This is a genomic window from Paenibacillus sp. GCM10027626 (assembly GCF_042676285.1).
Lineage (GTDB): Bacteria > Bacillota > Bacilli > Paenibacillales > Paenibacillaceae > Paenibacillus_Z.
Map to the genome: position 1 here is coordinate 1 of NZ_JBHTHC010000005.1, position 115,343 is coordinate 115,343.

At 50.1% G+C, this 115,343-nt stretch carries 99 protein-coding genes, 1 tRNA gene and 5 pseudogenes (1 of these 105 running past the window's edge); 20 read left to right on the forward strand and 85 right to left on the reverse strand.

The genetic code is table 11. The annotated features are described in order from the left end of the window. Positions 1-157: 157 nt before the first annotated feature. Entirely contained in the window at positions 158-493 is a 336-nt protein-coding gene (locus tag ACFQ0N_RS11475; RefSeq protein ID WP_379326044.1) for an AraC family ligand binding domain-containing protein, read from the forward strand. Next, positions 441-713, forward strand: a complete 273-nt coding sequence (locus tag ACFQ0N_RS11480) for a helix-turn-helix transcriptional regulator (protein ID WP_379326046.1) — start codon at positions 441-443, stop codon at positions 711-713. Before ACFQ0N_RS11475 ends, ACFQ0N_RS11480 begins: the two co-directional genes overlap by 53 nt. 936 nt (positions 714-1,649) lie before the next feature. Here the strand turns inward: ACFQ0N_RS11480 and ACFQ0N_RS38305 are convergent. The 6 genes from ACFQ0N_RS38305 to ACFQ0N_RS11505 all read right to left on the reverse strand — a co-directional run bounded on the left by ACFQ0N_RS38305 (position 1,650) and on the right by ACFQ0N_RS11505 (position 9,253). Beyond that, positions 1,650-1,895 (reverse strand): rolling circle replication-associated protein, encoded by a 246-nt coding sequence (locus ACFQ0N_RS38305; protein ID WP_483874988.1) that lies wholly within the window; start codon positions 1,893-1,895, stop codon positions 1,650-1,652. Between the two features lie 70 nt (positions 1,896-1,965). Continuing rightward, positions 1,966-2,826: an amidohydrolase family protein gene (locus ACFQ0N_RS11485; protein ID WP_379326048.1), complete on the reverse strand. Its 861-nt coding sequence runs from the start codon at positions 2,824-2,826 to the stop codon at positions 1,966-1,968. 39 nt (positions 2,827-2,865) lie between these two features. Further along, complete coding sequence (locus ACFQ0N_RS11490; protein ID WP_379326050.1) at positions 2,866-3,741, reverse strand: carbohydrate ABC transporter permease; 876 nt, start codon at positions 3,739-3,741, stop codon at positions 2,866-2,868. Between the two features lie 27 nt (positions 3,742-3,768). Continuing rightward, positions 3,769-4,668 (reverse strand): ABC transporter permease, encoded by a 900-nt coding sequence (locus ACFQ0N_RS11495; protein ID WP_379326052.1) that lies wholly within the window; start codon positions 4,666-4,668, stop codon positions 3,769-3,771. Positions 4,669-4,680: 12 nt separating this feature from the next. Then, positions 4,681-6,261, reverse strand: a complete 1,581-nt coding sequence (locus ACFQ0N_RS11500) for an extracellular solute-binding protein (RefSeq protein WP_379326054.1) — start codon at positions 6,259-6,261, stop codon at positions 4,681-4,683. A gap of 82 nt (positions 6,262-6,343) precedes the next feature. Beyond that, positions 6,344-9,253 (reverse strand): S-layer homology domain-containing protein, encoded by a 2,910-nt coding sequence (locus ACFQ0N_RS11505; RefSeq protein ID WP_379326056.1) that lies wholly within the window; start codon positions 9,251-9,253, stop codon positions 6,344-6,346. 205 nt (positions 9,254-9,458) lie between these two features. On the opposite strand from ACFQ0N_RS11505, the gene ACFQ0N_RS11510 reads away from it, so the two are divergent. Further along, on the forward strand, positions 9,459-10,370 hold the full coding sequence (locus ACFQ0N_RS11510; protein ID WP_379326058.1) for an AraC family transcriptional regulator: 912 nt from the start codon (positions 9,459-9,461) through the stop codon (positions 10,368-10,370). A gap of 139 nt (positions 10,371-10,509) precedes the next feature. Here the strand turns inward: ACFQ0N_RS11510 and ACFQ0N_RS11515 are convergent, their stop codons facing one another. Together ACFQ0N_RS11515 and ACFQ0N_RS11520 are read right to left on the reverse strand one after the other, a co-directional pair. Beyond that, positions 10,510-11,301 carry an alpha/beta hydrolase gene (locus ACFQ0N_RS11515; RefSeq protein WP_379326060.1) on the reverse strand — a complete coding sequence of 264 codons (792 nt, stop codon included), beginning with the start codon at positions 11,299-11,301 and terminating at the stop codon, positions 10,510-10,512. A gap of 183 nt (positions 11,302-11,484) precedes the next feature. Next, a pseudogene (locus tag ACFQ0N_RS11520) lies at positions 11,485-11,529 on the reverse strand (hypothetical protein); the annotation flags it as partial. Positions 11,530-11,549: 20 nt separating this feature from the next. Between ACFQ0N_RS11520 and ACFQ0N_RS11525 the strand changes: the two are divergent. Next, complete coding sequence (locus ACFQ0N_RS11525) at positions 11,550-11,735, forward strand: hypothetical protein (RefSeq protein WP_379326678.1); 186 nt, start codon at positions 11,550-11,552, stop codon at positions 11,733-11,735. Here ACFQ0N_RS11525 and ACFQ0N_RS11530 read toward each other — a convergent pair. The 5 genes from ACFQ0N_RS11530 to ACFQ0N_RS11550 all read right to left on the reverse strand — a co-directional run bounded on the left by ACFQ0N_RS11530 (position 11,696) and on the right by ACFQ0N_RS11550 (position 14,477). Continuing rightward, positions 11,696-12,067 carry an NlpC/P60 family protein gene (locus ACFQ0N_RS11530; protein WP_379326062.1) on the reverse strand — a complete coding sequence of 124 codons (372 nt, stop codon included), beginning with the start codon at positions 12,065-12,067 and terminating at the stop codon, positions 11,696-11,698. The two genes, ACFQ0N_RS11525 and ACFQ0N_RS11530, sit on opposite strands and share 40 nt — an antisense overlap. 167 nt (positions 12,068-12,234) lie before the next feature. After that, positions 12,235-12,507 (reverse strand): hypothetical protein, encoded by a 273-nt coding sequence (locus tag ACFQ0N_RS11535; protein ID WP_379326064.1) that lies wholly within the window; start codon positions 12,505-12,507, stop codon positions 12,235-12,237. 120 nt (positions 12,508-12,627) lie between these two features. After that, positions 12,628-13,533 carry a heme o synthase gene (gene cyoE / locus ACFQ0N_RS11540; RefSeq protein WP_379326066.1) on the reverse strand — a complete coding sequence of 302 codons (906 nt, stop codon included), beginning with the start codon at positions 13,531-13,533 and terminating at the stop codon, positions 12,628-12,630. Between the two features lie 37 nt (positions 13,534-13,570). Beyond that, positions 13,571-13,644: transfer RNA gene (locus ACFQ0N_RS11545), tRNA-Cys, on the reverse strand. 206 nt (positions 13,645-13,850) lie between these two features. After that, positions 13,851-14,477, reverse strand: coding sequence for an HAD family hydrolase (locus tag ACFQ0N_RS11550; RefSeq protein WP_379326068.1), 627 nt, complete (start codon positions 14,475-14,477; stop codon positions 13,851-13,853). 124 nt (positions 14,478-14,601) lie between these two features. Here ACFQ0N_RS11550 and ACFQ0N_RS11555 point away from each other — a divergent pair, with 124 nt between their 5' ends. Beyond that, positions 14,602-15,495 (forward strand): LysR family transcriptional regulator, encoded by an 894-nt coding sequence (locus ACFQ0N_RS11555; RefSeq protein WP_379326070.1) that lies wholly within the window; start codon positions 14,602-14,604, stop codon positions 15,493-15,495. A gap of 120 nt (positions 15,496-15,615) precedes the next feature. Here the strand turns inward: ACFQ0N_RS11555 and ACFQ0N_RS11560 are convergent, their stop codons facing one another. From ACFQ0N_RS11560 to ACFQ0N_RS11620, 13 genes are all read right to left on the reverse strand, one after another. Then, on the reverse strand, positions 15,616-16,338 hold the full coding sequence (locus tag ACFQ0N_RS11560) for a type 1 glutamine amidotransferase (RefSeq protein WP_379326072.1): 723 nt from the start codon (positions 16,336-16,338) through the stop codon (positions 15,616-15,618). Position 16,339: 1 nt separating this feature from the next. After that, positions 16,340-17,569: a cysteine desulfurase gene (locus ACFQ0N_RS11565; RefSeq protein ID WP_379326074.1), complete on the reverse strand. Its 1,230-nt coding sequence runs from the start codon at positions 17,567-17,569 to the stop codon at positions 16,340-16,342. Then, entirely contained in the window at positions 17,569-18,882 is a 1,314-nt protein-coding gene (gene hemL / locus ACFQ0N_RS11570) for a glutamate-1-semialdehyde 2,1-aminomutase (RefSeq protein WP_379326076.1), read from the reverse strand. Before hemL ends, ACFQ0N_RS11565 begins: the two co-directional genes overlap by 1 nt. Positions 18,883-18,900: 18 nt before the next feature. Then, positions 18,901-20,370 (reverse strand): aminotransferase class I/II-fold pyridoxal phosphate-dependent enzyme, encoded by a 1,470-nt coding sequence (locus ACFQ0N_RS11575; protein ID WP_379326078.1) that lies wholly within the window; start codon positions 20,368-20,370, stop codon positions 18,901-18,903. A gap of 172 nt (positions 20,371-20,542) precedes the next feature. Beyond that, positions 20,543-21,157, reverse strand: a complete 615-nt coding sequence (locus tag ACFQ0N_RS11580) for a MarR family winged helix-turn-helix transcriptional regulator (RefSeq protein ID WP_379326080.1) — start codon at positions 21,155-21,157, stop codon at positions 20,543-20,545. Between the two features lie 123 nt (positions 21,158-21,280). Next, positions 21,281-21,517 carry a thioredoxin family protein gene (locus tag ACFQ0N_RS11585; protein WP_379326082.1) on the reverse strand — a complete coding sequence of 79 codons (237 nt, stop codon included), beginning with the start codon at positions 21,515-21,517 and terminating at the stop codon, positions 21,281-21,283. A gap of 118 nt (positions 21,518-21,635) precedes the next feature. Next, the gene (locus tag ACFQ0N_RS11590) at positions 21,636-22,259 is read right to left on the reverse strand and encodes an HAD family hydrolase (RefSeq protein WP_379326084.1); all 624 of its coding nucleotides are present in this window, start codon (positions 22,257-22,259) and stop codon (positions 21,636-21,638) included. Positions 22,260-22,357: 98 nt separating this feature from the next. Continuing rightward, on the reverse strand, positions 22,358-23,176 hold the full coding sequence (locus tag ACFQ0N_RS11595) for a class I fructose-bisphosphate aldolase (RefSeq protein WP_379326086.1): 819 nt from the start codon (positions 23,174-23,176) through the stop codon (positions 22,358-22,360). Positions 23,177-23,208: 32 nt separating this feature from the next. Further along, positions 23,209-24,099, reverse strand: coding sequence for an MIP/aquaporin family protein (locus ACFQ0N_RS11600; RefSeq protein WP_379326088.1), 891 nt, complete (start codon positions 24,097-24,099; stop codon positions 23,209-23,211). A 10-nt stretch (positions 24,100-24,109) separates the two neighbouring features. Next, complete coding sequence (locus ACFQ0N_RS11605; protein WP_379326091.1) at positions 24,110-25,066, reverse strand: ribokinase; 957 nt, start codon at positions 25,064-25,066, stop codon at positions 24,110-24,112. A 395-nt stretch (positions 25,067-25,461) separates the two neighbouring features. Then, positions 25,462-26,199: a GntR family transcriptional regulator gene (locus ACFQ0N_RS11610; RefSeq protein WP_379326093.1), complete on the reverse strand. Its 738-nt coding sequence runs from the start codon at positions 26,197-26,199 to the stop codon at positions 25,462-25,464. Between the two features lie 151 nt (positions 26,200-26,350). Continuing rightward, the gene (serC, locus tag ACFQ0N_RS11615) at positions 26,351-27,436 is read right to left on the reverse strand and encodes a 3-phosphoserine/phosphohydroxythreonine transaminase (protein WP_379326095.1); all 1,086 of its coding nucleotides are present in this window, start codon (positions 27,434-27,436) and stop codon (positions 26,351-26,353) included. 3 nt (positions 27,437-27,439) lie between these two features. Continuing rightward, a complete protein-coding gene (locus tag ACFQ0N_RS11620) occupies positions 27,440-28,738 on the reverse strand; it encodes a serine hydroxymethyltransferase (RefSeq protein WP_379326097.1) in 1,299 nt (432 codons plus the stop codon). Positions 28,739-28,761: 23 nt separating this feature from the next. On the opposite strand from ACFQ0N_RS11620, the pseudogene ACFQ0N_RS11625 reads away from it, so the two are divergent. Next, a pseudogene (locus ACFQ0N_RS11625) lies at positions 28,762-29,175 on the forward strand (MocR-like pyridoxine biosynthesis transcription factor PdxR); the annotation flags it as partial. Positions 29,176-29,239: 64 nt separating this feature from the next. On the opposite strand, the gene ACFQ0N_RS11630 reads toward ACFQ0N_RS11625, so the two are convergent. The 5 genes from ACFQ0N_RS11630 to ACFQ0N_RS11650 all read right to left on the reverse strand — a co-directional run bounded on the left by ACFQ0N_RS11630 (position 29,240) and on the right by ACFQ0N_RS11650 (position 34,842). Next, positions 29,240-30,457: an acetylornithine transaminase gene (locus ACFQ0N_RS11630; RefSeq protein ID WP_379326099.1), complete on the reverse strand. Its 1,218-nt coding sequence runs from the start codon at positions 30,455-30,457 to the stop codon at positions 29,240-29,242. A gap of 149 nt (positions 30,458-30,606) precedes the next feature. Beyond that, positions 30,607-31,350, reverse strand: coding sequence for a YggS family pyridoxal phosphate-dependent enzyme (locus tag ACFQ0N_RS11635; RefSeq protein ID WP_379326101.1), 744 nt, complete (start codon positions 31,348-31,350; stop codon positions 30,607-30,609). 2 nt (positions 31,351-31,352) lie between these two features. Continuing rightward, positions 31,353-32,969, reverse strand: coding sequence for a phosphoglycerate dehydrogenase (gene serA / locus ACFQ0N_RS11640; protein ID WP_379326103.1), 1,617 nt, complete (start codon positions 32,967-32,969; stop codon positions 31,353-31,355). 282 nt (positions 32,970-33,251) lie between these two features. Next, a complete protein-coding gene (locus ACFQ0N_RS11645) occupies positions 33,252-33,578 on the reverse strand; it encodes an antibiotic biosynthesis monooxygenase family protein (protein ID WP_379326105.1) in 327 nt (108 codons plus the stop codon). A 79-nt stretch (positions 33,579-33,657) separates the two neighbouring features. Further along, the gene (locus tag ACFQ0N_RS11650) at positions 33,658-34,842 is read right to left on the reverse strand and encodes a MalY/PatB family protein (protein WP_379326107.1); all 1,185 of its coding nucleotides are present in this window, start codon (positions 34,840-34,842) and stop codon (positions 33,658-33,660) included. Between the two features lie 174 nt (positions 34,843-35,016). Between ACFQ0N_RS11650 and pdxR the strand changes: the two genes are divergently transcribed. Beyond that, a complete protein-coding gene (gene pdxR, locus ACFQ0N_RS11655; RefSeq protein ID WP_379326109.1) occupies positions 35,017-36,435 on the forward strand; it encodes a MocR-like pyridoxine biosynthesis transcription factor PdxR in 1,419 nt (472 codons plus the stop codon). A 131-nt stretch (positions 36,436-36,566) separates the two neighbouring features. Here pdxR and hisC read toward each other — a convergent pair whose 3' ends face one another. Together hisC and pdxT are read right to left on the reverse strand one after the other, a co-directional pair. After that, entirely contained in the window at positions 36,567-37,676 is a 1,110-nt protein-coding gene (hisC, locus tag ACFQ0N_RS11660; protein ID WP_379326111.1) for a histidinol-phosphate transaminase, read from the reverse strand. A 7-nt stretch (positions 37,677-37,683) separates the two neighbouring features. Then, a complete protein-coding gene (pdxT, locus tag ACFQ0N_RS11665; protein WP_379326113.1) occupies positions 37,684-38,277 on the reverse strand; it encodes a pyridoxal 5'-phosphate synthase glutaminase subunit PdxT in 594 nt (197 codons plus the stop codon). 250 nt (positions 38,278-38,527) lie between these two features. On the opposite strand from pdxT, the gene asd reads away from it, so the two are divergent. Then, on the forward strand, positions 38,528-39,352 hold the full coding sequence (asd, locus tag ACFQ0N_RS11670; RefSeq protein WP_379326115.1) for an archaetidylserine decarboxylase: 825 nt from the start codon (positions 38,528-38,530) through the stop codon (positions 39,350-39,352). On the opposite strand, the gene ACFQ0N_RS11675 is transcribed toward asd, so the two are convergent. The 20 genes and pseudogenes from ACFQ0N_RS11675 to ACFQ0N_RS11770 form a co-directional block, all read right to left on the reverse strand. After that, positions 39,296-39,448 (reverse strand): hypothetical protein, encoded by a 153-nt coding sequence (locus ACFQ0N_RS11675; RefSeq protein ID WP_379326658.1) that lies wholly within the window; start codon positions 39,446-39,448, stop codon positions 39,296-39,298. The genes asd and ACFQ0N_RS11675 overlap by 57 nt on opposite strands. Positions 39,449-39,761: 313 nt before the next feature. After that, positions 39,762-40,916, reverse strand: coding sequence for a GNAT family N-acetyltransferase (locus ACFQ0N_RS11680; protein ID WP_379326117.1), 1,155 nt, complete (start codon positions 40,914-40,916; stop codon positions 39,762-39,764). A gap of 36 nt (positions 40,917-40,952) precedes the next feature. Next, the gene (locus ACFQ0N_RS11685) at positions 40,953-41,240 is read right to left on the reverse strand and encodes a sugar phosphate isomerase family (protein ID WP_379326119.1); all 288 of its coding nucleotides are present in this window, start codon (positions 41,238-41,240) and stop codon (positions 40,953-40,955) included. 319 nt (positions 41,241-41,559) lie between these two features. Next, positions 41,560-42,819 (reverse strand): Gfo/Idh/MocA family protein, encoded by a 1,260-nt coding sequence (locus ACFQ0N_RS11690; RefSeq protein ID WP_379326121.1) that lies wholly within the window; start codon positions 42,817-42,819, stop codon positions 41,560-41,562. Beyond that, the gene (locus ACFQ0N_RS11695) at positions 42,816-43,454 is read right to left on the reverse strand and encodes a hypothetical protein (RefSeq protein ID WP_379326123.1); all 639 of its coding nucleotides are present in this window, start codon (positions 43,452-43,454) and stop codon (positions 42,816-42,818) included. The genes ACFQ0N_RS11690 and ACFQ0N_RS11695 overlap by 4 nt, the downstream gene beginning before the upstream one ends. 122 nt (positions 43,455-43,576) lie before the next feature. Then, positions 43,577-44,206 (reverse strand): annotated as a pseudogene (locus ACFQ0N_RS11700) (amidohydrolase family protein); the annotation flags it as partial. A 54-nt stretch (positions 44,207-44,260) separates the two neighbouring features. Next, a complete protein-coding gene (locus ACFQ0N_RS11705) occupies positions 44,261-44,392 on the reverse strand; it encodes a hypothetical protein (RefSeq protein ID WP_379326125.1) in 132 nt (43 codons plus the stop codon). 269 nt (positions 44,393-44,661) lie between these two features. Further along, positions 44,662-45,153 (reverse strand): substrate-binding domain-containing protein, encoded by a 492-nt coding sequence (locus tag ACFQ0N_RS11710; protein ID WP_379326127.1) that lies wholly within the window; start codon positions 45,151-45,153, stop codon positions 44,662-44,664. After that, a complete protein-coding gene (locus tag ACFQ0N_RS11715; protein WP_379326129.1) occupies positions 45,126-45,341 on the reverse strand; it encodes a helix-turn-helix domain-containing protein in 216 nt (71 codons plus the stop codon). The genes ACFQ0N_RS11710 and ACFQ0N_RS11715 overlap by 28 nt, the downstream gene beginning before the upstream one ends. Positions 45,342-45,376: 35 nt before the next feature. After that, a pseudogene (locus ACFQ0N_RS11720) lies at positions 45,377-45,451 on the reverse strand (tagaturonate epimerase family protein); the annotation flags it as partial. 312 nt (positions 45,452-45,763) lie between these two features. Continuing rightward, positions 45,764-46,042: pseudogene (locus ACFQ0N_RS11725) on the reverse strand (N-acetylmannosamine-6-phosphate 2-epimerase); the annotation flags it as partial. Next, the gene (locus ACFQ0N_RS11730) at positions 46,039-46,701 is read right to left on the reverse strand and encodes an SGNH/GDSL hydrolase family protein (RefSeq protein ID WP_379326131.1); all 663 of its coding nucleotides are present in this window, start codon (positions 46,699-46,701) and stop codon (positions 46,039-46,041) included. The pseudogene ACFQ0N_RS11725 and the gene ACFQ0N_RS11730, both read right to left, overlap by 4 nt. Before the next feature lie 7 nt (positions 46,702-46,708). Then, the gene (locus ACFQ0N_RS11735; protein WP_379326133.1) at positions 46,709-48,271 is read right to left on the reverse strand and encodes a hypothetical protein; all 1,563 of its coding nucleotides are present in this window, start codon (positions 48,269-48,271) and stop codon (positions 46,709-46,711) included. Between the two features lie 445 nt (positions 48,272-48,716). After that, positions 48,717-51,758 (reverse strand): DUF4838 domain-containing protein, encoded by a 3,042-nt coding sequence (locus ACFQ0N_RS11740; protein ID WP_379326135.1) that lies wholly within the window; start codon positions 51,756-51,758, stop codon positions 48,717-48,719. Positions 51,759-51,871: 113 nt separating this feature from the next. After that, complete coding sequence (locus ACFQ0N_RS11745) at positions 51,872-52,891, reverse strand: alpha/beta hydrolase family protein (RefSeq protein ID WP_379326137.1); 1,020 nt, start codon at positions 52,889-52,891, stop codon at positions 51,872-51,874. 79 nt (positions 52,892-52,970) lie between these two features. Beyond that, positions 52,971-54,542, reverse strand: coding sequence for an FAD-dependent oxidoreductase (locus tag ACFQ0N_RS11750; RefSeq protein WP_379326139.1), 1,572 nt, complete (start codon positions 54,540-54,542; stop codon positions 52,971-52,973). A 40-nt stretch (positions 54,543-54,582) separates the two neighbouring features. After that, positions 54,583-55,419: a carbohydrate ABC transporter permease gene (locus ACFQ0N_RS11755; RefSeq protein WP_379326141.1), complete on the reverse strand. Its 837-nt coding sequence runs from the start codon at positions 55,417-55,419 to the stop codon at positions 54,583-54,585. Positions 55,420-55,477: 58 nt separating this feature from the next. Beyond that, positions 55,478-56,425 (reverse strand): carbohydrate ABC transporter permease, encoded by a 948-nt coding sequence (locus ACFQ0N_RS11760; protein WP_379326143.1) that lies wholly within the window; start codon positions 56,423-56,425, stop codon positions 55,478-55,480. Between the two features lie 24 nt (positions 56,426-56,449). After that, the gene (locus ACFQ0N_RS11765; protein ID WP_379326145.1) at positions 56,450-57,910 is read right to left on the reverse strand and encodes an extracellular solute-binding protein; all 1,461 of its coding nucleotides are present in this window, start codon (positions 57,908-57,910) and stop codon (positions 56,450-56,452) included. A gap of 345 nt (positions 57,911-58,255) precedes the next feature. Beyond that, positions 58,256-60,502 (reverse strand): helix-turn-helix domain-containing protein, encoded by a 2,247-nt coding sequence (locus tag ACFQ0N_RS11770; RefSeq protein ID WP_379326147.1) that lies wholly within the window; start codon positions 60,500-60,502, stop codon positions 58,256-58,258. Positions 60,503-60,740: 238 nt separating this feature from the next. Between ACFQ0N_RS11770 and ACFQ0N_RS11775 the strand changes: the two genes are divergently transcribed. From ACFQ0N_RS11775 to ACFQ0N_RS11785, 3 genes are all read left to right on the forward strand, one after another. Continuing rightward, positions 60,741-60,914, forward strand: coding sequence for a hypothetical protein (locus ACFQ0N_RS11775; protein WP_379326149.1), 174 nt, complete (start codon positions 60,741-60,743; stop codon positions 60,912-60,914). Between the two features lie 271 nt (positions 60,915-61,185). After that, positions 61,186-62,781, forward strand: a complete 1,596-nt coding sequence (locus ACFQ0N_RS11780) for an extracellular solute-binding protein (RefSeq protein WP_379326151.1) — start codon at positions 61,186-61,188, stop codon at positions 62,779-62,781. Positions 62,782-63,040: 259 nt separating this feature from the next. Continuing rightward, on the forward strand, positions 63,041-63,241 hold the full coding sequence (locus tag ACFQ0N_RS11785; protein WP_379326153.1) for a helix-turn-helix domain-containing protein: 201 nt from the start codon (positions 63,041-63,043) through the stop codon (positions 63,239-63,241). A gap of 444 nt (positions 63,242-63,685) precedes the next feature. Here the strand turns inward: ACFQ0N_RS11785 and ACFQ0N_RS11790 are convergent, their stop codons facing one another. Then, a complete protein-coding gene (locus tag ACFQ0N_RS11790; protein ID WP_379326660.1) occupies positions 63,686-64,363 on the reverse strand; it encodes an NAD(P)/FAD-dependent oxidoreductase in 678 nt (225 codons plus the stop codon). A 525-nt stretch (positions 64,364-64,888) separates the two neighbouring features. On the opposite strand from ACFQ0N_RS11790, the gene ACFQ0N_RS11795 reads away from it, so the two are divergent. From ACFQ0N_RS11795 to ACFQ0N_RS11810, 4 genes are all read left to right on the forward strand, one after another. Continuing rightward, positions 64,889-65,137 carry a hypothetical protein gene (locus ACFQ0N_RS11795; RefSeq protein ID WP_379326155.1) on the forward strand — a complete coding sequence of 83 codons (249 nt, stop codon included), beginning with the start codon at positions 64,889-64,891 and terminating at the stop codon, positions 65,135-65,137. A 200-nt stretch (positions 65,138-65,337) separates the two neighbouring features. Further along, positions 65,338-65,727: a recombinase family protein gene (locus ACFQ0N_RS11800; RefSeq protein ID WP_379326157.1), complete on the forward strand. Its 390-nt coding sequence runs from the start codon at positions 65,338-65,340 to the stop codon at positions 65,725-65,727. Positions 65,728-65,759: 32 nt separating this feature from the next. Then, positions 65,760-66,041, forward strand: coding sequence for an AbrB/MazE/SpoVT family DNA-binding domain-containing protein (locus tag ACFQ0N_RS11805; RefSeq protein ID WP_379326159.1), 282 nt, complete (start codon positions 65,760-65,762; stop codon positions 66,039-66,041). 1,405 nt (positions 66,042-67,446) lie between these two features. Next, positions 67,447-67,839: a hypothetical protein gene (locus ACFQ0N_RS11810; protein ID WP_379326161.1), complete on the forward strand. Its 393-nt coding sequence runs from the start codon at positions 67,447-67,449 to the stop codon at positions 67,837-67,839. A 382-nt stretch (positions 67,840-68,221) separates the two neighbouring features. Here the strand turns inward: ACFQ0N_RS11810 and ACFQ0N_RS11815 are convergent, their stop codons facing one another. Further along, entirely contained in the window at positions 68,222-68,770 is a 549-nt protein-coding gene (locus ACFQ0N_RS11815) for a hypothetical protein (RefSeq protein WP_379326163.1), read from the reverse strand. Between the two features lie 509 nt (positions 68,771-69,279). Between ACFQ0N_RS11815 and ACFQ0N_RS11820 the strand changes: the two genes are divergently transcribed. Beyond that, positions 69,280-70,161 (forward strand): AraC family transcriptional regulator, encoded by an 882-nt coding sequence (locus ACFQ0N_RS11820; protein WP_379326165.1) that lies wholly within the window; start codon positions 69,280-69,282, stop codon positions 70,159-70,161. Between the two features lie 179 nt (positions 70,162-70,340). On the opposite strand, the gene ACFQ0N_RS11825 is transcribed toward ACFQ0N_RS11820, so the two are convergent. Then, positions 70,341-71,285 (reverse strand): NAD(P)/FAD-dependent oxidoreductase, encoded by a 945-nt coding sequence (locus ACFQ0N_RS11825; protein ID WP_379326167.1) that lies wholly within the window; start codon positions 71,283-71,285, stop codon positions 70,341-70,343. Positions 71,286-71,462: 177 nt separating this feature from the next. Here ACFQ0N_RS11825 and ACFQ0N_RS11830 point away from each other — a divergent pair, with 177 nt between their 5' ends. The 3 genes from ACFQ0N_RS11830 (at position 71,463) to ACFQ0N_RS11840 (ending at position 74,766) form a co-directional block, all read left to right on the forward strand. After that, positions 71,463-71,960 carry a DinB family protein gene (locus tag ACFQ0N_RS11830; RefSeq protein ID WP_379326662.1) on the forward strand — a complete coding sequence of 166 codons (498 nt, stop codon included), beginning with the start codon at positions 71,463-71,465 and terminating at the stop codon, positions 71,958-71,960. 501 nt (positions 71,961-72,461) lie between these two features. After that, complete coding sequence (locus tag ACFQ0N_RS11835; RefSeq protein ID WP_379326169.1) at positions 72,462-73,673, forward strand: MFS transporter; 1,212 nt, start codon at positions 72,462-72,464, stop codon at positions 73,671-73,673. A gap of 112 nt (positions 73,674-73,785) precedes the next feature. After that, positions 73,786-74,766 (forward strand): Gfo/Idh/MocA family protein, encoded by a 981-nt coding sequence (locus ACFQ0N_RS11840; protein ID WP_379326171.1) that lies wholly within the window; start codon positions 73,786-73,788, stop codon positions 74,764-74,766. Between the two features lie 132 nt (positions 74,767-74,898). On the opposite strand, the gene ACFQ0N_RS11845 is transcribed toward ACFQ0N_RS11840, so the two are convergent. The 5 genes from ACFQ0N_RS11845 to ACFQ0N_RS11865 all read right to left on the reverse strand — a co-directional run bounded on the left by ACFQ0N_RS11845 (position 74,899) and on the right by ACFQ0N_RS11865 (position 79,711). Then, a complete protein-coding gene (locus tag ACFQ0N_RS11845; protein ID WP_379326173.1) occupies positions 74,899-75,177 on the reverse strand; it encodes a hypothetical protein in 279 nt (92 codons plus the stop codon). Positions 75,178-75,380: 203 nt separating this feature from the next. After that, a complete protein-coding gene (locus tag ACFQ0N_RS11850) occupies positions 75,381-76,226 on the reverse strand; it encodes a carbohydrate ABC transporter permease (RefSeq protein ID WP_379326175.1) in 846 nt (281 codons plus the stop codon). Beyond that, a complete protein-coding gene (locus tag ACFQ0N_RS11855; RefSeq protein WP_379326177.1) occupies positions 76,226-77,158 on the reverse strand; it encodes a carbohydrate ABC transporter permease in 933 nt (310 codons plus the stop codon). Before ACFQ0N_RS11855 ends, ACFQ0N_RS11850 begins: the two co-directional genes overlap by 1 nt. Positions 77,159-77,247: 89 nt before the next feature. Beyond that, entirely contained in the window at positions 77,248-78,606 is a 1,359-nt protein-coding gene (locus ACFQ0N_RS11860; RefSeq protein ID WP_379326179.1) for an ABC transporter substrate-binding protein, read from the reverse strand. A gap of 118 nt (positions 78,607-78,724) precedes the next feature. After that, entirely contained in the window at positions 78,725-79,711 is a 987-nt protein-coding gene (locus tag ACFQ0N_RS11865) for a zinc-dependent alcohol dehydrogenase (protein WP_379326181.1), read from the reverse strand. Between the two features lie 297 nt (positions 79,712-80,008). Here ACFQ0N_RS11865 and ACFQ0N_RS11870 point away from each other — a divergent pair, with 297 nt between their 5' ends. Continuing rightward, positions 80,009-81,421, forward strand: a complete 1,413-nt coding sequence (locus ACFQ0N_RS11870) for an extracellular solute-binding protein (RefSeq protein ID WP_379326183.1) — start codon at positions 80,009-80,011, stop codon at positions 81,419-81,421. A gap of 114 nt (positions 81,422-81,535) precedes the next feature. Here the strand turns inward: ACFQ0N_RS11870 and ACFQ0N_RS11875 are convergent, their stop codons facing one another. The 24 genes from ACFQ0N_RS11875 to ACFQ0N_RS11990 all read right to left on the reverse strand — a co-directional run. Continuing rightward, entirely contained in the window at positions 81,536-82,708 is a 1,173-nt protein-coding gene (locus ACFQ0N_RS11875) for an ABC transporter permease (RefSeq protein WP_379326185.1), read from the reverse strand. Then, entirely contained in the window at positions 82,705-83,430 is a 726-nt protein-coding gene (locus ACFQ0N_RS11880) for an ABC transporter ATP-binding protein (protein ID WP_379326187.1), read from the reverse strand. The genes ACFQ0N_RS11875 and ACFQ0N_RS11880 overlap by 4 nt, the downstream gene beginning before the upstream one ends. Continuing rightward, on the reverse strand, positions 83,431-84,840 hold the full coding sequence (locus tag ACFQ0N_RS11885) for an efflux RND transporter periplasmic adaptor subunit (RefSeq protein ID WP_379326189.1): 1,410 nt from the start codon (positions 84,838-84,840) through the stop codon (positions 83,431-83,433). It lies immediately after the preceding gene. Next, on the reverse strand, positions 84,837-85,421 hold the full coding sequence (locus tag ACFQ0N_RS11890) for a hypothetical protein (RefSeq protein WP_379326191.1): 585 nt from the start codon (positions 85,419-85,421) through the stop codon (positions 84,837-84,839). The genes ACFQ0N_RS11885 and ACFQ0N_RS11890 overlap by 4 nt, the downstream gene beginning before the upstream one ends. A 480-nt stretch (positions 85,422-85,901) precedes the next feature. After that, positions 85,902-86,102, reverse strand: a complete 201-nt coding sequence (locus ACFQ0N_RS11895; RefSeq protein WP_379326193.1) for a hypothetical protein — start codon at positions 86,100-86,102, stop codon at positions 85,902-85,904. A 218-nt stretch (positions 86,103-86,320) separates the two neighbouring features. Beyond that, entirely contained in the window at positions 86,321-87,373 is a 1,053-nt protein-coding gene (locus ACFQ0N_RS11900; RefSeq protein ID WP_379326195.1) for a response regulator transcription factor, read from the reverse strand. A gap of 2 nt (positions 87,374-87,375) precedes the next feature. After that, complete coding sequence (locus tag ACFQ0N_RS11905) at positions 87,376-89,181, reverse strand: cache domain-containing sensor histidine kinase (RefSeq protein ID WP_379326197.1); 1,806 nt, start codon at positions 89,179-89,181, stop codon at positions 87,376-87,378. A 154-nt stretch (positions 89,182-89,335) separates the two neighbouring features. Then, complete coding sequence (locus ACFQ0N_RS11910; protein WP_379326199.1) at positions 89,336-90,214, reverse strand: carbohydrate ABC transporter permease; 879 nt, start codon at positions 90,212-90,214, stop codon at positions 89,336-89,338. A gap of 12 nt (positions 90,215-90,226) precedes the next feature. Further along, entirely contained in the window at positions 90,227-91,132 is a 906-nt protein-coding gene (locus ACFQ0N_RS11915; protein WP_379326201.1) for an ABC transporter permease, read from the reverse strand. A 115-nt stretch (positions 91,133-91,247) separates the two neighbouring features. Continuing rightward, entirely contained in the window at positions 91,248-92,888 is a 1,641-nt protein-coding gene (locus ACFQ0N_RS11920; protein WP_379326203.1) for an extracellular solute-binding protein, read from the reverse strand. 91 nt (positions 92,889-92,979) lie between these two features. Continuing rightward, positions 92,980-98,625, reverse strand: a complete 5,646-nt coding sequence (locus ACFQ0N_RS11925) for an S-layer homology domain-containing protein (RefSeq protein WP_379326205.1) — start codon at positions 98,623-98,625, stop codon at positions 92,980-92,982. Positions 98,626-98,758: 133 nt separating this feature from the next. After that, complete coding sequence (locus ACFQ0N_RS11930) at positions 98,759-100,159, reverse strand: neutral/alkaline non-lysosomal ceramidase N-terminal domain-containing protein (RefSeq protein ID WP_379326207.1); 1,401 nt, start codon at positions 100,157-100,159, stop codon at positions 98,759-98,761. Positions 100,160-100,188: 29 nt separating this feature from the next. Continuing rightward, positions 100,189-101,091, reverse strand: a complete 903-nt coding sequence (locus ACFQ0N_RS11935) for an amidohydrolase family protein (protein WP_379326210.1) — start codon at positions 101,089-101,091, stop codon at positions 100,189-100,191. Between the two features lie 23 nt (positions 101,092-101,114). Continuing rightward, positions 101,115-101,921: an AAC(3) family N-acetyltransferase gene (locus tag ACFQ0N_RS11940; protein WP_379326212.1), complete on the reverse strand. Its 807-nt coding sequence runs from the start codon at positions 101,919-101,921 to the stop codon at positions 101,115-101,117. Next, positions 101,921-103,210 carry a DegT/DnrJ/EryC1/StrS family aminotransferase gene (locus tag ACFQ0N_RS11945; RefSeq protein ID WP_379326214.1) on the reverse strand — a complete coding sequence of 430 codons (1,290 nt, stop codon included), beginning with the start codon at positions 103,208-103,210 and terminating at the stop codon, positions 101,921-101,923. Before ACFQ0N_RS11945 ends, ACFQ0N_RS11940 begins: the two co-directional genes overlap by 1 nt. Before the next feature lie 259 nt (positions 103,211-103,469). Next, positions 103,470-103,883 carry a hypothetical protein gene (locus tag ACFQ0N_RS11950; protein WP_379326216.1) on the reverse strand — a complete coding sequence of 138 codons (414 nt, stop codon included), beginning with the start codon at positions 103,881-103,883 and terminating at the stop codon, positions 103,470-103,472. A gap of 150 nt (positions 103,884-104,033) precedes the next feature. Further along, on the reverse strand, positions 104,034-104,984 hold the full coding sequence (locus ACFQ0N_RS11955) for a carbohydrate ABC transporter permease (RefSeq protein WP_379326218.1): 951 nt from the start codon (positions 104,982-104,984) through the stop codon (positions 104,034-104,036). A gap of 11 nt (positions 104,985-104,995) precedes the next feature. Further along, on the reverse strand, positions 104,996-105,892 hold the full coding sequence (locus ACFQ0N_RS11960; RefSeq protein ID WP_379326220.1) for a carbohydrate ABC transporter permease: 897 nt from the start codon (positions 105,890-105,892) through the stop codon (positions 104,996-104,998). Beyond that, entirely contained in the window at positions 105,889-108,138 is a 2,250-nt protein-coding gene (locus ACFQ0N_RS11965) for a DUF5696 domain-containing protein (RefSeq protein WP_379326221.1), read from the reverse strand. The genes ACFQ0N_RS11960 and ACFQ0N_RS11965 overlap by 4 nt, the downstream gene beginning before the upstream one ends. Before the next feature lie 22 nt (positions 108,139-108,160). Next, complete coding sequence (locus ACFQ0N_RS11970; protein WP_379326223.1) at positions 108,161-110,254, reverse strand: YIP1 family protein; 2,094 nt, start codon at positions 110,252-110,254, stop codon at positions 108,161-108,163. A 34-nt stretch (positions 110,255-110,288) separates the two neighbouring features. Next, entirely contained in the window at positions 110,289-111,155 is an 867-nt protein-coding gene (locus tag ACFQ0N_RS11975; protein ID WP_379326225.1) for a carbohydrate ABC transporter permease, read from the reverse strand. Then, the gene (locus tag ACFQ0N_RS11980; RefSeq protein ID WP_379326227.1) at positions 111,142-112,059 is read right to left on the reverse strand and encodes a carbohydrate ABC transporter permease; all 918 of its coding nucleotides are present in this window, start codon (positions 112,057-112,059) and stop codon (positions 111,142-111,144) included. Before ACFQ0N_RS11980 ends, ACFQ0N_RS11975 begins: the two co-directional genes overlap by 14 nt. A gap of 6 nt (positions 112,060-112,065) precedes the next feature. Next, positions 112,066-114,978, reverse strand: coding sequence for an extracellular solute-binding protein (locus ACFQ0N_RS11985; protein ID WP_379326228.1), 2,913 nt, complete (start codon positions 114,976-114,978; stop codon positions 112,066-112,068). A gap of 27 nt (positions 114,979-115,005) precedes the next feature. Then, positions 115,006-115,343, reverse strand: partial view of a DUF4091 domain-containing protein gene (locus ACFQ0N_RS11990; RefSeq protein ID WP_379326229.1) — the 3' portion only. The gene runs 1,369 nt beyond the window's last position; 338 of the gene's 1,707 nt are visible here — the last part of the coding sequence; the start codon falls outside the window, past its right edge — the gene reads right to left on this strand; the stop codon is at positions 115,006-115,008.

Consider the following 115,343-nt stretch of genomic DNA (forward strand, 5'->3'; position numbering starts at 1 on the left):
CACTATAGAAATCAGCTTTTTCGAAACAAAACACCTGATGGTAATCGTTTTCATCACCTTATTGTTCCATTATTGGATCAATTATTTTATTTCCATTTAATTGGAAGCGTTGTGGGGCAAGCTTAGTAAAGATATTGGTTATGGAGGTAGGCCGTTTATGACGAAGTACTTGGATGATATGATCAGTCCAATCCCCATTCGCATGGAGCGCTTAACGGTGGATCCCTCCCTGCTTCGCATAAAAGGGCTCTCGATCATCGAATTCGGCCATTTGCCCAAACGAAAATTACGCCACAAAAGCGTATCCAACAATCATTGGGCTTTCACATACATTGTCCGCGGCCGCGGCATCTATCGTGCAGGCGATGGCGCCGTGCAGCGGCTTGAGCCCGGAAGCGTATTCTGGGAATGGCCGGGGACAAGCTACGGCTATGGCCCGGATGAAGGGACGGACTGGGACGAGTTCTACTTCTCCTTTTCAGCCGTGGGATGAAAGGCAGTTTCTTGAGCGCCATCATGTATCCCGCTCGACGCTGCGCCGAATCGTCAGACAAAATACAGGTTACTCATTAAATGAATATGTCAACCGCTTAAAAATTAATGAAGCGAAAAAGCTGCTGCGGCTTACCGACCTGCAAATTCAACATATCGCCCAAATGATCGGCTATGAGGACAACGCCTATTTCGCCCGCTTGTTCAAAAAATATTCCTGAATGGCTTCCTTCTTCCGTCTTAATTTGCCTTTTACCCCCCGGCATTTCCGCGAACGCTTCCGCGCCAACAGCGAAGAAATAAGAAGCTAACGCTTCCCCATGTTACAGCACTGCGCGGCGCGGCATCATCAGAAGGGGATAGTCATCTGGGTACCTTCCATTTCATCCTCCCTATATTGACGATTAGGGCTAACGAACCTGAGACACGCTATGGATGGAAAAAAGGCGGGAAAGCGGCCGATTTTCGGTGATTAACGATCGGTAGATTCGTTACAGTCCACAAGGCTGCATTTTGAGCCGAATAAGGGCTGTCAGGTCTAAGCTTGACCCACATCGGTTCCATGAAATTCCAGCAGACTATTTGTGGAGTAGAACCTGCTATTTAGGCGCTTTTAGGCAAACCATATTCATTGAGTATTTCCAACGAAAAACTTAATGTGGAATAAAAATCCTTAAAAACTCCTTTTAAGGAACGTGTAGAAGAACCCTCTTCACTATAGAAATCAGCTTTTTCGAAACAAAACACCTGATGGTAATCGTTTTCATCACCTTATTGTTCCATTATTGGATCAATTATTTTATTTCCATTTAATTGGAAGCGTTGTGGGGCAAGCTTAGCTGTCAGGTTCGTTGTAGAGTAAAGGGCTGGGGTTACCAGCCCCTCCTCATCAAACCGTACACGTGCCCAATTAAGGCATACGGCTCTTCGAATAATCTTCGCAGAACTATAAAGACTCACCTTGATTCGCGGTTTTGGTAGCGGGTTTCGATTCAAGAATAGCTTGAACTTTTCCCATGTGAAACTCCGTTTCTGGCTTCTCCGGTTTCTCCACTTGAATAGCAGGTTTAGTACTTTACGGTAGTATCGAGCCATCCCGGTTAAGTTGTCCGATACCACCCAAATTATGCCCAAGGACATTACGAATGATGAGAAAATCAAGAAAATCGAAGAGATCGATTCCAGGTACAAATATATGATTTATCAGTAATGTTCGAAAATGCTATGCCGTCTGGGAGCTTTCCTTCACGCTTCCATTCCTCAGCGATCTCTCGTGTGACTGGAATAACCGGGATATTGGTTATCACATGGAAGTGAACAGCGCCGCGGCTATTCTCATCCTGAAATTCGACGACGGTAATGTACTTGAAGTCCTTTCCCTGCTTCTTACATACCTCCCGCACCTAGCAAAGCCAGCATTTTCTCCGCCTCCATTTATATACATAGTGAAATATCATTTTGTTGATCGCCATACTATTTCAAGGGAACAAGTTTCAATGAATTACCTGCATATATTTTATAAAGTACTTCTTCAGTAAATCCGGCTCCGTTCAAAAACAATTGCAAGTTGTTATCCCAGCAATCACGTCCATAAAGGACACGGTCTTGAAATTCCAGCAAAAATTCTTTTCCAAAAGAAGGCGTTCTGATCAAGGCATTATAACCGGAATAAGCCGATAAATCGCAGTACAAATTATCGTATGTGTGCATCATTTCAATCACTTTGCCTCCGGAAACTATTTCACCTTGAGGGTAACTCATTGTTTGATAGAGATCATCACCGGATATATGTGCCCAAAAACCAGGACCGTGGCCAAGAAACACCGTATCGGGACAAGCTCTGACAAGCCGCTCAAAAGCCTCGATCCCTCCACCATACCAATATCCTGGCTGTGCGAAGGGTCCTTCCTCCTCCACGCCATAATTGACTTCTACGATAACCGGCAATCCCTTCTCTCCGCAAAAACGAAACAAACTTATCGCATCCGGATGATCATATGTCATCCGGAGCATAATTTCACCGCACACCCGAACGCCGTACAGCTCAATAGCCGCCTCCATCTTTTGAATAACATGAGGCTGACGCGGGTCAGGTGCGTATCCAAGAACAAATTGATCGGGCGCCTTCATAGAATACTCCAGACAATGGGCAAATGGGATCGCCGCATCCTTCGTTCCAAATGTCTTCGGATGATAAACAGGCCAAGCTTCATGCTCAGGCGTCTCCAATGAAAGCAGCCATGTTCGGTCTATATTGAATCGTTTCATATTTTCCAGCGTCTTCTCCAGATTCATCATTTGATAATACGGGTGATTATGTGAATCAATAATCATAAGGGGTTTCTGCTCCTCTCTTAAAAACATTGTCTCTCTTCATTCCTTCAACGAACCAAGCATTGCGCCTTTGACAAAGTACTTTTGCAAAAACGGGTAGACAATCAATATCGGAAACGTGGCGAACAGAATAATTCCCGCTTTCATCATCTCCGGCGTAGCCGGTCGTACGATATCCATTGTTCCCGGCGTTGTTATGGTCTGCAAATTGTCTTCTATCACCAAATTTCGCAACAATACTTGAATGGGAAGTAGTGTTTTGGTTCGAATATAGATTAACGCTGAAAAATAGGCATTCCATTGCCCCACTGCATGAAACAATGAAATGGTGGCAATTACGGGAGTGGACATCGGAATCGCAATTCTCCAATAGTTCCCAAACTCTCCGCAACCATCAATTTTTCCCGCTTCCAAAATTTCTCCAGAAAGACCCTGAAAGAATGTTTTCATAATGATGACATTAAAGGCGGACAATGCGCCAGGCAGCATAAGCGCCCATAACGTATTTTCCATATAAAGCGATTTAACTAATAAATAACTTGGAATTAACGGCAAGGAGAATACAAATGTTACAATAATCCCTTTCAATACAAGACCGCGAAACGGCATTTGCGGCCGGGAAAGAGCATAGGCCATTGTCGATGTAAATAAAAGAGCAATGAAAGTGCCAACAACCGTAATATAAACACTAACTCCCATCGCTCTCCACAACGAATCCGTGTTGAAAATCGTTTTGTATACCTCGATATTGAATTCTTTCGGCCAAAAATAAACCATCTTGGTTCCGACATATTTGGGAGAACTGAGAGAGACCGCAAACAAATGAATAAGCGGAGCCAGCATGGACAGACTGAAGATCACCAATAACACATCATTAATATAGTGAAACAAGCGATCGGACCGATAAGTCGGCATGAAAATCTCCTCCTTTAGACCAACAGGCTAATAGATGCTCTCGCCTGTCGATTTTTTGCTAAGGTAGTTTACCCCTACTATAAGTAGTAGTCCGATAACCGACTTGAATATCCCAATCGCTGTGGTAAGACTGAACTGAGCGCCCAGCAGACCGATGCGATACACATAGGTGTCAATTACTTCTCCTACGGGACGTACGAGCGGATTAATAAAGATTAACACCTGCTCTACATTCGTATCCAACACGCTGCCAACGCGGAGCAGGAACAAAACAATAATAGCAGGCATTAGCGAGGGCAGCGTAATGGACCACATCTGCCGCCAACGACCAGCTCCGTCTACCATCGCCGCTTCATACAGATTCGGGTTTATGCCGGCAAGCGCCGCCAAATAAATAATCATTCCCCAGCCTGCTTCCTTCCAAATTCCAACCGAGACCAGCATGCCGCGAAACGTATCTGGATTCGTAATGAAATCCTTAGGTGCTGCCCCGATACTGCTCAAAATTGTATTCAAAAACCCGTCTAGCGACAACAAATTAATAAAAATGCCGCCTACGATAACCCATGAAAGAAAATGGGGCAAATACAATAATGTCTGAACGGAGCGCTTAAGCCACATTCTGCGCATTTCATTCAATAATAGCGCCAGCACTAGCGGAGCAGGAAAGCCAAATACAATGGATAAAAAACTAAGGATAAGTGTATTTTCTAAAATTTGATAAAACTCTCGAATAGAGAACATCATTTTGAAATTGTCCAGACCTACCCACGGACTTTTGACAATCCCGTCAAAGATGCTGTATTTTTGAAAAGCAATAATGTTCCCGCCAAGAGGTATATAATTAAACACCAAAAAATGCAAAATCCCCGGCAAAGCAATTAAAAACAGGATGACGGCGTCTTTCTGACAGACTTTTCTAAACATGAAATCCTCCTATCATTGCATACCCTTCGACTTCTTGTACCATTCCGTCGCTTCTTGAATCGCTTCATCGCCGCCATGCTTCTTCCACTCCGCCACAAATGCGTCGAAGCTGCTATCTATCTCTCCCTTGCCCGTTACCACTTTGGCGAACATATCCAGAAATAATGTCCCCGCTCCCCGGCCCAGTTCAGGACGAGCTTTCATAGCTTCAAGTACCGGCATATGCAGCGCTTCGTTCTTATATATCGATTGATTGGCCGCTTCAAGGCCTTGTTTCAACAGCTCCGCATTCGGATCCACATCGAGCACCAGCGGCTCCAGCCTCCCATCCCTGCGCGGATTAATCACCGTGCGGAACATCTCGGATTCATCAATCTCTGCATTTGCATAACTGGTTGGATCAAATTTCACCTTGCCTTCTTCCATCGTGTAGTTGTGCCCCTCGATACCATAGGCAAAAAACTTCTCCGCTTCTTCCGACGACCATGCCCAATCCAAATATTTAATCACATCCTCCGGGTTTATATTGGTGGACGGAATCACATATACATAACCGATCTGCTCGTGCTGCGGCGTAAGCCCCTGCCCTTTCGGCCCAACAGGTCCCGGCAGCATCGCTATTTTCACATCTTTCTCGTTTACAAACAGCTCCGAATGCCATTCGGAGTTATATTCCGGAACGTCGTGTGTCCACATAGCAGCTTTGCCCTGCTTGATTCCCGCCCGCCAATCCGAACCTTTGTTAGTGAACAAATTTGGGTTGATATAGCCTTTATCGTATAGCATTTTCCAAAATGCTAGACTCTCCTTCATCTCCGGTTGGATCAACCCTGGAACAAACTGGCCTTCACGATATATCCATTCATCCGGATGAACGCCAAATTCCTTAAAAAACAGATCACTGCCGTAATCGAGATTTTCTCTGACGTAGAAGCCATATTCGTCACTAGGATCGCCATTACCATTCATATCATTGTTTTTAACCGCTTCAAAAAACTCCAAATAATCATCCAACGTTTTGGGCTGCGGCAGATTTAGCTTATCCAGCCAGTCCTGACGGATATAGACGACACGATAAGCAGGCACAGCGGAGAGATAGGGGATACCGTATATTTTTCCATCTTTCGATACCTTCGAACTTTCCCAGGCGCTTTGCGGCACGTTTTTCAATATGTTCTGGCCGTATTTCTCCAATAGCGGGGTCAGATCCGTAAAGATATCTTTCTCAACCGCTCCCGGATGCATGGTCGAAATAATACTGTCTGTCCTGATCACATCAGGCAAATCACTCGAAGCGAAACGAACAGTCAGTTGCTGCGTGTAATCATTGCCATGACCTAAAAATTCATAATGCAGATCATAACCGGACAACTTTGATAGTTCCTTTCTATAGATGTCACTATCATCCTTATACTGCATGGCATAAGGCGACATAATATGCGAGAGCAAGAAATCAATACGCGGCGGCTTGCCTGCCTCAGCTTCCCCGCCGTTCTCATTGTTTTTGTTGCCGCACGCAGACAATAAGGATGATAAAATTAAGATAATAGCAGCAATGGTGCCCACACGCTTCAATTTACCCCTTTTTATCATTTAAACGTCTCCTTTTTCTTTGTTTTAAGGTGAATCGACCGGAATTTTGTCCTGATGGATCCACCCTTAGGCCATATCCCGACTATTCTTGCAAATCAAGCACTCGCAACAGCAACACTGCCGCTTCAGAGCGGGTTGCTTGAGCATCCGGCATAAATCTGTTATTGCTCCGTCCATGCCAAATGCCAACACTTCTGCCGACTTCTATCGCATCCTTCGCCCAGCTTGGAAAGCTGTCTTCGTCAGCAAATTTTACTGCTTTTCTGGCCGTTTGCTGAATATGGAAGCCTCTTGCAATCATTACGGCCATCTCCGCTCTGGTGATCGGACGATCCGGCCGGAAGCTTCCGTCCTTATATCCGCTTACGATACCTAACTGCACCGCTTGCGCTACGGCTTTCCTTGCCCAAGTATCAATTTGTCCGCTGTCCGTAAATACAAGCACCCCCTCTTTGCCCTCCGGTTGTAAGGCATTAATCAGCATTACGGTAAACTCAGCGCGAGTTATTGCATGATCAGGCTTGAACGCTCTCTCTTTATTACCGAGGATTAGCTTTGCCGCTGCTGCTCGTTTGATAAAACTTTCCGCCCAATGTCCCCGAATATCGTCAAACTCAATCTGTTCTTCGTCTGTACTGCCCCTGGAATTTTCTGTCTTATGGACAGTGATCGTATACGTTTTTCGGCTTCTATCCTCCGCCTGAACAGTAAGCGTCAGTATATTCGCTCCTTCTGTCAGCTCAATTTCCTCTTCGCTCCCCAATAATCGACCCTGAAAAGTCACCTGCGCCGCTGGATGTTCACTGCTCGCCTTTACTACAATCCAAGACGCATTTGTATCTGCTTGATAAGCAGTTTGATCTGGATCAAATGAAGGATTTATCGCCAAAGATTCGCCGCCAGCCCATAGTTCAAGTGATTTCAAATTAGTATTATTAGATAAAGAATAGACAGGATAATACGATGAGCCTGGATTATCTGGCAAATCCTTTTCCAGAACAAAGACGCCGCTCCCTATTGCAGGCAACTGAAAAGTAATGGCATTTGATTGAACAACACTGGCAATGCTGCCTTGTGTCTGATTCTGCACCTTCCATCCTTGCGGCATGGCAACCGTCACAGATTGTGCTTCGTAATAAGGATTAGCCATGATCAAATGCAATTGCTGATTATGCTCGAAAGCGGCAATTTCCACTGCCGAATCTGTATCCATCACGGTCAAAGCAACTGGTTGATTCGTCATAATAACAGGAATGGCCGATTCAAGTTGCTCCATCATTTGCAGGACATACGGCCAATTTTGCAAGAATGTATCTTCATCCGGCAATCGATTCCTGTCCGGGAACCACAAGTCAAAGAAGGAATAAAAGATTAAACCTTTTGAGCCATGAATCAGATCCTGATAGGCTTGATTGAGCATTTCTTCGGCATTAGGCTGATTAGGCTTACGCCAATCGTAATAAACGGACAGATCATGCATTTGCGCTACCATCCACATTCCTTTGGCGCCCCGTGTAACATTAGCAGTATGTTTGGCAAAAGTGGACGTCATCGTCAAATCGGTATCCTCGCCGTTTTGATCTCCTACCGGATAAGGATCGGTAGCCAGAACATCCGTTACAGGATAGTACTCCTCCAATATGCCCATAGTGTTGGAAACTTGCAGGACCGGATGGTTGGGATCCAGCTCTTTAATAAGCTGATACATTCTTTCCAATTGAGGCATCCAGCTTAAATCGAATTCATCGTTTATATACCAGGCGAGCAATGCCGGATGATCTTTCAAATCGGTAATATACTGTTCAGCAACCTCGAAAGGATCTTTGCCATCACTCCTGTTATTCGCTTCATCTCCCAAATAAATATCAACCAGATTATAGATCACCTTAAAGCCGTACTGGTGGGCGCGATCCAAAAATTGCACTGCGTCCGCTGCCTCGCCGTAAGTGTAGGATAACAATGTGTTAAACCCGGCATCAGCAATTTTTTGCAGGTTCTCATTGCTATGCGACCAATCACGAATCAGATAAGTTCCCCGCGGAAAAAACTTTTCATCATTAATTACTGTAAACCCATCTCGATCAATATAAATATGAGGCATTTGCTGTTGCACTGTAATTTCGTACTGCTCGCTTTGTCTTAGTTCCTGCTCGCTGTCCAGCAACTCGATTCGCCATACATACTTGCCTGCGGACAAAGGAGCAGCAGGTTGAAATCGTATTTCTGAATTGCCGTCCATTGCGGGAAGCGTTTGCATAAATACGGATTGATTGTTCTCATCCCGCACTTCATGACGAATAGAAAAACCCGTTTCATTAGCTGGAAAATGGTTTACTAAACTTACTTTCCATGGTTCAAGACTGCTGCTTAACGCAATTTGACGATAATTGGGATAAGTCAAATACGTTTTCATCAGTTTCGGCATTTCCCTTTGCACTATTACATCGTCAAACCACACTTTGCCAACCGTTTGTGGCCGCAAATAGAGGCCTATGGAGACACGAGCGGCATTGGGAGGAATAATCGCCTTACCTTTTACTTCCTGCCAATCGAATGTGCCAAGCAAACCTGCGGGAAATACCCCGTCGATGTAATTGTTGTTTGCATCATAACTTTGTATAAACATCGCAGCTCCATCTTCAGAAGTGGGTGGCAGTCCAGTCTGCTGCTCGATATCCTCCCCTTTGATCCAAACACTGAAATGAATCGTTTCCCCAGGATTAGCCGGGATATCTTGCATAAACAATTCATAATTATTGGCATCATTGTTCTCATAGAACAAGCTATTGCCATCGCTTCTGAATACGTTAGAATCAACTGTCGCCGTACCTTGCGGAATATTCCAAAAAGAAAGCTGTTCTTCAAAACCGCCGTTTTTCACCAAATTCGCGCCGCTATTATTGGCATCCCCATCCCCAAAAACAGCTTGCGGAGCACCTGTCGCCAACACTGCAATGACCAACAGCCACATCCACTTCATTCGCATCTTCATCTCTTATCCCCCAATCTACTCAATATAAGCTTTCAGCCTTGCTGAACAATGGATGTATTCAACAGGCTTAACTCCAAGTATAATCAATCTTTCTAACATGAAAATGCACGGTAAGGACATCTTATGCGAAATGTTGTCCCGTTTACGCAATCTTAGCTGATATGATATTATAAAGGCTAGATCACGATATGATCGGAGGCAGCCAATGAGAGCAAACGATCTGATTCCTTTGGAAAATATAAACATTAAAGTTGGCATTGGACCTATCTTGTTTGATATTTTGCTGGACAAAGCCTTCTCTGCCGATGTGCGACATTTCCCTGCAACCGTCACTCATGCCCACCCAGCTTATGAATTGCAATTCATTACAAAAGGCAGCGGATTATGCACAATTGGAAGCCAAACAGTGCCAATTGCAGCCGGAGACGCCATATTAATTGCTCCTCATGTCTACCATAAGTTCAACGGATGCGAAGATTTGGCAAGGAGCTACATGCAATTCACTTATTCCATTCGCAAATCTGCGGATGATTTGTTTCCGGAAGCTGAAGCCAATGATTTTTTGCGAGCGCTGTCATCTGTTCAAACCGTTGTTCTGATTCAACAGGTAAGTTCTATATTTCGACTAAAAAACTTGATCAGCAACGAACTGCGCGAACACTCATTCGGCAGCTACGTAAAGGTGCAGGGACTGTTTATGCAGCTGTTCGCAGAGATGTTGAGGGCAATGTTCAAAACTTCTTTTTTGCAACATCAGCCCCGCTTTCCGCTAAGAACGAAAGATGACAGCCGTACACAAATTATTGATCTGTTCTTTGAAAAAATTATCGAACAACCATTAAATATTGAGCAATTGGCTGCAGAATTGCATTTGAGCGTCAAACAAACCTATCGTGTCATCCAACAGCTTTATGGGAAATCCTTCAAACAAATTGTAAAGGAATTGCAAATTGAAAGAGCGAAAGAGCTTCTTGTATCCGCTCCGCTTACGCTGCGCCAAATTTCAGATTTGCTGGGTTATGCTGAACCTGGACATTTTTCCCGTCAATTTACTGCAACTACAGGTCTTACTCCCAATGAATTTCGCTTGCGGTATGACCGAAGTCATAAACAATAATGAGAATGCAAAAAATTTATATATTTCTGGCAGTCTGCCCAACAAAAATACGCGTCTCCTCATTTACCCTGCGAATGAGATACAGGATAAATTCAGAAACGCGTATTATGATGCTCTCAAAAGTTGTTGACTAATTCCCCTACTCATATCGAGCAAGAAACGCTTCCAAGATACTTAATGCTTCTTGCTGCTGCTTACTCGTTACCCCATAGAAAAAGCCATGTTCCGCTGCAGGAAATAAAACAGTCTCGGCATATGAACCATGCTGCTTAATCTCCTTCTCCAACTCATAAATATAACTATGCGGAAAATACTCTTCCTTGCCGACAATAAGAAAAAGGAAATCGGGCACATCTGGGTGAACTCGAGCTAGCGGAGACGCTTGTCGAAATAGCTGCTCGTTTTCTCCATAGCGCGCACCTATAACTTGCTCAATGCTCGCTTTAATTTCTTCATTCATATCCTTCCATTCCTCTAACGTACCCGGCCCATTGATGGACACACATGCAACGGGATCCTGCCAATTTCTCCTTAGATCGGGTTCAATTACCCACTCGTCAGGTTTTGTCATAGCCAATAAGGAAGCAAGATGTGCGCCGGCAGAGCTCCCAAGCACAATTATCCGTTCTATCCCATTCCCGTACTGTTCTCTCAAACAGTTAACAAATAACCGGTAGCCGACAACAATATCGCCCATTTGATCAGTTAATTGAACAGTTGGAGCAAGCCGGTACCCTGCTGTTGCAGATGCATACCCTTTCATAGAGAAATATTGCAAATGGGTATGGAAAGCTTCCCTTTCGCCCGCCGACCACCCTCCGCCATGAATGTAGAACAGCGCGGTTTTATGCGTAAGCTCTTCAGGCAATGCTATATCTATGGCACGTCTTGCAACCACCTCTTGCTCATAGAAATGCGTAAATATCTCCATCTTTATCCCTCCTATTCCCCTTTACTTTCCAGCGAGCTGCGGCCTTTGCATCAACGGACAACCCGGTTAATATTGTCGCTTTCGCTATTTAATATAAATATTATACCAATTAATATACGTTATCTTCCTGTGAACATCAATTAAAAAATCCTTTAGACTCTTCCGTTTCTCATTCCCTTGCCATTACAGCAAGTTCAGCTGCCAGGAAACGCCGAATCGGTCATTGACCCAGCCAAAGCGTCTGCTGAATGAAGCGGCGTAGCGAAGCGATTGCGAATGGGATCACGATGGAACGGCTCCAACCCAAGCTTCATGAGGAGAGCATGGAGAAGAAAATGGACGGGATGAAGAAGGCCTACACAAAAGCTCACAAGCAGCGCGATGAGAAACGTGCTCAAAATCGCTTGACGTTTCTGCACGACGGGCCTGAATAAATAATTTCACGGCTTCTTCCCACGTTAACCGATATGAAAGCCCCCCTCACAATTCGTTTCATTTTCCGAACAAAACCGGACCCTCTTAAAAAAATCAGGTCTGCCGCGCTTACTGTTAGACCATTTTCTACGCTAAACCTAGCCTGTTCCGCAGCGGTACGCGGTAAGTTGATACCAAGCTCCCGATAGACCCATTGCACTAGATAACTGCAATCCGTATAGTCATCTTGTCCGGCCTTCGGTTGACTGTACGGATCACCTAAGCGAGTGAGCGCCAATTTGATGACTTCGCTGTCTAGTTCTCCCTCGGGCAAATGCTGTTGAACATCCACAAGCCGCCCCGGCGTTCATGCTCTATTCGCAACGGTTTCCGTATGTTCGATCGTTTCAATACGGGATTCCAGTTGATTCATACCCCAAAACACCGATTGGATGATGCCGATTCTTGTTTGATCAAATGTGGCCACATCCATTCCGTTTTCTGAATCCATGACAGTCTTCACGGCAAGACGACTATAATATCCGCCCAGTTATCAATTCGAGTGTGGTCCGCGCTGCCGGGGTAATGAAACTCCACCCGGTCTGCATGGCCGGCGGACCGCTGTATTTCTACCAGTCGGTCGGCAAATTCATCATCCAGCTCTTGAACGATTCTGGAAAGCGGCTTTACATCGGCATCCGTATTTTCACCGGATACAAAGATACTGAAAGGAGAGGAGATGCTTGCTTGAATCGCTGTTTCTTTTGTAGAAACAACTCCCGATACTAACATATCCGGCTCAGAATTAATGTAGAGAGACGTTGTTGCCAATCGCGATCACGAATCAATGCGAAGACCACTCTGTAAACTTCCCTTCGATTACGACGTTCTCACGCGAAGCAAGTATCCTTTTTAAAGTAGAGCAATCTCAAATATCATCATCAACAAAGAAAACGTCAGGAAATAAAGAGAAAGTCGAAAGTTGTTTGAAGCCCATCTCGCTTCATTTTTTGTAATCAACCCATGTAGACATGCGATCAACCAAATTATTAACAGCGCACCAGAAACGATCAAATATCCTACACCAACATAGTTATAATCAAATAACAAATAATTAACGAAAAATAAGCTCACAACATACGGTAGCATCTGTATTTTTGTACGATATACACCTTTTATAACGGGAAGTAGTGGATACCCTGCTGCTCGGTATTCTTCTTTTTTTAAAATCCCAAGTGACCAAAAATGCGGTGGCTGCCATAAAAAAAGAAACAAGAATAAAAGCCATGCGCCGAGTTCCAGCTCATTTGAAAAACCGCAGTATCCGATCATTGGCGGCATAGATCCGGAGATACCTCCGATTGAAGTACTCCAGGTTGATGTCGGTTTAAGCCAAGCCGTATAGATCACTACGTAAACAAAAAGTCCAATGAAGCCCAAAGCTGCGCTTAATGGATTAACGAAAATATACAATGTAGCCAATCCAACGAACCCCGTTATAATCCCAACTAGCAATACATTCCGAGGTTTCAACCGCCCGCTCGGTAACGGGCGAACACGAGTCCGTTCCATTTTTAAATCTCGTCCACGATCCAAGAAGTTATTCAACATCGAAGCAGCTGCAACAACTAATGTTGTTCCAAACAGAATGAATATCAAAGTTAAATCGTCAAACTTCAATCTTGAAGCAAGACAATAACCAGCAAACGTACAAAATAAATTAGAAGCCAAAATTCCTGGTTTAGTAACAGAAACCCAATCTCTCCAGGGTTGGATTTCTATTAACGAATGGCCTGAGGCTCCACTGCTGTTCTGCATTTTGTTCCACCTCATATCTTCCAGAAAAAAATGATGTTGGAGGAGGTATCTGGATTCGAACCAGAAATCAGGGTTTTGCAGACCCTTGCCTTACCATTTGGCTATACCTCCATAGTAGAAGATAAAGTGATTATCTCTGATAATTAAATCTTAGTCGCTTCCTTTCATTGGATCAATTCTAATTACAGGATGATAACGATTAGTTTTTCCTATGATAATGAATATTTCTCAATCACAAATGGTTGTGCAGACTGAAACTTCAGCGACAAGAAGCTGAATTTTCAGTCTATATGTCTTTTTTCAAGTCTTGTTATGAATCATTCAAGACCTACAATGCGGAGTAGATCATCAGGTCGATTCAATCTGTATTTCGCGACAGTGCGTTCTGGTTGCTTGGCTCCCCACATCGCTATGGCGAAGTCGATTTGAGCCCCGTTCGCGCATTGCTGATCAAATACGGTATCTCCGACATAAAGAGTTGTTGTCGGGTCGATTCTGGTTTGCTCTACATACTTGAGCAACGGATCAGGCTCAGGCTTATGCTTGGACGTATCATCTGCACAAATAATGTGCGAGAAGTACTCACTAATACCGTGCGGCATAAAGTCGAATTTGAATTCCTCGCGTGTTTTAGACGTAACAACACCCATATGGATGCCTTTTCCGGCCAACTTTTTAAGCATATCTTCAATCCCGGGATAGAGGGTCATCAGATGAGTATTCCTTTTTACATAAAGCGTCAGCTTTGCAGCAGCATGCTTTACATCCGGAACCCCCAAGAGGTTCATACTATTCTCACTAGTCATCCCCAATACAGGAATCAATTCTTCACTTGGGTACTCCATGTTCTTTTCTTCTCTTAAAACCCGCTGCAAGGCTAGAATGATCGCTTGGTCTGAATTAAGAAGAGTCCCATCCACGTCAAATATAACGGCATGAATCATATTAAAAACCTCCTTTTTTCTTTCACAATTCCCGCTAAAAACCCATTAGTAATTCAATATCATTTATCGTATAATAATAGAAAATTCCTATCATTATAAAAGCAACACAAAAGGAGGAAGTCCAGTGGAACTGAAGCAATTGGAATACTTCATGACGTTAAGTCAAGAACTGCATTTTACCCGTGCTGCCGAAAAACTAGGTATTACCCAACCCTCACTTAGCCAGCAAATTCGTTTGCTTGAACACGAGATCGGCATGCCTCTCTTTGATCGCGTCGGCAAGAAAACGATGCTTACCGAAGCAGGTCGAGCGTTGCTACATCATGGATATAATGTGTTTCATGAACTCTCACAGGCACGGGCAGTAATCAGCGAACTGCAAGGTTTAAAGAGAGGTACATTGAAAATTGGCGCGCTTCTGACCGTTGTCAATTACTTGCTTCCTCCAACGGTGATGGGATTCCATAACAGTTACCCCAATGTAGAGCTTTCTGTGCTTGGGCTGCGAACCGGTGATATCTATAACGGACTGCTGCAAAATGAGCTTGATCTGGGAATTGTTTTATTGCCAATGGAGCATGAAGATCTTGAAACTATCCCGCTTTATAAGGAAAATCTTGCCCTTGCGGTAGCTGTAGATCATCCCATCGCCCAAGCAGCGTTTGTGACGCTTGATATTTTAAAGGAAACGCCCTCTGTTCTATTGCCGAATACTTATTTCTTACGGCAAGTAATTAATGAACAGTGCCGATCACTGGCATTCACGCCCCAACCAGTGCTGGAAATGACAACAATGGAATCGATCATAACAATGGTTGGCAAAGGGGTCGGTGTTACTATCCTGCCAAAAGGTTACTTGGATTATATTGACAATCCACATATTTGCACGATTCCGCTTAAAAATCCGGTACTCACTACGCAAATTGGTGTCGTATATCGTAAAAATAAACATTTATGTGCAGCCAGTCGTGTATTTATGGAACAATTAATTTCAACTGTTAAAAGCAGAAACTTTTAAGCAATTATGGTCATCCTTTTGATGAGTGTCATTCCTCCCACTTCAAAAAGTGGGAGTTCCAGAAGGCGAGAAAGGGCGAGCGGACTGTTTGACAACAGAGGAAAAGGCAGATGAAGCCGCTCAGCGACCATTCCCCTTATTAAGAGTCCGATAGTTCAGTTCCAATGTATCGAGCAAATGTGCCAAAATGGTATTTGAATGTGCTAGCAGAGACATCTGATCCATCATTTGATCTGGATGTTGGACATATCTACCTGGTTCGATTTCATCACTACAATATTCAATCAGCTTTTTGATGCTGTCATTGCTGCTTTCCAGATGAAATTGCAGCCCAATCACATGACCACTATACTCGAATGCCTGATTAACGCAACCAAGACTGATCACAGCCGTCTTGACTTCATCAGGTAATTCAAACGTATCTCCATGCCAGTGAAAAGGAACGTACTCCTGAGGAAATTGTTTAAAAAATACAGAGTTCTTGGACTCTTCCGTCATTTTTACAGGATGCCAGCCAATTTCCTTATACGGATTTCTGTATACTTTTCCGCAAAGTGCTTCTGCAATCAACTGCGCGCCCAAGCATATACCAAACACCAGCTTCTGTTGCCGAATCGTTTCTTTAATAAACGCCTTCTCATGAACAAGCCATGGAAAACGTTCCTCGTCGTATACCCCCATCGGACCGCCCAAGACGACGAGCATATCGAACTCTGACTGAAGTGGGAAATGTGTGCTTTCATATAATAAAGTACCGCTCAACGCATAGCCTTTATCCATAACCCAATCAGCTATTCGTTCAGGCGATTCGAATGGAACATGCTGCAAGTAATGAATTCTCAACTTATTCCACTTCCCTAAAGTATTCTTTCGTTTTGTTCAGTGCAAAAAGAAGTTGCTCTACATCCTCTTCCGTATTATATAAATAAAAGCTGGCACGAGCCGTAGCACTGGCTCCAAAATGTCTCATCAACGGTTGACAGCAATGATGCCCGGCACGAATCGCTACGCCGTACGAGTCCAAAACCGTAGCCAGATCATGCGGATGGATCGTGCCCAAATTAAACGTCACCAATCCAAACCGACCTTCCTCCGGACCATACATCGTTAAATGTTCGATTTGCTTCATTCGTTCTACCGCATAGCTGGTCAACAGCTTGTCATGCGCTTCGATGACATCCAGCCCGATTTGCTCAAGAAAATCAATAGCCGAGCCCAAGCCAACTGCGCCTGCGATAATTGGCGTGCCCCCTTCGAATTTCCACGGGAGCTCCTTCCAGGATGCGTCATACAGACCCACTTCAGCAATCATTTCTCCACCGAATTCAATCGGCTCCATTTGCTCGAGATAAGCTTTTTTTCCATATAACACCCCAATGCCGGTTGGCCCGCACATTTTATGTCCCGAGAAGACATAAAAGTCACAATCCAATTCTTGAACGTCCACCTTGATATGCGGAATGCTCTGGGCTCCATCTACCATGACGACTGCCCCATGCTTATGAGCGATTGTTGCGATTTGCTTCACTGGATTGGCAACACCCAATACATTGGAAATATGTGAAACAGATACGATTTTTGTGCGATCTGTGATCGTTTTTTCCGCCGCTTCGATCGAAAATGTCCCATCGGTTTGCAGCGGTATATATTTCAACACTGCACCTGTCGCCTTTGCTGCTTGCTGCCAAGGAAGAAGATTGCTGTGGTGCTCCATAGCTGAGACGACAATCTCATCGCCCTCTTTGCATGCCGCTCGTGCATAACTGCTTGCCACAAGGTTAATGGATGAAGTTGTCCCGCGCGTAAAAATAATTTCCTCAACCCGTTCTGCACGGATAAAACGAGCTACTTTCGCCCGCGCTCCTTCATAAGCATCCGTTGCGCGCGTACCTAACGTGTGAACCCCTCGATGGACGTTCGCGCTATCTCGTTCATAATAGTGTTTCAAGACCTCAATGACCTGAATCGGTTTTTGAGCCGATGCTGCGCTATCCAGGTAGGCGAGCGGATGACCGTTAACTTTTTGACCCAATATAGGGAAGAGTCTTCTTAGGTTAGAAGTATCCAAAATCATCACCCTTTATTGCTGATTTTAGTCAGTGCTTGATAATGAGCGCTGATCGTCCTTTCGATATCCTCTTCGGAATGAGCTGCCGAGACGAAACTCACCTCGTAAGGTGTAGGAGCAGTTAAAATGCCAGCCTCCAGCATGGCTGCATAATATGCTTTAAATAGCTGCATATTTGAACCTTTAGCAGTAGTATAGTCTACAACCTCTTGCTCCGAAAAAAAGGTTGAAAACATGGAGCCTACCCTGTTTATCTTGAGCGGTATGCCTGTCAGTTCAGCATTTTCCTCAAAACCATCTGCCAATCTGGTCGCTTTTCTGTCCAGCTCCTCATACAATCCTGGCTCTTCAAGCAATCGCAAGGTTGTATATCCTGCCGCCATAGCGAGCGGATTGCCTGACAATGTTCCCGCCTGATAGATGGACCCAACAGGAGCAACCTGTTCCATAATCTCACGTTTACCGCCGTAAGCGCCGACGGGTAACCCACCTCCAATAACCTTGCCGAGACAGGTAAGATCCGGATCGATTCCATACAGCCCTTGCGCCCCATGAAAACCTACGCGATATCCCGTCATCACTTCATCAAAAATAAGCAAGCTGCCATACTGCTTTGTAATCTCGCGCAATCCTTGGAGAAATCCAGAAGTTGGCGGGATAACCCCCATATTCCCCGCAACAGGCTCGACGATAACAGCCGCAATTTGTTCCCCACATTGTTCGAATAGAAAGCGGACACTGTCCATGCTATTATAGGGCGCTGTAAGCGTATGAGCAGCAACATTATCGGGTACTCCCGGACTATCCGGCAATCCTAGAGTAGCGATGCCCGACCCTGACTTGATTAATAGCGCATCGGCATGTCCGTGATATCCGCCTTGAAATTTTACGATTTTTTGCCGCTTTGTATAACCTCTTGCCAATCGTAATGCGCTCATTGAAGCTTCCGTACCGGAGTTCACCATACGTACCATTTCAATAGATGGCATACTTTTGCATATCCATTCAGCCATTTTAATTTCAAGCTCCGTAGACAAGCCAAAGCTGGTTCCGCGAGACGCTGCTTCCTTGATCGCCTCCACCACTTCAGGATGAGCATGCCCGAGGATCAAAGGCCCCCACGACCCGATATAATCGATAAATTCGTTGCCATCGATATCGAACACCCGAGCCCCTTGAGCTCTTGCCGCAAAAACAGGCGGTAAGTCTACCGTTGAAAATGCACGAACAGGGCTGTTTACCCCACCAGGTATCACTCTTTTGGCTCGCTCGAATGCCGCTATGGAACAGGAATCCTTTCTTTTTGCGCTGAGATTCATAGTTGCCCCCCCCTTTAGCTAAATCGCCTTGGCTTCGATAACTACCTTGATGTTTTTTACAGTTAAATCTTGCGGTCCTCTTACAGGCAATCCGACTTCCAGATGCTCATGAATGTATCGGATATGTTGTTCCGCTATGACTTCCCCAGGCAGTAAAATAGGAATACCCGGGGGATACACATAAACAGACTCTGCCATGATGCGCCCAGCAGATTGCGCAAAGGGAATGCGTTCGACCTCCCCATAAAAGGCATCTCTTGGCGTCAAAGCAAGCAGCGGAATTTCAGGTAATTTGACATCAATGGCTCCGGCTTCCGCTTTTGAGTTTTGATGAACTTTGGCAAGTTCAGCTAAACCGTCCAGCAAACAATCTACCGTTTCTGTCGAATCACCTGGTGTGATTAGGCAAAGAATGTTGTACAAATCGCTCAGTTCTACTTCAATATTGTAGTGCTCCCGCAGCCATTCTTCCGCAGCATACCCGGTAATGCCTAACTCTCGGACATGTACGGTAAGCTTCGTAGGGTCGAAATCAAAGGCCGCATCCGTCCACAGAATCTCCCTGCCGAAAGAAGCCAGACCGGGAATTTGGTTGATCTGATCTCTGGCGTATTCCGCTAGTTGAATCGCTTTTGCTGCCATTTTCGAGCCATTCAAGGCAAGATGCTTCCGTGATGTGTCCAGGGAACTCAAAAGAATATAGGATGTCGATGTTGTTGTCAGCATGCTAAAGATGGTTTGTACTTTTTCACGCTGAATAAGCCCTTTATTAATATGGAGCAACGAGCTTTGTGTCAACGATCCGCCAAGCTTGTGCATGCTTGTTGCAGCCATATCTGCTCCAGCCTGCATAGCTGATAACGGAAGCATGTTATGAAAGTGGAGCAATGCCCCATGCGCCTCATCAACAAGTACCGGTATGCCGTAATCATGAACTAAATCGACAATAGCTTTCAGATCGGTACATACACCGAAATAGGTTGGATTGATTACAAGCACCGCTTTGGCGTCCGCATGCCTATCAATCGCCTTCTTCACTGAACGAACAGAAATGCCATGATCGATCCCCCATCGCTTATCTCTCTCAGGAGTGACAAATACAGGCTTGGCCCCTGCAAAAATGATGGCAGATAAAATCGACTTATGCAGGTTGCGCGGCACAATAATTTTGTCGCCCGGCCCACACACAGACATAATCATCGTTATTATCGCACTGCTCGTTCCTTGCACAGAAAATAATGTATAGTCCGCGTCAAAAGCATGGGCAGCCATGCGTTGTGCTTCGTCAATCACGCCAGTAGGCTGGTGCAAATCATCCAATGGCGCAATATTGATCAAGTCAATGGACAGGGCATTTTCGCCCAGAAATGTTTTAAACCCGGCTTCCATCCCTTCTCCTTTTTTATGGCCTGGTATATGAAAAGGAATCGGGTTTCGATTCGCATGCTCGAGCAATGCAGTAAACAATGGTGTACGGTGGTGATCCATATTGTTGTTCAATTCCTTTCAAAACGAGAGATCAAGTCAACTTATGGTTAATTTTAAATTGAATCGGATCATTGTTCAATTCAATTGATTATATAACAACGATAGGATTCGCCTATGAAAAAGGAGGAGGAAATAAAGTCAGATGCGAGGAAGACGTTTCTCCACAGCGATTCTAGACTTTGAATGAGGGAGTATGTTCGGGGCATTCTTGGAGTGAGGCTTCGTGGGTAAGATACTTTTGGATCATCTTGCAATAATGAGGCGCGGTGATATCGCCGGTATTCGGAAGAAAATGAATGCAACCTGTACAGGGTTCCGAGACAACGAGATGCCCTTTCTTTTGCAGGGTAGAAATAATAGAGCCGAGCCCAATCTCGAAATGCGTCAGCAATTCCTCTGGAATAGACTGAAGTGCTTCTTCTAGTAGATGCCCCCAATTGTCAAGCTTGTTAACGACTGCCCTTCCCTTTGAAGTTAAGGAGAGCAAGGTCACTCGGCGATCTTCGGCTTTTTGCGATTTATGGATCAGCCCTCTTCTCACTAATCCATTGAGTATTTTCACGGCCGTTACATGAGTCGTACCGATTGTATTGGCGAAGTTACCTACCGTAGCCACATCGCTTCGTGTGTGTGCGGCGAACAGCAATGCCTGGACTTGTACAGGGGATAATCCCAGGGTATCGCTTTCGGCCTGCGTCACTTTTTTGATCGCCTGGGACATTCGGAATAAAGCCATGCCGATGCGCGCTGAGCGATTATCTTTTCGATACTGAGGATCAAATATCATTGCTTGTCGTACCTCTCATATGGATAGCTGTCTCTTATATATATTACATGCAATGCAAGTCGGATAAAAGCATAATGTATTAACAAAAGAAGGTGCCGCTAAGAGCACCTTCTTTTGTAATGCTTAACCTTTTACATCCTCGAGACTAGCACCGAAATTGATATGATATACATTTCCGCCAATCACCAAGGCTGGAACGGATTTAACACCCGCCTTCTCCGCTTCTTCGATCCGGTTTCGCGCTGTACCGAGATGCACAATTTCCGTAGTAATCTTTGATTTGTCAAGATAATCAACCACCACTTGCTCCGCATCTACACAAACGGGACAACCTGCATGATAAAAAACTGCTTGTGCCATTGACATTCACTCCTTTATATTTTATGTAGCTTTGCTACTTATTTAAATTATAAAAAAGGATACGGGCATGATCAATCTCAAATTGCTTATCGTTATCATAGGCAAATATGATGATCGTTCAAATCGACTTCACGATATCGTAAGGGCGCAGGAAAACGTGGTCGGCTGGCAATTGTTTATTTACCGCGCCCCATACAGCCAAACCGAAGTCGACTCCCGCGCCTTTTGCGCATTCCATGTCATAGACTGAATCCCCGATATACAATACTTCGCTAGGATCAAGATCGGCAATTTCCAAATATTTCAACAGCGGATCGGAATAAGGCTTATGGCGCTTGGTATCGTCTGCGCATATGGCAACTGGGAAATAACGCTTGAGTCCATGAGGTGTAAACTCATGGTGAAATTGTGTTCTTGTTTTTGAAGTAACGATGCCCAAATGCAAGTCGCCCAAGGTCAAGGTAGCCAACACACTTTCGATTTCCGGAAATATACTTATCTGCTCATGATGCTCCGCGAAATACTGTGACATTTTGCTCATAGCGTTCTCCATGTTCAGGTCGTCTATACCGAATTTTGCAAAAGTATGCGAACTAGGCGTGCCAAATTCTTCGGCCATTCTCTCGTAGCCGACCTCGATTCCCCGCATGTCGCGTACGGTTTTTATAAGAGATTGGGTGATCGCTTTTTCCGTGTCGATCAATGTTCCATCTACGTCGAAAACAACGGCTTTATAAAGCATCAGTTCTGTCTCCTTTTCCGTTAGTTACAGCGCGATAAGAGCGGACGGCAACCGGGTCCCCCTCCCGATTGCCGTCGCAAATAACTGCAATGCCAAATCTATGCTCTTGTCAAAGACGCACCGTGCACGATAGAATGAAATTGCATGAGTGCTTGTGCGGGATCCGCGGCCTGCCAAATATTCCGTCCGATGACGATGCCTTTGACCCCCAACTGCATCGCTCGATCCAGCTTGGACAGAAACTGGTTGAAGTTGTCGGCTTGCGGTCCTCCCGCCAAAAATACCGGCGAATCAACGCTTGCCAAAATTTCCTTCAATACGCCCTCGTCTTCCGGATGTTCGATTTTAAGCAAATCAGCGCCCAACTCATAGGCAATCCGGATCGTTTTTACGATATTGCCCCCTGTGACGTTACTTCCTGTTGTAAACGCCTCCACAACGAGCGGCATCCCCGCATCCCGACATTGTTCTGCGATGCTCGCTATATGTCTTGTATTCTCGGCGTCCGCATCGGCAGTTGTTCCATCCGATCGAATATACCAAACGACCGCCGCGTCAGCGTTTACTCTTAACGCATCCTGAACGGTAGCTATCGCAGAAATGTTCAGCCTCTTCGGAGTCGGCCGATCGAACGCGTTCGTGCGATCAAGCCGAAGCCAGAACGCCGTACTGTTCGCCTGTCCCAAACTTGATGCGGCCCATAGACTCGCTTTCGGCCCGAGTAAAATCGCGTCGGCAACGCCTTTCACGCAAGTAGCGCTGATGGTTCCGAGATCGTGAAGTCCAGGCATCACTCCCGCGGACAATCCGTGATCGAGACCGACGACCATTGCTCTGCCGTCCTCCCGAAACAGCTTCGACAGCCTCCGTTGCCTGCCAAGCCCTGGTAATGTTGCAATGTTAGCGATTAATGTCATCTTGTCACCTCTTGATAAACTACTTTATATGATTAGGCAGTGTGGTTCCGAACCTGATCACCGTGATTCGGTTCGATTAAATTTGATTGTTCCGACTCTGGTAACGGCCTAGCAAACAGACGGGCTAAACCGAATTTGTACAAAAGGCATCCAATCACGCCGCCAGCAAGCGGACCGCCGATCGTAATAAACATTGATAGACCGTCCCGAGGTCCCGGAAATGCTACACTTCCGAATCCCATAAAAGCAAGCATGATTCGCGGACCGAGGTCTCGAGCAGGGTTCAGCGAAGTCATCGTATGCGCGCCCGTCACGACCGTCAGCATGGTGACGAGTATGACAATGCCGATCGGCAAACCCCAGGGTGCCGGGGAATTCTCGTTACGAGCTTCCGTCAAAACCAATACCACGATGGCCAGCAAGGCTGTGCCAAGCAATTCAGTCGCAAATCCTCGCCATACCGGCACGATTGCATAAGCGTGAACGTCGATGCCGACGATCCCTGGATGAGGAGAGTAAGGGGCCAGCATCATGGCGATTTTTTCGCTGCCAATGGCTCCCATTTCAATCCCTTTGCGCAAAGCGAAGTCACGGATCGCATCGCCGAATACAAGCACAACGGCTGCGGCTCCCCCGAAAGCGCCCATCACCTGGGCTGTCCAGTAAGGGATCACTTTACGCCACGGATGACGTCCGATGATTGCAAAACCGAGCGTGACCGCCGGATTCAGATGCGCCCCCGATATCGAACCGGTTACCCAAACCGCAAGAGCAACAGAAAATCCCCAAGCTAAACCTGCACTGAACAAGTCAGCGGCATGCCCGTAAGTGACGGCGATCACCACTGCCGAACAGCCAAAGAGGACAAGAAGAAAAGTGCCTACTGCTTCGCCAGCATATTTTTTCAACCAACTGTTTCTCATGCAGTGTCCCCTACCTCTTCGGTTGATTTAAAACTTGTTCAAGCAGGTGCGCCAAATGATCATTGCGGGCATACGAGATTTGCGTACCTGGGCGGGTAACACTATCGGAAGCAAGCATATTGGCCAACTCGATAGCCTTGAGCGGTTCAAGACCCGCCGCGATTCCATAAGAGAACGCGCCGCAGAAGGCGTCGCCGGCTCCTGTTGTGTCCTTGGCATCGACAGTTGGCGCTAATAGCTCGATAATATCGTTCCCACTGCCAGGCATATAAAGCAATGCACCGTTTTTGCCTAATGTAACGACCAGATTCACACGAGTACGATCACCGAATTGGCGAACCGCCTGATGAAGATCCGAAGCATCGATGCCTGCCATTTCTTTTGCAAGTAGGGCAAATTCCGTTTCGTTCGGAATCAGCCAATCGGTATTGTCGAGAATTTCTTTTTGTACAGGAGCTGCAGGGCCGGGGTTCAAAATTGTCGTCGCTCCGACTTCTTTCGCCCTTTGAAAGCCGCGCAAAATGGAAGATTGTGGGATTTCCAACTGCGAAATGATCACATCTGGCTTAGGCAACCGATCGAACGCTTCGTCAACCATCTCGGGAGATACTTCCTCGTTGGCTCCGGCGCCCAGCACAATCCGGTTGTCGCTAGTCTTTTCCACCCAGATAGCCGCTACGCCGCTGTAATTGTCCGGGACAATTTTTACGAACGAAGTGTCGACACCGTTCTGTTCAAACGTTTCGATCCACTTCGGACCAAAAACATCGTCGCCGACACACGTCACCATGGAAACTTTAGCTCCGAGGATTGCCGCCATGATAGCCTGATTGGCGCCTTTGCCGCCGAAGCCTTGCACGAATCCTCGACCGAATACGGTTTCTCCGCGTTCCGGGAACCGTTCCAGATAAGACAGAAGATCAACCATATTGCTTCCTACTACCGTAATATTTGGATGTTGTTTCATTGAATGTGCCTCCCAAGTAGTTTCAGTATGAATCTCTCTACCACATCCATTATCGCTGAAACCGATCCGAATGAGACGGTACGCTTCTTCTATAGCGCTTACATTCTAGGACTGCGTGCTCCAACACTTATACAGGCAGGTAATCGTGTCGTCTATTGGCCCACCTCTTTCCCATTATAATTTCTCTTGATCCGGAGATGAATATAAAGCTTCGATAAATTCGTCTATAATGGTATATATACCTCTATATACATCTCTAAGTTAAAGAGTATCATACCAGCTTCAATGCTGTCAATGGCATTATTCCAATCGCATTGTTTAGTTGTTTAAATTGCGAAACACAAAAAACACCTTCCGCAAAGAAGGTGCAGAGTTTACAACTTTAAGAGCGGCTTTCATGAGCGTTCGAGAATAGAAGTCAATTTCATTCGATCACTTCGCAGCCATACTTTGGAATATTCGAGCGGCGCATTGTCCGAAGAAAAGGTCACTTGTTCCAAAAGAATAATCGGGGTCCCTTCATCGATTTCCAATAAGGACGAAATCCGCTCGTCCGATCCGCATGCAACGAATGAACGTTTGCCGCGGCGAATGCTCAAACCGTAATCACGCTCGATAATGGAAAATAGCGTCTCTTTCTCGAAGTTGTATTTGTCGAGGTTTGGGAACAGTTTGGCTGGCAAATAGTTTTCAAGATAGACGACCGGACAATGATCAAACGATCGGACACGTCTCAAAAAGTAAAGCGATTCGCCTTTGGACAAGCCAAGGTGCTGGTCGAACGGTTTGACGGCAGGAATAAGCTCTATGCCAAGGAGAACGGTCGAAAACTCATTATTATTGCTATCAAGCGTTTCAGCGATCGATACGAGCCGTTCTGCCACAGGCGATTCGATTTGCCGTCCTACGACGAACGTGCCTTTGCCGTGGATTTGCACCAGTACGCCTTCGTCAATCAAATTTTTAATCGCTTGTTTGATCGTCCCTCGACTGATCTCAAGCGACGCAGCAAGATCAATCTCCGATAACAACTTATGCTGTGGACCCCACTCGCCGCTATTGATTTTTTGTTTCATCCAGGTTTGCACCTGTACGTAAAGCGGTTCAGGACTATTTTTATCTATAAATGGCATAATGGCACCATCCTTAAATAACGTTCATATACATCAATATACCTTTAATCATAAAAAAATACAAATGTTCAAAGGTGAATGAATCAAGAAAGCGACCGGTAGATCACCCGAATGATCGGGACTCCAACAGTCGCTGCTTCCCCATTAAAATTCAACCATTCCTCTTTTGAAACTCAGTCAGAAAATCCGCCAGTGCTTTGCAATGCTCATAAGGTACCGCATTATAAATGGAGGCGCGGAGATGCCCCGCATCTCGATGGCCTTTTAATCCCATGAACCCTTCCTGCTCCAGTTCAACAAGCAACTTGTTTTCAATTTCCGGACTGGATGCACGAAAGGTAACGTTCATCATCGATCTGCTGTCCTTATAAGCCAATCCTTTATAAAATCCGCCGCTGTTGTCGAGCACATGATAAAGCAGCTCCGCTTTCTGCTGGTTGTGGACAGCCAGGCTCTGTACTCCCCCCTGATTCACAATCCACCTGAGCACAAGGTTGACCATATACACAGAAAAAACGGGCGGTGTGTTGTAGAGCGAATGATGTTTGACATGCATGTTATAACTTAATATATCGGGAATTGTGTCCGGAATGCTCCCCAGCAAAGAGCGGCGGACAATGACGATCGTAACGCCTGCAGGTCCCAAATTTTTCTGAGCGCCTGCATATATCAATGAAAATCGGGATGCTTCAATGGGACGGGAAAAAATATCGCTAGACATATCCACTACTAAAGGAACATGTCCGGTATCAGGGAGGCTTCGGCATTGGATGCCGTCAATCGTTTCGTTGGATGTGAGATGGACATACGCCATCTCCTTCGGAATATTCAAGTTGCTTAGATCGGGCATCTGTTTGAAACTTTGTTTCTCCCCGCTTGCCAACACGAGGGTCTGCCCTATTTTCTGCGCTTCTTGCCACGCCTTTCCCGACCATGTCCCACAGTGTATATACCCCGCAACTTTTCCTTCTGTCAAAAAGTTGATCGGCACCATCGAAAATTGCAGGCTTGCCCCTCCGTGAAGAAATAAAACCTCATAATCTGAAGAGAGACCCATCAGCTCTTTAATCAACTGTTGCGCTTCATGATGGATGGCTTCGTATGCTTTGCTTCGATGGGAGATTTCCAGAATGGATGCGCCAATCCCTTGATAATTTCGCAATTCTTCTTGTGCTTCCTGCAATACTTCCGCAGGCAACGCTCCCGGACCGGCATTAAAATTATAGGTATTCGCCATAGCTTAGCACTCCTGTAGACCTTCATATAAAGGGAATTGCGACGTGATTTCCTGCACACTTCTTCGTATTTGCTCCTTGGCGACTGAACTCTCAGGATTTTTAAGTGCAAGTCCAATAAGCCGAGCAATTTCTTTCATTTCTTGGATTCCCAATCCTCTTGTTGTCATAGCTGGAGTTCCGAAGCGAATGCCGCTCGTCACAAGCGGGCTTGCCGTATCATGAGGAATCGCATTTTTATTCACCGTAATCCCCACCTCATCGAGTATGCTTTCAGCTTCTTTTCCAGTTAGTCCGATCGGGCGCAGGTCGAGCAAAATTATATGATTGTCGGTCCCTTCCGATACAACAGTTAACCCTTCATTTAATAATGCCTCAGCCAATGCTTGGGCGTTAACCAGCACTTTTTCGATATAAGATTTGAATTCCGGTTGCATCGCTTCGCCGAACGCAACCGCTTTTGCCGCGATAGCATGCATAAGAGGGCCACCTTGGACTCTAGGAAAGATCGCTTTATCAATCGCTTGCGCCCACGGCTTACGGCACATGATAATACCGCCTCTTGGACCTCGCAGCGTTTTATGTGTTGTCGTCGTAACAAAGTGCGCGTGCGGAATGGGGCTAGGATGGAATCCTGCCGCGACAATTCCTGCAATATGCGCCATATCTACAAAGAAAAGTGCTCCTACTTCGGCTGCGATTTGCGCAAACAGCTCAAAATCGATCGTTCGCGGATAAGCGCTGGCGCCAGCAACGATCATACGCGGGCGATGTTTATGAGCGAGCTTTCGCACAGCTTCGAAATCAATAAGCGCCGACTTTTCATCTACCCCATAAGGTACAAAATTGTAGAATCTTCCGGAAAAATTAACTGGGCTCCCGTGTGTTAGATGGCCGCCATGAGATAGATTCATTCCTAAAATCGTATCTCCTAGTTCAACGGAAGCAAAATAAACCGCCATATTTGCCTGAGCGCCGGAATGAGGCTGCACATTGACATGTTCTGCAGCAAAGAGGGTTTTCGCACGCACTATAGCCAGTTCCTCGACTCGGTCCACATATTCACAACCGCCATAGTACCTTCTTCCCGGATATCCTTCGGCATACTTATTGGTCAAAACCGTACCCGTTGCTTCCATAACCGCTCGGCTCACAAAATTTTCCGAAGCAATCAGCTCTATTTTATTCCGCTGTCGTGCTGCTTCTTGCCAAATGGCGTTCACAATGGTTTTGTCCTGTTGTTCCAATACTTTCACAGATATCATCCTTTCCATATAACGCATTGCAATCGCAACGATTTTCATGATAGTAGCTATCAATGGATTATACCTCAGGCGCACAACATAGCCTCGATTTGATTGCCCAAGCCCTGTTGCAAGAAGGAGCAACCGTTTCGGTTGAAGATCCCGGCTTTCCTGCTGCCTGGATGGCGATGAAATACCGGCGTATGCAAGTTGTATCTGTCCCAGTCGACGAGCATGGGCTATGCGTAGATGGCATTCACCCTGAATCCAGACTTGTGTATGTTACGCCATCGCACCAGTGCGCGGTTGGCGTGATTATGTCGGAACCTCGCAGGCAACAATTGCTGCATTTGGCTGCGGAGCAATCATTTTGGATCGTCGAGGATGATTACGACAGCGAGTTTCGCTATCGCGGCGACCCGCTTCCCGCTTTATTCAGTCAGCGGCCTCAAAACAAGGCTGGGTACTCGGTTTCGCTAAAGTGGATGAAGCTGCCATTGAAGAAGGGATTAAACGTCTGGCAGAGATCCTATTGCACAAGTAGCTCTGCCAGACGTTTGCTTATAGGGTAGCCTCGCCTGCGCTGCCAGCCCGTTCTTTCAGCACCTTGTTCAAAATGTCGATCGCTTGATCGATCTCATCGCAGGTTACGTATAAGCTTGGCATAAAACGGATGACATGGGTTCCTCCCGCTAGAACAAGCAGTCCATTCTGGTGCAGCTTCTGAATGATCGGCGCAACAGGTTCGGCAAATTCAATACCTATCAGCAATCCTACTCCTCGAACGGCACAGATGGCTGGATAAGCTTTTAACTCCTTGCGCAGCTTATCCAGCGCATATGCTCCCGTCTGTTGCGCTTGCTTTGCCAATCCGTCCTCCAGCATTATTTCAATCGTTGCCAGCCCTGCTGCCATAGGGAGAGGTGAACCGCCAAACGTGGAAGCATGGCTGCCGGCCGAAAATGCCTCTCTCAGCTTCTCCTTCCCCAGCATCGCCCCAATCGGTAACCCGCTGGCCAATCCCTTCGCCAGTGTGGTGATATCCGGTTCGATGCCATACTGTTCATAAGCGAACAGGCTCCCCGTTCTCCCGATTCCGGTTTGCACTTCATCGACGATCAGGAGAATTCCTTCCTCTTGGCATAGCTTGGCAAGTTCAAATACGAATTTGGGTTCGGCAAGATGAACGCCGCTCTCTCCCTGCACCAGTTCCAGCATAACAGCCGCCGTTTTGTCCGTAATGCTGTTTCTTACACTCTGAATATCGTTAAAACGCGCATGCACAAACCCTTCCGGCAACGGCAGGTAGCCATCTTTGACCTTCTCTTGTCCGGTAGCTGTCAAAGTAGCCATTGTACGACCATGGAACGATTGTTCAAACGTAATAATCTCATAGCGGTTATTTCCCAGCACGCGCTGATGATACCGGCGAGCGCATTTGATCGCCGCTTCGTTTGCTTCAGCGCCGCTATTGCAGAAAAACACAAGATCCGCACAACTGATTGTCACAAGCTTCTCGGCAAGCTCTTCTTGAACCGGGATATGAAACAAATTGGACACATGCCATAATTGCTCCAGTTGCTCTTGAATCCGCTCCTTTACCCGCTCCGGAACATGACCTAGATTACAAACAGCAAGTCCTGCCATAAAGTCCAAATACGATTTCCCTTCATCATCCCACAAGGTGGTTTGATGTCCTCTCACCAGTGTGAGTGGGAACTTATTATAGGTAGGAAATAAATAACTCTTTTTCAGATTAATCACCGCTTTCTTATGCACTGTTACTTGCCGCGTTCCTGCATCCGTTCATATCCAGCAAACTGGATATTTGGATTCCTTTCATCGGCGTTCCCAAGTAGGTATCGTCGGTGATATAAAGTCGCGGCCACGCAACGCAGTTGTTGATGTGTTCATATTTTCTCTCCCCCTTACTCGTCCTGACGCCCATTCTCATTCCAGTAATAGCTGTCCGGCAAATAACGCTCTCCGAATACTTTTGTCCCTACGCGAATAATGGTAGCTCCTTCCTCAATGGCCACCTTGAAATCGCCGGACATGCCCATCGAGAGGACATCCATTTCTACACGCGGGAAACTTCTCTCCTGAATTTGTGCTTGTATGGATTTCAAAAGCCGGAAGCAATGCCGGGTCTCCTCGTTGGTCGCATTCAGTTTGCCAATCGTCATCAGACCTTTTATATTTAAAGTTTCAAACTGGGACAGTTGTTCTACCAATTCCAGAGCAGATTCAGGAGAAACCCCAAATTTGCTCTCCTCGTAGGACGTATTGATTTGCACCAGAATATCCATCGTCTTGTTCTCTTTAACAAGCTGCTGGTGCAGAGCCTGGCCCAATTTCATACGATCCACAGAGTGAATGAGCGTCACATATTTGACGACATCCTTCACTTTGTTCGTCTGCAAATGCCCGATAAAATGCCACTCCACCCGATTATATTGCTGCATAAGCGGGAATTTGTCCCGAAGCTCCTGGGCTTTGTTTTCCCCAAACAGAACCTCCCCCGCCTGCATCGCCATTTGCAATTTTTCAAGCGTTACCGTTTTGGTCGCGAGCAATAATTTCACGTCCTCGGTTTTACGCCCCGATGCTTGGCAAGCTAATTCCATCTGCTGTCTTACGCTTTTGAGATTCTCTTCAACTAAATTGCTCATGTCTACGCCCCTCCTTCTTCACCATGCTCGTCAAAGGAGATTTCCCGCACGCGCTTGATTTCCGGTATCACGAGTAAGGACTCCATCACGTTCCTGGATGCTTTTTTATCAATTTTTAAAATCATGACTGCCGAGCCGCCAACTTCGTTTCTCCCCACTTGCATCGTGGCAATATTTATGCCGCTATCTCCAAGCAATGTTCCCACCCGTCCAATGATGCCGGGCATATCCTGCTGTGAAATCAATAAAACATGTCCTTCAGGTGGAAGCTCAACCGGATAGGGGCCAATTCGGACAAGACGTCCCCCAACGCCGGGCAGTGATGTCCCTGTCACCCATCTCTCCTCGATGGTTGTCTTTAGTCGAATGGTAAGCTCGCTGGACGCGCTCTCGGTAAACAACGATTTTTGTACCGTAAGGTGAATGTCACGAAACTTCGCCAGGTGAATGGCATTGACGACATTGACCTGTTCCGCGCCGAGATGGTGGGAAAGTATACCCTTAAGCACATACGGGAGCAACGGAGATGTGTCCAGATCCGCAAGTTCGCCTGCGCATTCCACCGTAACTTCTCGTATCGCGCCATCCGTCATCTGGACAAGTGAATTCCCCAGTTGTTCGCACAAGGTGAACCAGGGCTGTAATTGATTGAGCAGGTCGGATGGAACGTCCGGCATATTGACTGCATTTTTAAATGGTTCCTGTCGCAGGATATGAATCACTTGTTCAGAAACATCAACAGCGACATTCTCTTGCGCTTCCAAAGTGGACGCGCCCAAGTGCGGGGTAACGATGATTTTGGGATGCCTTAGGAATGGGTGATCGGGTGGCGGAGGCTCGTGTTCAAATACATCGAAGGCGGCGCCTGCCACAATCCCTGCATCGAGCGCTTCAACAAGCGCCGACTCGTCAATAATTCCCCCGCGTGCGCAGTTGATGATCCGCATGCCCCGCTTCATAACATCGAACTGCGGCTTCGAAATCATATGATGCGTTTCATTCGTTAGCGGCGTATGAACCGTAATAAAATCGGCAGTACGGATGATGGTATCTACGGTTGCCAGCTTGATCCCCAGTTTGCCCGCCCTTTCTTCTGGAAAAAAGGGATCGTACCCGATAACGGTCATGCCAAACGCCGCTGCGCGTTTAGCTACTTCGATCCCGATACGGCCAAGTCCGAGCACACCTAGCGTCTTATTTCGCAATTCAACGCCTAGGAATGATTTGCGATCCCACTGCCCGGAAACGGTTTTGGCATAGGCTTGCGGAATATACCGGGCGAGTGACATCATCATCGCAAAGGTATGCTCGCACGTCGTGACCGTATTGCCGTCGGGTGCATTGACCACGACAATCCCTCGGCTTGTCGCAGCATCCAAATCAATGTTGTCCACCCCAACTCCTGCCCGACCGATGACTTGCAAACGAACGGCTGCCTCTATGATGCGCTTAGTCACTTTCGTTTGAGAACGGACGAGCAGCGCATCATAGGAATGAATGACAGAAATGAGCTCCTCTTCGCTCAGCCCCGTTATTTTGGCGACCTCCATATCTTCAGCACGAGTCAACTGCTGCAATCCAAAATCGCTTATTGGATCTGACACCAGAACTTTAAACATGATCTTCACTCCCTCTCTATGCGAAGACTGTACAATAGTGAATGCGGGTTTGTAGTCTGTATACCCATGCGTGTTTGAGAAACACAACGTCAGTTTATCAAAGTATGGTTTGTTTCTATATATCCAAAAACGATGTATTTGAGCAATCCATAAAACAGTGTTGATTCTCAAGTCCCATCATCCCTATCTCGAAGGTAGAAAAAAAAACAAGAATCACCAGGATTCCTGCGGTCTATTTTTGTTGGCTATGTTAAATTCTGTTAGATCAATCGATTTAGATTGTTATTCTTTTTCAAATCCATAATCTCGTTCGACCTTACAAACTCTCGTTTTATATCTGAGATACCAATCAGACATACCTTTTCTTTGAGCAATCAAATGTCGTTCGTTCTGCTTCCATTTTTGTATAGCTTCGAGAGATTCCCAATATGATACTGTAATACCTAAGCCCTCTCTGGCACTTTCTACGCCTAAAAATCCGGGTTGGACAGATGCAAGTTTAACCATTTCCTCTACCATTTCCGAATACCCTTTATCCTCATCAGTTCTTTCAGATGTAAAAATCACTGCGTAATAAGGTGCTTTTGGTGTTTGGGCAATTTCACTCATGACTTTCCTCCGTTAAAATAATTATTTGGGTGCGGTCCATCAAATATCAACAACAAAGTTTAACATAGCCTTTTTGTTATTAACGGGTTGCGTTCTCCTCCTGAATCGCTCCGGCAAACTTATCCAGCGCCTTCAGCAGCAAAGAGCGTGGACATGCAAGATTCACGCGCAAGTAACCGGCTCCTTGTTCGCCGAATAGGGACCCTTCGACGAAGGCGACGCCCGCCTTGTCGAACATGAGCTGTTTCAGCTCCGCAGGCTTGTCCGAGATCGCTGTACAGTCCAGCCATACCGTATACGTTCCTTCCGGCGACATCGCTTTCACCTGCGGCAAATGCTCCGTCACGTAGGCAAGCAGCGCATCGCGATTGCCCTCCAAATAGACGAGCAGTTGGTCCAGCCATTCGTCACCGTGCGTATAGCTTGCCTCGGTCGCGGTCAGGCCGAAGCACGACTCCATATGAATGGACAGCGTTTTGAGCGCCGTATTGTATTGGCGGCGAATATCTGCATTCGGGATGACGACGGCTGCCGCTTGCAAGCCCGCGAGATTGAACGTTTTGCTCGGCCCAATGCAGGTAATGGAGTGCTGAGCGCACGCCTCGGACAAGGAGGCATACGGTACGTGCTTATGCCCGGAGAAAACGAGATCGTGATGAATTTCGTCCGCGACGACAAGCAATCCATGCTTTGTGCAAATTTCCGCCACCTGCTCCAACTCCTCGCGCGTCCACACGCGTCCGCCCGGATTGTGCGGCGTACACAGCAGCAGCACTTTCGCCCCGGCCGCGGCCTGCTTTTCAAGCAGCTCGAAATTCATCTCGTATCGGCCGCCCCGAAGGATTAGCGGATTGTTCACAACCTCCCGCCCGTTCATTCGAATGACATCGTAGAACGGATAATAAACCGGCGATTGCAAAATAACGCCGTCCCCCGGCTGCGTGAACGTCTGCACCGCCAGACTAAGGGCAGGCACGACTCCCGGGCTGGATGAAAGCCAGTCTTGCTCGATTCTCCACCCATGGCGTCGCGACAGCCACCCGACAATCGCATCGTAATAGCTTTGCGGTCGCATCGTATATCCGTAAATGCCATGCTCCGCTCGATGTTTAATTGCCTCTACGACTTCCTTCGGGGGTTCGAAATCCATGTCCGCTATCCACAAAGGCAAAATATCGGATCGCCCGAACAGCTTCTCGGATTGATCCCACTTATAGGAGGCTGTCCCCGTCCGGTCGATGTGTTTGTCGAAATCGTATTTCATGCGTTTTCCTCCGATCCGTTTTATCCGCTGATTTCCTGTTCCACAGCATTGCATGGATGAAGAACACTATGCTAGTATATCAGTAGATGGATTGGTCACTAACATCCAAAAACCATTTATTCAAACAATCCAAAAAGCGCTAATTTCATTTCAATATGTAAAGGGGGGATCGAATTGCTGAAAGTAAACCGGGATGATAAAAGACCTCTATGGCAACAATTGCTCGATCAGGCAATCGCTCATATTAACAATGGCATCTGGAAGCCAGGGGAACTTCTAACACCTACTCGAGAGCTTGCTCAACAGTTGAGAGTGTCTCGTTCCACCATCCAAATTGTATATGACGAACTCCTAACCCGCGGTTATACGGTAACATCAGGCCGTGGGGGGACACGTGTCAATGATTGGATTCAGATCACTGATAAATCCGCTCCCTCACTAGATCCGCCACAGCTACCTGAGCTGCCTTTGCTGATCGAACAATCGCAACAATGGTTTAGAAGTAAGGATAACCAGGAATCGGTCATTGATTTTAGTCCCTATCAACCTTTTGTGGACACGCATTTGTTAAAAACGTGGCGCAAATCGTATTTGAATGCCTCTTCCCGATTCAATGTTTCTTCCTGGTTCTACGGGGATGCTTATGGCTTCGAGCCGTTACGCCGACAGATCCAACGTTATTTATCGCTAGAACGTGGGATTCATATTCAAACGAATCAAATCTTGCTAACATCCGGAGCTCAGCACAGTATTGATCTCATCGCACAAACCCTTTTGACTAAAGGCGATACCATAACCGTCGAGGACCCCGGCTATCCCGTTGCTTGGATGACGATGAAACACCGGCAAATGAAGGTTGCTCCTGTTCCTGTTGATGAGTACGGTCTTGTCGTAGAGAAGATACCCTCTGATGCGAAGCTCATACTTGTAACCCCTGCTCATCAGTGTGCCGTAGGTGTAATGTTATCAGAACCACGCAGACAGCAGCTTTTGCATAGAGCCGCTCAGCAACGTGCATGGATTGTCGAGGATGATTACGATAGTGAATTCCGGTATCGTGGAGACCCGATGCTCACTTTATTTAGCCAACTTCCACAAAATTGTCTCTATTTAATAAGTTTCTCGAAATTGACCATGCCGGGCATTCGCATATCCGCTATCATCGGCCCTGCCGAAGCGATTGCACAACTGGCTCGTGTGCAAGCCTTCACCTATCGCCACCTCCCGATCATGGAACAGTTGGCACTGGCACATTTCATCGAGCATGGGTATTTTATGCGCCATATGCGACGAGCCAGAAATATCTATAGACGCCGTCATGAAATCATGCAAAAGGCGATTATAGCCAGTGGTCTCGGAAACAAGTTCACGTTGCGAGGGATTGAGACCGGCCTGCATGTACTACTGGAAGCGGATGAATCGTTTGACGAGGATACGATGACCCTCCGGGCGCTTCAGGGCGGAGTTCGAGTACACCAACTTCAATCCTATTGTCTGGAGAGCAGACGCAAAGGGTGGGTATTAGGCTTTGCCAAGGTAGACGAAAGGCTTATCGTGGAAGGCATGTATCGATTGGCTGAAACCGTTTTGTAGCGTGTATAGGTAAGATCAATAAAAGAGCCGCCGTCTCTTCAAAAAGATTCGCGGCTCTTGACTTTCCCTATTGTTCCTATTAGTGATAATCACTATTTTCGTCTCCTTCCTGCTATGGACAAATGTTACCTTCAATCATTCTCCGTAACTGAGAGAACAGTCATGACTTCTCGCAGCGATCTCAAAAACTTATCGTTCTGTTCAGCACTTCCAACCGTTACTCTGATGTGGGTTGGAAAGCCTAGGGCGTGACCTCCCCGTACGATAACACCTTTCTTAAGCAACTCATCAAACATGGTTTTGGACGGGCGTTGTACATCAACCAAGATAAAGTTGCCATGCGGTTCGAAATAACGTAATCCCATATTGTCAAATTCTGAACGGAGTTGAATGATCCCTTCCCGATTGTGCATACGGCATCTCTCGACGAACGCCTGATCTTCCAGCGAAGCAAAGGCTGCTGCCTGTGCGAATCGACTCGTATTAAACGGTTCTCTGACCTGATTGATTGTACGGATCACATCAGGGTGTCCGATCCCGTATCCAATTCGCATGGAGGCCAGCCCATATATTTTCGAAAATGTCCGGAGTAGAACAAGATTAGGATAGTCCTTCAACAGACGAAGCCCATCCGGATAATCTTTATGCGTGACATAATCGGAATAGGCTTCGTCCACCACGACGAGCACATGCGGCGGAATCAGGCGCAAAAAGCGCTCCAATTCAGCATGACTAACCATCGTTCCCGTCGGATTATTGGGATTGCAAATCCAGACAATTTTGGTTCGCTCGCTCAGTCTTGACAGTATGCCATGGAGATCATGTTTCCCCTCTTTATTATGTGGGACCTCAATGCAGACTGCGTTTTCTATCTCCGAATTATGTTTGTATTGGGGAAAAGTGTGCGTCGACATGATCGTCTCATCCCCCGCAACCAAATAGGCACGAGCCACCATAAGAATCACCTCATCCGACCCTGCGCCTAAAATAATCTGATTGAGCTGAACATCGAGCATCTCAGCCAGCTTGAGCCGCAATGCACCAGCTTCGCCGTCTGGATAGTAATGGATGTTTTCCATTTCTACACGAATTGCCTCAATCGCACTTTGCGAGCAACCAAATGGATTTTCGTTAGAGGCTAGCTTGACCACCTCCGTCAAACCCAATTCATGCTTCACTTCTTCAATTGGTTTCCCCGGCTGGTATACAGGCAAATGTAGAACATTCATTTTCGGTTTCATCCGTCTCTCACCCTTTCTCGCTACTTCTTGATTCAAGAACCATTTGTAAAAAATAGGAGTGTAATGAAGTATCATCAGTCAATTCGGGATGAAAGGAGGTCGCTAGTAAAAGTCCTTGTCTTGCTGCTACAATTCGGTCATGATAGGTTGCTAAAACCTCGATACCAATGCCTACCTTTTGGATTAGAGGGGCTCGAATAAATACGGCCCGAACAGGTTGAGGGATACCTTTTATCGACAAAACGGTTTCGAAGCTTTCTTTCTGCCGTCCAAAGGCATTGCGGGATACTCTCATATTCATGAGAGAAAGATGAGCTTCCTCACCACTATCTATTTCATTGGCAAGTACAATCAGACCTGCGCAGGTACCAAATACAGGTTTTCCAGACATGGCAAACGATCGAATCTCCTCGATAAACCCATATTTCCTCATCATTTTCCCTATTGTTGTGCTTTCACCTCCAGGAATAATTATGCCATCAATACCGGTTAATTGTTCTTTTCGTTTAATGGCGATGCCAATTGCACCCACCTCACGAATCATGTTCAGATGCTCGTCCACTGCCCCTTGCAGTGCTAAAACGCCTATTTTCGTTTCCATAATGCCCCTCGTTCCTGCATGCTATTTATTTACTTGAAAATTGGAAATCTCGGATACAAGATCATAAATTGAGTATAATATCGAATTTATGATAAGACCATTCCGTTAATATTATAAAAACAATAGTTTTTTCCTATGACTCGAGCAAGCCTATCATTACGATAGGCAAATCATAATTGATGCGACTTGAAACCCTGTCATATAATGCTTCTTAAATCATTTTATAATCAAAGAAAAGTTGGCGATACTTATGGCAATTCAACGTTTATTTCATACGTTAACTGAACTGACATCTCATAAATGGTCCTCAAAGTTGATCGGGTCATTTACTAAAACAAGAGCCAGCCGCTGGCTTCTTCCCTGGTATTCGAGAGCGTACGGGATTCGTATCGAGGATGCGGAAAAGCCTTTGAAAGCTTATCAGTCATTAAATGAGTTTTTTATTCGACGTTTGAAGGACGGCCTTCGTCCGATTGATCAAAATAGCGCCGCGTTAGTCAGCCCCGTGGATGGTACCATTACCGGAATAGGTCGAATAGACGATAAAAGTGCAATCCATGTTAAAGGCCAGAATTATACTACGGACGAGTTGTTGGTTTCTGCTCCAGCCTTTAACAGATATCGTGGAGGTTTCTTTATTGTACTTTATTTGAGTCCATCTGATTATCATCGCGTTCACTCACCGGTTACTGGAACGATCATTGCGAAGAACCATATTTTAGGAAGAACGTATCCCGTAAACGAGTTTGGGTTAAAGCATATGAGCAAAGTATTAAGTCGTAACGAGCGACTGATCACCTATATGGGGCATCTATACGGCATTTTATCCATCGTTAAAGTCGGTGCAATGAACGTAAGCAGTATCAAGTATACGAACTCGCTCGCGACCCATCTCAATAAAGGGGATGAGCTTGCTTATTTTGAGTTCGGGTCAACCGTTGTTCTTTTCGTTGAGAACGGAGCCTTCGAATTTCTCAAAGATCTATGTTTAGGAAGCCAGGTACATGTAGGTGAACCACTAGGCTATTGGGGAGCACGCTTTCAGAACGCACAGAAAACGGACGTGTGCGACTAACAACGTACAGCGTCTAAATGACGAAATAAGGGTCATTGCAATGGTGCCCGCTCGACATAGTTCCAACACACCATAAGGTTGCATCAGTTCGACTATGGCTCTACAACTTTATTTACTGAGTCTAACACTTTATTTTTCAGTCTAAAACATTATTTTCTTCTGGCAGTCGTGGCCGGAATAAGCCGGTTCGCGGGTTTCATGCCAACACAGCGGAATCAACGAGGAACGTGGCGTCGCTGAATGAGCTAACCACTTCAACTGTGGCCGATCAGGTCTTTCGAATTCCCGGTTGATGATGCCTGCCTAGCCGCGAAAACCAAGACGGCAGCACCTATTGAAATAACTAAAAAAGAGACCACATGAATCATCATTCGGTAAGAATGTTGTTCGTGTGGTCTCCGTCTTTTGATCAGATGTAACATAACCCGACGGTGTGCGGCAGCGGAACCGGAAATAAGTCCGCAAGTGAACCGAGCTCCGTTGGCAATGACTGCTCACTTATGGAGGCGCAATCAAAGACCAACCTGACCAAATCCTGGTCTGATATAGCAACCGGCGGTTTGTCCCCCAATCTGTGCAGAAGCCAGCTGCTTTCATCCGTTTGCGTGAGGCGAAGCCCGGCCATGCTGCCCGGCCGCCGATTCTCGAGCCACGGGCGCAGCTGCGCGAGCAAGGCATCCCCGTCCATAATCTTGATCGTGCCCGAATGATTACTCAGCGTGAAGGGCACATCGAAACGTGAAAGCTGCTTGATCAGCGCCTGTTCATGCCACGGTACGGGAAAATCCAAGTACGACAAACCGAATCGCTCAACCGCTTCCGCAGCAAGCCGGGCAACAGCCGAGGGATCGCCCGCTTGTTCAATCACCAAGCCGGGCACCCCCTGCTCAATCGAAACGCCGACAACCACAAACGCCGTTACCGTTCCATACGTTTCCGCTACCAGCAACCGATGCGTCTGCTTTTTGTTGCTGGCGAACCCCTCTGCCTTAATTAGCGCTCCTAAATCGCGCGTGCTTAACTCGTAACGCACATTTCTGCTCGACGCTACACGCTGCAAAGCGAATAGATCCGTGGCCGACATGGCCCGAATGTGCGTCGTTTCGCCAAGCCCGCTGCGTAATAAGCCTGCTGCCGATTCCTCATCCAGCCTGTATCGGTGCATCCGCCCGAACGGCACGCATCCCGATTTCGCATATAACGATTTATTCCCGGATATCAGCAATAAAGAAGCGCCGGCTTGCCGAATGTGACGGTAGACTTGCTGCAAAATCGCGCTCGCATACCCTTGACCTCTTGCTTCCGGCAATGTGCATACAGATCCAAGCGAAAACGCTTGAATGCTCGCTTCGCCGATGCGAATGGTCCAAGGGACGATCCCCATGAAGGCGACCAGCGTACCCTCCTCATCAAATGCACCATAGGATTGATGCGCCTCCGACGAGGCAAAAATAAACGGATACGCCTTGCCCATCGAAGTTTGTTCCGCATCGCGGAACACCCCATCGACCAATGCAACGGCTTCTTGCACCTCGTCATCTGTTAACATGCGTACGGTTGCCATGGTCCAAACCTCCACAAGACGTAGTTCATTCGTCAGTTACGACCACACATAAATCTTGGATGACGATTGCTTATCCAGAAACAGTCTCCAGTCCAAATGTGTTTTCAGTATGGTTGACGGGTAATTCGAATTTACTTCCGGGGAAATGGTGTTGCTGATCGCTTCGACTTTCGCCTGATGCGGCACAACCGAGACGATGTGACGGCTCTTCAGGATTTGCTTGACCGTCATCGTAATCGCCTGCTTCGGCAAGTCATTAATTGTCGCAAACCATCCCTCATTGACCTGCTGCTGCTTGCAAGTCTCGTTCAGGTTGACGATCATGAACGATCTTCCGTATCGAAATCGGCCGGAGGATCGTTAAAGGCGACATGCGCATTCTCGCCAATTCCAATCAAAGCGAGATCGACAGGCGCTTTTGCCAGCTCCTCAATCAGGCGGTGCACATCCTCAGCCGGATCGACCTCTCCGTTTACAAGCCATGCCTGTTTAATCGTTCATGCTCTAGGAAACGTACCTTTAAATATTGGCGGAAGCTGGCCGGGTGTGATTCCGGAAAATCGATATATTCATCCAAATGAAACATTTCCCGGACAAATCCGCATTTTCAAAAAGATTGATTTGCATGTTACTGGCTTCCTCCCTATTTGAATTCGTCCAAGCGAACCATTCTTTTTTCTTTACGAGACCGCTCCGCCGCAAAACCCATCAGATGACTTTGCACGGATGCTTTAGCCGACGAGATCGAGCCATGATGCTGCTGCTCCTGGTGAGCGCGAACGATTTTGGCAAAATCGTTGACGAGCCGCTTATCCCCGCCGCCATGACCGACATGTCCTTCCGGGTCCACCAGCTTGATCAGCTCCTGCTTCCCACTGCCGAACAGGCGGATCTCAATCTCATTTGTCTCCATTGATGCCCGAATTTCACCTATCGTACCCATCAGCTTGAGCGTCCGGTTGCACTTTTCCGTGAAGGCGCTCATCGTGAAGACAGCAGTAACCTCGTTGTCAAATTCCATGGCGACGACCTGATGGTCGACCACATCGTTATCGCTTTGAAATACGCAGCGTCCGAACGGTCCTTCCTTCATCGCCTTGTAGCGCGCCTCGTAGCTTGAGTCTCGGCTGGCCGCTTCCGCTTTCCAGCCGCCATTCTCAATGAGGTACGTATCGGGAGCGTAATACACGCATGTATCGGCTACCGGGCAGCCGTCTATACAAAACTTGGGCGCTCCCGGCGGCGCATTTTCCGGACGGAAATACGACAGATGCCCATACGAGGATACACTTGTGCATGTTCCGCCGGCGAACCATTGAATCAGGTCCAGATCATGACAGGACTTAGCCAAAATCATCGGACTCGATCTGTCCTCGCTGTTGAAATAGCCGCGAACATAACTGTGCGCCTGATGCCAGTATCCGACATTCTCATTGTGCTGGATAGACATGAGACGGCCAATCCGGCCCTCGTCAAGCAATTGCTTGATCGTCTGAAAGAAAGGCGAATAACGCAGCACGTGGCAGATGGTTAACAAAAGGCCTTTTTCCGCCGCCAATCGTTCCATCTCGATACACTCCTGCCAGCTTGGGGACATCGGCTTCTCTAGCAGAACATGGTAGCCCGCCTCCAAAGCTTTCATCACCGGCTCGAAATGATCGCGGTCCCTCGTACAAATAAAGACGACATCGGATTGACGGGGCTGGGCAAACAGTTCATCCCAGCTTTCATAACACTTGTCTTCCGCAATACCAAATGTGTCGCGGGCCCGGTTTCGCTTGAACTCGTCGGGCTCAGCTACCGCTACCAGCCTCATCTCCTGTTGACGTTTATGGGCGTATCCGCTGTAAATCATGCCGCGCAATCCGGCTCCTACCAGCGTTATCGTAATCGGTGTAGTCATTGTTGATCACCCTTTCTCCGAAGTTCAGGCAAGTCGAGATATTGAAGAATTCCCGGGATTACGAAGCTCATACTATCTTCGGTCTCATATTCCCGCGCCTTGACCCTATCTGTTATGCTGCCGTCAAATGCATCATCGATTGCCGGGACTTCTATTCGGTCATCGAGAACAGAAGCCAATTGAACATATAGACCATGACGGCCAACCGTATAAAACTCGATTACAGCGTCATGACATTCATCGAGCTCCCGAATTACATCGGCGCAACGGATGATATCATACGTGCGGATCGCCGCCAAGCTGTCGCCGAGCCAGAGCAGATCATCCGTCAGCTTATGCATGACGCCGAACAGTCGACGAGCCGGTTTGCCGTAGATCAGATACGGCTCGTGCGGACCTGTTCCCGAGCCGTTTACTACTAGCACACATTTCCCAAGCGCGCATGTTTCCTTAGTCCAGGACCAATGCTGCCGAAGATTGCCTATGCCGCCCGCCCATACGGCAACGACCACCGTCTTAACTTCCCCGGCTTCGCTGTCGCATGAGCGAAATAAATACCCGCTGTTCATCAGATCGGGCTGGGACCACCATAGTACATACCCGACGTGCAAATCGTCGGCTACGCCTATCTCCACACAGCGAGGATTCAGCTCGCACCGCTCCCGAGAGGACACCTGCTGATTTTCAAAGAAATCGATTTCTTTTTCTTATCATACCACATATCTTTCGTTTTGGCTGTATTCGCTTTCATCAACAGCTAACGTGGTTGGCGAAATACCATTTTCCCCGATACAACGGTTTCTATTACCGTTACTGCCCCCTCATGATCCTGATCGCATCGGAACAAAGTCAGATGAGCCGGACGGCCGATCTCTATCCGTCCCAGCGAGGAAAGCCCCATCACCTGAGCCGGCCTGAGCGTTGCCGCTTCCACAGCTTCCGGCAGCTTCATATATCCGTATAACGAAGCGCACAAGCGATCTCCATATCGAGCGAAGCCGCCGATCAGGCTTTGATAACGCCCCGGCGCCATTCCGCCAAACTGGGTACAGTCGCTGACGAAAATCGTTTTTTCCCGTTTCGCCCTCGTCATCGCCTTCAGTACGCTCGGGCTCAAATGATGTCCATCCGGAATAAATGTTGCCCAGAGACGGTCATCGGCGAGCTGCGTCCAGATGTAGTTCGGATGGCGGGGCAGCATCGTCTGGGAGCCATTGCCCAAATGCGTGGAGAGCTTGGCTCCGGCGCGCACGGCCTGGTCAAGCTCAGCTTCGGTTGCAGCCGTATGCCCAATGGCGACGACCACGCCTTGCTCCGTTAATTTTTCGAGAAAAGAAATGGCACCCGGACGTTCAGGCGCAAGCGTAACCATCGTAATGAGTCCGCCCGCAGCCTCCTGAAAGCGCTGGAATTCATCCCAGCTTGGATTACGGGTATGTTCTTACGGGTGCACCCCCCTGCTGCCGTCTACGCCGGACAAGTAGGGACCTTCCATATGAATGCCGATGATTGAATCGCTTGCATACTGACTTGAATGGCAGTATGCGGACAGCGCAGCGAACGCTTGACGCATGCGTTCATGGTACCCTTTCCATGGATAGCAAATTAATAGAAATCGATTTCTTTTAGTATAACACTCTGTTTTGTATAATGCTACATGTCAGGCAAAAAAAGAAATTTCACCGAAGCGCGAAAGCTTCGGACGGGCGTACCGATCTTTGGGAAGAAGTCAGCCAAGCCGCTTCTCATTCGCCGGGGAGATTCGCCCGAGGTGCCGGAATCAAGCAACATATACCGGGCATTCTTCCTGAGGCTGCAGGAAGAGTGCAAGGCTCACACCAGCTAATCTTTGGCCGGCTTGTTTCCGACAGAACTGCGTTCAAGTAGCCGGGGCTGCAGGACAATATCAAACGGCGTAGTGTCTCCCCCCCTTATTTTTTTCGCTTCCGCTACGAACGGCTCAAGATTCGCTTCCTTCATAGCATCCTCATAACCTTTGAAAATGCTCTTGCGGCTGGGCCTGTCCAGCTTGGAAGTTGCGTATCCGATTCGGGTATGCCCCTTTTCCAGCAGGTGCCTCGTGGCCATATACCCGCCTTTCCGATAATCGAACTTAATCTGGGAAACATGTTCCTCTTCAATCACCTGATCGATGGCAATGACGTTTAATCCCATCTTGATGCAGTTGCCGAGCATGGCTTTATCAGGAGCAATCGAAGAAATGATCAAACCCTTGATCTGCCTCTCCATGACGGCCCGGATATATTCATCCTCAAGTGCCGGGTCCTGCAAAGTGTTGCATGTAATCACGGTATAGTTGTTTTCCCGGGCCACTTCTTCAATTCCGAAAACAATCGAAGAGTAAAAAGGATTGATGATGGAATGATAACCCCGATCGTAGTTGTTGCGTTTGTCTTTAATTGTTTCCCCAGTGAATTGGGAATATAGTTGTACTCCTCGGCAATGCGCCGAATTTTATCCTGCAAAGATTTGCTGACCGGATAGTTGCTATTGCTAAGCACGCGAGAAACCGTAGCGGGAGAAACTTTCGCCAGCGCAGCTCACGCTCGAACTGAGCGATATCGCCAATGTAATCGATGCCCTTCTGAAACTCGCCGCAAAAACGTGGCGCCGGCCTGGACCTGCGAAAACCATAAATTAAAGTGCCAATTAATAAACTTTCGATTGCCTGAACATATTCTCCGGCAAAAATTAAACCGGTTCCCCATCCGGCGAATATGGCTGTTAATATTTTCAAAATCACTCCCTCATTCTTATCTAACCATCCCATAGTCTAGAACTCCCTACTCTTCTTCTAAAATTAATAATCAACAAATTCAATAACATTTTCTTGATAGTCTGAATTGAGCCTTCTATGCGTGGGTACAGGAGACATGCTTGTGCGATCATGACCGCAAAGAGTAGTGTCATGCTGCCAAGCAGCGTCCGCCCCGGCCTCCACAACGGCGATGACATCCGATAGCTCGGGCGTGATGTAAATATCCGATCCCTGTACCCTGCGTTTGTTCAGCCCGATCACCGGAACGTCCACGGTCCGCTTGATCGGGTGGATATCCCGCGCTCCGTTGGCGCGAATGCCGACGGCGCCCCCCATGACCGCCGCCTTTGCCATCATCGCCATCATTGTATAGCCGTACAGCGGCTCCCCAAGAAGAGCCTGACAGGAGACGATCAAGCCTTTGCCGGGATAAAAATAGGTCATTTGCCTTCCCCCTTCAGAATCTGGTTCCGCATCGCTTCGCCAATACACGTTGCGTACAGCCGGTGTCCTTCCGCGGTCGGGTGGACGCCGTCATCGGACCCGCTGTTTGCGCGCGTACGCAACAGGTCGGCCACCTCCCCGCCACGCTCCACGTACCGCTCCCAGCAGCGAGCGACATCGGCAAGGGCCGCGCCGACGGAACCCGCTACTCGGCGCACCGCTTCATTGTAAGCGTCGATCCACGCTTGAGCGCCTGCCGGGCGCACATACCACTCCCGAGGGTGGCGGCTGTAGTAATAATGCTCGCCGTCCCCCTCGAGAATCGGATGAATCGTGCACAGCACAGGAACGATCCGTACCGCAAGCAGCTTCCCGCAGATGAGCGCGAGATTGCGTTCGAATGCCGGCAGCTGAACTTTCGCCGTATTCGCCGCCACGGCCGTATGATCGTTCATGCCGAACGCGACGACGCATACGTCCGGCCGCCGGTCGAGCACGTCGCGTTCGAAGCGTGACAGCCCCTGCGCGCTCGTATTGCCGGGTACGCCGGCGTTGACGGCTTCCGCCGCCCATTGCACCGCCAAGCGGGACAAATAAGCGTCTTCCGCGGCAACGAACAACCCTGCCGTTATACTGTCGCCGAATCCGGCAATTTTCATCGCTGTTCTACTCCCATTCGTGATTGTAATGCGGCCGCAGCCGCTCTTCCAGCAGCCCCATCAGCAAGCCAGAGGCGACTTCCGCCACGGTCCAGCCCGATTCGATCGACCATGGCCCCCAGCCGGAATCGGCGGGCGAGCCGAATACTTCCCGTCTGTCGGCGTCGAATGCCCGGGCCCAGGCTCCGTCAAGCGCCGGATCGGCGCTATGCAGCTGCGCGGATATGAAAAATCGTGCGCTGCTTTCCCACAAGCTTTTGAACATCGGATCTCCCGTCACGTAATAAGCTTGAATGTAAGCGGAAGGCAGCCAATTGTTCGAATACAGCAAATCGACGACAGGGTCGCCGTTGCGCGCAAGCAGCGAGCTTTCCCCCTGGCCGACCGCATGCCGCATCGCCGCCCGGTAGCCTTCATCCCACTCGATATAAGCGCCGGAAGGATGGCGGAACGTCTGCAGATCTGCCGTGACCCGGTAAAGCCACTCCTTATGCACCCGCTCCCCCGTCACCCAGTACAGCCAGGCGAGCGGCATAATCAATCGGCAATACTCCTGCGTCTGGCTCTGCTCCCGTCTCGTATCGGGGTATGCGGCCATCATCGTCGTCAGGCCGCGAACCGCGGTATCGCGGAACGACTGCTCGCCGGTCAGCTTGTATGCGAGCAGCAGCGCAGCGTGATAGTAGGCGTTGTAATGCGCGCTGGGCAAATTTCCGGGCGCGCTGGCAAGCCGTTCGATCGCTGCCGCGTCGAGCCGGCTGTTAACGGTGCGGAACACCCGCGTACCATCGGTGCCGGTCGTCCGAACGAGAAACCGCAGCGCTGTCGCGATGTCCGCCAGATGCTCGTCACTGTCCATATACAGGCATTTCAGCAGCTGCGGGATGACCGCCCGGGCAACGTCGTCCTGGTAACACACGCCCCACGCCTCCTCCGTCCAGCGCATCATGCCATGCCAGCATTCGTCGTCCCGGCATACGTACTGCTCGTACAGATGGTCCTGCAAGTTGCCAGCAATCCGCAAACTGCGGCTATCGGACGTCAGCAGATGGTGCAGCATGTACGGCAGCGCAATTTCGCCGATGCAATCGACCCGATGTATTGTACTCATCCGCTGCGTGCCGTCCGCGTACACCTCGGACGCCGGACCTTCCAGCGCGCCATTTCGCCCTTCGGCGCTGACAACGCCCGAACGCTCGAACCAGCCGAGCGCCCGGCGCGCACAAGCCTCCACCTGCGGCAGCAGCGCTTCTTGCTCGTCGCAGGCGCGCGTGGCGTACACGAACGACAGACCGTCCGTTTGGACCGTTGCGCCGAGCAGCCAGCCGAGCACGAACGCCGCCAGTTTCACAGCCGTCGCCTGCGGTGCCATCCTTGCTTGGATGAAATTGCAAAACCGGAACGAAGCGATCAATAGCCGGTCGTCCGGATAGTCGAACCAGAGCGCCCGCCCGGATACGTCCGTGAGCAGCTCCGCCGTCAGTTCTACGTGGTCGTGCGCATGCTGCCGCACGTATTGCAGCAGCGGGCGGGCATGGCTGCACGACACGGCGTAAGGCCTGGCCCGCATCCCGCACTGATCGTCGAGAAGCATGCCGTCTTCCAGCCCGTCGATCGCGCTTCCCGCGCTTACTACCAGCCGATCGTACCGCGTGATTTCCGGCTGCGCGCAATAGACGTGTCCGATGCTGCCGACGTATTCGGCGAACACTTTGGCGCCCCGCCGCATCGCCGCTTCGACTTTGTTGCGCACAGCGGCCGGCAGCAGCAGCGGCTGCGCGTCCGTGCCGCCGAGCAGCGCGACGGCGTCGAACGCAACGAGCTGTTCCGCCGCTGCTTCGTCGGGTCCCATCACGACAACCTCGGCATGCTGCCGCTGCAGCAGCCGCAGCAAATCGCTGCCTCCGGCAGTAATGACTGCCACTTTCGGTTTTTCCATATATGCCTCCATGTCCGCGTGTATTGCCGTTCGTGCTTTCCAAGCGGCTGGGATCGACTCCTCGTGCCTCGCGGGTTTAATCCGCGAGTTGGTGCAGCTTGGCGTCGTCCAGATAGATGTCGTCGCATTCGTCTACGGCAACGACGAATTGCGCGTCCACGACAGCTTTCCCGTTCACGGTCGCCGGGACGACGTCCAACAGTCCGATGGACGACCATTGTCCCGCCGTAGCGGCCAAGTCAACCCGGACCGTCTGCAGCGAGGCAAGCCGGTTGCCGGACGCATCCCGCAGCTGAAGCAGCAATTGGATATTGCCGGTTGACGTGCCTACCGGCGTATAGTAATAGATTTGAGCGGCAGTCAACCCGGCTTGGACAGGGATGACCTGAATCGTGCCTCCGCGTTTGGCGCCGGCAATTAAACCCGTTACCCGCTGGCTGGCGCTTCCGCTGTACGCCGTTCCGGTTACTCGTGCAACCGTTCCCGTCCCTTCGATCCACGGCGCCCACGAATCGGCGGTCGTCGTCCCCGACTCAAACGACGGGTTCTGCATGAGGTTCGTTGCCGCTCCTTGCTGCGCCACCTGCAGCAATCGTGCGAAGTTGCGTATATTGGAAGGCGTGCCGGCATTCGCGAGCGCATATACGGCATCGGTCACCGTGCCACCCGACGGTTCGTTCGCTGCCAAATAACCGGCCAAGTCGGCGAATTCGAACCCGTTCCAGCCGGTCCAATCGATGCTCGGCTTCAGCACCATGCGCAGCGCCGGCTCGCTGTCGAACGCGGTCATCAGCGCATGTCGCGACGCGGCATCCTGCAGCCGGACGTCAATCGACGTCTGCAGATCGTCCAGCAGATCAAGCGCTTCCGCTTCGGTCGCGACCGGATCGGTTTTGCGCGGGAAGCTGTCCACCGTCAACGCATAATAATCGAACGCTTGATGCAAGATGTTGGCGCGCGCCTGCTGCGCGGGACTTGCTGCCTTGGCGACGACATTATCCAGCAGCTGCTTGCTATGCGCCATGTCCTGCTCGGTGACAAGATTCAGATACGAAGCGTTCACGAAATCGAGATACACGTTCGTTTTTCGCTTCTCGAACCAAGCCGATCCTTTAATACGTTCCGTCCAGAACGCTTCCCACCAATCGTAATATGCCAGCAAATCAGGGGCCGCCGCCGGTCCGACTGCCCGTTCCGCCCATTCCTGCAGCAGCAGGTCTACGTCCTGGTCGGGATTCCACAACAGCTTGGCGAGTAGCCACGCCTTCGGACCGTCGCCGGCATTTTGATACATTTCGGTATAGCTGCCTGCTACGCTGCTGTCATGCGCATATTGCAAATTGTCGGCCATAATGTGGTTGAACGTGCGCGGCAGCAAGTAAAGCGAACCGTACATGTAGTCGTACCAGCCAAGTTGATCCGCCACTGTCTTCCAAGCGTCCATGTTCAGCTGTTCGTCCGTTTTGATAGTGTCGTCGATCCATGCCATCCGATCCTTTGTGATGAACGGAACCACACGAGCATTAAGCGGAAAGGAAGGCGGATCGGCAACCTCGCGGTAGGCGAGAAGTCCGAACCACTTGTCCGGATAGTCCAGCAGCACCTGCCCGACGACATCGTTCACCCACGCATAGTACAGATCCGACATATCGGCGAATCCCATCGAGTTCTTAGGCGTAGACGGAGTCGCCTCGCAAAATCCGCCCGCATCGTTTACCCCGAGCGAATATGATGTCGCGTTCGGATTGACGGCAAAATAAGCTTTGATGCCATTTACGGCCGCGTCGACGGTTCCCGGCACCGAGAAGCATGGCTGCCAACCGGAGCGAACGCCGGCTGCGGGCGGACTGCCATTCGGATAATATTCCGGATGCGTCACGCCATAATCCTCCACTTTGAACAGCTGATGCAGGTTTTCCTGGAATTCGAGTGTCCGGTTATAGAGCCCTTGCAGCTTGTTCTCCTGCGCCCACAGATTGAGCGCTTGCGTCGTTCCTCCCGCATCTGGAGAGCCGTAAGCGGGACTGATCAGCCGGTTGGCAAAAGCGGGTTGCTCGCGCACGTCGTCCGCGGGCACCGATAAACCCGTCAACTGCGGCACGTCCTCGCCGCTCGGTCCGGGCATCAGCCAGCGTACCCCGACATAGCGCTCGAGGAAATCGGATACGCCGTTTAACGTACCCCAGTTGGTGGGCCCGATGATAACGATATTGCTTCCGTCCGGGTGGATCAGGAACCCTTGGCTGTCGAGATTCGCAAGCCACGCGTCGACATGCGCATCGCCAGCCGCCGGCTTCATCCCTACGTAAATCCGCGTATACCCGGCATAAGTTGCGGCGCTTGCCAGAAGCCCCTGCTCGGTCATCACCGGCAATTCGACGCCCGTCGCTTTGCGCACGTATTCTACGAGCCGGTCTCCGCCCGTATTCGCGAACTGCTCGAAGCCGCCGTTCTTCAGCGGCAGGCTGACATTGCCCGCGTCCGTGAAGGATACGTCGTCGAAGTAGACGCTCCGCATCCCGGCCGTGTCGCAGTATAGTCGGATGGCGGCAAATGCCGTTCCCGCCGGGGCCGTCTTCGTCATCGCGTCCGTTTTCCATAGGCCGGAATCGCCGACGGTCATTGCATATTGGGTCAACAACGTCAGGGACGCGTCGTAAAATCGCAGGTACACGGTCGGCTTCGTGCCCGTTGCCAAGTAAGTAGCCAGGCTGACCGTGTAATTGTGACCGGACGTTGCCGCCACATTGTCGCTTTGCATGGCATACGCGCGGTTGTCGTTGTCGTTGATATACAAGCTGTAGGCGCCGCTATAGCTGACGGCGTTGCTCGCGGTGATATTCGCCTTGGTCGCAACCGCCTGCCAGCCTGGCACGTTCGAACCGTTTCCCGCCGGATTCGGAGGCACAAGTACGACCGCTTGCGCTTGCCCGCCGACAGCGACGGGAAGCGAGCTGTCCGTATAAGTCGCCGTCGTGACGGGAGCGCCGGAAGATATCGTGGGTAACGCAGCACGTTCTGCAGCAACCGGCACGGGAGACGATAGCGTCGGGAACAGCGAAAACAGAAGCAGGAGACATATCCAGGCAGCAATGAGCTTACGGTACGCTCTTCTCATCGTGAATCACACCTTTCCGTTGTTGGTTAACACTCGATTGCGTTTTCCGGCTCTCTTGCATGCCGCGATTACGTCACGACCTCCTTCTTTCGCGCTTCTCGATCCTTCCTGCGCTAATACCGCCTGATCGTATACGCGCACGGTTCAGCGCATGCCACGACGAAAGTATCGGAACGCAAATCGTAGTCCACCGCCGCCATCCGGTCGAGCGAGTCAAGCACGACAGAGAATCGTTTCGTCATTACGTAGCCGCCTACGACCAGCCGCCCTTGCGGCGGCAGCCCGACCGGCTGGCGGTGGTCCAGCCGGTTGAGGTCGCTAGCGGCGAATATCGCCGCAAGCTGTTCGTCCGACGCGCCATCCCAATGATGCTTGGCGCCGACGCCGGGAAGCTCGTCATAACGGACGAGCGCCCCCTTCCCAAGCTGCTTCGCCCGCTGCACAAGCTGCCGCGAATGGATCGCCGGCACCCGGCTGTCGCTGTCGCCATGTGCCAAATAGATCGGCGTGTGCAAATTATCCAGCAGATGCAGCCCACTGCGCGCTCGGTAAGCGTCGCGATTATGCGTCGGCGCGCAGCCGATCCACGGCTCCATGTCGTCGCGAAATTCGCCGACAGTATCGTTCTCGTACCAGTGCGCGTAGTCGGAGATGCCGCAAAACGCCGTCGCCGCAGCGAAATAATCGGGGAATTTGCCGACGATCGCCAGCGCGTTGCCTCCTCCGCCGCTTCCGCTCTCGAAATACACGACATCCGGGTCGAGGATATATTCGGCATAATGCTTCTTGGCATACTCGATGGCGTCGACGACATCGAGCAGTTCCCAGCCGTTGCAATCCGCCGCGCCGCCGGAGTACGCTCTCCCCCGCATGTCGACTTCGATACGTAAGTATCGGTTCGCCGGGTCCGGAGCTTCCATCGGCTCGTAACGCGACAGACTGGCGTGCCAGCCATGCGTTCCCGCCACGATATAGGACGGCCGCTCCGGCTTCACGATGCGCGCAGCCAAGATCAATCCGGGGTCCCGGGACGATTCGTAATAAATGAGATCGCAGAACGGCGAATGCTTTGCCTCCCGCACAACGATCCGTTTGCCTGAACGATCGAAATCATCGTAAGACGCGTAAGCCACGTCAGTCCTCCTTTGTCGGTACCGGCCGGGAATGCGACTGCCCGTTCATGCTGCGTCGGCTCCGGCCTCCGAGATATATTTACCCTGGCGTAAACGACCACTCCAGCTCGATGCCTTGCAGCATGAGCAGCTGCTGAAACTCGCCGAGCAAGCCGGCATCATGCAGCACATCGCGCGGCTTCGCCTGCTTGTCGAGGCAGTAGGCGGCCAGCAAGCCGGCTGCCTCGCCAATATTCCATTCGACCGGATGCAGCCGGTAACAACCGTTCGTTATATGCGTCGTGCCGATATTTTTGCATGCCGGAAGCATATTGTTCAGACGAACTGGAATGAGGCTGCCAAGCGGAATTTGGAACGGAAACGGAGATACGTGAATATAATTGCGGTTGCCGGTGCTCGGGTGCAAATCCATCGCATAGAAACCGATTCCGACGGAGTCCGCGAACTTCTCCGCCCGGCCGTCGGCGCGGCAAGCTCTGGCGATATGCTGCTCGAGCACGGTAAACTCGGCGCAGATTCGTCTCGATTCGCGAATATAAGGATACTTGGCCAATCCGTCCTCGGTGCCGAACACGTCCTTGCGCAGCCGCAAGCCCGGATACCCGGCTTGGCCGCCCGCGCGCGGCGCTTCCGTCTGCAGCCAATACAGAAGAGACAGGCTCAATTGTTTGGCACCGCGCAGATGGCGCTCCTTCTCTTCCGCGGACACGTCGATGATCGGCCCGACGAAGTAATCGTTTTGCGGCCAGTTGACGATCGTCATATCGCCGGCGTACGCGCCGGGCGCGAAGTTGGCCGCGTCAATAATCCGGCGGTACGCAAACAGCGGGAAATCGTCCCCTTCCGGGAACAGCGTATATCGACGAGGCGCAAGCGTCACCACATGCGGACCGGTCCAATCCAAATACGGCCCCGGCCAAAAATCGGGACGGTACCGGCGCCAATCGTCGTAATCGTCCGGCTTCGCGATCGTATGGTCTTCCCCCGGCATGTAATCCATCGCGAAGCAATACGTGATCGCCTGCATATCCGCCGGATCGGCGGCGCCCGCAAGCGCATGAGGCTCGCCCGTCCGATCGCGCGCTTCCGCTCCCGTTACGTATTCCGCGCCGGCAAGCGGCAGGAGATCCCCGCAATCCGTCGCATCCAACACATACGGGGCCGCAATGGCCGTGCGGGCGCCCGACTCGAGGCAGCGCACAGTGACGGAGCGGACTGTGTCGCCATCCGTTTCCGCCCGCTCCGCCGTGTGCTTGAGCAGGATAATCAGCCGGCCGCTATGCACGTAAGGCGCGAGCATCTCCTGCAGCACCGCCGTCGCCGTTCGCGGCTCATGGCTGATGCGGCTGACCAGCGCGTTGCCCGGGTTCAAATGCGCTTCGGCCCGCGCATTCGCAGTAAGCGGAAAACGCGTACGATAATAGCTGCGAACGCCGTTGCGAAATTGCCTGTAGCTGCGTGTGCAGCCGAATTGCTCGATCCACCGGTGCTCGTCGGGCGGCACGCCCTGGCTGCTCGCCTGGCCGCCGATCCAGTCCGTTTCCTCGGTCATGACGACCGTTTTGCCGAGCCGGGCTGCCGCAAGCGCTGCGGCGCACCCGCCGAAACTGCCGCCGACGATCAGGACGTCGGCTTTTCTTTCTTGTATCATTCAGCATAACCTCCGGTTGTTCGCGTTTGCCTCCCGGGTCCTACCCTTTTACGGACCCCAATGTCGCGCCTTCCATAATCCACCGCTGGAAGAAGACGAACGCCGCAACCGACGGAATCATCGCGATCAGTACGCCCGCGAACATCGTCACCCAATCCGCCGTGTAGCTCATCAGTTGATTCGCCTGATACATGTTGACACCGATCGTATATTTCTTCGGATCGCTCAAGTAAATGAACGGCGCCAGGAAATTGTTGTACAGGGACATGAACTTAAAAATGGCGACGGTGACGATCCCCGGCGTGGAGAGCGGCAGTATGATGCGGAAGAACACCTGAAACAGCGTCGCTCCGTCCATGAAGGCGCTCTCCTCCAGTTCCTTCGGCAGCGACCGCAGGAAACCGCCGAGCAGCATCAGGAAGAAGACGCTCTCCCCCAGGCTGTCCAAGACGACAAGTCCCGTAAGGCTGTTCGTCAAGTGCAGATCGCGCATCAGCACGTATTGCGGAATGAGCGCATTGATGCCCGGCAGGAACAACGACAGCATGATGACGCCCCAGAGCAGCTTGCGGCCCTTGAATTCGAGGCGGGTAAGCGTATAGGCGTTCAGCGTAGTCAGAAACAAGCCGATGATGAGGCTCAGTCCCACATAATACAAGGTGTTCAGCATCGCAGCGCCGATTTGGTATTTCGTCCAGGCTTCAGCATAATTGCCCCAATGAAGCGTATCCGGCAGCGACCATACGTTTTGGAAAAATTCCCGGTTCGTTTTGAGCGATTCATAGAATACCCATATGAGTGGGAACAAGATCGTGACGGACCACGCGATGAGCGCAATCCACCACAGGATGTCCGGCCAGGACCGCTTTTCTCGCAAGTCGGGTTCCTCCTCTACATGCCCTGACGGGCTCAACCCATTTGAAAATAGTTGCTTGTCAGTATTCCACTTGCCGATCGGGAACGAACTTGTCGAGCAGCAGCTTCGAGACGACGAGCACGACAAACATGAACATTCCTACCGCCGAAGCGTATCCGTAATTGTGATACTCGGTGCCGAAAGCAAGATTGAACATATACAGCCCGATGACGTCGGTCGAACCGGCCGGTCCGCCGTTGGTCAGGATGAGCGTCTTCTCAAAGCCTTTCAATGCGCCGAGCATCAGGAACAGGATGCCGATGCGAACGATCGGCATGATCAGCGGAATTGTGATCCGGAACAGCCGCTGCATATGATTGGCGCCTTCCAGAACGGCCGATTCGTACAGCGACTTCGGAATGGTCAGCATCGCATTAGTGAAGATGATGACATAGAAGCCGACGCCGGCCCACACATAAGGCGGAATGATCGCCCACAGCGCGGTGCGGATGTCGCCGAGCCAATAGAACGTCCCGATCGGTACGCCAACCAGCCGCAGGAAGGAGTTCAGCAGTCCGAAGCTCCCGTCATAGACGAACGCCCACAGCAAAGCGACGACGACCGACGACAGCACGTTCGGGAAGAAGAACAGCACCTTGAACAGCTGCGAGCCCCGATACGATTTATGCGTCAAAATATAGGCAAGCAGCAGCGAAATGAAAATGACCAGCATCGGTATCGCAACCATATAGACAGCATTATGCGAAAGCGCCCGCCACATATATTTATCCTCGAACATCCGGGTGTAGTTAAGCATCCCGACGAATTTCGGTTGGCCGATGCCGTTCCAATCCAGCAGCGAATAATAGACGGACAGGACGTTGGGGTATAGCGCAAACAGCAGATATCCGCCGAACGCTGGCGTCACCGATAGCAGGATAAAGATCCATTTTTGCGTTTGCCCCTTATTGATCGATCGTGTGCGCCGAGAAACCCGGATTTCGTTTGATGACGCTGTCTGATTCAATCCAAACCTCTCCTTTCCGGGCATCTACTTCTGATTGGCCATCGCCTTCTTCAGCAGTTCCTCCGCCTCCTGCAGCTTCGGCTGCGGATCCTGCTTGCCTTCCGTAATTTGCGTCACCGATTCGTTGATGACTTTGACCGCCTGGGCGTAAGCCGGGTCGGTCAAAGTCACAAGCGTAAACCCGCTTTCGCCTCTCACCTTGTTCGTTTTGATGTACTCCAGAAACGCTTTCGGAGCGCTTTGCAGCTTATCCGCGCGCGCCTTGTTCTCAATGTAGTCCTTGCGGATCGGCAGCATGCCGCCCTTCTCCGCGATCATCTGCTGAATATCCATGTTCCACGTCCAGACGTTGAATTCTTTGGCCCACTTCTTGTTCAGCTCGGGTTTGGCCGCCCAAATGTAATGCATGCCGCCACCCGCGGACAAGCGCATCCACTTCGTATCGTCAGGCTTGTTGGTCATCGGCACGATCATGAAGCCCCAGACGAAGTCGGCAGGCGTCGATTCTTTCATTTCATTGCCGACCCATACGCCGGTGGACACGAGCGCCGCCTTGCCTTGCAGCACTTGCATTTGCGACTGCGTATGATTCAAAGCGGCTACGCCCGACGGGAAAAATCCTTTTTGGCCAAGCTCGTAAATTTTGTTCCAGCGCTCGATATTTTCCGGAGAGGTGTAGTACGGCGAACTAAAATGACGGAAGTTGTCCTGGACTGTACTTAACGTGCCGTTCGCTTCGGCGATTTCGAACAGCTTGTGCGGTCCGGACAGCCCTCCTTCCAAATAACTGGGGTATATGCCTGGATAGGTGATCGGAATGATGCCCTTCGCCTTGATATCCTCCAGCAGCTTGACGAATTCGTCCCATGTTTTCGGATTTTGATTCCAGCCGTTCTTCTCGAACAGCTTCTTGTCGAAGAACAGGCCGGAGCCCGTCGCGGAATTCGGAAACACATAGCTGGTGTTCATCATCCGGGGAGCCCCTTCGAACTGCCCTTCTGTCGCGAGTTCCTTCAGCGTCTCCCCGCTGCCGTCGTACGTTTTGCGGTCCCACAGATCGTCCTGCGGCTCAAGCTTGCCCATCTGGGCCAAGGAAATGAGGTTCGCCGGGCTGCCCGAGAACATGTCGAACATGTCGCCGTCATTGTTGGCCGCAACTTTGGTATTGATAATTTCGGCGATTTTCGGCGAGTACGTCACTTCGAAACTGACATTCGGAAACTTCTGCTTGAACGTATCCATCGCGTAGTCGAACCATTCCCGCCCCATGCCGGATTCGAAAAATCCGACCTTCAGCGTCACTTTCTGATCTTTCGGCAAGCCGTTCTCAGCGTATACGTTCGTTTGCGGCGCCGTCCCCGACGGAGACGGACTGCCCGTATTTGCCTGCGAATCGTTCTGCGCCTTGGCGCACGCCATCGACCCCGCGGATAGCATGGCGAGCATCAGTGCGACAGCGACAGACTTCCACTTTCTCTTCAACATGGACCCTCCTTGATTGCGATTGATTTGTCACGCTGCAAAAGTACCACGAGCTCCGGCAATCCGTAAATGATCGATTTTCTCACCACATAGATGATATTTGACAAGAACGCCCCGCCGCTGCCCCAATACGGTGTAAGCGTACGGGACTAATCGGCGGGGCGCGAGTACCACGAGCTCCGGCAATCCGTAAATGATTGATTTTCTCACCACATAGACGATATTTGACAAGAACGCCCCGCCGCTGCCCCGATGCGGTGTAAACGTACGGGACTAATCGGCGGGGCGCGAGAACGGCGATAAGCGATTTTTGAACTCCGCCTACCATTTTCGGGCGAGTCCGGCGATTTATCCCATATCTTTGCGATAATTACCCGGCGTATTGCCCGTTGCTTTCTTAAACACGCGGATGAATGTGAGCGTTTGCCCGTAGCCCACGGCAGCCGCAATGTCGCCGACCGTCGCTTCGCTTTCCTTAAGAAGCTCAATCGCCCGGTCGATTCTGACCCGAGCGACATAATCGTTGAACTTCTCGCCGAACTCATCCTTGAACAATCGGCTCAAGTAGCTCGCGCTTACCCCGAATTCCCCGCTCAAATGGGCGAGCGACAACTCCGAATTCGCATAATTGTCGGCAATGTACCGCTTCACCTGGTGAATAAGCGGGTGGCGATTGCGTCTTTCCCGCACATTCCGCATTCGCTGGTCCGCATCGACGAGAACTTCGCGGAAGCCCGTCAGCATGTCGTGCACCGTTTCCCGTTGTTCGACGATGGCGTTTAACCGCTCATGCACGCCGCCATTCCAGATGTCCTGGAATTCGACTGGCAGCTCCAGCAGCTCTTTGTGCAGGTGGTAGATCAAATAATTCAGCAGGCTGGTGGCGTCGCCGCGCGCGAACAGACGCTGGACGATCGTCGCATGCAGCTCGCCGAAATGCGCCTCCCATTCCTTGTCGCCCGAACGGAACGATTGGCAGAGCGCCCGGATCGTATGCAGCTGCCGGAACATTTCGCCAGGCGGCATGGAGGCGAGGTCATCCGGCCCGATCAGCCGATTCGTGCCCAGCGACGATTTGTAATCGAGCCCTTCTTCCGCCTCCTGATATGAAACGGCCACATGCTCGACGAGCTGTTGCCGCGAACCGATGCCGATCGTGACGGTGTATGGCAGATGCTGCTCGACCCATTGCCGCAATGTTTCGAATACGGGCGTTTCCTCCCAGTCCTCCGGCACTCCCGCCTTCAGCATGCAGACGACGGCGAGGCGCTGCGAAGCGACCCATTCCGACCACACATCGACCGGTTCGGGCTCGGTTATTTCCTGCACCACGACGCTCAGCACATGCTTCAGCAAATATTGATCGCTGCGGCCATACTCCGCAACGAAGCCGGAATAGCCGTCCAGCTCGACAATAACGACGCTATACCCGGCCGGCACGCCGTCCACGCCGAACTGCTCGAGTTCCTGTTGCCAGGACGCCCCCTTCCCCGCAGGGACGCCCTCGAGCATCGTCCGCAAAACATGCCGCTTGCGGTAGGCGAGGTTCTGCTCGCTTCGCTCCTGCAGCATGTCGGAGCGGTCGAGCAAGTCCTCGATCGCCGTCTCGATCAGCCGCAGCTCGTCGCCTTTGTGGGATAGCGGCAGCTCGTGCCGCTTCTGCCGGGCGTACTCGTCGATGCGGCTTACGATCGTCCGGATCGGCCGGTAATTGCGGCGCGTCACATAGACGAGCCATACGATCCCGAGCGCGATAATCGAAAACCCGAAGAAGATCCAAACATAGAACAATGAGGATACCCAGTCGACGATATTCGCCTTGTAAATGCCGCTGCGCACCGTCCACCCCGTATAATCGGACGTGACGCTGGACCATTCTTTGCCTGCGTTGGCCCCTCTGCCGGACGGGGTCCCCGCAACCGCCGACGGTGCGTTCGAGGCGATGACGTTGCCGTCTTGGCCGACCAGCTCAACGTAATTGAGCTTCGAATCGGCCATGTTGCCGATCAATTCGCTCAGTCGGCGAACGTTCACATTGACCACCATCAGGCTCCGATCGAGCAGATTTGCGAACTTGACCAAGCTGACCACGTCCTCCGGCTTGCTTTCCGGCCGTTCGCGATACGCATGCGCAGCCTCCCACCGGTACGGAGCCGTGCTCGTAATATGCGCTCCGATGAACGTTTTGTCGCCGAATTTATCGATATCGGCCAGCATCGCAGGCGTCAGCACCGCCTGTCCGACGACCCGGTACAAGTAGATCGAGCCGATCAACCGGTTGTCGTTCATCATCCGCTGCAAAGCTGATACCGCTTCGTAATCGGTATATTGACCGAGCGGCACCCGCTCGGTCGTAAAAAATGCTTTTACCCGGCCGTTCCCCGTAATTTCTCGGATCATCGTCTCGTCGATCCCGCGCAGCGCATTGTCGACCGCTTGCATGACGCTTTGCGACAACAGCTCATTCGCTTTCACTGCGGACCGCTTGGACATTTCGCTTAGCGTCAAGTAAGTGATGAGCAGCAAGCTCAGACTGATCACGAAGAACACCGGCAAATAGGACAGAAGCAGACGATGAAACCAATTTCGCCGCATAAGTTCCTCCATGAACCGCGTTTATTCTGAAATTTTACATGTCCGCAGGCGCCCTGTAAACCTGAACTTTCGGGACTGACTTTTTTGAGGGAGGATAAAACCATATAAACAGAGAAATGTGGCCTTTCCAGGGAACAAGCCAAAAGTCGCAATTTCACTGGTAAAGGTGGTTTTGAAAGGAATTTTCAAAAAAATGTAGAACACCTCCTACATAACCTTTACATAGGAGGTGTTTTCAGTGGGTAGACCATGGCTTGGACAGCTACTCACCTATGTTTCTACAGTATATGGAATTGGCGAAAAAATCAATCTAGCGAAAGACGAAAAAAAGAAGCCCCAGATCATGGCGGTGGAAGAACTTCGGATTCAAGCTGTGACCTTGGATACGCCGCTGTTCAGTTTGCTGGAATGATGGAATGTCGACACATGTCGGAAAAGGGAGTTATATGACTTGGCGTAGGGGCTTGCTGCCATACGATTGTTCCAGTCATGCTTATGAGGGCGATGATCAGGTTTTGATATGTCGATTGGTTCACATTTTTGTCGCCGTTCCCTTTCCCGAAGCAAACCTCCACAAAATTGGAAACAAAAGCCGAAACTTCTGTGTAAACAATGACGGTTTCTTTTGCCGGGAAAACGTATTAACATAGAACTTGACGCACTCGAAGGAAGGAGCGCCAGCCTTGAAACCGACGGTGAAATTTATGTTTATGCTGGGGCCGGTTGCAGCCGCTCTCCTGTGGCTTGTCTTGGCTCGCTCGTTCGGCTTGTGGCCGCTCGGGCCGGGTGAGCCGTCCCCGACTCTCGGAGGCGCCGATACGCGGTTGCAGCTGCATTTATTCATCGGCGCGCCGCCCGGGACAAGCTTGCCGCTACCGGCGGACGATTTCGTGCGGCAAACGATCGAAGCCAAGTTCAACGTCGAACTGCGGATAACCGCAATGCCCGCCGGCGCCGACTATGAGCTCAAGCTCGCTTCGCTGCTGGCGTCGAACGATCCGCCCGATATGTGGCTGAGCTATGAGCGCGACGGCGGCGCCTCTTACGCACTCAATAACGCGCTGGCCGATATGACGCTGTTCGTATCGCCTGCCGCGATGCCGGACTATTTTCGATACTGGATGACGGAGACGGAGCTGCGGCAATACCAGTTCCATAACAAATTCGTCCGCGCGCCGCTTCCGTACGACAAGAAGTCGTACCGGACCTACTATATCCGCAAAGACTGGCTGGACCGGCTCGGACTCGCCGTACCGTCGAATTACGACGACTACGTGAACGTATTGCGCGCCTTCACCTTCGGAGACCCGGACGGCAACGGACGCAACGATACCTACGGCTTTACCGCAGCCGGCGCGGGAGAGAGCATCACGACCGATTGGCCGGAATATGTCAAGAACGGGCTGCTGTATCCAGACTATTATGCGGATGGGCAACTCGTGGATATGCAGATGGACGCCCGCGTCGGGAAAGTGGTGGACGATATATTGAAAATAACGCAGGAGGGGCTGGCCGATCCGGACTGGTTCTTGAATCGAAATGCCGACGCATTGGAGAAGGCGGTGCAAGGCAAGGTCGGCGTCATCCTCGGCGATACGGCGGACTTCGCTGCCGACGCCAATCCCGACAGTCTGCAATCGCGCAGCAGGGCGATCGATCCAAACGCGAACTGGATGCCGTTCAACCCGTTCGGCGACAATCCGTTGCGGGCCGCGGTCGGCCCAGGCTACCCGTTCGTCTTCTCCAATGAAGTATCAGGCCGCAATCCGGAGAAGCTGAAACGGATTGCCGCCATTCTCGATTGGCTGTGCGGCCCGGAGGGTTACCTGCTGTCCCACTACGGCATCGAAGGGAAGCATTATTCACGGGACGGCGATACTGTCACTTTAATGCCCGAGGCGATCGCGCACGATATCGGACAGAAGGGGAATTTCCTTGCGATCTGGAGCTTCTTCACGCCGAACGACCCAGGTCCGCTCGGCGTGAAGGTCGTCGATCCGCGACAAACGGAGCGTGACCGGACAATTGGCCGTATACTCGCGTCCATTCCGGTATACGAAAGCGTCGGCACGACACTGACGCCCCCGTTCGGCATCAACGCGGAAACGATGCGCGCCCGGCAAAATGAATTGCAGGTCAAAATGATGTTCGGCGATAAGTCGGGCGCCAATTGGCCGGTGTACCGCAAGCAAATTTTGGAGATGTACAACGGGAGCCTCATTTTCAAGCAATATGAAAATGAGATCAGGAGCGCCAAAGGGCTGCCGGCTCTGCCATAACGAAAGTCCGCGGCTCCGTTCCGGCGCTTGCCGCGCAACTCGCGGTTGCGATATGGAAGTTCGTTATCTGTCGGGTTGTTACCCCCAATTGTCCGGGAGCGATGAAGGATGGAAATTTATCAGGAACCGATTCATTACCAGAATCAAGCGCTATGCATAAAAGTATGGGAATTTACGGCGAACGCGCACGTTCCCGTTACGCCCCTTCATGACATGCGATGGCATTATCATAAAGAAATCGAATTCATCAGCGACCGGCATGCTGTTCGTCGAATATGTCAATCGCAAGCGAATCGCCAAAGCGGAGCAGTTGCTCGTCACGACCCGGGACAGCGTCACAGAGATCGCCTTGGCTGTCGGGATCGGGAATATGGCGCATTTCTACGAGTTGTTCAAACGGTATAACCGTTGTACGCCCAAACAATTTTTGCACAAGATGGGGGTTGCCGGTGATGTTTGACAGATGGCCGGCCCAGGGGGAACTGCCTAAACCCGGGTAAGCTTATCCGGGTTTCGTACAATGTAGATTCCGGCAAACTTTCCGCGTCGGAGTTGTATACATATAGTTTGCCACGATTTCGCCTCCCGAACGGAGTACGATACCGGTCTCGCCGTTCAGAGGGGCAGACTCGAAGCGAAGATTCCCCTGAAGGCTTTATGAACTCGAACCCGCCGAGCAGGAATCGGCCCACGTGATCGCGCGTTCGTATCGGACGCGTCGCCGCGATTACTTGTCCGCGCCCGTCGGAGACGAGCATGACGTCTTCGGTCAGCAGCGACAGCACATGATCGACGTTGCCTTGCTCGAGGGATGTAAGGAACCGGCCAACCCATTCCAATTCGGCCGCTTCGGCCGCAATCGTCTCTTCCTCGGAAATTCCCATCTTGCTTCTTGCCCGGCTCATCAGCTTCTCTTACAATCGCCAATGCTGTATACGCCCGGCGCCCCTTGGACGCGATAACATTCATCCACCAGTACCTGGCGCAAGCCCATACTGCGAAGAGCCGGATTCGGGATCAGACCGATCGTCCATATGCATAGGGAGGCCGCCAGACGATGGCCATTGTCGAGCGTTACCGTTCCCGCTTCCTCCCGCATCGCCTTGCGATTGTGAAGCACTGTTACTCCGCATTCGCCGAGCATCTGATCCAGCTTCCGCCCCACTTTCGCCGGTCCTTCCGGGAAGAGCCGTTCCTGTGCATTCAGCAAATAGACGGAGATATCGGACGAATTCAGCCCTAGCGCCACTGCTTCCTTCCGCATAGCGCGCGCCAGCTCGACGGACGTCTCAATGCCGCTGATGCCCGCTCCCGCAACCGCGATTGTCATCAGCCGCTTTCGTTCCTCAGGGTTCGTCTCGCCAACAACCTTCCGCAGATTGGCATGCCAGCGTTCCCGGATGCCTGCCGCGGCTTGCGGCTCGGTCAAGGCGATGCCGCCCTGATCGGGATCCGGTCGCCGAATGATGCTACCGACCGCCACGACTAGAAGGTCATAACGAATTCGGGCATCCTTTCCTTGCGCATCCGTATATCGAATCTGTTTCTCTTCGCTATCCACGGATGTAACCGTACCTTGCACCAATTCAATAAGGTTTTATACTATATTTTTTTTATCCACCCATCATAAGTATACAGTTCGCCCGCAAGACCATCGCTTAAATTAGGACAGTACTATACTGGGTCCGATAAATCGCATTTTGATTATCGTCGTACACGGTCGTCTTCGTGACATTTCCGTGAGCATCCAAACCGGTATTCGCGGTATGGGGGCATTTCAATAGTATGTGCCGCAAATCATTTTCCAGGTAATGAAAAACCACATGGAGTTGTTACACTCGCACGTGGCCAAAAACTTTAATCATATGGGTACCGCCAACAAAACGCGGAAAACGAACGCTAAGCAAATATAATGGGTATCATTTTAGAAACAAATTCCCGCCAGGTAGCCAGCATACTGCGGATCGGGAACAGCCGCGACGCTCTCCTGCCGTAATTATGATCTAGCGCTGGCTTCATTCTCTCTGTCACCCTTGACAACGGCAACTTTGTAAGCCATATTTGCGTTATTTGATTAGGGGGTATTCCGAGGAGGTGTTAGATTACAATGAGGTTGTTTTTTCTTTTGGCTGCAAGCCTGCTCGCAGGCTGTACTTCAAAGGCCGGCTCTGATCCGTCCCCTTCCGCTGCTAATGGAGCCAGCCAAGAGGACAGCAACAAAAAAGAAGCGGAACGTATCCAACGGCTGGATGCAGAAAAAAATCCAAACCCAACTGATGCCAGCCCCCAGCCTGTTCCCCTGACGGAAAGAGATACATTAGATGGATCTGAAAAAGGACCCCGCGCAACTCGATAGCGTCCAGGCGGTGCAGCCCCCTTTTCCCTTTCCAAAAAGCCACCCAGACATCCAGGAGCGCCGCGGCGACCACGGCCCGGATTGAGATACGCGTAGCAGCCATCGGCAGAAAATAGTGAGTATCGACAATCCCTAAAGGTATTGTTTTAATAAACGTTTATAATGATTTCTACACCTTTTAAAACAAACGGGAGTTGATTATGCGAACACATACGAGAAAGTACGGGTATGCAAGGGTATCCTCCAAAGATCAGAATGAAGACCGGCAATTAACCGTATTACGGGAACAGGGTATTCCAGAGGAATACATTTTTGTAGACAAGATTAGCGGCAAAAATTTTGACCGTCCAGAATATCAGCTCCTGAAGCGTGTACTTCGAGAAGGCGACACCGTATTTGTTAAATCGATCAACAGGTTTGGGCGTAACAAGCGAGAAATTTCAAAACAATGGCAATGGCTGATTGATCAACGTTGGCAAAATAATGAGCTGTCCGCTGTGGAGTTTATGAAGAAACTTGGCCTGAAGAAGAACACATTCTATAAGATCATGAAGGAATATGAACAGGTCGCCGCGGCAACCAATTCGTAATATGGTACAATGTGTAAAAAGGAGAGGATTTCATGAAGAGTACAGGTATCGTTCGTCTTGTAGATGAGTTGGGACGTATAGTGCTTCCGATGGAACTGCGGCGCACATTGGGCATAGACATTGGTGATTCGATGGAGTTTTTTGTAGATGATGCGAGCCGGAAAATTCTGATCCGGAAATACCGCGGAGGAACATGCTATTTTTGTTCATCTAGCGAACAACTTGTCTACTTTAAAGAAAAGCTTGTATGTGGGAGATGTTGGAGTGAGCTGACCGGAGAGAAACGACGAAAAGTCCAAATACCGGGAGGATAATAGATTCATGGAGGCGAAGCGTGTCCAAAAATGGGACAAGGCAGCCTCGTATTAAATCCGTCCAAAATTAACGGGATATGTTCCGCGGCTACAGTCCCATTGATTCGCACTGTAACCTTATAAGGTCAACTGGCATTCTTCCGGAACACCCAGGGCAGACAGGAGCTAAAAAGAGCACCCCTGAAGGGGCGGCCTGTATCAATCTGTATGCAATTTTCATATTCAATCAATTCCTCAATCATCTTATCCAGTCCTTCATGACTTGAAGGTTGTTCAAAGCAGAAATGAATTGCTGACGCTTAGTCATTCAACAATCCCATTGCTTTAGCTGTGGGAGTGTCAATTGTACTTTCTTAATGCTTCATTAAATATATTCGCTAGCTTTTCATCGAATTTACCTTTATTACCTTGATCTGAAGGTTTTGTATAATGTCACCTTGATTACCTGTAACAGGCACTTTGCCATAAAGTACACCTTGAATAATATATACATTTGGATGGGTTGTACTTTCTCTTAGGAAAAAGCAAGTATTCTTCATTTTCATTCATGAGTTGATAACCTGCGGTACTGTAAACCACTTTTCCTTCAAGGGCTGCATTCTCTTGAACGATAATTGTATCTCCTTCATTAAACTTTCCTAAACCATTTCGATATAATTTATCAACCTTAAAGTTCGAAATCGTTCTGTAATCAGTAATAGTACCTTCTTCTCGTTTAAGAATCGTTTCTTTAACTCCTGTTTTAATTTGAATTATTGATGACTATTCCTATAGTAATCAAGATAAGTAACCCAACAATTATGGGAAGATAGATTCTAGGATTCTTTAAGGTCATGTACTCACCCTCCAATTTATCTTCATGATTGAGTCCTAAAGTGTGCCCAAATTCATGTGCAGCTGTTTCCTTCATCCTAGCCGTTTCCAACTTCTTAAATCTTGGAATATTAATTCTAATAGTAGATGTATCGTATTCACAAGCCCAGCAGGTAATCACTGACTGTAATTCATGGTATCTGCATAGAAACCTCCAAGATCAGTTGTACTAGCAAACCATTTTACAGCTGCGTTTGTAGAGCTGGTAGTCTGAGATGTTCCAACGTATGGAGAACTATTCCAAGCTGTAGACCCATGCACAGCATGGGAGGTGTAACCAGTTTGTGTAACGGAGTCACTTATATAGTATGACAAGGATTTATTTTCATTGTCCCCCCAATCCCCCCCATTTTAACATAGGCATTTGAAATTGAAAGAGGAAAACAAACAGCGATAAGAATGACTAACCCACATTCCACATGAATAAAATGGAAATTTCGAATTATTTTTTGTTGGAATCTGGAAGAGGGATCTCCGATTAGACGCGAATATCTTACTATTCGTGATTAATCGGGGGATCAAGACAATGGAAGTGGAATCCGGTGCATTCGGATCAGTTGGAAGCCCTGCAAACGCAAACGATGCAGCGGCAGATCGACAAGGAGCTAGGCTTGTGAGCAAGCAGCTCGAGAAGCTGCACGCCGCCTGTTTTGCGTGCGAGAATGATGCGCGCCAAGCGATCGACGCGTTCCAGAAGCAGCAGAAATGGAAATGGCACACGTGCGATTATGCCGTGCAAGCGGAGACGACCGTGCTTCCCCGCACCAAACGGGGCAGGCCGAAGGCCGATGAGTTGCCCCAGACAGAGATCCGCTGGATGATCACGACAGCAGACGTCCGCCTGCGCGATGAGACCGTACTCGACAAGACGCAGAAGCTGGGCATGTTTGTGCTCATGACGAGCCACGCGCAAGACGCGCTGTAGCGCCAAGGTACTCGACACGTACAAAGGACAAGCGGCCGAGAAGATCTTAAAAATTTCAAGCTCATATATAAACCAAATGGCAGCAAATCCTTGTATTACAAAGGTTTTGATGCCATCTGGTTGTCTCGTTTTGATGTTATAAACAGTCTCAAACTATCTTATAATCAGTCTCAATTTACGTTATAACTAACAGCAGCCTTCAGTATTTTATAGGTTCCAAGCACAAGATTGTTGAAATAGCCTTGGTCGCCATCCCCAATGGAGCTGTGTTCGGAACAATCCAGGGATATGAATGCCACGTCCGCTTTGGCAACGGTATGACAATCCCTAAGATCGCCATTAAACAGTTTAGTTTCAGTACTTCTGCACAGTCTTCTTGAATTTATACCTCTTGAACGGCCGTATAGTACTTCGAATCGACGAAAAGCGACGCGCTAATTCCCGCTCCCGAGCATACCGTTAGCAGTCGAATACGTTCGTCTGCAGGCGGTTCAAAGGTCTCGCTTTCGAAAAGGCGAAAACGAAGCGGGCGAACAACGACCTGCGAATAGTCGCCGTGGCGATACACGTTGATTTCGATCTTTTCTTGAATGCATAAAATGGATGAATACTTGGCGCCACAAGTATCAACCAATGGCCGCGGTGCACCGCTGATGCGATTCACTCTTGAAGAAACACTGACCGCATGGATATTGTCCTGTTCTTCGAAGGTCTGATTTTGAACGACGATTTGCTTATTATCCTCGTCGATTCGAACAAAGAGATCAGCGCCTGGCTGAAAGCCAGCTGTTTCGCATACGATATGCTGGAGCCAAAGGCGCGGCGCGTCATGCTTTTTGCTCACCGTATAAACTTTTTGCAGAACCAATTGACCTTTTTCCATAGTTTGAATGCCCTCATCGACGGATCGGGGAAGCCCCCGATGTCGCATGGGGACTTCCTCCTTCCGATTATGAGATCAATCTATACGAGACGGCTATGATTAAACGCACGAATAGCTCTACGAATGATCACCGGGTTACCTAGGGTCCGCTCAGGTCAGACCGTGTCCATTTCGCTGGCGCTTACAGCAGACGGCGATGCTCAGCCAGCCGGTGTCGTGGTTCCCTCAGGCCAGCCCGTGTCCAAGCCGCAATATTTTCCCTGCAAACGCAAAAAGACCAAGCAAAATCAGCTTCTGCTCAGCCTTTTTTTGATGATGTAATTGACATACTCTCAGGGGACAGACGTAACTTGCGTTCGTTGCCGGAGGGCCGCCAAGCCGCCGGTTCACGAAATTCACATCATACGGTTTTCACAAGTACCAGCCACACTCTCACTATAACAGCAATCCGCCCCGATGCGTTTGACCTCAATACTCATTTCATTGCACTATATGTTCACTTTATAATATCCTGCTATAATAGCCATAAAGATATTGGTTATGGAGGTAGGCCGTTTATGACGAAGTACTTGGATGATATGATCAGTCCAATCCCCATTCGCATGGAGCGCTTGACGGTGGATCCCTCCCTGCTTCGCATAAAAGGGCTCTCGATCATCGAATTCGGCCATTTGCCCAAACGTAAGCTTCGTCACAAAAGCGTATCCAACAATCATTGGGCTTTCACATACATTGTCCGCGGCCGTGGCATCTATCGCGCAGGCGACGGCGCCGTGCAGCGGCTTGAGCCCGGGAGCGTATTCTGGGAATGGCCAGGGACAAGCTTCGGCTATGGCCCGGATGAAGGGACGGACTGGGACGAGTTCTATGTCTCCTTTCAAGGGCCGCGCGTTCAAGAGTGGCTGGATTGCGATTTGCTGCAGCCTGAGCAGGTTTTCAGAATCGGCGTGAACAACGCCTGGATCCGAAAAATCGAAACGATCGGGGATTTTATCGAGAGCGGTCTCCCGGACAATGCGGATCGCGCCTCCTTGCTGCTTGAGGCTTTGATCTATGATTTTTGCATCGCCAATGAAGACAGCAGAGCGGGCAGCCGGCCGGGACGCAAGCCCGAGCAGGTGCTGCGTATTTTGGAAGGAATTTCCGATACGCTGTATCAGCCGTGGGATGAAAGGCAGTTCCTTGAGCGCCATCATATTTCCCGCTCGACGCTGCGCCGGGTCGTCAGGCAAAATACAGGTTACTCATTGAATGAATATGTCAACCGTTTAAAAATCAACGAAGCGAAAAAGCTGCTGCGGCTTACCGACCTGCAAATTCAACATATCGCCCAAATGATCGGCTATGAGGACAACGCCTATTTCGCCCGCTTGTTCAAAAAATATTCCGGCATTTCCGCGAACGCTTACCGCGCCAACAGCGAAGAAATAAGAAGCTAACGCTCCCACCATCCCATAAAAAGAAGGCTGCCTCAGTTATACAATAACTGATCAGGCAGCCTTTCCTTTCCGGCATTTTAAATCCTCTTCAACCTGAAGCTGAAGGCATAGGTGCGGGTGTGCAGCACATAGGCAGCATAAATACAAGAATCCGGTCTTTCCATAGAAAAAAAGAGCGATCAAATCGCTCTCTCCGGTACCGGAACGGGAACACCCGACAGGCTGCGATGCATCCAAATGGCCGCCTGCGAACCGTCCCCCATAGCTATAGATACCTGCTCAGAATGCGCCACCACATCGCCTGCGGCCCAAAGATGAAGCACGTTCGTCATTTTTGTGCGGGCATCCGCTAAAATATGATTGTTCTCATGCAAGCTCGCGCCAAGCTGGCGCCCAAGCTCTGAACGCACCTGATTGCCGCCAAAGGCGATAAAGCCTTTTTCCACCTCGTACACGGTTCCGCTCAGCATAACAACTTCACTCAGCTCGCTATTTTTCTCCGTCAGCCGGCTGACCGGAGCAGCAAAATATTCAATCTTGTTCGCTTGCAGGCGTTCCAGCAGCTGCTTGCTTACCTCGGTTTGCTCGTGATTGATATAAGTCAGGGTCCGCGGCGTCCAATAAGCGATCGTCAAGGCCATTTCCGCCCCTACATCGCCTGCGCCAAGCACGATTGTCCTTTTGCCGTTAACCTCGTAGCCGTCGCAATCCGGACATACATAAATGCTGCGGCCCAAACAAGGCAGCAAGCCCGGGAGCTGCGGCATGCGGTCCACAACGCCTGTCGACAGCAACAGACGCTTTGCCTGCACCGCTTGGCCGCTTTCCATCCATAATTGAAAGCCTTCCGCTAGCCGCTCCGCCCGTTCGGCCCGCGCCTGTACGAACACGACCCCCGTCTTTTCGGCCTGTAGCCTTCCTTTTTCCCGCAGCTCTTGGCCGCTCACCCCATCCGGGTAACCAAGCAAATTGTTATACTTGCGGCACAGCACCGAACGACCATCGCCGGCATCGATCACTAACGTTTTCCGCCGAAACCGTCCCAGCTGGATTGCGGCCTGCAGCCCGGCGATCCCCCCGCCAACTATGACACAATCATATTGCTCCATCGTTAAACCTGCCATATCGTATAGTCACCTTTCACTTCATCTTTCAACTTTCAACCTTCCTCCTATCTATTATGATGCTTTCTTTAAGCGGCTAAACGCGGGGTGAGAACATAATACCTGCATGAGAAAGGCAGTCCTTTCCTCTCGACCGAAATTTATAGTATGCTAAAACATAAGGGAGGAGAGGAATTTATGGTCAAAAAACTGATCGTTGGCGACGCAACGAATGAACTGGACACTACGCGCCGCATTCTGGAACGCTTGCCGGAGGAACATATGGCATGGAAGCCGCACGAGAAATCGATGACGCTTGGCGGGCTGGCCACGCACTTGATCAACCTGCTGAACTGGCAAATCGCAATTTTTCAATACCCGGAGTTCGATCTTTCGACCGTGCCGCTGCGGCGGGACGCTTTGGAAAGACGCGCAGACGTTCTTGAGGAGTTCGACGCGAACGTCAGCAAGCTGAAAGAGCTGATCGCCGAATGCGACGAGAAAACACTCGGCGAGGAATGGACGTTGCGCCACGGCGACCATATCATCCTCCGCGAGCCGCGGGCGATTGCGCTCCGCTCCTTCGGAATAAGCCACATGGTTCACCACCGGGCACAGCTCGGGGTATACTTGCGTCTTCTCGATATTCCAGTGCCGGGCATCTACGGCCCCTCGGCCGACGAGCAAGCCCAATAAAGTAAGTTTCTCGATCCGATACGCGCCAAACAGTCGCAGGGTACCGGCATGACCGCCAGTACGCTGCGACTTTTTTTATTGTCGTCGAATATACGCTTGCAATCTTCAAAGGCGAAAAACGATATGGTATAACGAATGTCAAATCCCGGTTACGGCTAACGAACCTGACAATCCTTATTCGGCTCAAAATGGGGCTGTGTGGGCTGTAACGAATCTACCGATCGTTATTCACCGAAAATCGGCCGATTCCCCGCCTTCTTTCCATCAATAGCGTGTCTGAGGTTCGTTACACGCGGAGCAAGCCGATTTTTCGGTCAATAGCGTGTTTCAGGTTCGTTAGCCCTAATCGTGTGCTTCTAACCAACTGAAAAGCAGATTGTTGATTCTTATGCGGGTAAAAAATCCGTTTTTCCCCATCTTCCTTGCAAAAGGGTGTATGATAGATTTATTAACATCGTATGCGGCAGCGCTCATCGTTCAGTCAAAAGGAGTGAAACAGAAATGATTTTTTCATGGAAACGGAATCTAATTGTGCTGTGGATCGGGGTCTTTTTTTGCAGCACGGCTTATTCCGTATCGATCCCCTTTATGCCGATTTTTCTGAGTACAGATCTTGGCATCACTGATCATCTTGAGCTATGGTCGGGCTTCGCCTTTGGTATTACCTTTCTTGCCAGCGCCCTGATCTCCCCCTTCTGGGGCTCTCTAGCCGATAAATATGGACGCAAGCCGATGCTCATTCGTTCCGGCTACAGCCTGGCGGCCTTGTATGCATTGACCTATTTTATTCACGATCCTTACTTGTTCCTGCTGCTCCGCATTTTTCAAGGATTGTTAGCCGGCTACGTACCTGCATCGATCGCCCTAGTAGCAACCAATACGCCGGAAGAAAAATCAGGCTATGCTCTTGGCATTATGGCCACAGCCGGAGCAACTGGAGGGATTGTGGGCCCGCTTATCGGAGGCACTGTGAGCCATCTGTGGGGCAATCGGGAAGCCTTTTTGTTTTCCGCCGCCATCGTACTGATCTCCGCCCTGATCGCCACTTGGCTCGTACAGGAGCAAAGCTTCAACCGTTCCGCCAAGCGGTCGCCGATTCGCGAGGATTTGCGGCTTGCCTTCTCCAATCGGCAGTTTGTTACGCTGCTGGCTCTAGTCTCACTCGGCACATTCTCTGTGATGATACTGGAGCCGCTGCTTACCGTGTACGTCATGAAACTTGGCGTTCAGCAAGGGGAAGCTTCGTTGAAATCGGGCATCATTTTTTCCGCAGTCGGTATTGCCACCTTGCTGGCGGCGCCGCGTTGGGGCAAGATCGGTAACAAAATCGGCTTCTCCAAGGTACTGTTTATCGGCTTGCTCGGCGGCGGCATTGGCAATCTGCTGCAATTTTTCGTCACACATTATGTCCAGTTCGGCATATTGCGGTTTGTGTACGGCTTGTTCTTTGCCGGTGTCTACCCGTCCTTGAATGCGCTAATTGTCAAAATGACCGATCCTTCCTTCCGCGGGCGAGCGTTCAGCCTTAACCAGTCGGCCACCCAGCTTGCGACCATGCTCGGCCCGATCATTGGCGGCATGCTCGGCGGCTGGATTCCGATTCGCTGGGTCTTTCTTATTAACGGCACAATGCTGCTTATTGCCGCCGTACTGATCAAAAGAAAGCGGCTCGATGAGACCGTTGCTCGGCAGTCGTCTCAGCTTGGCGGCTAAAATAGGCGCTGCGCCTCGATCCCCTTTCCACCTACCAATTTGCTTCCAAAAAAGTTAAACTGATAGCAGATTGCAATTCAACTAATCTCGTCAATGACAGGGGGCGTTCCAAATGTATCGTGTCGCGGTAATTGGAGCAGGAATAATATCGGGAAGCCATCTGGCGGCATTAGCAACCATGGAGCAGTGCCAGGCTGCAGCGGTTGCCGATCTTGATCCCGGCAAGGCGCAAGTAATGGCGGAGACCTACGGCATCCCGGCTTACACGGATTACAAGCAAATGATTCAAGAAGTCAAACCTGATATTGCAGTCATTACTTTGCCGCATTTCTTGCACCTTGAAGCTGCCGTCTACTGCGCTCAGCAAGGCTGCCATCTGCTGCTGGAAAAGCCGATGGCGCTGAATACACAGCAATGCGATGAAATTATAGCAGCAGCTAGCAAGCATAATGTCCGGCTTATGGTAGCCCACACGCAGCACTATTTGCCCGTCAACCTGCAAGCCAAAAAATTGCTCGCCCGGCATAATCTCGGTGAACTCGTCATGATCCAAGAAGTGCGGCACAAATATTATTTCAACGCAGAACGGCCGCAATGGTTTCTGGAAAAGGACAAGTCCGGCGGCGGCATTATTATGAATCTTGGCTCGCATTCTGTCGATAAAATCCAGTGGCTGACAGGCGCCGCTGTCACCAAAGTGAAAGCCGGCTTAAGCTTCCATGGCGGGCGCGGGGATGTAGAAGGCAGCGGCTTGATCTACATGGAGACGTCGCTTGGCGTCCCGGTAACGATCTGCCAATCCGGCTATCCGGGTGCAGCGCGCGAGGAGACCGAATTTATATTTACTGGAGGCATGATAAAGCTGCAGACTGGCAAAGGGTTATGGATTAGCGAAAATGACCGGTACCGCGAGGTTGAAGTTGAAGCTTACGATGCGCCGCAGGTGCTGCAATTCAAGGAGCTGATCGCGGCGATTGACGAGCAGCGCGAGCCGGAGTGCGGAGGCGTGTACGCCAGAGAAATTATTAATGTTATTGAAAGTATTTACAAATCTCATGAGCTTGGAAGCGAAGTAGCGGTAACAGAGCAATAAAGAGCGCCAAGCCGAAGATGCTGTCCCTCGTGCCAGTTGGTGAAGATGGCATAGGGACAGCTAATCTGCATCCGGCATGCATGTGATAGGCCGTCACCCCCCTTGGCCTATATGCGAAGAAACGCCCCGACCTTACTGCCCATCGAAGCGCCCCACAAAATTAATCTTCTTATGTTGTAACCCCTTATCCGATGTCAGCTCATTATTTACAGAATTGTTCGGGCTGCCATGCCAAGCATCGGCCGCATATTGTTTATTTTTTCGCAGCCGGCTATTATACACCCGCTTCAAAAAACCTTGCTCCTTCTTCTTCTTCTCCTGCAGCTTGCGCACGCCTCGCATCAGCAATTGATAGCGCCGTTCATCATCATGACCAAGCTTGTGCATCTCTTGAAATATCTCGTTTTCCATCTCATCCCGCCCCTGACATGTTCCGACAAATATCCGTCAAATTCGACCCTTGTCAACAGCAGTTTACCACTGCTAACTACACCAAAAATATACAAGTCGAAAATTGTCTAATTTTTGCCTGTCTTATCAGAGTATAGAACACATGTTCCGTATATGCAATAGCTATAAATGTGAATTTTTTGCGGGACAAGAGGGAGTCCTTTTTACTTCATCCCAGTCATCGAGATACCTTGAATAAATCTTTTTTGCACAAAGAAATAGAGCACGACAATCGGGACGGTGAACATGGTTGCCGCGGCCATGAGCAAGCCCCAATCGACCTGATTTTCGCCGATAAAGGAGCGCAGGCCAATCGAGAGTGTCCATCTGCTCGGATCGTTCAAATAAATTAATGGGCCGATAAAATCTTTCCATTCGTTAAGGAAGGCAAACAGAGCGACCGAATAAAATGCCGGCAGCGCCAGCGGCAAAATCACCCGCCAATACGTGCGAAACTCCGACGCGCCATCGATTTTGGCTGATTCTGTCAGCTCATGCGGAATCGTCATAAAAAACTGCCGCATCAGAAACACGTAAAACGGGATCGCGAACAAATTTTGCAAAATAATCGGCCAGTAGGAATCCACCATGTCCAGCTTGTTGAACAACACATAGACAGGAACCATCGTCACCTGATAAGGCAGCATCATCGTGCCCATCATAATGAAGAAGATCAGATTGCGCCCGGGAAATCTGAGTCTGGCCAAGCCGTAGGCTACGAGCGGCGATGAGATCATCTGCCCGATTACGGCAAGGACGCACAGCAGCAGCGTATTTAATGTATAGCGAATAAAGGGAATGGCCTGCAGCGCCTCCCAATAGTTGCTCCACTGCAGCGAGCTGGGCCACCATACGACAGGATAAACAAAAATATCATCGGTCGTCTTGAGCGATGTCAGCACGAGCCACAGGAAGGGAAGCAGAAACAACAGCCCTGCCAGACCAAGTCCGAGATGGGAGAGTACCGACCGTGTGAGAGACGGAGAAGCGTCAGTATGCAGCTTGGCCATTATTTCTCACCTCCGTAGTAGACCCATTTGGCCGATGATTTGAAGACGAGCAGCGTGAGTACCATGACAACAATAAACAGCATCCAGGCCATCGCCGAAGCATAGCCCATTTTCAGGAAGGAAAAGGCCACCTGATACAAATAAATCGCATAGAACAGCAGCGAATTGCTCGGTCCGCCAACCGATTGCGCCGCTTCGGCAAAGATCATGCCTTCGGTGAAAAACTGGAACGTGCCGATCAGGCCGATAATGAGCAGGAACAACGTAACCGGCGAGATCGACGGGAAGGTAATGTTCCAAAATTTGCGCCAGCGGCCGGCGCCGTCAATTTCCGCCGCTTCATAGAACATTTGCGGCACATCCTGCAGAGCGGCGAGGTACATGACGGTTGCCGTTCCTGTTCCCCAGAACCCCATAAACACAATAGCCGGCTTCGTCCAGCTCGGATCAACGAGCCAGTTCGGACCTACAATGCCGACAAGGGACAAAACATCGTTGATCAAGCCATACTTGGCATTGAGCAGCCACATCCACAGCAAGGAGGCGGCAACGGTCGGAACTAATGTGGGCAAGAAATAAATCGTTCTATATAGGGACTGGCCCTTTACTTTCATATTCAGCAAAAGCGCCATCACCAGCGCGAATGCGGTTTGCGGCACCAAGCCGAAAACGACTAAATAAACGGTATTGTACAGCGATAAGTAAAATTTCTCATCGGCAAATAAATTGCTGTAATTGTCCAGCCCCGTCCATTCCGGAGCGGAAAATAAATTATATTCTGTAAAGCTGTAATAGAGTGACATAATAACCGGATAGGCTTTAAAAATAAGAAAACCGACTGTCCAAGGAGCCGTAAATAACAGCCCTGTAATGAGGGCAATACGCCTTCTCCGTCTGATTCCCGCTTTGTTGTTATAGGCCTGCGTCAACACTCCGCCCTCCTTTACTCATCATAAGCATCATGCAGGCAGGCAGAAACGTTTCCCCCGCTGCCTGTCTGCATGATTCATACAAGTCCGAACTACTTGTTCGCTTTATCTGCCAAAGGCTGAATTTTTCCCGCGACCTTATCCATCGCTTGCTGCGCGGATTGTTCACCCTTCAATACTTTCTCCGTTTCTTCCGACAAAGCTTGCAAATATTCATTAATGTAGACGCTGTTCGGGAAACCTTGCAGGTTCTCGCTCTTCGCCCGGTCATAGAAATCCCACAGCGGCTTCAACGCTTCATTGCTGCGGACCCGCTCATCGTCAAGAGCAGCGATCATCGTCGGGATAACCCCGCCTTTCTCATGGCCGACATATTGCACTTGCGTATCCACACTCATCAAATATTTCATAAATTCCCAAGCTTCTTCTTGATGCTTCGCTTTTTTCGGGATGAAGACGCCCCGCGGAGAGACCATGCCGGCCCCCTTCAGTTCCGGATGTCCGGCCGGATACGGGAATGGCGCAATGGCGATCGGCCCGTTCTCGCTTCTTTCTTCAATGAAGTTATACTCCCAGCCAATCATCATGGCGAGCTGCCCGGTCAGAAGCGGATCCTGCGGCGTACCGCGCTTGCCCAAGCCGGCTTTGAATTTGCCGATCTCATCGGCACCGAATTTTTTGTACACATTGGACTGGAACTCGATCGACTCCACATTTTGCTGCAAGTTCGGCGTCACTTTTCCTGTCGCCTCATCATACCAGGATCCGCCGAAAATAAGCGGCCAGAATACATTGTCAATCCACGGATAATCAGGCAGGAAACCCATGCTGCTGTATGCGCCGTTTTCCTTTTTCGTCAGCTTTTCCGCATAGGCCATCAATTGGTCCAAATCCTCCGGCGGTGCGGTAATGCCGGCATCGGCAAACGATTTTTTGTTGTACATCAGCGTATTGGCCATGCTCATCGTAAACGGCATGCCATACACTTTGCCGTCGACCTTCATGCGATCCATCGCCGCCGGAATGACCGCATTCAAGTCAAAGTTATCTCTTTGAATCAGCTCATCCAGCTCCAGCACCGCGCCCGCATCCGACCATGGACCGATATTGTTCCAAAATGTGAGCGCGATATCCGGCGGATTGCCGCCGGAAATGGCCGTCAGTTGCTTCGTTGCGTCCTGGTTGCCAAGCACCTTCACTTTAATCTTGTCCTGGCTTTTATTGAATGATTCCACTGTCGCTTCAATTGCGCCGGCATCCTTCTCCGACCACACATGCCAGAACGTAATCTCTACTTGTTCCTTGTTATTGTCTTTATCGCCGCTGGCTTGATCTGTTCCGGCATTCCCTCCTTTTGAATTGTTGTTACCGCTTCCACATCCGGCAATCAATGCCATCGTGAGCACAGTCAGCAATGCTGAACTCATGAACCGTTTCCATGATCGTTGCATATTGGCATCCTCCTCAAAAAAGATTGTTACTTCCGACTGACCCTCTTCAATCCTAGTCCTAACTTTTTTCCGTCATTTTGCGATTATTCCCTATCACCCCCCAGTCATATTTGACGATTTAAAATTTTAACAGCTGTCCCATCGTGACGGCCGGATGTTGAAGGGAAGCCTGGTAAGCCTCTTCGATCTGCTCCAGCGCATACATGCCGGTAATGAGCGGCTGCAGGTTAAGGCGGCCGCCCGCCAGCAATCGCACAAATTCGCTCAAGTTGCGGTTGAGCGTCCACCGGACATAGCCGTACGGGTAATCGCGGCCTTCCTCTTCATATTCGCGATCGTAGCGCCCCGGCCCGCCTGCCCGGGAAATCGTAATTTGCGCTTCTTTTTGAAAGAGCTTATCGCGCTCGAATTCGGTATTCGTATCGCCGACGATGACGATTTTGCCTTTATCGCGTATCCAGTCCAGCCCTTGATCGATCAAGCGTTGCGCCTTTGAGCTGGAGCAGATCATAACGCAATCGCTGCCTTTGCCTGCCGTAAGCTGATGTACAAGCCCCCCGACCTCTTCGGCCGAACGGCACACATGCGGTATGCCCGCTTTCTCCGCTATTTGACAGCGTTCCTCCAACATATCGACCGCAATGACCTGATACGCGGCGGCATGGGCTATTTGGGCGGCCAATTGGCCGAGAATGCCGAGCCCCAGCACGATGACCGTTTCTCCGAAGCGCAAATCCGCCTGTCTCATCCCCTGGATCGCTATCGATGCGATGCCGGCAAAGGCAGCCTCCCGCGAATCAATCTCATCCGGTATCGCCGCCACATGATGACGATTGGCTACAAAATATTCAGCATGCGTCGGCACCCCGTAACAGGCAACCCGCTGCCCCGGCTTAATATCGGCAACTGCCGAGCCGACCCGGTCGACAACGCCGGTTCCGCTATACCCCAAAAAAGCGTTAATATGCTTGCGCAATACCATTAATTCCGTTCCGGTGCTCAATGCGGAATAATCTGTTCTTACGAGCAATGACGACGCATCCACTTCCGGAAGCGGGAGCTCGACAATCTCGACTTTGCCATTCTCACTTTTTGCCGCTTTCATCCTTAAAACGCCCTCCACTGATGTATAAAAAGTATAGTAACTCCCTAAAGATGTACATCAATTTAAGTTTTTCAAATGTACATCTTGCGTGAATTCATCATACTTTACCTATGAAAGCACTGTCAATATTCATTTGTACATTAGTATTATAATTTTTTATATACATCAGAATTGATTATTTCTCCAATAGAAGGTAAAATAAGAGCAGATTTAATCAGGTGAACGTACATTATGAAGGGAGGTCCGGACTGCTCCGCCGCTCACGCGTCACCGCGCAGATCGAGAGTTGCAGTAGCTATGCCAATTAAAAAAGACCGCAAAACTTATGGAGAACGGCTCGACTACATGATCCGTGATTTACAACGGTTAATTGCCGCTGGAACTTATCCGCCCGGCGGTTACTTGCCGCCCGAAAGCAAGCTGGCCGAGGAATATGCGCTCAGCAATAAATCCGTCCGCAAAGGACTGGAACAGCTCGTTGCCGAAGGGGCGATCACTAAAATAAATCGCGTCGGCAATCAGGTAACGGGAAGGAGCGCCGCGGATAAAGCAGTCATTACTCTTGGCTACACCGAGTCCATTGAGCGCGACTTGGAGCTGCAGCAGATGCTGGAGGAATTTCATCAGCAGCATCCTTCAATTCAGGTTAATACAATCCTGATGACGCCAATGGGCCCCTCCTCGCACGTCCGCTTTCCGGAGACGGTGGAGCCTTATTTGGTTAATGGCATTATCGATGTTTTCACAGTGAACCAGGCACAATTTCTTGAGTTTGCCGAGCAACAGGCGCTCGAGCTGCTGGAGCCGTTGGAGCCGGAGGCGGGAGCTTACCACTTTTTAAATGACAGCTTTACCGCCGGAGGGCGCCAATACGTGCTGCCAATCGTCTTCTCGCCCGTCATCCTGTGCTATAACCGCGAGCATTTTCGCAAGGCCGGCATGGCCGAGCCGGACAGCAGCTGGACCTGGCACGATACGATCCGGCATGCGGAAGCATTGGCCCGTCCGGGAGAACGCTTCGGCCTGTACTTTTATTTGATGTCGGAGAATCGTTGGCCGATCTTTTTGCTGCAAGGCATGCATGAAGGCATTTCGCGGGAGCGCTTCGCCAGCGAAATGAAGGAGCTGGTCCGGCTGGTCAAGCTAATGCTCGATCACCCGGCAATCTTTCCGAAATATTTGACAGAGGGCAGCGACGATGTCAATCAGCTGTTTTTGCAGGAGAAAGTATCGATGATGCTGTCCAGCTATTTCAGCCTCAATGAATTGAAGCATACCAAAGTGCCGTATGACATTACGCCGCTTCCTTACTTGCATCGCCAAGGAACGCTGAACGTCACGATCGGCATGGCGGTCAACCGCCATACGAAACAAAAGGAAGCGGCCATGACGCTTGTCCGCTATTTTGCCTCCAAAAAATCGCAGCAAGCGATTCGCGAGCGCACATTTAGCATACCTGCGCATAAGGCGGTCGCCGAGCAGGTCGGCAAGGAGAAGTACAATTTGAACAGACCGCCGCATTATCCGATGTTCCGCGAGCTGTTCCCCTCCTTCCAGTCCCATCGGGAGCTGCGGATGAATGCCGCGCAGTTTCAAGCGGCGCGCACCCTGCTCAAAAACTATTGGTCTGGGCTGATAACGGAAGAAAAGCTGTGGGAGGAGCTGCCGGCTTATTTGCCGCATATGCAGCCGGAAGCAGCGCAGCTGTAACCCTTTTGCAGCTTGCCATTCCGCAGCCGATGCTTCGATCCCGACAGCAAAAAGCCGTCTGCCCAGCAGCGTAACTACTGCTGGCCAGACGGCCGTTTTCAAGGATGTCCCGATCTATTCAAACCGCAATGCCTCGATCGGCTTCAAATTCGCCGCCTTATTCGCCGGAAAGAGGCCGAAGACGACGCCAATCAAGACCGAAAAGCCAAAAGCAAGCCCCATAATCGGCACAGACAGCGCCACGCCCATATTAAGCGCCCGCGAAGCGGTCTCGGCAATCGCAATTCCGATTCCGACGCCCAGCAAGCCGCCCAATCCGCTCAAGGCAATCGATTCGATGAGAAACTGAATCATGATGTCCCGCTTTTTCGCGCCGATCGCCTTGCGTATGCCAATCTCTCTTGTACGTTCCGTAACCGAAACGAGCATGATGTTCATAATGCCGATACCGCCGACCAGTAAGGAAATAGCCGCAATACCGCCCAGCGCCAGCGATAATGTATCGGATATGCTGCTGAAGGAGTCGAGCACATCCTGCTGGTTAAACACCCGGTAACTGTTCGTATTGCCGCGGAAGGTTTTGCTTAACGAGGTTTCCAGTTCGTTCACTACTGCGCTCATCTGCTCCGCATCCCTAACTTGCACATAGATCGTGCGTACGCCTTTTGATTTGAACAGCCGCTCAGACGAAGTGATGGGAATAAGGACCACATCGTCATTCGAGCCGCTGAGCGAGCTGCCCTTCTCCGCCAGCAAGCCTACAACCTTGTAGCGGACGCCGTTGATCAGAATCGTTTGCCCGACCGGATTTTGTCCGGGAAACAGCTCGCTTGCCGTCCCCGAGCCAAGCAAAGCGATACGTTGATAGTAGTCCAGATCAATCTGGGATATGAACCGCCCTGCCGCCACATTATAGTCGCGGACATCGGCATAATCGGGCGTCGTCCCGACCACGCTGACATTGACACTGTTGGTGCCGAATTTCACGGTGCCATTCTGCGTATTCGCCGGCGCGGAAAACTCCACGCCATCTTTGGCCGCCAGCTCCTCAGCCTCCTGGTAGCTGATCGTTGTCATCGATCCGCGGCCTGTAATGTTCACGGTCAGCAGATTCGTTCCCAGACTGGCCACCTGATCCGTAACCGCCTTGGTCGCTCCTTGTCCGAGCGATACGAGGGCAATGACGGCGGTGACCCCGATAATGATGCCCAGCATCGTCAGCAGCGACCGCATTTTATTGCCCATTATACTTTTAGCCGCCATCTTGAAGGCCTGCCCGATATTCATCGCGCTCCACCGCCTTCCTCGCTAATGCGGCCGTCCTGAATGCGAATGACCCGCTTCGCCTGCTCCGAGATCGATAAATCGTGTGTGATTAAAACGATCGTATGCCCTTGCTCATTCAATCGCCGCATCAGCGACATCACTTCCACGCCAGTACGCGTATCGAGCGCCCCCGTCGGCTCATCAGCCAGCAGGATCGGCGGATTGCCCGCCAGAGCGCGGGCGATGGCGACACGCTGCTGCTGTCCGCCCGACAATTCGGACGGACGGTGGCGGAGGCGGTCCTCCAGGCCAACCTTGCGCAGCGCTTCAATCGCCTGCTCCTTGCGCTGCTTGGCCGGAATGCCGCGGTAGATGAGCGGCAGCTCAACATTTTCCAGTGCCGACAGCTTATTGAGCAAATTGAACCCTTGAAAAATAAAGCCAATTTTCCGGTTGCGGATCTCGGCCAGTTTGTTTTCCCGCAGCCGGCTGACCTCCTCGCCGTCAAGCCAGTAGCTGCCCGCCGTCGGCGAGTCCAGACAGCCGATGACATTCATCAGCGTTGACTTGCCCGAACCGGAAGGGCCGATAATGGCCACAAAGTCGCCATGACTGACCTGCAACGCGATATCGCTTAAGGCATGAACAATCTCGCCGCCCATCTTATACTCCTTGGACAGGCCCTCAATGCGAATTAACGATTCTTGCTGAACTTGCTGCACGACTGCCAGATTCGCGTTCATCTATCGACCACCGCCACTCGTTCCGGTACTGGCACGCGTTCCCGTCCGCCCCCCGCCGTTGCCTTGAAAGCTTGCGCCGCCAGGGAAGCCGCCACCGCCGCTGCCGCCGATAAAGCTGCGGCCCATACCGCCCATGCCACCCATTCCCATACCAGGGAAGCCTTGCTGCATGTTGGAATTGTTGCTGCCGGAGACGACTGTCGTTACAATAACGTCGTCCCCTTCCTTCAGACCGGACAAAATTTCAATATAGTCTTCATTATGAATGCCAACCTCCACCTGCTGCGGCGTACCGCCGGCAAACCGGTTCGCATTGCGGCCGCTTGCCGCCGCGCCTGATTGTCTCATTTGCTGCCAGGCCGCCGCGCCTTCACCAGACTGATTCGACCGGCTGCGCTGTCCCTGCGGCTGCTGACCTTGCTGCCCCTGGCCTCCCGTGCCTGATTGATCCGTCTGCGGCGTCTGCTTGCTGCCGGCAGCATCTCCTCCAGCGGCTGCAGCTTCCTCCTTGTTCGGAAGCAGGACGATGTACCTGCCTCCCATCGATTGCACGGTATCGATCGGCAGCATAAGCGTGTTTTCCTTCTTCTCTACCTCAATACTCGCTTCTGCCGACATACCAACCTTTACGTCATCCGTCTTCGCGAGCGCGATCGTCACGTCGAACGTCGCAACCCCATTGTTTGACGTCCCCTCGTCGGCGATTGCCGTTACTTTGCCTGAGAGCGATTCTCCCGTCAACGCTTCAACAGATATTTTGGCTTCTTGACCAAGCTTAACCTTCGGAATATCCAACTCATCGATACTGACCACCATTTTCAAATTCGCATAGTCTACAATTTCCGCGATTTGCGTTTGCGGCGTCAAACTGTCGCCTGCAACTACGGCGACCGATTTGACTGTGCCGGTGATCGGCGCGACAATCGAAACCTCCGCCTGCTTTTCCTTCATGGCAGCAATATTGTTACGTGTTTGCGCAATGTCCAGCTTTTGCTTCTTGATCGACAGCTCCAAGCTGGATAGATTTTTTTCATCCTCTTCCGCATCGTACCGGTCCTGCAAATCCGTCAGTTCCAGCAGCTTCTTCTCCAGATCGATTTCACTCGAGCTGATCTGATCCGAATTGTCCTCGCCTTCCAGAACGAGCATAACATCGCCCTTTTTAACGAGCCCGTTCTCCTTGATCTTCACTTCCTTGATCGTTCCCTGCTTGCCTGCTGTCACGCTTTGCCGGTCGCCAACCTGAATACTGCCCGTGCCGCTGACACTCACTTCAATTGTTCCTTTACGCACCTTTGTTGTAGCTACCGGCGGAGCTGCAGGCTGGTCCTCTTTCTTAAACTGAAAATAGGCATAAACACCGCCAGCCACGATTATGATGCCAATAATCAGCAATAACCATTTTTTCATTGGCCTTCCCCCGCTCTTCCTATATTTGAAGGCATTTGGCGCTTCATAATCGATTGCGCCGTCTCCCCGTCTTCCGCCAGCCATACGGTCAATATATCTCCGTCCTGGATATCGGACAGCTCAACCTGCTCATTGCTCCTTTGGCCATTGCCGAAGGACATGACGGAAATTTCGGTATCAGCCGCTATTTTCATTGTCACCTGCTCATCCGACCATTCCATCTGCCCTTGCCTGCCGCCTCCCGCTCGGTCGCGCTGGCCGGCACGATCGCCCTGCCACTGCAGCCTCTCTCCTTGATCGGCATTTCCACCATCAGTGCCTTGTCGTGGGAGCTCGCCATCTCCCTGCTGCCTGCCGCGGCCAAAATTTTGCCCGCCTCCCGGCATATCGGATGGCTCCATCTTCGACTTCTGCAATGTAATGGCATCTGCCGTGATACTAACAACCTTGCCCATCACATCTGCGGACCGGCCAGCGCGCTCATTTTGCATCCCTTCAGATACCGAAGCCCCGCAACCCGCAAGCACACCCATTAACAGCAAGGCTGATGCGATTCGTCTCCATTTTACTTGTTTGCGCATTTGCAGACTCCACCTCGCCATTTCGTAATCTGACTATTACAATAGCAAATCAATGTGAACGATCGGTGAACGCTGCGGTTATAAAGTGTGGAACATTGAGAAGAACTTCTATCGAAGTCCTTCGTGGAGCAGCGACCGCGTTTAGCGGTTTCAGGGACGGATGCTACAGCCGTTATTTCGCCATTAATCCTCTCTTTTGAAATCTGACGGAAGTGAGCGACCTTAATTGGACGTTTTCTTGCGAAATCGTGCTAATGATCATCAAATAGCGGCGCACAGTTCCGTTACAATTTCAGACCAGTCGAATTTTCGAAAATAGCGGCCGTGACATCCGTTGCATTCTTTCATCATGAACGAAGCGGACCCGAGTGGACCGTTATCTGTGAACAAACGTACCAAAATCCAAAAAACGCGAGAAAAGACATCTCCGCCATGAGATGTCTTTTCTCGCGTTCAGTTGCTGCTCTTAATCGCAAAATACTACTGGGCTTTTTGGCAAACATTGAATCCATAATAAGCAAAATCAAGATCGCCAGTCACCTTGTAGTAGAAATCGAACCAACCGTAGCAACCCATGCTCGCATTGGTTTTTTCAGGCGCTGAAGCCAACGACACACCTGCGATCAGGGTGACAGCCAGCATCAGCTTCATTGCCGCTTTGGCAACAGATTTCTTTTTCATAAAAAGCTCCTTTCACTTTTATGAGTTAGAAAAGTTTCTCCCTAAACTATATAACGCGGCCGCATAACTGCAAACATCTTCCAGACCCATTTCACTAGGGATATTTCCCTTATTTTTCCTGGGCAAAAAGTACATTTAGCATGTCTGCAAGCCTAGTACCAGAAACCCCCTCTCGACCTTGTAACAGAAGCTGGCTATTAACGCGCCTCGCTAGCCTGCTAACGCATGCCAAGCTGTTTGCGGTAATCAGAGGGCGAATATCCAACCACACGTTTGAACACACGAACGAAATAAGCATACTCTGTATAACCTACCGCGCCTGCCACCTCATACACTTTTGTATCCGGATTTTCCAGCAACTCCCGCGCTTTGTTGATGCGCATCTCTGTGACGTACTCCATGAACGTTTTGCCCATTTCCTCTTTAAATACACGGCTCAAATAAGGATGGGACAACCCGGTCAGCTCAGCGGCTTCAAGCAGGGACAAATGCGGCTGAGCGTATTCGTTGTTGATGTAATCGAGCGCCTTTACGACAACATGGCTTTTCCGCCAGTTGCGCTGAGTAAGCAGCTCGTTCATCAGTCCGAGCAAATGCTCACGGATCAGCTCTGTATCACGGGCCGCATCGCCTGTGAATCCGAGCGGATGAAAAGCATGCTCCGGCAGTTGCGAGCCATAATGCTCGCGAATCCGTTCATTTAAAATATAAACGAGCAAATGAAAAAACTCATATACGCTTTCACGTTCATTACCCTGCTTAAGCCATTCTCCAGAAAGCACCGACCATTCCGCCTCGAACTTCGGCTTATCGACAAGCCATAACGCTTCCGCAAGCCGTTTGGCATTGTCCCGCCAAGCCTCCATCCATACAAACTGCTGGTGAAGCCTGCCCTTCTTGTGGGCGATTTTACTGGCGATTTGCTCCAGCGTCCGCTGCAGATCCTCCGGCTGCACCGGCTTTGGCAAATAGTCGTGAACGCCTTGGCGCAGCCCTTCCCGCACATATTCAAAATCATTATAACCAGAAAAAAGGACAATTTCGATCATCGGCAGCAGCCGCTTGGCCTCCCCGGATAACAACAGCCCGTTCATCAGAGGCATCTGGATATCGGTCAATAGCACGTGGGGACTTAACGTCTGCAGCAATTGCAGAGCTTCCACACCGTTTTTGGCCTCGCCGGCCACCTCATAGCCGTCCAGCTGTTCAATCATTTTGCATACACTTTGTCTGATCGGGCGTTCATCCTCTACCACAAGAACCTGCAGCATCCTTATCCCGCCTTATTGCCGGCCGGCACTAATACCCGTATCGTCGTGCCCCCGGCACCAGTCTCTTCAATCCATAAACCGTACGGCTCCCCGTAAACAAGACGCAATCGTTTATGAACATTATATAATCCGATGCTCCTCCCGACAATTCGCCGATCGCCTTGCAGCAAATTGTCATGGGTTAGTTTCAGAAACAACTGATTAAAATGCGTTTGCACTTCTGTGTCCATCCCCCGGCCCTTATCGATTACCCGAATTTCATAACCGTCAGAACCAAGTTGCCCGATAATTCCGATATACTCCGGAGGCAGCTCTTGATCCTGATAGCCATGAATCAGTGCATTTTCTACAAGCGGCTGCAGCATCAGCTTGATACAAGGGATTTCTTTCAGCCGCGCATCCTCTTCGACCTGAATTTCAGTATGAAGCTCTTCGTGCCGCTCCTTCTGCAAATCAAAATAAGTATCAATATAGCGAATCTCATTCCATAAAGAGACGACCTGCTTGTCACTATCCATACTATAGCGAAAAATATCAGACAGATTTGATACCATGCGGCTGATCGGCTGGACGCCCGCCAAAATCGCATAAGAATGAATCGTCCCGAGTGTGTTGTACAAAAAATGAGGGTTAATTTGTGACTGCAGCGCTGTCAATACGGCCTCTTTCTGCCGCACCTGCATTTCCTTCTCCTTTAATTGCGAAAAATGCTCCACATGAATCAGCCTGCGGTACTCATCCATCATCGTGTTAAAGCTTAAATAGAGCATACCGATCTCATCCTTGGATTTTGCGGGAGCGCGCACATTCAAATTTCCTTCCTCCGCCCGCCTCATCAGACGCTGGATAAGGGATAGCGAGCGGATAAGATAGAACGTAAAACTGCCGAGAAGCAGCATCGCAACAACAGCAATACAGCCAAAAAGGATAAAAGCCATCGTCCTCATCTGTACAAGCTCTGCTGTCAAAAACTTCATCGGCACTTCGAACAAAATCGTCCAGTTTGTCAATTCAGAGGTTTGAAAGCCAATCATCGTCCGCCCGGCTCCGCTTCCTCTCGTCACAAAACCGCCTCGGTCTCCGCCGTCTCCGCGTATTACCTCATTCATAAGCGTATCTTCAGTAATAGAGCCAATCAACGACGATTCCGGGTGATAAATATATTGGCCTCCATTGTTCACCAAATAAGCCCGGCCAACGCCGTCAAGCTTGAGCCCGCTAATCATTTCGGCAATCCGGTTCAGCTTCAAATCCACAATAAGAATCCCTTTATTCCGCCGGTCCATCGGATCATAAATCACCTTGTAGGCGGTAATGACAGGAATGCCGCTTATCCGGTTGACGCCTTCTATCGTAAAATCTGTCACAGGATCATCCAGATCCAGCAGCTTCAAATAGCTCCGGTTTCGTTCGTCCAGAACAAAATCCTGGCTGCTCAAATACAGATTTTCATTCATAATGAGCGTGAATTTATAAATATCGTTGCGGCTGGAGTACAAATTTTTGTACAGTTCACTGCGGATTTTTTTCTCCAATTGGAATTGTCCATAATAGTCATCCGGCTTTAAATGAAGAAAACTTTGGATCGCCGGGTTAAGCAAGAAAGGAATGGCGAGCTGATCCAACTCCGATACATAAGAATCTATAGAACGGTTCATCTGTTCAAGCAGCAGGCGGCTGTAGCTCGCTGCATTGTGCTCAATGGTCTGCTCCGTCCGGCTGTACCACAGATAACCGAGCAGCAAAAACGGCAAAAACAGACTGATGACGATCACGACCAATAATTTACGTTTCAGCGACCACCTCATGCTTTGCCCACTCCAGTCTCGCCTAATCTCTTCTTCCTTTTTCCCACGAGTTGGCAGATGATTAGCATTATAACATGCATGAAAGCGGATGCATACCACCGTGCTCCTTATCACTACTTGACCGGGTACGCAGCTATTTTGCTTTTAAATAACGTTATTCCTTGACTGCTCCAATCATCGCCCCTGTAACAAAATATCGCTGGACGAACGGGTAAACGACCAATATAGGGGCGGTAGCAAACAAAATAATGCCTGCTTTCATCATCGCAGGTGTCGCCTGCATCGTCGTTTCGCTCATGGCCGTATTGTTTAAAACCTTTTGTGCCATATCGTTGACGACCATATTGCGCAAAATAATTTGCATCGGGAACAAATTCGGATTTGTTATATAGACCAGTGCTTCAAAGTAACTGTTCCATTGATAAACGGCATGAAACAGCGCAATCGTTGCCATTACGGCTTTGGACAAGGGCAGGACAATCCGATAAAGGATACCAAGCTCGGAGCAGCCGTCTATTTTTGCCGATTCGAACATTTCCGGCGAAACCCCTTCGAAAAAGGTTTTCATAATGAGGACATAAAATGCGCTAAGGGCATTCGGAACCATAAGGGCCCATAACGTGTTTTTGAGACCGATGGACGTTACGAGCAAATAAGCGGGAATAAGCGGTGCTGTGAAAATAAATGTAATCACGATGCCTTTGAGGACAATTCCTCTGCCCTTCATCTGCCGCCGGGATATCGCATAAGCCAGCGTGGAACCAAGAAACAAGGTAAGCAATGTTCCGCCGATTGTAATGGTGACGCTCACCCCCATCGATTGCCACAGTACAGGCAGTTCAATGATTTTTTTATAGACGGACAGGTTAAATTCCTTGGGCCAAAACAAGACCATTTTGTTGTTAACATATAACGGAGAGCTGAGCGATATTGCCAGCAGGTTTATTAAGGGCGCGAGCATCGACAAGCTGACCGCCAAAAAGAAGAGATTGTTGACCGACTGAAATATACGCTCAGATTTGTTTCTTACCATCGCAATCCCCCCTTAATAGATTCCGTTGCCGGTTGTACGTTTGCTGAACATATTCAGGCCGACAATCATAATAAGCCCGATCAACGATTTGAACAGCCCGACCGCCGTTGTAAAACTGAATTGTCCGCCCATCAAGCCGGCGCGGTATACATACGTATCAATCACTTCGCCGACAGGACGGACGAGCGGATTGAGCAGTGCCAGCATCTGCTCGACATTGGCATCCAGCATATTGCCGATCCGCAGCAAAAACATCGTAATAATGGCAGGAGCGATCGCCGGCAGCGTAATCGACCACATTTGTCTCCAGCGTTTTGCGCCGTCCACGACAGCTGACTCATACAGATGCGGGTTAACACCGCTCATCGCGGCTAAATAGATGATCATGCCCCAGCCGACTTCCTTCCAGACGCCGGATGTAACTACAATGCTGCGGAAAAAGTTTTTATCGGTCATGAAGTCGATCGAGCTGACACCGAACAGCCCCAAAAGCTGATTGACGACACCGTCTATCGACAGCACATTGATGAAGATGCCGCCGACGATGACCCAGGAGAGAAAGTGAGGCAAATATAACAAGGTCTGCACGGTCCGCTTGTATAAGCTGAGCCGGATTTCGTTAAGCAGCAGCGCCAGAAAGAGCGGTGCCGGAAACCCGATCACAATTTGATAAAAGCTGAGCAGCACCGTATTTTTCAAAATATTGATGAATTCCTCGTACTGAAACATGAAAATAAAATGCTTAAAGCCGACAAACCGGCTTTCCATCAAGCCATGAAAAATGCTGTAGTCCTGGAAAGCAATCACATTGCCAAGCAGCGGCATATACTTGAACACGATAAAATATAAAATACCGGGGAGGGCAATGAGCCACAGCAGCCCTGAATCACCTATACGCAATTTTAAGCGGTTTTTCAATTTGAACGCCACCATTCATCGTCTTTATTCACCCGTAAAGCTGGAACCGCCGGAATGTTCGGCTGAACATGCCGGCGGCCCGGGTCTGACTTTTCAATGCTGCTTGCCTGACTTCTTATTTGCCGTAGTATTGCTTATACCATGCCGTCGCTTCTTTGATCGCCTCGTCCCCGCCGCGGCTTCTCCACTCTTTGACGAATTTATCGAATTCGGTGTTAATATCGACATCGCTTGTGATAACACGGGCAAACATATCGATTAACAGCGTATCGCCATTGCCGAAGTTAGGCAGCAGTTCCGGTCTTGTCTTGAACGCCTCCATCACCGGCATATACATCGATTCCGCCTCGATTTTATACTTCTCGGAAATTTCAAACCCGCGCTGCAGTTCAGCTGCATATGGGCTCAGCTTTACCTGCTCGTCATTGTTAAGACTATGACCGGTCACATTCATGTTGATTTGATAAAGGAGATTTTGTGAATCATCAACATTGTTCGGTGCCTCCGGGTCCCATTTGATCTCCCCGTTCACAATCTCGTAGTTATGTCCCTCTATCCCAAAAGAGTTAAACTTCTGAATCTCCGGATCGCTCCATGCTTTATCCAAAAACTGAATAACGCGCTCCGGATCCTTCACGCCTGCAGGAATAATCCACACATAATACATCCCTGTATTGGCAAGACCGATCCCTTGGCCTTTCGGGCCAACCGGCGGCTCGATAATGACCGGTTTGGCATCCGGCTGGTTGATGAATTTATCCGGCGACCAGAAGCTCGCGAGGTTATCGACATAATGCAGCCAGCTGCCGGCTTTGCCGCTCGTAATGCCTGCCTGCCAGTCGGCATATTTGTTGGTGAATGCATTTGGATTGATATAGCCGTTCTTGTAGAGCTTTCTCCAAAACTCCAGCGCGTCCTTCATATTCGGCGTGATGACAGACGGAACAAACTCATCCCCCTGCATCACCCAATGGTTTAATGCCACGCCAAACTCATAGAAGAATGCGTCGCTGCTGCCGAAATTTTCCCGCACCATGAAACCGTACTCATTGTTTGGATCGCCATCGCCATCCATATCTTCCGTCTTGACCCTCTCAAAATATTCGAGCCAGTCGTCCAACGTTTTCGGCATTTCCATGTTCAGTTTCTTAAGCCAATCTTCCCGGATATACATCGCTACTGTATGCGGATGCGGCACGAGCGCCGGGATTGCGTAGATCCTCCCGTTTTTCGATACTTCCGGCGCTTTCCACACATGCTCCGGTATGCTCGCCTTCAAATTCGGGCCATACTTGTCGATCAGATCCGTCAAGTCATGGATCGCGCCCTGTTCAACTGCGCCGGCATGTGCCGGAGACTCGATGCTTCCCGTATACACCAGGTCAGCTAGCTCATTGGAGGCAAAGCGGAGCGTCAATTGCGTGTTATAATCATTGGCTGAAAGAAATTCAAATTTTACATCATAACCGCTAAGTTCTCTGAATTTCTTGACATAAATATTTTCATCCCAGTTCGGAACGTTGGGTGTAAAGCCCGCAGCGTTAGAGGACAAAATCGTAATTTGCTGCTTTTCTTTCTGTCCCTGCGTTGCTTCATTGCCGGAAGCTTCACCGCTGTTATTGCTGGTGCCGCCATTCCCGCTCTGCCCTCCGCTTTCACTATTCCCGCCGGTATTGCCCGAACAGGCTGACAACAGCAGCGTTAAAGCCGTCAGACTTGCCATCGCTATGGTAACAGGTTTCCGTTTGCACTTCATTGACTTCGTCTCCCCCTTTATTCGTCTGTCTGCGCTTACAATTCTATTATAGGAAAACTGAAAACGCTTAACTATGCATCATTTTATACTTTCATGCCTTTTTTTTAACCGCGCTGTCTTCTGCTGCATGCTCAACAGCTGTGGATACGATGCCCGATGTTTCCAGCAGCCGCTGGATGATTGTAGCGGTTTCCCCCCGGGTTATAGCAGCCTGCGGCCGCGCCCTGCCATTTGCTCCTGTAATAATGCCATACTTCGTATGCAGAGCTGCTGCATGCCGCGCCCAAGCACTAAAATCACCACTATCGGAAAATTGGGCGAGCCACTTTCCTTCATCGGCCTCCTCCAGCATTGTATCCAAATGAAGAAGCGTCATCGACCGCTCCAGCATGACCATTGCCTCTTCCCGGGTAATGCGCTGGTCCGGCTTGAAGGTATGATCGGCATAACCTTTTACCATACCATACGACACTACACTGCTGACAGCATCAAAGTACCAGGTGCCCGGCTCAACATCGCTAAAGGCTGAAGATGCTATAGTCCCAAGCCCCTGCTTCCCCTGCAGCCCCAGAGCCTTCGCAAGGATCGTCACAAACTCCGCACGGGTAATTTCATTTCCCGGCTTAAACTGCTTACCGTCCACGCCTTGGACAATATAGCGCGCAGCCAGTTGCTCGATCGCCGCCCGGCCCCAATGCCCAGCAATATCGACAAAGGACCGGCGGTTGCCGATAATCGTATAAACACCGTCAGTCAACGTGCTGATCGTGGCGGCAGCGGCTGTTTTATCATGTTCGTTCAACTTTGTCGGCACATGGCTCACACTTCCATCCGGTTGCAGCACCACACCGGTTGCAATCTCGCCCGGAGCGGGAGCTTCCGTCAGCTTGATCGTTCTTTCCGCATAGGCGTGCAATGGTCCAATCGGGGTTGTCTTATCCTCTAGCACTGCCAAAGTCCGGAAAGCAACAGCCGGGGCGAGAAGCTTAAGCTGCGGATCGGCAGAAGGAATCGCTGCGGCCTCGATTTCCATGCGAATGAGCGTTTCCGCTGCCCCCAATCGTACAACTTCTGGATCGATTGCACCGGCCGGCAAACGATAGGCCGCTATATTGGCAGCCAATTCTACAGTTGCGGACTTAGCTGCCAGCTCCCGCAGCAAGCCCAGCGTAAATTGGGCGACAGCTGCATCAGAGTCATCGTTGATTCCGATTTTTAAATGAACCCCAGCCGGCGCAGCCGCCAGCTGCTCCAAGATTCGCTTGTCATCGATTGTGACTGTCGTCACCTTTTTCCCGTCTGCAGTATCGGTTTCGGTTTTAATCGTACCCGCATTTTTTTGCGGAACACCATTTATTTCTACAACTATTCCCGCTGTTGACTGATTATTATCTGCTTGCGGTACATAAGAGATACCGCCGCCCGGTTGCGAAGGAGTTGCCGGATCAGCGGTCTTCTCATAGGAGAGCGGAATATTAAGACTATCGTTTTCAGCAATATCATATACAAACCCTTCGCTGAAGTCATCATCATTTTTATAGCTGCGAATTAACGTTGTATCGCCCAGCTTCAAAGCATAACGGCCATTTCCGAGCTCTGCAACTCCCTTGATCTTGAAAACTGCGTTAGGTGTACCGGCATGCTGCACATAGACCGTCCTGCCCGTCAATTGTGCCGCTGCCATTCCTTGCAAGTTCAGCTCGGCGATAATTTCATTGTCTCTTTGCAGGTCTTTGGTGAAGTCAGCGACTGTGCCTTGTATCCGGCCAAAAGCTTGATTGATCTCCGGCGCATTCAGCGTCCCCATCACGGTACCGTCATTGACATAACTGTAAACCATCTGACCGTTCTTTTCCGAATAAACGCCAAAGGTGCCTTTAAATTGCAATTTGTCGTCCACTGTATACCTAGTTCCAGGGTTCAAAGCACTGACAATGTAATCTGTCCGCCCATTGTCCAGAACAACCTTTACCGCACGCACATCCAGCTCATTTGCCGCAATGCCACCCGCTTTTACCGGAAGCGCCGTAATGGTGTCGACAAACCGCTCATCCTTGTAGGGTTCAATGACCGATGTGAACGTACTGCTCAAATTGGTCCCGCTCCGTTTGGCTACCATATATTTGAGCGTTTCCGGATTTCCTTTTTCCGTACGCGACGGCACGCCGTCAGCCAGCGCCACTTCATCCACCTGATTCAGCATGGTCAGGCGCAAATGAATGTTTTCCGGCTGGTCCAGCACACCCCACGTATCTTTAACCGCCCAATCGACGCTGAACGGGGATGCCGGGCCGGCTGCCCGCTGTACATTTTTCAAATAATGAAATCCCGAACCGACATATTGGTATCCCGTGCCGTCAGCATCGGACTCGCGCTGGCCGAAAGGCACATTCGGTCCAGCGTAGCTGCCAGTCGTCTGGTTAACCAGATTCAGCCCTTCCGCCGCCACCTGGCCTTCTGCCCCGTGGAAGCTGAAATGATGCTCATTGCCGCCTTTTACACGGAAGAAATCAACCAGATATGAATTGGCATCGTCAACGTGAATCATTGCGGTTGTCCGTTTGTACAAATCAGTCTGTGTATAAACTTCCGGACCTTCCACATCGATCAGCTTCACCATGAGCCCGTCATCAAATTGCTTCGGTGCCCCCGACCACTGCTCAGCCTGCTTTTTTCGGTCCACAATAACAGTATTGTGAGCAATCGTATTTCTGACCCACTCTGTATTATGAGTGTCGGTAGCCTGCGTCGACTCCGGATATCCGAGATCAGGGCTTAAATCCAGTCCGAATGCCACCAGTCCCAAATTCAAATTGTCCGCATGACCGTGCGCATAGTTGCGTCCATAGTACATCCACATATCGCGCAGCGTATTGCTTCCAAGCGCATTGCGTTCGGTTTGGGCCTCCTGATCAAGCAAGGCCAGCTCGAACAAGGACATTTTCAGGCTGGCGGATTGCGCGCTTTTGCCGATATTTACAAATTGGATCGTATGTGTACCGGCCGCCAAGGAATGGATGCCAAGCGTCTCCCGATTCTGGCGGGTGCCTTGAAAATCAATTTCGTGGACCGGCTGTCCGTCCAGCTTCACCTGATATTTTCCCGACCCGCCATACCAGATGGAGCGGGCAGGCTTGATTAATACCTCATATTGATTAACGGCTGCTACGTCAAATTCGAACGTAATTTGATCTCCTTCAGCGGCAGCGGCAAATTCCAAAGCCCCGTTTCGCACGGCAACCGCCGCCTGTGCCGACTTCGATTCAATCGGCTGCTGCTGGAACGGATAGCGGATACCGCCGATATCGGCAGGATTTTCTCCGTCCCGCAGGGCGGCAAACCCGTACCCGGTCATATTGATGCTATCCAACTTGAGCAAGCCGTGGTTATCAATGACCCCCTGAATATCGGCTGCTATCTGCTCTGGATTCGCCGAAAAAATATCCCGGTGGATGCCGGCCGTACTGTTATTGTTCATAAAATAAGCCAGCTGCGCAAAAATCGGTTCTTCGTATTTATCGAATGCTTTCAGCATCTGAGCCTGATCGAATGCAACCCATGGATTGCCGGTTCTGCTCGCATCGCCGATGTTGGCCGTATACTTCTCCCCCAGCATCAACGGATAAAGCGCCGAAAACATCTTTCTGAATTTTACATGGTCATATAAATCCGCTGCAGGATAACCCGCATAGCCGTCCAGTATATCGGCCGTCTCCAGATAAGATGTCAGCCAAAGGTTATTATAGGACGCAGAGGACTCATTACCCGCACCGTCCCGATCCACTTCGTTAACAAAGGTCGCACCCATATTGCCGCCGCTGACATGATATGGAGGCCACTCCAGACCGCCTGAGGCAAAATTGAAATCGAGCCATTCGCCCGTTTGCGGCATTTTATCATACACGACCGCCGCCATCGCGAGCGCACTCTGATGCACGCCGTTATTGCCGGCCATTTGCGCCGCCTTCGTACCCGGATACACTTGCTCGACTATGCCGGCTTCAATGTTTTTGCGAATGCCGGTTGCCGAGCTTTTCAGCGGTCCCAAATCGTACTGCTGAGCCTTTGACTTCAGGAAAGCAATCAGCTGCGGATCATCCATAGCCGGAAAAAAAGCATCGTAAGCCCGAAGCAAATCTTTAATCAAAAACGGCTCCCACATATTGCCGATCGCTTTTCCCAAACCGGTAAACCCGTGCGAGTTAAAATAATGCTCCATCCCGTAAACCGAAATATCCTGGCTCGGATAGACGTCGGCTATCCGGTCAAGCAGAACCGTACCAGCCCTGGCATATTTGACATCGCCCGTATACAAGTAGGCATCGCGCAGTACGTTCAGCGCTTTGCGCATTTCGCCGGTATTGTCGTAAGCTCCCCACAACCAATGGACATAATAAGCGATAAAAGTGAAATAGTTGCCGTTTTCGTCAATCCAGCCTCTTCCGTCATCTACCCCCCAGCCGGCCCCCTTCTCCGGATATAGCGTATTGACGAGAAAAGCAGGATCAGCCAGACTGCGGTCAAAAATGCCATGCTCATTTAAACCGCTCTCATAATAGCTTTTAAAATCATTCGTCGGAAATTTATAGCCGCTCGAAGGATCGGTTATTTTCCATGGTTCATTGATCGGATCAAGTATGTACGGGTAAACGCCATACTTGTCGATCTCCTTGCCCGTAACCGGGCTGCCCAGCTCCTGGTTTACAAAAACGCTGCGGGGCAAGCTTTGCGGCGGCACCCAGTTCCATAGAAATTCCAGCCCGGCATTCAAGTAAACATCGGCTTGCACGACCGCGCTGTCCCGCATGCTTTGCGCCCAATCATAGGCTGCTATATTGTCACGGGCAGCCAGTACTTTGGCGGCTGTGTACAAGGTGCTTTCCGTCTTGGCATTTGTAAGCACTTGTACGTGGAACGGCAGGCTGGCGCTGTAACTTTGACCCCCGTAATTCAAAGCGGCCCGGATCGTCGTCGTCCCGACACCGGTTGCCTCGACACGGCCGCTTTGTGGGTCGACAACGGCAATTACCGGATCATCGCTGGAATAGCTGACCTGCAGACCTGTGCCGATGGCCTCGATATCATTATCCAGCATGATTTTCGTCTTTAACTGTGCATACGAGCCGATAACCATCGGCTGCGCCGCCCAGTCGATCACCAGTTCCTTCACAGAAAGCCCTCCGGAGACTGGATAAAGAATAAATTTCGTCGGATGCATGTTGCGGCGCCACGACCCGGCTGTATGGCCGATGGCTTCCAGCTTCAGCTCATGCAAGCCTTCGGTTAATTGCATAACGGCAATCGATTTGACAGCGCTTTCAAATTGATCGGCCATACTTACTGGGTCATAAAAATCAAAAATACCAACCGGTATGTCATCCACATACAATCGCCCAATTCCGCCCAGATCCATCAGTTGGCCTTGCATGTTCAGCTCGTATTGGCCGGCGGCGGGCACATCAAATCCGAAGGACCGCGACTGACCGTCCGCCCAGGCGTCGATGCTGATCAATGTATCGAATAAGCTTACGGCCGGTGTTACCCCGATTGCCGGACCAATCAAATGCCATTCAGGCGTCCCCGGATCAAGCGCAGCTTTTTTAAACAAGTAAATAATCGGATCGTCCGCTGCATAACCCCGTACCGGAAATAGTGCATTGGAGCTTAGCAGCATAACAACTGCCAACAGAAGATTAGTAAGCTTTTTCATACCCGATCGCTGATGTTTTTGTTTCACGAACAACGTTCCCCTCTCCATATAAAATATACGGTGCGGTAAAACAGAACCCGTTCATCCCCGGGCACAACCGTCCATCACCTCCTTTCAAGCGCCGCAGGGTAAACCTCTTACATTGTGATTTAAGCTGCCTTCATGTTGCCGGAACCGGAATCCGTCCGGACAAACGGCCGAAGGCTTGCGCAATTTGACCGATAATAATATCTTCAATTTCCGGCACAAACGGGCCGCTCAGTGACCAATAATAATTGCATTCCGCTTCATAGCCGCCTTCTTGCAGCATTTTACGCGTTGGCACATAACCGAATACGCCATTCGTATACCCCAGTACGATAAGGTCGCCGCCAGATGCAGTACCGCCACCCTTGCCGTGAGCATGACCGAACAGCTGCTTAAGCTTGAGCGCATACTCGGTAGACACTTCACCTTCGATCGCAACAAGACTCGTTTCCTCGTCAAACTGCCAAACGGCAATGTACAGCGGTATTCTGTCTTTTACCGTACCATCTTCAATCCCTTTAAGCGTACGTGTTGCAGCCGCTTTATGAAAGCTGTCCGACTCAGGATCACGGGCAATCGCCTGATAGAAGGAAGCCGGCAGCTTCTCCGTGTAGAGCAGGGGATCACATAGTTCGGCTTTAAATTGGCACTGGACTTTCTTGAAGCTGCCTCCCTCCATAACCGTCACAATATCCCGGGCAAGCATCTCGCCCACTTCCCGGATATTTTCACTGCTGCAGGAAATGAAAGCATCGCCGTCTGCACCGGGGCGCGGCTTCAATTCGCCGGCACAGCCCTGGAGAAAAATAGCGGTCGCCCCCGGATACGTCCGCTCCAGCATCGCCGAGGCCGGCCCGGCGAAATCATTGCCGAGCAAATAATTGTCCGCTCCGATTGCGGTCGTATGACAGCCGTAACAATACAAGATGCCGTGCAATTGACCCGCGGTATCCGTCAGCTTCAGCACAAATAAATCTGTATCGATCTCCCCTTCGTAATACGGCATCCATAGTACACCGCCCGCACCATCCGGCCGTCTGCGGCTGCAGCCAAAATCCGAAGTTCCGCGAGCCACCTGAAGCCCGCCTTCTGTCAAGTGGTCATAACAGTCTTTAACCATGCTCAGCAGCAAATCGCGAATATGCCTGTAATAAGCTTCATCTTCGGTGTAATCCAGCTCGCTCTCATCAAACGGCCAGCCGGCCTGGCTCATGCTGTAACCGCCCCGGCGCAGCCTCAGGTCAAGCCCGGTCAAAAACACGGAGTGGTGGGTATGCGAAAAATTAATCAGCACCTCGGCATGCTCCAGGCCAAAGGCCTGCTTCAGCTCATCTTTGATGCCGACCACAAAGCTGCGGTCGGCCCCCAAAGCGTCAATCGTAACGATGAGGAACTCACGATTGGCTTGCAACAGTGCAGCCGTCATATAAAGCGGCTCCATGACGCCTTCGCTCTTATGGTCCCTGCTTCCAAACCCGTGCATAAACACGGGCTGGGCAGGTGTGATCGCTTCCCTTCGAACCGCAAATTTCATCGCCATCGATTCCTTTCGTAAATGATTCCTTATTCCAGTCCGAACAGTTTGATCGCATTTTCACGGGCAATTTTTTGGAACACCGTCTCGCTGATTTTCTTCGTCTCGCGCCATTCGAGCATCGTATCGACCAGCGGCACCGGCATATCCACAAAACAGATGTCAGTGCCGAAATACAGCCGGTCCTGGAACTCCTCCATAAACTTCGGCCCGTATACCGGATCGCGGGCAATCGCATTATGCGCCGTAGCATCAGCCAGATCGCCATACAAATTCGGATAGCGCCGGAACAGCTTCGGCACCACGCCCTCTTCCTTAATAGGCCCGTCCGGGAGGCGTCCCACTTGGCCGCCCTCTTTAAAGTCAAATACAAAAGCTCGTTCGCCCGGCGTCTCCAGACGGGCGATTTCCGCCCAGAATACCGGACCGTGTCCGAATATCTTCAACTCTGGAAAGCGCTGCAGCGTATGCTCCAGCTGCGGCAAGCCCGGGTCGTCGTACAGGCCGAAATCTCCTCCCACCTGATCGGAGCCGTCGAAGACGACCGGCAGGCCGACCTTTTCCGCGTGCTTGAACAGATTTTGCACCAGCGGGTCCATTAGCGGCAGATTAATCATCACTTCGCCGAGCCCTTTGCAGCCTCGCTCCTTGTAATAGTTCAGCAGCTTATCCAGCGGGGCATCCGCCGCATATGTCAGCGCCCGCGGGTCAATATTGCAATACGGAATGAAGCGGTCCGGATACTGCTCCGCCATATCCAAAATATCTTCATTTGCTTGCGGCATGTATATCTCCGGGCTGACGATCGGCAGCAATACGCCTTTTTCGATCCCCAGCTCGTCGTAGCGCTTCAATAATTCCTCCGCCGTACAAAATTGCACCGGATAAGGCACCGGCCTCCGGTAAGCATGAGCGTGAATATCGATAAACATCGTAACTTCCCCCTTATCAGCAGTTAATAACTCGTTAAAACATAGCGCTCCAGCCACGCAAGAAATGCCCGATCAAACCAGACGGCTGGATCTTGCTTGAATGCCTCGAGCACCTGATCCACGTAGTCATTTGCTTTCAGACTGGTCAACAACGAATCACCACAGCGTGCGTAAGTTACGAGACCGCGTTCCTCCAGCAATGCTTGCGTTTTCGTCGCATCGTGGAACGGCCATACGCCCGCGATATTGTGCCTCGCTATCATCGACATAGCTTCACATTTCCGGCGGGGATCCGCGATGCTGCTCAAGTAGTGCTCTACCAGCAAATACTCGGAAAAATGCTTGAACGTGTTGTACACCGTATCAATGCCGATAAAAACAATACGCGCTTCAGCGAAGTACATCTTCTGCCATGGCGATGAATACGAAAAGCAGTAATCGCCGAATACGCCCATGCGCGGGCCATATGCCGAATGCTCGCCGGTAATGTCCACCGCCTTGCTTCCCCATGCGGCTACCGAATGCGTGGCCTGATCGCTGCGAATACTGTCCGGTAGTTGCCGGAACGTCTCGGTAATGAGACCGACATCGGAAGGAGAACGGCAGATATCCCAATTGCGGTATGCATTGGCGAAGTCCTGCTGAACCAGCGTCGGAAAAACAACCGTTCCTTTGTCGGTGACAGCCTCTTTTGCGGCCTGGATCACCGCCAGCGGGCCGCCCTCTACCTTGCCAAAGCTTTTCATTGAGGAATGAATGAGCACCGTATCAGACGGAGCAACGCCCACTACCCGGAAAGCGCATACAATATCTCCCGCAGTAACGCTCATCAGTGATGCACCTGCCCTTGATCACCCTCGCTCAACAGCCCTTCCGCTGCCTTCAAGATTCCCTTAATCACATCGTCAGCATCGCTCTCCTGAAATACCGGGCTTAATGAAATCGCGATACAGCGCGGCAACAGCTGCTCCGCGTCCGGACACATGCCTACCTTATATGACGGAAAATCTGTAAAAAAATTGAAAGGAAACCCGTCACGATCCGCCGTTCGCCGCTGCATCACATGTTCATGCATATACACTGGCCGACCTTCGTACAACACGGATGCCGTTATCCCCTCGGCATTTAGAACATCATGGAATCGGGAGGCAATTTGCGCATCAGGGAGCATCATGACGAGTGCGTTTCCGGCATCGCCTTCTTCATCATTGATTTTTCGGAATGCAATCCCTTGAACTCCCCGGATTCCGTCTTTTATCCGGCGCTTTATCGCTCTCATTGCAGCGATGATGCCATCAAGCTTTTTCAATTGCTCCAACGCTATCGCGCCATTGATCTCGCTCATGCGGAAATTTTGGCCTGCGAACGGCACGTCAGCCACCGCCATCCCCTCAAACAGTTCTTTATCGCGAAAAAATCCTTGATCATGATAGCGAACCGCTCTCTCATACAACTCCGCCTGGTTCGTTACTACTATACCGCCATCGCCAGTTGTAATGATTTTGTTCATTTGCAAACTAAAGCAGGCCATATCCCCGAATGCGCCGGAGTGCATGCCTTTGTAACGGCTGCCGCAAGATTGGGCGACATCTTCAATGACCTTCAGCTTATGCTTGGCGGCCTGCTCCATCACCTTATCCATCTCGCACGGGTTGCCTAGAATCGGCACAGCAATGACCGCTTTTACAGAAGGATCAGCTTCTGCCAGCCGGCCAATCTCATTCGGATTAATATTAAGGCTATCGTCTATATCCGCAAACACAGGCACAGCTCCTGCCATAACAACAGCGTTCGCTGTTGCAATAAACGTGTTGGCCGGCACAATTACTTTATCCCCTGGTCCGATGCCAAGCGACTTTAACGCTACAACGAGCGCTGCCGTTCCAGAAGTGACGCCCAGAGCGTACCCGCAACCGATCCGCTCGGAGAAAGCGATTTCAAATTGTTTTGTTTTACCGGCGACATCCGCACCATAATAACGAAAGGGCGATTGCCTCCCAATCACATCAAGCGCCGCCCGCTTTTCCTCCTCCCCATACACACTCGCTCCGGGAAACGGCAGCGGCAGCGGTCGATTTCTCACAGGTGTACCGCCATATATGGCCAGCTTTGTCGTCATCGTGGGAGTCCTCCTTTCCTTTTCGAAAACCTTGCTCATTGTGATAACTCTATTATAAAAAAAGTATGAGGATTCCAATATGCAACTATTTATTATTTCATGCCTCTTTTTTATCACAAAGTAGCACAGACAATAGCAAAAAGCCTTCAAATTGGAGAGATGAAGGCTAGGTTCATAAAATTAGCTGCTCTGAGAATCGATTAATTTAAACGATCATATTCATTTTTATCAATACCCTCATAATTATTCCAGCTAGGCATCAACTAAGAAGCAAACGCGCTACCGAGTCAGTATTTTCTTCAAGCAGTACGCGAAGTACATAAGGCGCATGAGCGCTTGTATTAGGGGCGGCTGTATATCTCGAATAATCAGAAAAATAATCATTTGCGTATTCAACCAATTGATAAGCCAATTCCATTCTCAATTCTTCCATATTCGCTCCATCTGCAACAATGAAATCAACTTCCTTTATACTTCCTGCAAAACGTCCATCCTCGTCTTGTTTAAATTCAAAGTTTAGTTCATAAACAGAAAGAAATGATTTCATCTGTTCTCTCGATGTCGCAACAAGAACATCGCGGTTTCGGCGTACTGCCTGAGGTTTCTCGCGGACAACAGTATCAATAAAACTGCCCATATTGGCTCTAACCTGAGTCGCTAAAAGAGTCTCCATGATCATTCCCCCTCACACCCCCAATATATATGTTTCTACAAAACAAAAAAGTTGCCGCCCTATTGGTCGGCAATAAAGCTGCAACTTTCTTGTTGTCTCTATTTTTATTACTTGGCACTGTCGTTTCTAGCCTTCGAACGCCTCCATTATCTATTCGACCAAGCCCGAACGTTCAATGCTCTCCGTAAAATATCTTTGCCCGAAGGCAAAAATGATTAATAGCGGCAGGATCAGCATTAAAGCCCCCGCCTGCACTTGGATCGAATTTTCAACCGGATTGGCGAAACCGTTCAAATCCTGAATTTTGGCAGGCAGACTGGCCAGCACCATCGACAAGGTTACTTTAGAGCTTAGAAGCATGCCGGAAAAGTAATAGTCATTCCAATGCCAGACAATTGAAAATAACAATACCGTGACAATGGAGGTTACGGCATTCGGCAGCATCACCTTGAAATAGCAGCGAAAAGGGCCGCATCCGTCAATAAGCGCCGCATCCTCTAGACCTTTCGGCAAGCCGCGAAAAAACTGTCTGAAAATATAAATAAACAAGCCGGAGCGAATGCCGTTCCCCAGTATGGAGGGCAAATAATAAATCCAGCCGGTATTCGTAAGGGCAATTGTAGACTTATGGCCGGTAAACAGCGCAATCAGCTCCGAAAGACCGAAAAAATCAAAATAGCGGTACTGCGTATACAGCGGCAAAATAATCGTTTGCATCGGCACGATGATGGTAAACAGCACCATAACAAATAGAACATTTTTAAACCTGAAATTGAACCGGGCGAACCCGTAGCCCACCAATGCGCATGTGAAAACTTGCAGCCCTGCACTAATAAAGGTGAACATGGCCGTATTGGCAAATACAGCCGGAAAATTAATGACTTGATACGTTTTGATCAAATTGCCCAGCGTCAATTCACTCGCAATCCATACAATGCTCGGGTCATAATAATCACTGGCATTACGGAACACAGTACTGGCCATATAAAGCAGCGGGTACAAAATAATAAAGCTTATTCCAATCAGCAGCACCGTGCGTAACAGCCATTGTGCCAGCAGCCCTATAGTTCGAAAATGTCCGCTTATGCTTAACCTCTTCATAGCTGTCCCTCCTATTTTTCAATATAGAACACATTTCTGAATAGAAGCGCGGTCACAATGCCGATCACGATCAGAACAAGCAAAAAGTATACGATTCCAAGCGTAGAGACGGTCTCGTAGTGCATGCCGGCAACCAGACTGAATATTTTTTTCATCACCGGATTTTCCAAATCAGTGAACGTATCGATAATGCTGTAGACAGCGGTCACCAGAATAAACGGGGATACCATTGGAAATGTAATTTTCCAGAAAGCTTCCCACTTCGTCGCCCCTTCCAGACTTGACGCTTCGTACAAATAGCCGGGGATCGATTGCAGCGCCGCCAAAAAGAGCAGGATCTGCACGCCTGATTTCCAGATCAGTTCATAAATGCCGTTGACGATGCCGGTAAAATAGGTCACGAGCTGCGGATGGAAGCCGGATTGAACAAGCATTTGCGCCAGTTCCGAGCTTTGGAACAGGTCCGCTCCCTGATTGCCTTGCATAGACTGAGCCAGCACATCGTATTTGAGCAAATAGATGATAACGCCCGAGGAAATAATGATCGGCAGCGCAAATATGGCGCGGGCAAGCGCCCTTCCTCTGAACCGCTGATTGAGTATAACCGCGATAAATAAACTGAGAATAACAATAATCGAAACCCGGTACGCCATATCGCCGAGCGATGAGAAGATTAACCGCACATTGTCAGGGTCCTCCAAAAACGTCAGCTTGTAATTCCTCAACCCAGCGAACGTTGTCTGCAATCCGTCAGCGCCAATCTGTATATGGGAAAACGAGAACCATACCGTTTTTATAAATGGCAGCAAAAAAAAGTAAACAAAACCGATCAGCCAGGGCAAGATGAACATAAATCCGGCCCATGCCCGCCTTTGTTCAATCGTCAGTTCCAATTTCACTCTTTTCATCCTTTTCCAGCCCCGTCCGCTACTAAATACCCTTTCGCCTCAACGGTCCGTCCTTCTACAACCGTTTGATACTCGTTATAGTTTACGATGACACGCAGCCCGTTTTCATAAACCGTCTCATAGACGCCTTGCTCCAGCTGCCTGTGCGCGGTCATCCGCTTGTCTGCAACTTTGTACAAGATTTGCTGCAGCTCCTTATATCCTGCAACAGCGCTGTCAACCCAGTCCCTGTAGTGGGTACTGTAAAGCTCATTATAAGGCGTATCCTTCACAGCCGATGCCGGCGCATACATCCAGGCATACTGCAGGCTGCTTCCCGTCTCAATCGCCTTCAACAGCATCGTTTCCGGATCGCTGCTCAGATTGACAGCGGGAACCGAATAAGGAATAATGCCATGCAGCACCATCTGATAGAAAGGAACGGCTTCATCCTCAATATCAAAGCTGCTGGATTCTACGGCAAGCTGTGCGGCATGCGCAGCATAGGGCAATGCATAACCGTTCGGCTGCTGGAGAAGCAGCGAATACGTCTGCTCATTGAACTTACCCAGGGCAGCCGCCCAAATATTGGCCGTTTTCCCTCTATCCGTGCCGCCTTTGCGATAGTCAGAGTACACTTGACTCCCAAGTTCATTCAACGCCATCTGCGGATGAGAAAATTGCTCGTACGATTGCATCAATTTACGGGCTGCTTCCAGCATTTTTAGAGGCGACAACAAATATTGCGGCTTAACCTTGTCATTGACTTGGTACGTACTGCGCACATAAGCATACTGCGGCGCGGCAAGTTTGGTTACTCCGCCCGCCGTATCCGACCGGCTGGAAAAACCGTTTCCGCTTGCCCGGAAGTGAATCAGATCAACCGCCGGATAAAAACGAATTTGATTCTGGCTCATATATTCAAGCAGCCGCTTAAAGCCGGATTTGCCTCCAAGCTTGGAGATCGGGCTAACGGCAGACGGAAGCTTGTTGTTTGTCAGCCCGTCATTCGCCCATCCTTTATACTGCAGTACGATATGCCCTACTCCTGCTTTCAGCAATTGATCGACGATCTCTTCGGACTGAGCGTATGTCGTTAATGCCTCCATTTTTGTATACGGGAATCCTAAAAATGTCTTTCGCTTGGCTGCTGCACCATATAAATCGAGATAAAAGGGAACTTGCCCGGCGGTTACCGTCTTGCGCATTCGTTTCTCTTCAAGCAAATATTGCTGATACCGGCGTGCCATCCCGCTATAATCGCCGTCTTCTCCATTTAAGAAATAGAAGTTAACAGCGATTCGTTCCAATTGAGAGGCCGTCTTCGCCAGCAGCTTCACTTCTTTAGCCGCCCATGTCCGGCTGAGCAGCTTCGCGTTGTCTAATTGGCGGTAAGTAAACTCGCTGTACACATGATTATACGAAGTGCCCATTCCGCTTACCGCAGCACGTACGGTCCCCAGCGAATCCCCGCTGTCAATAACAGCCAGAATGGCGTGGTCGCCGTTTTTCACTCCGAATACGGGCAAGCTCGCCCTCTGTCTGGAAACCATTCCCTGCGCTTGCGTCAGCACATCGTCATTGCCGTACAGCTGCTGCCGGTAAGCTTCATAGCCGGACTTCCCGTTGTTAAAGCGGATTAATGCGCCCGAGCCGTCCGGCACGAAAAGATAGCCGCTGTCCGATGCGCCGCCCGCTCCCAAATAAGGGAGGAACCCGATCTGCGTAATTTGACTTTCCGGGTCATGCTCTTCAATTTCCTTTAGCACAATTTCTGCCCTTAAATGATCGCTTTCCAGCGTATATTCGACCGGAATGATAAAATTCTGTTTCGGAAAATTGTAGACCGCCTTGAACCCCCGCTTTGTCCGTTCAATGAAAGCTCCATTCTCCTTCGTACTGGCCACATAATTGTTCGTTGTCGAGGTTTCTCCTTTGCCAGTCGAATACGTGACGAGCAGCTGTGAATGCAACTGCATCTTGAACACGCCTTTGGCAACGGTATCTTCCTCCCGCAGCTCCGGATTGCTCCGCCAGCGGTAACCGCTCTTTTTGTGCTCGATTACAAATTGTCCTTCCGGGTTTATATACAAGACCAAGTTACTGTTCTCGGCAGCCGTCTTGAATCCTAAGCGATTCAGCGGGGGTAGATCGGCAATGGCTTTGCCGGCATTGGCTTTGACCGTCCCAGCCAGAAAAGCCGGCATAACCGATAACACTGCAGCTAAAAGCACAATCATGGCAATATACTTTCTTTTCCTATTCATGCCTAACCTCCTTCCTGCAGTCCTACAGCCTGAACAGCAATTCTTTGTAGATCGTGTCCGCAAAAGCGTAAATCTGCTGCAGCACGCCAAAAAGCAAGACGCCTAAAAACAGAATAAAGGCGATACCGCCAACACTGAGCAATGATGAAGCCAGCGTCTTCTTCAGCGAGTATTCATGGATGGTGCTCATCGCAATCAGCAGCAGCACAATCGACCAGGCGTACGCAATAAACGACGCATACTCTAAAAACATAGCTTCCTCGACCGTCAGAAAGTTGCTGGCAATGGTCGTCAGAACCATAACTGTAATGAGCGGCAATAATGCGTATGAGCTGTAAATCCATATCTCCTTCGCCCTTCCCTTGCCGTCCATCAAGGTGCATAATGACCAATTGGCGATAACCCAGAGCACAAACAAGCCTGCCGTCCGAGCAAAGATCAGCAGCACATTCAATTGTCCGGAGCCTGACGGATTAAAGATAAATCCGCTCCATTGCTGCTCGGCGACAGCAGCCAAAAACCAGGCCGACACCAGCGCTGCGGAGACTGCCAGCGATCCTTTCTTGCTCCAACCCATCTCTTCAAAGCCTTGGGCGGGATGAAGCATGATATAGAACGGATAAGCAAGCTTCCCCGGCTCGCGAGCGCTGCTGCCGCCGGCTATCCTTTGCTTGCGCCGGCGATTCGTCCAGGTGGCAACGGCAAGCAAAGCAAGAACAAGGAGCAAAATTGGCAACGCATTTTTACGCAGCATTTGTTTCCTGAATGCTTTATAAGCATCCGAATAGCCGGCCATATTGTAGCCTAATTCAAAATAAGCCATCGCCTCCTTGTACTGTTCCGTGTTGTAAAGCGCCTTCCCGATCCCGGTGTACGCCAGCTCCAAATTGCCGTTGCGCCCGAGAACCTCGCGCCATAATTCCACAGCTTCGGCGTATTGGCCGTCAACATACTTTTTTACCGCTCCCCTAACAGAATGTCCGTAGGAGGTTTGCTTGTAGACGGTAATATTATTTTTGGCCGCATCGGCAATGAGCAGCATCCCGTTCATGCCTGCAATCGCTGACGGCGTTTTGAAGGTTCCGGTTTGCGAGCCTAATCCACCTTCAATAAAAAGTAAATTGCCATCCATATCATATTGAAAAATTCGTCCTCTTTGCTGATCCAACGCGCTAATAAAGCCCTCATCATCGACAAAAATATCGACAAAGACCGTCGCTAAATTTTTGCCGCCCTCCCATACGGTCTCCAGATCGCCGAAGGACCCGGCCGGCATCGTATTGAGGCCGCTTGGATTCAGTCTTTTGATTTGATTGGACACCGACTCCGTACTACTCGTCACCGTGTAAACAAAATTTTTATGGTCCATATCAAAATTCGTATACTCAACAGGTACATAGCGGGCCATCTTCAATCTCTGTGTACGATTGAGCAGCTTTTTCCAGAAATAGTCCTGCAGCATGGATAAGGACGGCTCAATCCGCTCGCTCCCGAAAAAACCGATAAACTGCCCTTTCTCATCGAAGGTAAGCGCTCCTTGATAAATTCCCCGGCTCAGCACGTATACAGTTCCTGACCGGTCTACCAGCACTTTGGAAGGCTTGAAGTCCACATTCGCCTGAATCAATTCCGAATCAGGCTTGCCGATTTCCTGCAGCAATTGCCCCTTTCGGTCGATAATCAGCACACGTCTGTTGTCCGTATCCGCAACATAAATCTTGCCACCGGCCCCAACGAAAAGCCCACCGGGATTGTTCAGCCGCTCCACTTGACCGTCTTTCCAAATTTGGTCAATAATATGCTGGACTTGCAAGTTCTCATTCAGCACAACAATCCGGTTATTGCCAGAGTCAAGGATATAAACTTGCTTCTGCTGATCGACAAATAGATCCTGGGGATTATTCAATTTGCCCGCGCCAAGCTGCTCCCCTGTGTATGAAGCTTCAGGCAAAAAACCGCTCGGAGACGGGACGGATTCATTCCGCACATTGTAGTGGTAGCCTCTGTACGGAGCTTCAGTGAAATCGGATGCCCGCACCGTTCCCGCCTGTATAAGGATCGCTATCATGCACCAAATGATGAACGATATTGGATACTTTCGGATTGTTTCGATCATTTCATTTGCTCTCCCTGAATGCTCTTAAGCAAATCTATTCTTTAATACCGGAATGAACCATCGTCTCAATCACGCTTTTTTGGGTAAGCAGAAAGATGATAATCGGCGGTGTCATCAGAAACAAGCTCCCTGCCATCGCAGCGCCCGTCCTGGCAATCCCCCCCTGAACGATTTGATTAATCGCTGCCGGCATCGTTTTTAATTCCTCATCGAAAATAACGCCAATTCCCTGCTGATTCCAAATCGCCTGAAAAGAAAAGATGACAAGCGTTAACCAGGCAGGCTTGACGGAAGGCATGACAATTTTCCAAAAAATTGCGAATTGGCTGGCGCCGTCAATCCTGGCCGCTTCAATTAAAGAATCCGGAATTTGCGTCATAAACTGCTTCATCAAAAATAACCCCAGCGGAACAGCAAGATTAGGCAGAATATAGGCCCAATAGGTGTTCAAAATATCCAGCTTAGAAATGATAATAAAATTGGGGATATCAAGCACGGTGCCGTTAAACAGCAAAGTCATGACGACAAGCGGAAACAGCCAGCGATAGCTTAAATTGTATTTGGCCAGCGGATAAGCGGCAAGGGAGCATATGATGACGCTCCCCGCTGTCGTCACGACACAAATAAAGAGGCTGTTAAAAATATATCTGCTAAATGGCACCCACAAATTGGCCGTTAGTTTAAATAGCATTGCAAAATTGCCCCATGTCGGATGCTGGACGAAAAATCTTGGCGGGAACAAAAAGATTTCATTCAGCGGCTTGAAGGCATTGACAATGGCATATACAAGCGGTAGCGCCATGAAAGCGCCGAATGCGGCCAGAAGCAGAAATATAAGCATATTTCCCGTACGGCTTCTGTTCGTCTTAATTCCTGTCTTGCTCCTTTTAATTCCCAACATACCGCAGCATCCGTTCTATCATATTTTTCACCGCCAGCATCACTATGAACAAGATAACGGCAATTGCTGATGCATACCCCATCTCATAGCGAATCGTACCGAAGTCGAGCATATGGAGCACAATCGTATGGGCCGAATAATTGGTGCTCGGAAATCCGGCAAGCGACATCGAGATGGTACTTACGGAGAATGATGCCGCAATTTGCATAATCGCTCCAAAGAGCAGCTGCGGTTTCATTGAAGGAAACGTAATATACCACAGCTCCTGCCAGCGGTTGCGTACACCGTCGATGGCTCCGGCTTCATATAAAGTCCGGTCGACGGACTGGAGTCCGGCAATGAAGGCCAGAAAGCTCGTTCCCAGACTCATCCACAGCTGGATGATAATAATGATGGTCAAATTGTAACGCGGGTCAATGAGCCATTGAACGGGCTGATTGATGATTCCGAGTTTAAGCAAATTGCCGTTAATGAGCCCGTACGTGTCCCCGCTGAATAAAAACTGCCAAATAAAAAACACATTGCCCGACAGTGCCGGTGCGTAAAATACAAGCGTTACGAATGAACGGATTTTAGGGCGCAGCTCATTAATCAGCCAAGCGAATACAAAGCACATCATATAGCTGGCCGGCCCGGTAATTAACGCAAACAGCAGCGTATTTTTAAAAGCGATGAGAAACACATCATCATCCAGGAATAACCGGATATAGTTGTCCGCTCCCCGCCATTTGGGAAATTGCAGCATATTGAAATCGGTAAAGCTCAGGACAGCCGCCGACAGTACGGGCATGATGACAAACAGAAAAAATAATAGCGTAAACGGCAGCAGCATCAAATACAGCTCCTTATGCTGCCTGATTTCTTTCAGAAGCCCCGGCTTACGCTTTTGCTTGAAAGCCTGCAATGAAGCTCACTCCAGTCCAAACTCATCTCGTTTCCGGATAATTTCCGCATCCGCTTCCCTCATCCGTTTGTTAAACGACTCCCGGGGATTCCCGGCGGCGATGACAACATCGCGAAACGCATTATCCAGGCTTCTGACGGTATAATACCCTCCAGGAACCTCCTCAATTTCCTTCACCTGGCGCCATTGTGCCATTAATTGCTCCAGCTCGCCCTTGCTCCAGGGCAAGCGCTGAAAGGCTTCGACATTCGCTACTGGCTGTCGCGCCGCCGTGCCCATAAGTGCTTCCAGCTCCTTGGCATAGCGCTCTTGCGCTTCCGCACTTGTCCACCATTTCAGAAATTGCCAGCTTGCTTCCTTATGCTTGCTGCGGTTGTAGATAACAGCCGCCGTTCCTGAACCGCCTGCCGTATGGTCAACCGTTCCATCGCTGCGCTTCGTTCCTGGAATAGGCACCATGGCCCATAAATTGCGAATTTCCGGCGCTGCTGCCGCCAAACGGTTATATTCGTTGTAAGGAGCTATAGCGAGCGGCATTTCTCCCGTCCGAAAACGGTTATAAAAGTCATACGTCATCGGAAAACTGTACTGGGCATAAAAATCAGTGCATTGTTTAAAGGCTGCCAATGCCCCTGCATCATTGCGCAAGCCGGTCCCCTCTTGCTTATAAAAGCTTCCCTGGTGCTGGTAAAGCAGCGACGGAAACAGATTGCGGGTGCCCATTCCCTGATCCACCATTTCCCACGCGTCCGCAGAGGTATAAGGAATGCCGATCTGCATATGATTGCGTTGAATGATTGGGGCTATTTCGTACAGATCGTCCCATGTTTGCGGCGGATTGATTCCAAGCTCTGCAAAAATATCTTTGCGATAGAACATCATATAGAACGTTTCTGTATCCGGCAGCCCATAAACGCCGCCATTAAACGTATAGGGAACCGTCGCCTCGTCCATGAAACGCTTCCGTACTTCCGTAAAGTCCCCGAAGGTCGACAAATCCGTTAATGCGCCCCGCATCGCCAGATTAACCGGCTGTCCCCGGCCAACCATGATCGAGACATCAGGCCCTTCATCGGCCAAAACGGCTTGGATATTTGAGGCTTGCACCAGCTTTACCTGGACCTGAATATTCGTTTGCGGTGTAAACATATCATTGATCATCGCATTGAGTACCTGTGCCTGATCACGCCCCCATCCAAGCCACAGCGTAATCGTTTCTCCGGCGCTGTCATCGTCATTTGAGAAGCTGTAATCATTCGTAAAAGAGGAAAAAAAGGATTGTACTTCAAATGCCAGTGACTGAAAAAAGCCTGGCTTCACTTTTGGCGCTTTGGCGTCGGCGGGCATGACAAGCAAATAATCAAGATCCAGCGGCTGTGCTCTAATATCCAGCATCCATTGGGAAACAGCGCTTATATTGGACTTAAAATAATCAAGCCTCTCCGGAATTTTATCCGGACTGTCCGCCATGGTCGTAAGCTGCTCGGCAAATGTTGCCAGCAGCGAGGCTTCACTGCCTTTTTGCCCCAGCAATTGCTCGATATGCACAGCTTCAGAGCTTAAAATTTTCGCTGCACGCTCCAGCGTCTCCAGCAGATCCGGAATTTCCTTATCCAGCATATAATCCCGGTAAATATCCGGCTGTGCACTCGTAATCATCATGATTTTTCGATACATCCCGTTCAAATCGTAGACCGCCGTCTCCAAACGACGGATCGTTGCCGTTATATCCCCAAGCACAACCTCCAGCCCAAGCTCATGTGTCCCTTTCGTCAAATAGAATAAATAGGGTTCTCCCTGATCCTCGCCCGGCACCTGTAATGACCAGTCCGTACTGTAAGGAAAGCGGAGGGCGGCTGCCTCTTGGAAGGGGATTTTCCCGTCGATCGTCAAGGAGCGATGCGTGAAAAAACCTCTAATGTAGCTTTGCTGATATTTAAAGCCGAGCTTATACAGCCCGCTCTCCGGCACCTCAACCCGCCATTCGATCCATTGGCCCGGAAATGACCAGTTTTGCCGGCCGATCATGTTCAATTTAATTTTCGTTCTGTCCATCGGCTCTGTCAGCGGACTAGTACGATCATAGGCCGCCCTGAGCGACGGGTCCGACTTCAAATAGGGCTGCTCCGCCTGCACTTTGATTGCTTCGCCCTCTGCTTCCTTAACCAACTGCTCCTTATAGTGCTTCAGCACTTCAGCATAGGCGGGCATCGGTTCCCGTTTATAAATTTTGATCGCTTCCAGTACGACCGGCTCCCGGATGGCCTTTAACCGCAATGTATGCTTCCCTTTCGTGAAATAAAATTTGAAAGGCTCGCTGTACAAACCGTTGGCATCGCGAAAGTCCTGCTCCATCCACATCGGCACTTCCACTTGCCCCGGACTGTAATCATTTCCTTGACGGTCTTGCTTGATTGCGCCGTCATCTCGCCATACCCGTTGAAAGAGCATACTTCCCGCTTCAGCGAACGGGGCTCCGCCATCAAGCTCCAGTCCCATCTCGACCGGACGGCCCATGCCGGCAAGCGGATAATAAAGCAGGGCCATCTCATACCGCCCCGTCTGCGGAATTTCTACCGTCCACTCCACCCATCCGTCGTCATTGGACCAGCGGAGCACATCCCTTTTTCCGGCAAATTTGCCGATGACAGCAAGCTCAGCCTTAGTATCGTCAGCATCCGAATAGGAGGCGGCAGGAACCCGGATGGTATAATCCGGGGATTCCTCCTGTTCGTACCGCACCATATATTGCTCGTAACCATTTCCGGAGCTTGGTGCGCCTGCTCGTTCCGACATCGCTTGCCCTTGAGCCGGATCCGGTGCTGCAGTCGCATCATCAGGCAAATCAGCGTTCATCACAACGCTCAGACAGAAGATCACAACAAGGAATAAAGAGAGAGATTGCCTTTTTTGCCGCAAAATAATGTCTCCTTCGAATTCCTGAAATTATCGGCCGGAAATAGCTTCCGCAACACGCCTTCTAGCATCGTACAGCTCAGCGGGATTACGGATAAATTCCGATGTTGAAGTTACAATTTCGGCTGCCGCTTTAGAAGCGGCTTCAAAACCGGACAGCTTTTCCAGCTGCTTGTAATACTCGTAGTCCTCCAATCCGTCCCTTATATTTTCCATGCGAATACTGCCGATCGGCCCGTCCGCGCCCGCATACAAAAGCACCCCGTCGCCATGCAGCCATTGCAAATCTTCCCCCGGCGTCGTTATCGACCAGTTGGTTAAAATTGGTCCGTCCCTTTTGATCGGCGGCGCCGGTACGCCTACGCCCT

What these genes read in the sequence shown, in the direction of transcription:
- ACFQ0N_RS11685 (WP_379326119.1), bottom strand. Translation starts at nt 41,240, where the DNA reads ATGATCGTCAACCTGAACGAGACTTGCAAGCAGCAGCAGGTCAATGAG.
- ACFQ0N_RS11485 (WP_379326048.1), bottom strand. Translation starts at nt 2,826, where the DNA reads ATGATTATTGATTCACATAATCACCCGTATTATCAAATGATGAATCTG.
- ACFQ0N_RS11600 (WP_379326088.1), bottom strand. Translation starts at nt 24,099, where the DNA reads ATGAGAAACAGTTGGTTGAAAAAATATGCTGGCGAAGCAGTAGGCACT.
- ACFQ0N_RS11930 (WP_379326207.1), bottom strand. Translation starts at nt 100,159, where the DNA reads ATGAAATTTGCGGTTCGAAGGGAAGCGATCACACCTGCCCAGCCCGTG.
- ACFQ0N_RS11680 (WP_379326117.1), bottom strand. Translation starts at nt 40,916, where the DNA reads ATGGCAACCGTACGCATGTTAACAGATGACGAGGTGCAAGAAGCCGTT.
- ACFQ0N_RS11935 (WP_379326210.1), bottom strand. Translation starts at nt 101,091, where the DNA reads ATGTTTATCGATATTCACGCTCATGCTTACCGGAGGCCGGTGCCTTAT.
- ACFQ0N_RS11795 (WP_379326155.1), top strand. Translation starts at nt 64,889, where the DNA reads ATGAGGTTGTTTTTTCTTTTGGCTGCAAGCCTGCTCGCAGGCTGTACT.
- ACFQ0N_RS11575 (WP_379326078.1), bottom strand. Translation starts at nt 20,370, where the DNA reads ATGGATCACCACCGTACACCATTGTTTACTGCATTGCTCGAGCATGCG.
- ACFQ0N_RS11705 (WP_379326125.1), bottom strand. Translation starts at nt 44,392, where the DNA reads ATGCGTCAAGCGTTCGCTGCGCTGTCCGCATACTGCCATTCAAGTCAG.
- ACFQ0N_RS11955 (WP_379326218.1), bottom strand. Translation starts at nt 104,984, where the DNA reads ATGAAGAGGTTAAGCATAAGCGGACATTTTCGAACTATAGGGCTGCTG.
- ACFQ0N_RS11620 (WP_379326097.1), bottom strand. Translation starts at nt 28,738, where the DNA reads ATGAAAATCGTTGCGATTGCAATGCGTTATATGGAAAGGATGATATCT.
- ACFQ0N_RS11870 (WP_379326183.1), top strand. Translation starts at nt 80,009, where the DNA reads ATGCCAATTAAAAAAGACCGCAAAACTTATGGAGAACGGCTCGACTAC.
- ACFQ0N_RS11850 (WP_379326175.1), bottom strand. Translation starts at nt 76,226, where the DNA reads ATGGCCAAGCTGCATACTGACGCTTCTCCGTCTCTCACACGGTCGGTA.
- ACFQ0N_RS11765 (WP_379326145.1), bottom strand. Translation starts at nt 57,910, where the DNA reads ATGTTGAAGAGAAAGTGGAAGTCTGTCGCTGTCGCACTGATGCTCGCC.
- ACFQ0N_RS11770 (WP_379326147.1), bottom strand. Translation starts at nt 60,502, where the DNA reads ATGCGGCGAAATTGGTTTCATCGTCTGCTTCTGTCCTATTTGCCGGTG.
- ACFQ0N_RS11960 (WP_379326220.1), bottom strand. Translation starts at nt 105,892, where the DNA reads ATGAAAAGAGTGAAATTGGAACTGACGATTGAACAAAGGCGGGCATGG.
- ACFQ0N_RS11610 (WP_379326093.1), bottom strand. Translation starts at nt 26,199, where the DNA reads ATGCCATTTATAGATAAAAATAGTCCTGAACCGCTTTACGTACAGGTG.
- ACFQ0N_RS11825 (WP_379326167.1), bottom strand. Translation starts at nt 71,285, where the DNA reads ATGGCAGGTTTAACGATGGAGCAATATGATTGTGTCATAGTTGGCGGG.
- ACFQ0N_RS11805 (WP_379326159.1), top strand. Translation starts at nt 65,760, where the DNA reads ATGAAGAGTACAGGTATCGTTCGTCTTGTAGATGAGTTGGGACGTATA.
- ACFQ0N_RS11940 (WP_379326212.1), bottom strand. Translation starts at nt 101,921, where the DNA reads ATGAGCGTTACTGCGGGAGATATTGTATGCGCTTTCCGGGTAGTGGGC.
- ACFQ0N_RS11860 (WP_379326179.1), bottom strand. Translation starts at nt 78,606, where the DNA reads ATGCAACGATCATGGAAACGGTTCATGAGTTCAGCATTGCTGACTGTG.
- hisC (WP_379326111.1), bottom strand. Translation starts at nt 37,676, where the DNA reads ATGAAACCGAAAATGAATGTTCTACATTTGCCTGTATACCAGCCGGGG.
- ACFQ0N_RS11480 (WP_379326046.1), top strand. Translation starts at nt 441, where the DNA reads ATGAAGGGACGGACTGGGACGAGTTCTACTTCTCCTTTTCAGCCGTGG.
- asd (WP_379326115.1), top strand. Translation starts at nt 38,528, where the DNA reads ATGGCAATTCAACGTTTATTTCATACGTTAACTGAACTGACATCTCAT.
- ACFQ0N_RS11815 (WP_379326163.1), bottom strand. Translation starts at nt 68,770, where the DNA reads ATGCGACATCGGGGGCTTCCCCGATCCGTCGATGAGGGCATTCAAACT.
- ACFQ0N_RS11900 (WP_379326195.1), bottom strand. Translation starts at nt 87,373, where the DNA reads ATGCTGCAGGTTCTTGTGGTAGAGGATGAACGCCCGATCAGACAAAGT.
- ACFQ0N_RS11880 (WP_379326187.1), bottom strand. Translation starts at nt 83,430, where the DNA reads ATGAACGCGAATCTGGCAGTCGTGCAGCAAGTTCAGCAAGAATCGTTA.
- ACFQ0N_RS11945 (WP_379326214.1), bottom strand. Translation starts at nt 103,210, where the DNA reads ATGACGACAAAGCTGGCCATATATGGCGGTACACCTGTGAGAAATCGA.
- ACFQ0N_RS11495 (WP_379326052.1), bottom strand. Translation starts at nt 4,668, where the DNA reads ATGTTTAGAAAAGTCTGTCAGAAAGACGCCGTCATCCTGTTTTTAATT.
- ACFQ0N_RS11515 (WP_379326060.1), bottom strand. Translation starts at nt 11,301, where the DNA reads ATGGAGATATTTACGCATTTCTATGAGCAAGAGGTGGTTGCAAGACGT.
- ACFQ0N_RS11840 (WP_379326171.1), top strand. Translation starts at nt 73,786, where the DNA reads ATGTATCGTGTCGCGGTAATTGGAGCAGGAATAATATCGGGAAGCCAT.
- ACFQ0N_RS11800 (WP_379326157.1), top strand. Translation starts at nt 65,338, where the DNA reads ATGCGAACACATACGAGAAAGTACGGGTATGCAAGGGTATCCTCCAAA.
- ACFQ0N_RS11565 (WP_379326074.1), bottom strand. Translation starts at nt 17,569, where the DNA reads ATGATTTTGGATACTTCTAACCTAAGAAGACTCTTCCCTATATTGGGT.
- ACFQ0N_RS11590 (WP_379326084.1), bottom strand. Translation starts at nt 22,259, where the DNA reads ATGCTTTATAAAGCCGTTGTTTTCGACGTAGATGGAACATTGATCGAC.
- cyoE (WP_379326066.1), bottom strand. Translation starts at nt 13,533, where the DNA reads ATGCAGAACAGCAGTGGAGCCTCAGGCCATTCGTTAATAGAAATCCAA.
- ACFQ0N_RS11740 (WP_379326135.1), bottom strand. Translation starts at nt 51,758, where the DNA reads ATGAGAAGAGCGTACCGTAAGCTCATTGCTGCCTGGATATGTCTCCTG.
- ACFQ0N_RS11650 (WP_379326107.1), bottom strand. Translation starts at nt 34,842, where the DNA reads ATGAAATACGATTTCGACAAACACATCGACCGGACGGGGACAGCCTCC.
- ACFQ0N_RS11730 (WP_379326131.1), bottom strand. Translation starts at nt 46,701, where the DNA reads ATGAAAATTGCCGGATTCGGCGACAGTATAACGGCAGGGTTGTTCGTT.
- ACFQ0N_RS11525 (WP_379326678.1), top strand. Translation starts at nt 11,550, where the DNA reads ATGAAGCGGCGTAGCGAAGCGATTGCGAATGGGATCACGATGGAACGG.
- ACFQ0N_RS11785 (WP_379326153.1), top strand. Translation starts at nt 63,041, where the DNA reads ATGCTGTTCGTCGAATATGTCAATCGCAAGCGAATCGCCAAAGCGGAG.
- ACFQ0N_RS11550 (WP_379326068.1), bottom strand. Translation starts at nt 14,477, where the DNA reads ATGATTCATGCCGTTATATTTGACGTGGATGGGACTCTTCTTAATTCA.
- ACFQ0N_RS11645 (WP_379326105.1), bottom strand. Translation starts at nt 33,578, where the DNA reads ATGAGTGAAATTGCCCAAACACCAAAAGCACCTTATTACGCAGTGATT.
- ACFQ0N_RS11835 (WP_379326169.1), top strand. Translation starts at nt 72,462, where the DNA reads ATGATTTTTTCATGGAAACGGAATCTAATTGTGCTGTGGATCGGGGTC.
- ACFQ0N_RS11965 (WP_379326221.1), bottom strand. Translation starts at nt 108,138, where the DNA reads ATGAATAGGAAAAGAAAGTATATTGCCATGATTGTGCTTTTAGCTGCA.
- ACFQ0N_RS11500 (WP_379326054.1), bottom strand. Translation starts at nt 6,261, where the DNA reads ATGATAAAAAGGGGTAAATTGAAGCGTGTGGGCACCATTGCTGCTATT.
- serC (WP_379326095.1), bottom strand. Translation starts at nt 27,436, where the DNA reads ATGGCGAATACCTATAATTTTAATGCCGGTCCGGGAGCGTTGCCTGCG.
- serA (WP_379326103.1), bottom strand. Translation starts at nt 32,969, where the DNA reads ATGTTTAAAGTTCTGGTGTCAGATCCAATAAGCGATTTTGGATTGCAG.
- ACFQ0N_RS11820 (WP_379326165.1), top strand. Translation starts at nt 69,280, where the DNA reads ATGACGAAGTACTTGGATGATATGATCAGTCCAATCCCCATTCGCATG.
- ACFQ0N_RS11890 (WP_379326191.1), bottom strand. Translation starts at nt 85,421, where the DNA reads ATGCGCAAACAAGTAAAATGGAGACGAATCGCATCAGCCTTGCTGTTA.
- ACFQ0N_RS11595 (WP_379326086.1), bottom strand. Translation starts at nt 23,176, where the DNA reads ATGACATTAATCGCTAACATTGCAACATTACCAGGGCTTGGCAGGCAA.
- ACFQ0N_RS11690 (WP_379326121.1), bottom strand. Translation starts at nt 42,819, where the DNA reads ATGACTACACCGATTACGATAACGCTGGTAGGAGCCGGATTGCGCGGC.
- ACFQ0N_RS11635 (WP_379326101.1), bottom strand. Translation starts at nt 31,350, where the DNA reads ATGAGCAATTTAGTTGAAGAGAATCTCAAAAGCGTAAGACAGCAGATG.
- ACFQ0N_RS11920 (WP_379326203.1), bottom strand. Translation starts at nt 92,888, where the DNA reads ATGAAGTGCAAACGGAAACCTGTTACCATAGCGATGGCAAGTCTGACG.
- ACFQ0N_RS11910 (WP_379326199.1), bottom strand. Translation starts at nt 90,214, where the DNA reads ATGGTAAGAAACAAATCTGAGCGTATATTTCAGTCGGTCAACAATCTC.
- ACFQ0N_RS11750 (WP_379326139.1), bottom strand. Translation starts at nt 54,542, where the DNA reads ATGATACAAGAAAGAAAAGCCGACGTCCTGATCGTCGGCGGCAGTTTC.
- ACFQ0N_RS11845 (WP_379326173.1), bottom strand. Translation starts at nt 75,177, where the DNA reads ATGGAAAACGAGATATTTCAAGAGATGCACAAGCTTGGTCATGATGAT.
- ACFQ0N_RS11885 (WP_379326189.1), bottom strand. Translation starts at nt 84,840, where the DNA reads ATGAAAAAATGGTTATTGCTGATTATTGGCATCATAATCGTGGCTGGC.
- ACFQ0N_RS11490 (WP_379326050.1), bottom strand. Translation starts at nt 3,741, where the DNA reads ATGCCGACTTATCGGTCCGATCGCTTGTTTCACTATATTAATGATGTG.
- hemL (WP_379326076.1), bottom strand. Translation starts at nt 18,882, where the DNA reads ATGAATCTCAGCGCAAAAAGAAAGGATTCCTGTTCCATAGCGGCATTC.
- ACFQ0N_RS11505 (WP_379326056.1), bottom strand. Translation starts at nt 9,253, where the DNA reads ATGAAGATGCGAATGAAGTGGATGTGGCTGTTGGTCATTGCAGTGTTG.
- ACFQ0N_RS11905 (WP_379326197.1), bottom strand. Translation starts at nt 89,181, where the DNA reads ATGAGGTGGTCGCTGAAACGTAAATTATTGGTCGTGATCGTCATCAGT.
- pdxT (WP_379326113.1), bottom strand. Translation starts at nt 38,277, where the DNA reads ATGGAAACGAAAATAGGCGTTTTAGCACTGCAAGGGGCAGTGGACGAG.
- ACFQ0N_RS11605 (WP_379326091.1), bottom strand. Translation starts at nt 25,066, where the DNA reads ATGAAACAACATCCAAATATTACGGTAGTAGGAAGCAATATGGTTGAT.
- ACFQ0N_RS11735 (WP_379326133.1), bottom strand. Translation starts at nt 48,271, where the DNA reads ATGCGGGCCAGGCCTTACGCCGTGTCGTGCAGCCATGCCCGCCCGCTG.
- ACFQ0N_RS11585 (WP_379326082.1), bottom strand. Translation starts at nt 21,517, where the DNA reads ATGGCACAAGCAGTTTTTTATCATGCAGGTTGTCCCGTTTGTGTAGAT.
- ACFQ0N_RS11975 (WP_379326225.1), bottom strand. Translation starts at nt 111,155, where the DNA reads ATGTTGGGAATTAAAAGGAGCAAGACAGGAATTAAGACGAACAGAAGC.
- ACFQ0N_RS11865 (WP_379326181.1), bottom strand. Translation starts at nt 79,711, where the DNA reads ATGAAAGCGGCAAAAAGTGAGAATGGCAAAGTCGAGATTGTCGAGCTC.
- ACFQ0N_RS11475 (WP_379326044.1), top strand. Translation starts at nt 158, where the DNA reads ATGACGAAGTACTTGGATGATATGATCAGTCCAATCCCCATTCGCATG.
- ACFQ0N_RS11895 (WP_379326193.1), bottom strand. Translation starts at nt 86,102, where the DNA reads ATGAAAAAGAAATCTGTTGCCAAAGCGGCAATGAAGCTGATGCTGGCT.
- ACFQ0N_RS11970 (WP_379326223.1), bottom strand. Translation starts at nt 110,254, where the DNA reads ATGATCGAAACAATCCGAAAGTATCCAATATCGTTCATCATTTGGTGC.
- ACFQ0N_RS11580 (WP_379326080.1), bottom strand. Translation starts at nt 21,157, where the DNA reads ATGATATTTGATCCTCAGTATCGAAAAGATAATCGCTCAGCGCGCATC.
- ACFQ0N_RS11830 (WP_379326662.1), top strand. Translation starts at nt 71,463, where the DNA reads ATGGTCAAAAAACTGATCGTTGGCGACGCAACGAATGAACTGGACACT.
- ACFQ0N_RS11950 (WP_379326216.1), bottom strand. Translation starts at nt 103,883, where the DNA reads ATGGAGACTCTTTTAGCGACTCAGGTTAGAGCCAATATGGGCAGTTTT.
- ACFQ0N_RS11875 (WP_379326185.1), bottom strand. Translation starts at nt 82,708, where the DNA reads ATGAATATCGGGCAGGCCTTCAAGATGGCGGCTAAAAGTATAATGGGC.
- ACFQ0N_RS11535 (WP_379326064.1), bottom strand. Translation starts at nt 12,507, where the DNA reads ATGTTAGTATCGGGAGTTGTTTCTACAAAAGAAACAGCGATTCAAGCA.
- ACFQ0N_RS11510 (WP_379326058.1), top strand. Translation starts at nt 9,459, where the DNA reads ATGAGAGCAAACGATCTGATTCCTTTGGAAAATATAAACATTAAAGTT.